The organism is Sulfitobacter sp. W027 (assembly GCF_025143985.1).
Taxonomy (GTDB): domain Bacteria; phylum Pseudomonadota; class Alphaproteobacteria; order Rhodobacterales; family Rhodobacteraceae; genus Sulfitobacter.
The window spans coordinates 1,286,751-1,400,321 of record NZ_CP083564.1 but is presented as its reverse complement, the minus strand read 5'-3'; the positions used below and the strand labels follow the sequence as shown (position 1 = coordinate 1,400,321).

Here is a 113,571-nt window from a genome sequence, read left to right as displayed (position 1 = left end):
TGCTCTGGCTACCCCTGAAAGACCTGTCTCATGCCCATCAAGATCCCCTCCCGCCTGCCCGCCTTCGACGTTCTGCGCAACGAAGGGGTCATGGTGCTGGACGAGGAACTGGCATCGCGGCAAGACATCCGCCCGCTGCGCATCGCGCTGCTGAACCTGATGCCCAAAAAAATCCAGACAGAGAACCAGTTCGCCCGGCTGATCGGTGCGACGCCCTTGCAGATTGAGCTAAGCCTCATCCGCATGTCCGATCACCAAGCCCGCAACACCGCCGCCGAACATATGGAAAGCTTCTACCGCCCCTTCGAAGAGATGAAGGCCGAGAAGTTTGACGGACTGATCATCACCGGCGCCCCGATTGAGCATCTTGAGTTCGACGAAGTGACCTATTGGGACGAGCTGCGCGAGGTGATGGAATGGACCCAGACCAACATCCACTCCACCTTTGGCGTCTGTTGGGGCGGCATGGCGATGATCAACCATTTTCATGGGGTGAAGAAACACATGCTGAGCGAGAAGGCCTTCGGCTGCTTCCGCCACCAAAACCTCGCGCCCGCATCGCCCTATCTGCGCGGGTTCTCGGACGACTGCACCGTGCCCGTCTCCCGCTGGACCGAGATGCGCCAAGACGAGGTTGACGCGCACCCCGGCCTCACCACACTTTTAGGCAGTGATGAGGTTGGCCCCTGCCTGATCGAAGACCCCGCGCACCGCGCGCTTTATGTCTTCAACCATTTCGAATACGACCGCGACACGCTGAAACAGGAATATGACCGCGACGTGGAAAGCGGCGTGCCGATCAACGTGCCCTGCAACTACTACCCTGAAGATGATCCTTTGCGCACCCCGGTGAATCGCTGGCGCAGCCATGCGCATCTGCTTTATGGCAACTGGATCAACGAGATATATCAGACCACCCCCTTTGATATGAATGAGATTGGCCATTAAACTGCTGCTTGCCCTCCTCCTCGGGCTGGCGCTGCTGGTGGCGCTTGTCCAATGGCGCGCCGCGCGGCACGAGGCGCGGGCCGAAGCCAGCCATCCGCCCGAGGGCGAGATCATGGAGGTGGATGGCCTGCCGGTCCATGCCAAGGTCATCGGCAACGGGCCGGACCTGGTGCTGATCCACGGGGCCAGCGGCAATCTGCGTGATTTCACCATGGGCTTCGCAGAGCGACTGAGCGACCGCTACCGCGTCATCATGTTTGACCGCCCCGGCATGGGCTATACCGCCCGCTTGCCCGGTGCGCGCGGCGCGTGGAACCCACTGGGGGAATCGCCGCAAGAGCAAGCCGCGCTGCTGCAAAAGGCCGCCGATCAACTGGGCGTCGAAAACCCCATCGTGATGGGCCATTCCTTTGGCGGCGCTGTGGCGCTGGCGTGGGGGCTTCAGCGCCCCAAGGACACCGCCGCACTGGTGCTCGTCTCTGCCGTGTCCGAGCCTTGGCCGGGCGGTCTAAGCTGGCTTTACAATGTCAGCGCCTCGCGCCTTGGCGGTGCGCTCTTTATCCCCGCTGTCACCGCCTTTGTCCCTGACAGCTTTGTGCAAAGCAATATCGAGGCAATTTTTGCTCCACAGCCCGCGCCCAAAGGCTATGCCGATCACATCGGCACCGGTCTGACCCTGCGCCGCAGCGCCAGTCGCGCCAATGCCCAGCAGGTCCACCAATTGCGCTCACATGTGGTTGAATTGGCAGCGCAATATGACCGTCTAACCATGCCGGTCGAGATCATCCATGGCGATGCCGATACCATCGTGCCGATGCATATCCACGCCGAAGAACTGATCAACGACATCCCCAATGGGGCACTGACGCGATTGCCCGGCATGGGCCATATGCCCCAACACACCGCGCCGCAGGAAGTCATTGATGCCATTGACCGCGCCGCTGCCCGTGCGGGTTTGCGTTAATCGCCTTAACATCCCATATTGAAACAAGAACACCCGCAAGGAGCGCCCATGGACCTGCCCTTTGACGGCGCAATCAGCGCCTTTTTTGAGAATGACGCCCCCGAGGACATTCGCCAAGCGATCCAGCGGGCCGACAAGGACGACATCCTCTCGCCCTCCTACCCGCATGACGAACGCCTGTCGCGCAAGACCTATGAGCGCGACTATGAGCGGCTCCAGATTGAAATGGTCAAACTGCAATCGTGGGTGCGTGAGACCGGGCAACGGGTGGTCATGGTTTTTGAAGGCCGCGACGCCGCCGGGAAAGGCGGCACCATCCGCCGCATGCGCGAGAACCTCAATCCACGCGCGGCACGTGTCGTGGCCCTGTCGAAACCCACGGAAACCGAGCAAGGCGAGTGGTATTTCCAGCGCTACGTCAAACACTTGCCGACCGCGGGCGAGATGGTCTTCTATGACCGCTCTTGGTACAATCGCGGCGTTGTGGAAAACGTCTTTGGCTTTTGCACCCCCGAGCAGCGCGCCCATTTCTTTGAGCAGGTTGCCCCCTTCGAGCAGATGCTCGTCGAAGACGGCATCCACCTGATCAAATTCTGGCTCAACGTGGGTCGGGGCGAGCAGTTGCGCCGGATGCTGTCGCGCGAATCCGATCCGTTGAAACAGTGGAAACTCAGCCCGATTGACGTGAAAGGCCTCTCGAAATGGGAGCAATACTCAACCGCCATCGAAGTGACCCTGTCGCGCAGCCATACCCCAGAAACCCCGTGGACGGTAATCCGCTCCGACGACAAACGCCGCGCCCGTTTGGCCGCGATGCGCCACCTGCTGCACCGTTTCGACTACCCCCAGAAAGACGCCAAGGCGATCGGCAAGGCGGACGATGAAATCTGCGGCGGGCCGGATATCTGGGATGCCTAAACGCGGCTACCATCACGGCAACCTGCGCCAAGCGCTGATTGACGCCGCCCTTGAGTTGATCGAGCAGCGCGGCCCCACGGGCTTTACCCTCTCCGAGGCCGCCAAACGCGCGGGCGTCACCCCGGCTGCGGTCTATCGCCACTTCGAAGGCCGCGAAGACCTGATCGCCGAGGCCGCACATCAAGGCTATGATATCTTTGCCGGATTGATGGAATTCGCTTACGAATCCGGCCAGCCCTCAGCCCTGAAGGCGTTCGAGGCCACGGGCCGCGCCTATCTGGCCTTTGCGCGCAAGTACCCCGGCCATTACATCGCCATGTTCGAATCCGGCATCTCGGTCAACCGCACCCCGGAGCTGGCCCATGCCGCCAACCGCGCCAATGGCGTGCTCGAACGCGCGGCATCCGACCTAAGCCAGCATATCCCCGAAGACAAACGCCCGCCGGCTTCCATGTTCTCGGCCCATATCTGGGCGATGAGCCACGGTGTGGTCGAACTTTTCGCCCGCAACTCCCCCGGCCGCGCGTCGCCCTTCCCAGCAGACGACCTGCTGGAAACCGGGATCGGGATTTACCTGCGCGGGCTGGGATTGGTCAGCCCTGACGAGTGACGGTCGACCTGCCGCACAGGTATCATCGAAGCCTTTAATCTCTGATTCTCACCACAAGGAGATGAGAGATGCCTATCTTAACCAAATTGCAGACACCGTCTGAATTAGCATTCGGACGAAGTCTGAGACCAGGATCCCAAATCATGCTACCGAACTGCATTGAACGGACAGCAGTGGTTGACCAAGTCACAGTTCGTTACGATGCATTTCACTACCTAGAAGATCCTAAAATAGTAAGAATAGATGTAATCTGGCGCATCCTGTAGTTCTTTACGGGACAGGACTTATTTCCGGGCCGTCTTTCACTGACCCACCCTCATGTCCTGCAAAACATCCGCCGCAATCTCAAACGAGCGCAACCGCGCGGCGTGATCGTGGATCTGCCCGGTCAGGATCACTTCATCAGGGTGGTGCTGTGCGATCAGCGCCTCTAGCTGGCGTTTCACGGTCTCGGGGCTGCCCACGGCAGACACGCGCAGCGCATGATCCACCCCCTGCCGCATCCCCGCGCCAATCTCGGCGTCGATGTCACGCACCGGGGCCGGCAGCTTGCCGGGACGGCCTGTGCGCAGACGGGCGAAGGCCTGCTGCATGGTGGTGCGCAGATAGGCACCCTCTTCATCCGTGTCGGCGGCGAATACGTTCACCGCCAGCATGAAGCGCGGCGCGGGGCAGGCTTCGGACGGTTTAAAATCACGACGATAGATGGCCGTGGCCTCCTCCAACGCATCGGGCGCAAAGTGAGAGGCAAAGGCATAAGGCAGCCCAAAATGCGCCGCCAGTTGCGCGCCGTATAGCGAAGAGCCGAGGATCCAGATCGGTACATGCGTCCCCTCACCCGGATGCGCACGGACGGGCGAGCGCGGATCGGCGTCGCCCAGATAGGCCATCAACTCGGCCACATCATCGGGGAAGTGATCGCCGCCACCCATGCCGCGCCGCATGGCACGCATCACCGCCTGATCGCCACCCGGCGCACGGCCTAGCCCCAAATCGATCCGGTCGCCATGGATCGCAGCCAGCGTGCCGAACTGTTCGGCAATCGCCAAAGGCGCATGATTGGGCAGCATCACACCCCCCGCACCGATGCGAATATTTTGCGTATGATCCGCCACATGCCCCAGCAAAACCGATGTCGCCGCCGAGGCGATGCCCGGCATGTTATGATGTTCAGCCATCCAGAAGCGGTGATAGCCCTTGGCTTCGGCCAATTGGGCCAATGCGACGGAATTGGCAATGGCGGTGGCGGTGTCTGACCCTTCGGGCACCGGGGCAAGGTCTAGAACTGAATACTGCATGACTGTCTCCTGTGTTGCGCTTGATATAGGCAGGCACCGCCCCGCCCGGAACCACGGGGGCTGAGAAAAACCAACGACTTGGGTGAAATTTCCGTCGTTCACAATGTTATGTCCTAACGCATGTCAGATATGCGCAAACGGGGCTTGCGGCTCTCCTAGCGCGGGCATATCCGAGGGGCCTTCACAACCAGACCTCGCCAGTCGCAGACAAGCCACGGTCCAAAACTAGGCAAAAGCCATGAATATCAAACACCTTATCGGGTTCGGCATTACCGCCGGGCTGCTTTCTTCTGCCGCTTACGCGCAAGACAATATCACTACAGGTTTCGACCCGGTGATTGAGGACCGCGCCGTGACCTCCATGGTTGGCTGGACCGCTGGCGTCTCTGCCGCCACGCGCTTCAATACTTCAGATGATTTCGATCACCTTGAGAACGAAGTCGAAGGCTTCGTCGAGCTGACCTACGGCGGCTTTCACACTGGCTTTAGCGTCACATCGCTTTACCAAGACCCCACAGATGACGTCGAACTCGAAGTCGACCTCGGCTATGGCGCAGATTTTGGTCAGGGCATGAACTGGGACCTGAGCTATTCCTACGCATGGCTGAATGATTCTAAGGATCACGGCGAAGAAATCACCGCGACGCTGGGCTTCCCCATCGGGCGTGACGCCTCGGGCGCATTTGCTGTGATCATCGACCCCGACAATGGCGAAAGCGATCAGGAAGTGGCGTTCGAAGCGCCCCTGTCCGAGCGTTGGACCGCCGTTGGCCTCATCGGCAACAGCGACCGAGACGACAACCTCTACGCCGAAGCTGGTGCCGTCTATGACTTCGGCGATGGCGTCAGCTTTGAAGCGCTGTACGAAGACACCAACGATGGTGACGGCGTGCTGGGCTTTACCGTGAGCTATGAAATCGGCGGCTAATTCCGCAAGAGATCATCACTGATCCTGACCAAGGGCCGTTGCGGGAAACTGCAGCGGCCTTTTTCACGTGCCGCTGCCAAGTCGCAATGCCCACCCCGCAAACGAAAAAGGGCCACCCCGGAGGGCAGCCCTTTCGCAAAGTTGATCGGTAAGCTTAACGCTTGGAGAACTGGAAGCTCCGGCGCGCTTTGGCCTTACCGTATTTCTTCCGCTCGACGACGCGGCTGTCACGGGTCAGGAAGCCTGCCGCTTTCAGCGCACCGCGCAGGGAGGGATCGTAAAGCTGCAGAGCTTTGGAGATGCCGTGCTTAACCGCACCCGCTTGACCGGACAGACCGCCGCCTTTGACAGTTGCGAACACGTCGAACTGGCCTTCGGTGTTGGTGATGCCGAACGGCTGCGCGAGGATCAACTGCTGCACGGGGCGCGCGAAATACTCGTTCTGCGGCTTGCCGTTCACGATGACCTTGCCGGAGCCGGGCTTGATCCAAACGCGGGCGACCGCGTCTTTACGTTTGCCGGTGGCATAGGCGCGGCCCAGTTCGTCACGAACCGGCTCACGAGGGGTCATTTCGGTTTCGGTGCCCTGCACGCCGCCGATGTTCTCGGTCACAGCAGCTTCGAGACCTTCAAGTGTTTTGATTTCGTCAGCCATGCTCATGCACTCCGCGTGTTTTTCTTGTTCATGGATTTGACATCCAGAACTTCGGGGCTCTGGGCCTCATGGGGGTGATCGCTACCTGCATAGACGCGCAGGTTGGTCATGATCTGGCGGCTCAGGCGGTTGCCGGGCAGCATGCGCTTGACCGCTTGGGTCACAACACGCTCAGGATGCGCGCCTTCAAGGATTTGCTCCTTAGTGCGCGATTTGATCCCGCCGGGGTGGCCGGTGTGCCAGTAGAAGTGCTCTTCGCGCTTCTTGCCGGTCATCTGCACCTTCTCGGCGTTGATGACGATCACGTTGTCGCCGCAATCCATATGCGGCGTGAAGGACGGCTTGTGTTTGCCGCGCAGGCGCATGGCGATGATCGAGGCGAGACGGCCCAGCACGACGCCTTCGGCGTCGATGATGATCCATTTCTTGTCGATATCTGCCGGTGTCGCAGAAAAGGTTTTCATGGATGAATTCCCGTTTGAGGTTGGTCGGAACGAGGAATCCCCGCCCGGTGTCTGATGGAGGGGTTATAATCACCTGCATCGCCGGGTCAAGCGCAGCAATCACGGATTATAATAGCGAAAACAACACTTTACAATTTAGGTATAATAATACCCCATATTTCTACACGCTGATCTGCTCTGGCGGATTGTCCAAGAGACAGCGCAGCCGCTGCATTGCCGCCTCGAAGGAGCGCAGCGAGACATGGGCGTTCACCGCGATACGTACCGCATGGGGCGCGCGGCCATCGCGCAGGGCGAATTCATCGGCAGAGCGGATCTGCACCCCCTGCGCCTCTGCCGCGCGACAGAACCCCGCCGCACGCCAGCCGGGCGGCAGTTGCAGCCATAGAAAGGGCACATCGCGCGACCATTGCAGCTCATGCCCGCCCAGATGGTTGACGGCAACCTCTACATATTCGGCCAGTCTTTCGCGGATGTCGGCACAGATGCCCTTCAGCCGCGGATCGGTCAGCAAAATGCGCGTCGCCTCGGCCAAGGGGCGCGCAAGGCCGAAATATCCGTATTCCGCCACCCGCCGCAGGTCCGCCGACCGCCCTGCCGGGGCCAGCGCAAAGCCGACGCGCAGCGCGGGCGTCAATTCCTTTGAGATCGACGAGACGTGCCAGACATGCTCAGGCCAGAGCGAGCGATAGCTCGGTGCGCGGGCAGCGCCCATGCGGTAGCAATCGTCCTCCAAAATCTCTAAGCCGTGCCGCTTGGCGACCTTCAGCAGCGCGCGCCGCCGTTCAAGGCTGGTGTGGCTGCCCGTGGGGTTATGCACTTCCGGCGTGGTGCAAAACACCTGCGCTCCGCTGTCGCGCGCGGCCTTGTCCAGCGCCTCGGGCAGCACGCCGTCTTTGTCCATCGCCACGCCGATCACTTCGGCGCGCAGCACCTCCGCCGCCCGGCGGAACCCGGCATAGGAGAGGTCTTCGACCAGCATCACCGGTTTCGGCCCCGACAGGATGGCCTGAAGTACCAATACAATGCCGCTTTGCCCGCCATGCGACAGCACGACGTCGCGCTCGCTCAGCGGGCCAAGGGACAGATGCGACAGCCAGTCGACCACCGCTTGGCGCACCGGGGCATAGGCATCGCGGGTGGGATAGTTCATCAACTCTTCGCCCGGCACATCCGCCACCTGCCGCAGGGCGCTGCGGATCAGGGCCACTTGCCCCATATCCGGCAATCGTGGACTAAAGAGACTCACTGCATCCGTATCTGAAATCTCTAACTCTTTGATCCAGCTATCTTGTTCGCGATTCCAGACATCTTCGCGGATGGCTGCCTGCGGCGGGGCGACAAAAGTACCCCGGCCGACCTCGGCCTCCAGCAAACCTTCGTCCGTAAGAATGGTATAGGCCCGCGCCACAGTGCCGGGGGTGATCCCCAATTGCCACGCCAATTCCCGCACCGGGGGCAGCTTATCGCCAACCGCCAGCGCGTCGGAGTTGATCCCCTCGCGGATGGTCAGAGCCACGAGTTTGTACTTCGGCCCCTGCCCATCGGCGAGCGTCGGCTGCCAAATTGTACCCATTACAATATTCCTGTGGTCAAATTGTATCGCACTTTGTACCCTTGTACTTGTAGGCTTTCTACACTTTGTGTCAATACAATTTTGCCAATACAAATTCAAGGAGTTCTCCCATGACACAGGCTCGCCCTATCAGCGCTGATGCGATGACATTGATGACATACCGCGCCCTGCCGGTCCCTGCAGTGATCGGGTTGCGCTTTGCGGCGGTCGTGACCACATGGGCGGCCCGCCGACGCACCCGGATCGCGCTTGCCGCGCTAGAGCCGTGGGAGCTTGATGATGCGGGACTTACACCGGAACAGGCCTCAGCCGAGGCTTCCCGCGTGTTCTGGCAGGCGTAACTTCCCTGTGGCGTTCGCCAGACCTCTTCCTTGGGCCGGGTTTTTCCCGGCCCCTTTTTTGTAGATAGCCACCAGGTCCGGAATCAAGCCGCAGGCGCCGGGCCATCGCCTGCCCGTCCCGGCGGGCTGGCGATTAGGTGAGGCTGGGCGGAAGTCTTAGAAGTCGCATAAGCGCTGCACCATAAAGTGGGACGGATCACCGGTGTGATCGCCACCCCACGGGCAGCCGATGGCCCTCAGCCCTACGCCTTCACCGGCGGAATCGCATAGGTCAGACTCGCCCGAGCCACCGGCTTATCCGACCCTTCCGAATAGATCAGCACATCCGTCACCGACAATTGCCGCCCCAGTTTGAGCAGCTTGGCATGGGCAATCAAAGGCACATCCGCCAGCGGCTTGCGCATGAAATCAATCGAGCAATTCGTCGTCACCGCCAGCGCCTTGGGCCCGATCATTGCCAGCGTCACCAGATAGGCCGCCACATCCGCCAGCGCGAACATCGACGGGCCCGAGACCGTCCCTCCGGGCCGCAGATGGCGGCGGCTGGTCAGCAGACGCATGGTGATCTCATTCTCGGCCACATGATCCACGGCGAAATCATCCGCCACCTGATCGAAAACCTCCCGCATGAACGCCTCCAGCGCCTCTGCATCCATCACCACGGCCATACTTGTTCTCCCTGCTTTCCTCGGCGTAACGTTGGCGTGACCAGCTTGGGAGGGCAAGGTGACAATTCTTGACGTTACGGCACAGGGGCCGATCACCCATCTGCGCATGAACGCGCCCGAACGGCTGAACGCCCTGTCAGACGAAATGTTGGCCGTCCTGCACCGCAAACTCGACGAACTGGCCGAAGACCGCCAAACACGGGTGATTATCCTGTCGGGCGCAGGAAAAGCCTTCTGCGCCGGCCACGATCTGCGCCAGATGACCGCCATGCGCCAGGCCGAGGACGGCGGAGCGGCGGCCTTCAAAGACCTCTTTGAGCGCTGCGCCGCCCTGATGGCCCGCATCCAAAGCCTGCCGCAACCCGTCGTCGCACAAGTCCATGGCATCGCCACCGCCGCGGGCTGCCAATTGGTAGCCACCTGCGACCTCGCCATCGCCAGCGAGGACACCCGTTTTGGCGTCAATGGCGTGAACATCGGCCTCTTCTGCTCGACCCCCATGGTCGCCCTGACCCGAAGCCTCCCGCGCAAACAGGCGTTTGAAATGCTCACCACCGGCGACTTCATCTCCGCCCGCCGTGCCGCCGAACTGGGCCTGATCAACCGCGCCGTGCCAGCCGATCAACTTACCAGCGAGGCCATGACCTTAGCCGAAAAGATCGCAGCCAAACTCGGCACCACCGTCGCCCATGGCAAAGGGGCCTTTTACCAACAGATGCAACTGCCCACCGACCAAGCCTATGCCTTCACAGGCGACGTTATGGTGCGCAACATGCTTGAGGCTGACACCCGCGAGGGGATCGACGCCTTCTTGGAAAAACGCGCCCCCGATTGGCAGCAGTGATTGTTTCCAAATCCGCGCAACTGTGTTGCTGCGCGGGGGCTGGCAAATCTGGCAAAATCGGGGCACTGTTATATCAGGGTACAGATACCCTGATGATTTTGGGTCGCCGACGGCGGAAGGTCCCTCCGGGTCAGCCTCTCACTGACCGACCATTCCCGCAGCGGCGACCCCAAAACCATTCCCCCACAGCACCCTCCGTCACCTCTTGCCCATTGCGCGCGCGGCTGCCCTGTCCTACATCGCCTCCATGACAGATACATTGCACATCATCGGCGGCGGCATGGCCGGATCAGAAGCGGCTTGGCAAGCGGCGAACGCGGGCATCTCGGTGGTCATCCACGAAATGCGCCCCAAGGTCGAAACCTTCGCCCACCAGACCGGGCTTCTGGGCGAGATGGTCTGCTCCAACTCCTTCCGCTCGGATGATGACGAGCAAAACGCCGTGGGCCTGCTGCATTGGGAAATGCGTGCCGCCAACGGCCTGATCATGGCCTGCGCCGACAAAAACCGCCTGCCCGCGGGCGGCGCCTTGGCGGTGGACCGTGACCCCTTCGCGCAGACCGTCACCGACACGCTGATGGCGCATCCCAATATCACCGTCGAATATGGCGAGATCACCGAGCTGCCGAAAGACGGCAAATGGATCATCGCCACCGGCCCGCTGACCTCTGGCGCGCTGGCCGAAGCCATCGCCGCCGAGACCGGCGCCGAGGCGCTGGCCTTTTTCGACGCCATCGCGCCGATCGTCTATTTCGAGAGCATCGACATGTCCAAGGCTTGGATGCAGTCGCGCTATGACAAGGGCGAAACCGAGGAAGAGCGCACCGCCTACCTCAACTGCCCGATGGACAAGCAGCAATACGACGATTTCATCGACGCGCTGCTTGAGGCCGACAAGACCGAGTTCCGCGAAGGCGAAACCGCGGGCTATTTTGACGGCTGCCTGCCCATCGAAGTCATGGCCGAGCGCGGTCGCGAGACCCTGCGCCACGGCCCGATGAAACCGGTTGGCCTGACCAATCCACACCAGCCGGACGTCAAAGCCCATGCCGTGGTGCAACTGCGCCGCGACAACAAGCTTGGCACGCTTTACAACATCGTCGGCTTTCAGACCAAAATGAAGTACGGCGCGCAAACAGATGTTTTCAAACAAATTCCGGGTCTGGAAAATGCGCGCTTCGCCCGCCTCGGCGGCATCCACCGCAACTCTTTCATCAACTCGCCGACGCTGCTCGACGATCAAATGCGCCTGCGCAGCCGCCCGAACATCCGCTTTGCCGGGCAGATCACCGGCGTCGAAGGCTACGTGGAAAGCGCCGCAATGGGTATGCTGGCAGGCCGTATGGCGGCGGCAGAGATAAACGGGGGCAGTTTGCCCACGCCGCCCGACAGCACCGCCATGGGCGCCTTGATAACCCACATCACCGGCGGCGCGGATGCAAAAACCTTCCAGCCAATGAACGTGAACTTCGGCCTATTTCCGCCGGTTGAGGGGCTAAAAGCTGGCCGCCGAGGTCGCAAGGACCGCTACAAAGCCTACACAGACCGCGCGAAAAGCAATTGGCAGGCTTGGCTTAATCAAGGTTAACGTTGACCGGGTTACCACTGGATCCTCCCGGTCATCCCCCATACTCTAGGGAAATGACACAGCATTATCTCGACAAGGCCTATGCATCGCGGGACACCAATGTGATCCGCAGCCTCTATGACGAATGGGCAAGCAGCTACGATGAGGACATCAAAGCGCAGGGCTACGCCACACCCGAACGCGCCGCTGTCACGCTTGCTGAATTTCTCGACAATAAGGATGCGCCGATTTTCGACATCGGATGTGGCACGGGGCTGTCTGGTGAAGCACTGAAAAAGGTAGGGTTTACCACCATCGACGGGGGCGATATCTCTGCTGCCATGCTGAACGAGGCGCGCATAAAAGGTATTTATCGCAACCTCTTAGAACTCGAAGTTGATGCACCTCTTCCCTTCGCACCCGGCACATATACGGCCATCACTGCCATTGGCGTCATCGGCCCCGGCGCGGCCCCGATCACCCTGTTCGACACCCTGATGCACGGATTAGGAAAGGGCGGTAAGCTCCTATTTTCGCTTAACGAAAAAGCTTTGGCTGATCGCGGCGCATTGGGCATGATCCACGAGTGGACGGACTGCGGCGCGGCGATCCTCCTCCATGCGGAAGAAGGCGCACATTTGCCCGGGATTAACTTGAAGTCTACTGTATACCTGATTGAAAAGAATTGACTCTCACCACTAGGTTCGCCCCATCCCCCACCGGTCCACTGCATCTTGGTCACGCCTATTCCGCGCTTTTGGCCTATGATTTGGCGCAGGCTGCGGGGGGCACATTCCTGCTGCGTATAGAAGATATCGATCTGTCCCGCGCACGGCCTCATTGGGAGGCGCAGATTTACGAAGACCTCGCTTGGCTTGGGATCGACTGGCCAGAGCCGGTGATGCGGCAATCAGACCGGATGGAGAGCTATCGCACTGCCCTTGATGACCTCTGGGCGCGCGGTTTGCTTTATGCCTGCGCCTGTAACCGCCGCGACATCGCCGCCGCCACCAGTGCCCCACAAGAGGGCGCGGAACCCGTCTATGGCCCTGACGGCATCATCTACCCCGGCACCTGTCGCGAGGCTGGCCATCCTCGCTCAGCTGGTGCTCTGCGGCTTAACATGGCCAAGGCGTTGAAAAAACTGGACATTGCGCCGTTAAGCTTCGTCGAAAGTGGCTGCGGCCCCAATCATGAGACTGGTCAGATCACCACCTCTCTCGATCAGCTTATCGCGACGGTCGGCGATGTGGTCCTCGCCCGGCGGGACATGGGCACATCCTACCACCTCTCCGTCGTGCTCGACGATGCCGCGCAGGGCGTCACGCTGGTCCCGCGCGGGGCTGACCTGTTTGAGGCGACCTACATTCATGTGGTGCTACAGGGGCTGCTTGACCTACCGAAACCGATCTATCATCACCACCGCCTAATCCGGGACGACGACGGCAAAAGGCTTGCCAAGCGCGACGACGCCCGCGCCATCGCGCTCTACCGGGAGAACGGCGCAACGCCCGAAGATATCCGCACTATGGTAGGCCTTTAGACGCCGATCTTAATCCATAGGCTTCATCAGTTCGACTTCTTCACCGTCCTGGATGGCGGTGTAAAAGCAGTTGCGCCGTCCAGTGTGACAGGCCGGTCCGCTTTGCTCCACCAACATCAACAGGCAGTCGCGATCACAATCAAGTCGCATCTCAACCAGCTTCTGTACATTTCCGCTGGTCTCCCCCTTGACCCAGAAGGCCTGCCGCGAACGGCTCCAATAGGTAACCTTGCCGGTTTCCAATGTGCGCGCGATGCTTTCCGCGCTCATCCACGCCAGCATCAGCACCTCATGGGTCTGAGCGTCCTGCGCAATCGCCGGGATCAGGCCCGCATCGTTGAATTGAAGGCTTGCAGGATCGAAAGTCATCGGGCACCTCGTGGAAATATTTGCATCTGCGTCAGCGGCGCTTATGTAGGGTTTCAGCACGAAAAGGAACAGCCATGTCGGATGAGACGGACCTCATCAAGCTCTACTCCGCGCGCATCTTGGCGCTTGCAGCAGAGATCCCCCATCTGGGCCGCATGGAGGACCCTCAGGCCAGCGTCAAACGCCGCTCGCCGCTCTGTGGTTCGACCGTGACGGTAGATGTGCGCGTGAAGGATGGGCATTTGACCGAAATGAAGCAGGATGTGAAGGCCTGCGCCTTGGGACAGGCTGCCGCCGCCGTGGTGGGCGCTGCTGCCCCCGGAGCGTCGCTTGCGCAGGTTACCACCGCGCGCGATCAACTGCGCGCCATGCTCAAGGGCGAAGGCCCCACCCCCGATGCGCCTTTTGACGGTTTCGAAGTGCTGACCCCTGCCACGGCCTATAAGAACCGCCATGCGTCGATCATGCTGAGCATCGAAGCACTGACAGAGGCGATGCAGCAGGCCGACGCGCCAGTTGAGGCTGGCGAGCACTAGCGGCGGCTGGATTTCGCACGATCTCCCCTCTAAAGTAAAAAAAACGCCGCACACCCGAAATGGGATGGCGGCGTCAGTAGGCGTTACTCATGTGGGACCCGCTGTGCCATAGTCCGACGCGGACAGGCAAATCGGTGCATCAAATTGGGACGGATGCAGCAGACATAGCGGCATGAGAGCCTCAGGCAGAACTCAGATAAAAGTGGGCAGATGCAGACCAACGACCAGCATCACGATCAAAGCGGCGGCCCCTGCTGCATCTTGCAGCAGCGTTGCCTGCGACCTGAGAGCGATAGATTTCAGCGCGGTGTAAGTCATCATCAGTACCTCCTCATCTTTGTTGCCCCTTTGTTCTCATTTTCAGCCCCACCTGTAAAGAACTTTTTGAGAACATTAGCGAACAAAATGAACGGATGTACTTTAACCTACTGATATCAAACGGATCGCCTCATCCTGCCGCATGAGCCATAGCAACACCCTGACCGCCCTGCCGCGCGGCCCGTCGAGGGTTGGATCATCGGCCAAAAGCTTGCGTGCATCCGATTGCGCCACGGCCATCAGACCCACCTGACGTTCCAGATCCGCCACACGAAAACGCGGCACGCCCGACTGTGCAGTGCCGATAAGATCGCCGGTGCCGCGCATCTTCAAGTCCGTCTCGGCAATGACAAAACCATCCTCGGACTCGCGCAGCACCTCAAGCCGTTGACGGCCCGTCTCGCTCAGAGGAGCCTGATACATCAAAAGACAGGTCGAGGCCCCTTCACCCCGCCCGACACGGCCCCGCAACTGGTGCAGCTGCGCGAGGCCAAAGATCTCGGCCCGTTCGACGACCATGATGGTCGCATTGGGGACGTCCACGCCCACTTCGATGACCGTGGTGGCGACCAATACCTTGGTCTCACCCGCCTGAAAGGCGCGCATTGCTGCGTCCTTCTCCGCCGGGGGCATCTGGCCATGCACCAGCCCGACGACACCTTCGCCAAGGGCCGCGCGCAGCCGTTTGAACCGGTCCTCCGCCGCCGTCAGATTGCTGACTTCGCTTTCCTCGACCAGCGGGCAGACCCAATAACATTGCCGCCCTTCGCTGATCGCATGACGCATGCGATCGATAACCTCCTCCATCCGTGAGGTTGAGACCAATGCTGTGCGAATGGGTTGCCGTCCGGGTGGCTTTTCGCCCAGAACCGAGACATCCATATCGCCGTATTGCGCCAGTGCCAGACTGCGCGGGATCGGCGTGGCGGTCATCACCAGCACATCCGCGAGCCGCCCCTTGCGCCCCAGTTCCAACCGCTGCCGCACGCCAAAACGGTGCTGTTCGTCGACCACCGCTAGGCGCAGATCGGCAAAACTCACATCCGCCTGAAACACCGCATGGGTGCCGACAAGGATTTGGATATCGCCCTTCTCCAGCGCCGCGAGCTTGGCCCGGCGCTCCGTCCCCTTGTCGCGGCCCGTGAGGATTTCCAGCACCACGCCTGCCTGTTCCGCGAGCGGTTGCAGCCCCATAAGGTGCTGTCGCGCAAGGATTTCCGTTGGCGCCATCAGCACCGCTTGCCCCCCTGCCTCCACCGCGCGCAGCAGCGCCATGAAGGCCACCAGCGTCTTGCCCGCCCCCACATCGCCCTGCAACAGCCGGTTCATCCGGGTCTCGCGGCCCATGTCGGCAGTGATCTCTTCGACGGCGCGTTGCTGCGCCCCTGTGGGACGATAGGGCAAGGATTTCAGCACCCGATTCTGCAAGCGCCCGTCGCCATGGCTCGCGCGGCCCTTCTTGCGCCGCTCAACCTGTCGCGCCAGCGCCAAGGTTACCTGATGGGCAAAAAGCTCGTCATAGGCCAGCCGCTCCCGCGCGGGGGCCGTCGCGGTAAGGTCTTGGGCGTTTTGCGGGTCGTGCGCGGCCTCGGCGGCGGCGGCGAAATCGGGCCAACCGGCCTGCGACACTTGCCCCGGATCGGCCCATTCGGCCACCGCTGGCAGGCGAGCCAGCGCGCCGCGGGTGGCTTTGTACATCAGCTTTTGCGTCAACCCCGATGTGAGCGGATACACCGGCTCGAAATCCGGAATGCTGCTGGCCTCTTCCTCTGGCACGGCAAAATCGGGATGGACCATCTGCGCCATCCCGTCAAAAAACTCCACCCGGCCCGAGACAATGCGGCGGCTGCCTTCGGGCAGTTGCCGCTGCCAATAATCCCCCCGCGCGTGAAAATAGACCAATTGAAAGCTGGTCTGCGCATCCTCCACCATGATGCGATACGCGCCGCCTTTGGTACGTGCCGGGCGATGCGCCCCTATGGTGACGGCCACGGTGAGCGTCGCGGGCAGATGCGCGTCCTTCACACTGTAGCGCAGACGGCGGTCGATGCCGGAATGCGGCAGGGTAAAGATCAGATCACGCGGCGCTTGAATGCCCAATTGGTTCAACAATTGCGCGGTTTTCGGCCCCACCCCTTCGAGGGTTTCCAGCCCGGCAAAAAGCGGGAAAAGCTGCTCCGGCCTGCCGCTCATTTGCCTTCGATCAAGGCAAGCCAGCCATCCTCGTCCAAAGTCTCAATCCCCAGATCGGCAGCTTTTTTGGCCTTGGAGCCCGCCCCCGGCCCGGCCACCAGAATGTCAGTCTTGGCGCTGACCGAGCCTGAGACCTTGGCCCCCAAACGCTCCGCCCGTGCCTTGGCCTCGGCGCGGCTCATCTTTTCCAAGGTGCCGGTGAAGACGACCGTTTTGCCTGCGACCGGGCTGCCTTCGGTATCGGGTCGTTCCGCCGGGACCACGCTCAAATGCGCGACCAGCCGGTCGATGGAGGCGCGCTCGGCCTCCTGCGCGAAGGCCGAAACCAGCGAGCCTGCCATGACACTGCCAACGCCATCGACACCGATCAGGTCGTCCCATGCGGGGCCATCCAGCCCACGCGCTTCGGCCATGCCGGCCTCAAAACTGTCCCAGTCGCCGTAATGCAATGCGATGAGGTTCGACGCCGCTTCGCCCACATGGCGGATGCCGAGGGCAAAGATCAGCCGCGCCATGGGTATTGTGCGCTTATCCTCAATGGCTTGGAATAGGTTGTCTGCGGATTTCGGCCCCCAGCCTTCGCGGTTCTTCAACTGCTGCACGCCGCTGCCATAGCGCTCTTTCAACGTGAAAATATCCGCAGGCTCTGCGATCCAGCCGTCGTGGTAGAATTGCTCAACCTGTTTGGCCCCGAGCCCTTCGATGTCGAACGCCCCGCGGGCGACGAAATGTTTCAGCTTTTCGACGGCCTGCGCCGGGCAGATCAGCCCGCCTGTGCAGCGCCGCACCGCATCCCCCGGCTCGCGGATCGCGTCCGACCCGCATTCCGGGCAGGTGGTGGGAAAGAGGAAGGGCGCTGCATCCTCGGGGCGTTTCGACAGATCCACATCGGCCACTTTTGGAATCACATCGCCCGCGCGGTAGATTTGCACCCAATCGCCAACGCGCACGTCTTTACCACCGCGGATCTCAGCACCCTTGCTGTCGAGCCCCTTGATGTAATCCTCATTGTGCAACGTCGCGTTGGAGACGACGACCCCCCCCACCGTGACCGGCTGCAACCGCGCCACAGGGGACAGCGCCCCGGTGCGGCCAACCTGAATGTCGATGCCTTCCAATCGGGTCCAAGCCAGTTCAGCCGCGAATTTATGCGCGATCGCCCAACGGGGCGTGGTCGAGCGAAAGCCGAGGCGTTCCTGCAGGGCGAGGTCATCGACCTTGTAGACCACACCATCGATATCATAGCCAAGCGTGGCGCGCTGCGCTTCGATCTGCTCGTAATGGGCGACCATCTCGTTCGGCCCCTCACAAAGTGCCGTGAGTGGGTTGGTCGAAAATCCCAACTCCGCCAGTCGGTCGATGGCCCCCTTCTGGGTTTCCGCCAAAGGGGCCGAAAGCGCGCCCCAAGCATAGGCAAAGAACCGCAGTGGGCGCGCGCGGGTGATCTCGGGATCAAGCTGGCGCAGCGATCCGGCAGCAGCGTTGCGGGGATTGGCAAAGGTCTTGCCCCCCGTTTCGGCTTGCCGCGCGTTCAACGCGGCAAAATCAGCATGGCTCATGTAGACTTCGCCGCGCACTTCCAGCAGGTCGGGCGCGTTCTTCAGCTCATGTGGAATGTCTTGGATGGTGCGGGCGTTGGCGGTGACATTCTCCCCCACCGCTCCATCCCCACGGGTGGCAGCCTGTACCAGCACGCCCTTCTCATAGCGCAGAGAGAGCGACAGGCCGTCGATCTTAGGCTCCGCCGTATAGGCCAGTGGCGCATCAGCCCCAAGACCGAGGTATTTGCGAATTCGCCCGGCAAATTCCGTTACCTCTTCGGCGTCAAAAGCATTGGCCAGCGACAGCATCGCCACCGCATGTCGCACCTTTCCGAAGGCTTCGGCGACCGGTGCGCCAACCTGCTCTGAAGGGCTGTCGGCGCGTTTGAGCTTGGGGAACCGCGCTTCGATCGCGGCATTGCGGCGCTTGAACGCATCATACTCCGCATCCGAAATTTCGGGTGCATCTTCTGTGTGATAGGCGGTATTCGCCGCGCTCAGCAATTCCGCCAGCCGGGCCAGCTCTGTCTCTGCCTGCGCCACGCTCAGCGCCGCCACCTCGATCTGGGATGTCACGATCTGCCCCCGATATTGTCACCTGTCGCCTAGATAGGTGGCGATCCGGGGCAGGTCTAGCGATTTCAAGCTCAGCAGTCAGCCCATCAAGCGCTGGCGGCAAGATCCATCTGCGCCGGTTCGGGGTCGCGCAGCACATAGCCCCGGCCCCAGACCGTTTCGATGTAATTCTCCCCCCCTGTGGCCAAGCTCAACTTTTTGCGGAGTTTGCAGATAAAGACGTCGATAATCTTCAACTCAGGCTCATCCATGCCGCCATAGAGGTGGTTCAGGAACATTTCCTTGGTCAGCGTGGTGCCCTTACGCAGACTGAGCAGCTCCAGCATCTGGTATTCCTTGCCGGTCAGCTGCACCGGGCTGTCGTTTACGCTGACCGTCTTGGCGTCTAGGTTCACCGCCACCTGGCCGGTTTCGATCACCGACTGCGAATGTCCCTTGGAGCGGCGGATGATCGCATGGATGCGGGCCACCAGTTCTTCGCGGTGAAAGGGTTTGGTCAGATAGTCATCGGCGCCAAAGCCAAAGCCCCTGATCTTATTCTCCGTATCATCAGCGCCGGACAGGATCAGGATCGGCGTATCGATCCGCGCCAGCCGCAATTGACGCAGCACGTCGTGGCCATTCATATCTGGCAGATCGAGGTCGAGCAGGATCAGGTCATAGTCATAGAGCTTGGCCAGATCGATTCCTTCTTCGCCCAGATCGGTGGCATAGACGTTGAGGTTCGCATGGGTCAGCATCAATTCAATGCTGCGGGAGGTCGTCGGGTCATCTTCAACTAACAATACACGCATTTCGGGTTCTCCGGCTCATCTAGGACGCTGGCACAACCCTGAGCAAAAAAGGTTAACTACCCGTTACCGATACTAAAGATGCTAAATGAACAACTTAAAGTTGTCTATACTTATGCAGCGCCGTGGCTTTCAACGCGCCTTCTCCATGCTCTGTAACTGCCTGCAGCCATTCCATAAATTCGTCATCACTGATCCCGTACCGCTCTAACGCCTCGGACTGGGTGATCAGACCGTAAACCACCCCGCGGACCACCGCCGCCTTGCGTGACGCGACCCATCTTCGGGTGTCGGCGCTAGGCAGGTCAGCACGAGACATCACACTGCCGTCAGCAAGGGTAACAGACCGTGGCCCATCGACTTTTTTCAGGTACATCACATCATCCGCCATTGTTCTGGCGCCCAATAACCCCCATGTGCCTTAACGCGGAGTGAAGCCTGCCCTTGTGACTAGGTAGGATTTTCCTATATTCGCGCACAAACTCCGGAGATACCCATGGCCCTTGATCAGACCCCGCCGCTCAATTCGCTTGGCTTTGCCAAGGCACCTGCCGACACGCGGGTCGTCGTGGCGATGTCGGGTGGTGTGGACAGTTCCGTCGTGGCGGCCATGCTCGCCGACGAAGGTTATGACGTCGTGGGCGTGACGCTTCAGCTTTATGATCACGGCGCGGCGCTGGCCAAGAAAGGTGCATGCTGCGCGGGCGTCGACATTCAGGATGCCCGCCGCGTAGCCGAAGAGATGGGCTTCCCGCATTACGTTCTGGACTATGAAAACGTCTTCAAAGACGCGGTGATCGACGAGTTTGCCGACAGCTACCTCGGCGGTGCGACACCCGTGCCCTGCATCCGCTGCAACGAGCGGGTGAAGTTCAAAGACCTGCTGGAAACCGCCAAGGATCTCGAGGCCGATTGCATGGCCACAGGTCACTATATCCAACGCAAGATGGGCGAGAACGGGCCAGAGCTACACGCCGCCGCCGATGGCAACCGCGACCAGAGCTATTTCCTTTTTTCCACCACCGAAGAGCAGCTTTCCTACCTGCGCTTCCCGCTGGGCCACCTGCCGAGCAAGGATGACACCCGTGCGCTTGCCGCGAAATACGGGCTGGTGGTGGCTGACAAACCCGACAGTCAGGACATCTGCTTTGTTCCCAATGGCGACTACGCCGCGGTGATCCGCAAGCTGCGCCCCGAGGCCGCCGATCCTGGCAATATCGTCGATACCGAAGGCAATGTGCTGGCGAAACATGAGGGCGTGATCCACTACACCATCGGCCAGCGCCGGGGCTTGGGCATCGGTGGTCTGGCCGACCCGCTCTATGTGGTGAGGTTGGATGCCGAGCGCAAAGAGGTCGTCGTCGGCCCGAAATCCATGCTCGCCACCCGCAACATTCCGGTGCGTGAGATCAACTGGCTGGGTGACGAGCCCCTGACCTCGCAGTCAGAATGGAACATCGCCGTGCGCGTGCGCTCCACCCGTCCGCCGCGCGATGCGATCCTGCGTCCAATCAGCGCGACCGAGGCCGAGGTTGAACTGCTGACTGCCGAAGAAGGTGTGTCGCCGGGTCAGGCTTGTGTGTTCTATGATCCTGAAAGCACGCGCATCTTTGGCGGCGGCTGGATCCACCGAGGCTAAGCCTCCCTACAGCCGCGCCAAAACCGCGCGCGCGGCCCGCAGGCCCGGCGCCTCACCACCCTGCCCCAAGCGTTGCATCGTCAACGCCATCGCGTCCTTTTGCGCGCCGGGTGCCCGCAACACCTGCAAAACGCCTTCGGCAATGGGTCCGGGGCGGCAATTGGCACCGATGAATTCCGGCACCACGCGGGTTTCGGAGACGAGGTTAACCAGTGTCACCGTATCCACCCGCAGCATCCGCCCGATGATCTGGCGGCTGATCCAGTTCATGTCATAGGCGATGACCATCGGCGTGTTCACCGCAGCCAGCTCCAGTGACACGGTGCCCGAGGCCGCCAGCGCTACATCCGCCGCGCGGAAGGCGGCGCGTTTGGTGGCGGTGAACTCTTCGGACGCCATATCACGCGGGTCCAGCACCAGCGGGTTGCCTGCCCAATTGCGCGTCACCTGTTTGACCAAGGCCGCCACGGGGGCCGCCGCTGGCACCACGACGCGCAAGGCCGGCTCCGCCTCGACCAGCCGCGCGACAACCTGCTGGAACACTGGTGCCAGCCGGGTGACCTCGCCCCGGCGCGAGCCGGGCAACGCCAGCAACAGCGGTGCATCCGCAAGACGATGCTCGGCGCGGAAGGCCGCAGCGGCGGCGTCATCGGCCACAGGCTCGGCCACCACCGGGTGACCGACAAAATCACAGGCCATGCCCGCCGCTTGCATATAGGGCGGCTCGAAGGGGAAAAGCGCTAGCACATGATCCACCGAACGCGCCATCTTTTCGGCCCGGCCGGGGCGCCATGCCCAGACGGTCGGGGCCACGTAATGTACTGTTCTGATGTTAGATTTCTCTTTCACCTTACGCGCCACGCGCAGGGAAAAATCGGGGCTGTCGATGGTGATGAGCACATCTGGCTTGGTCTCAACTACAGCCTGTGCCGTCTCATTGATCCGGGCCATCAGCGCGCGGTATTTTGGCAGGATCTCGGCCAGTCCCATGACGCTCAACTCGTCCATATCGAACCGGCTTTCCAACCCCTGAGCCATCATCATCGACCCGCCGATGCCGTCGAATGTCACCTCGGGACAAAGCTCTTTCAGCCCCGTCATGAGCGCACCGCCCAACCGGTCACCGGAAGGCTCGCCTGCCAGAATGAACACCTTCACGCCGCGCCCTCCTCTCGGACCCAGAGCACCAGACCAAGCTCATCAGCAAGCGCCACGCAGGCGTCACGCTCCAACAGTATCACGCCGCCTGCTTTGACGACCACGCCCGCCAGCCCCGCCGCATGGGCGGCGCGCAGCGTGTCGGGTCCGATTGTGGGCAGGTCGATCTCGCGGATTTGGCCAGCCTTCGGGCCTTTGCAGAGCACTGCGCGCGCGCCCTGCATAGCCTCCGGCAGGGTTGCAAGCAGGTGATCCGTACCCCCGATGGTCTCGACCCCATAAACCTGTTCACGCCCGATCACGCAGGCCTGTCCGATGTCCAAGCTTGCCAAACCGTCCAGCACTGCCATGCCGCGCGCCGCATCCCGGCGCATTTGTTCGTCGGGCAGTTCGCGCGACAGCACACCGCTGTCGGCCAGCAGGTCGGGCACCAATTCATCGGCACCGACTACCTGCAGGCCGTGATCCTCGAAAATCGTCTTGATCACCTCAAGCGCACCATTATCACCCGCTGCCAGTGCCTGTTTGAACTGCGGCACCAAGGGCGCTGTGCGCATGTCGAGCTTTGCCGGATCAAGCGTTGGTCGGTCGATTGCGCCGCACAGACAAACCTCGCGGATGCCCACGCCCAAAAGATGCGCCAAAAGACTGCCAAGCGTTTCCAGCCGGAAGGTCAGATCCGCCTTCAACCCATCCGGCGCGCAACCCTCATAGGCGCAGACCAAAGGCGGCACGTCCTGCGCCGCCGCCACCCGCGCGGGCAGGCCGCCGCGTCCGGCGATCAGCGCAAGGCTCATTTCGGCGTCAAGAAATGGCGGCCCGTATCGGCCATGACAAAATCAACGATCTGGCGCACATAATCGCTCTGGGTCTCGTCCCCCAAACGCCGCGCCCGGTCCGAGAATGTCCCCTCGCCCTGCGCCAGCATCTGGAACGCGGCCCTGAGCGCCGTGATGTCGCTACGTGCCACACCGGCGCGCTTCAGCCCGACAAGGTTCAACCCGTCCAGATCACCGCGTGGCGCTTGCACAAGGCCGTAGGGGATCACGTCATTGGTCACCATGGTCACCGCGCCGATGATCGCGCCCTGCCCGATGCGCACCCATTGGTGGATGCCCGACAGCCCGCCGATGATGACGTCATCCTCAAGCACACAGTGGCCCGCGACGGCGGCAGAGTTCACCACGATCACCCGATTGCCCACGATGGCATCATGAGCGATGTGACAGCCCGCCATGAACAGCCCGTCGTCGCCCACACGCGTCACGCCGCCACCGCCTTCGGTGCCGCAGTTCATCGTGACATGCTCGCGGATGCGGTTGCGTTCGCCAATCACCAGACGGCTCGCTTCGCCCTTGAACTTCAGGTCTTGCGGAATCTCACCGATCACGGCGAAGGAGAAAATCATCGTGCCTGCGCCAACCTCGGTCTGGCCCGTCACGACAACGTGGGATTTCAACTCCACATCCGCCTTCAGCACGACCTCAGGGCCGACCACGCAGAAGGGGCCGATCTTGGCCGAAGGGTCGATCTGCGCCCCCTCTTCGATCACGGCACTGGGGTGGATATTGCTCATGCCGCGTCCTGTGGCAGGTCCAGCATCGCCATGAACTCGGCCTCGGCGGCCATTTCACCATCTACGGTGGCCACACCCCCAAATTTCCAGATTTTCGCACCCGGCTTGCCGCGCAGGGTTTTCAGGTCCATCCGCAGCACATCGCCGGGGCCGACCTTGCGGCGGAACTTACATTTGTCGATCGACATGAAATAGATCAGCATGTCGCGGTCCTGCATGCCAAGAGCGGTGCCCACCATCACGCCTGCCGTCTGGGCCATCGCCTCAACGATAGTGACGCCCGGCATGATCGGCGTGCCGGGGAAGTGGCCCTGAAAATGTGGCTCGTTCATAGTGACGTTCTTATAGCCGACAGCACTTTCAGTGCCGTTGATCTCTTCCACTTTGTCGACCAGCAAAAACGGGTAGCGGTGCGGCAGGATGCGCTGGATCAATTGGATATCGGCGCGCAGCAGCTCTTCGGTCATGGACTGTCCTTTGTCTCAGAAGGTTGCTGAATGGCTACCAATTCAGACGGCTGGGGGCAAGCATCCCCGGGCGCTGGCCCGCTTAGTCCGCCTCGGACAGACCGCTTCCGATGGCCTCATCCAACAGCGAAATCGCTTGATCCGTGACCTCAATCGCCGAGGAGGAAACAAAGACACGCCGCCGCTCAAGAATGACCGCCGCGTCGGAATTACGCATCAACTGCTCCAATACCGGGGCCGCTGCGGACAAAAACCGATCCCGCTCAAGGTCGAGCACCTCGTTCAGTGTGCGGTTTTTTGCGGCCTGCTCCGCACGGGTGCGCTGCACCTTTTCGTCAAAGGCGTCGGCCAGCACCCTAAACTTTGCCGGTTCCATCTGCGCGCGTTTTTCGGTGAGGTCGCGCTCTTCCGCCTCAAGGGCTGCTTCAATCTCACGGTTCTCGGCGGCCAATTGCTCACTTTGCGCCTCGATCTCGCGCGTTACACGCTCGCCAAAAGCGCTTTCGCGAAACAGGCGTTCAGAATCGATTGTTAGCACTGGGCTGATCACACCCTGCGCGGTGCCCGCCGCGCTTGAATGTGGCTCTGCCGCAGGGGTCTGCTGCGCGAGGCCGGGGGTGACCCCGGCCAGCATCATCACAAAGGGGATGAAGGCGCGGCGCATGGGCTTAGAACGTGGTCCGTAGCGTGACCTCAAAGCTCTGTTCCTTGTCAAAGCTCTCTTTCTTCAGCGCGTCGGAGACGTTGAACTGAAGCGGGCCAAGCGGCGTGTCCCAGAAGACCGAGAAGCCGATCACATGGCGGAAGGAGCCGCCTTCACCGACGATGGTGCCGCCCGTGGTGTCAACATCGCTCAGATCCCACAGGTTGCCTACGTCATAGAAGACACCGCCAGTGATGCCATATTCCTCGGGCAGGCCGAGCGGGAACTCCGCCTCAAAACGGGCCACGGCAAAGAGGTTGCCGCCAAGCGCGTCATCTACGCCGTTGCTCTGGTCACGCGGGCCGATACCGCCCGGCTCAAAGCCGCGCATGATCGACGGGCCGAGGATGAAGCGGTCAACCGCACGGTTGGTGCCGCTGTTCCACGCCAGCGCCCCGCCTTCGAGCGTGGCACGAAGGGTCACTTCCTCGTTAAAGATACGCTTTTCGGCACCCAGCTTGGCCGTGGTTTTGATGTATTCGTTGTCACCACCGAGCCCGGCAAAGTCTTGCCCGAACTCGAACAGAATGCCCTGTGTCGGGTCCAGCCCGGTGCGGCGGGTGTCATAGGTGTAGGTGTAGCCGAGGGAGGAGGAGAACAACGCGCCTTCCGCGATCTCATTCGCGATGGTGGCGCTGCTATCCTCGTCATCACGCTCCAACATCTCAATCCCTTCGAGCGTATAGCGCGTCGACAGACGGCCATTCTCGCTGACCGGGAAGGTCAGGCTGGGCTGGAACACCAAGCGTTCGGTGTCATAGCTGGAATAGGACGAATTGGTTTCCGCGTAATCAAGCTTGAGGCCAAGGGCCACATCGCGCCCAAGGAAGCGCGGCTCGACGAAGGTCACGCCATAGCGCGTGGCATCTTCGGCGGTAGAGATCGACAGGTTCAGCCTTTGGCCACGGCCCAGGAAGTTATCCTCCTGAAAGCTGACCGCCACACCAAAACCATCGTTGTTCGAAAAGGAGCCACCGAAGTTCAGCGAGCCTGTGGGCTTTTCTTCCACATCAACGTCAATCACGACCTGCTCTGGGCTGGAGCCTTGGCGGGCATTAACCTCTGCCGTCTCAAAATACTGCAGCGCGCGGATACGCTCTGCCGCTTGGCGGATTTCGCGCGGGTTGAACGGGTCACCCTCCACGCTGTCGAACTCGCGGCGGATCACGCGGTCAAGCGTGGTGGTGTTGCCTTCAATGTCGATCCGCTCAACAAAGATACGCTCCCCACGGGACAGCTTGTAGGTGACGTTCAATGACAGATCGCGGTCGTTGCGGTCAATCACCGGCTCAACGCGCAGGAAATCGACACCATCGCGGATCGCTTGGCGCTCAATCCGGGCGATGTCATTCTCGATCAAAGTGGGAGAGTAGATCACACCGGGGCGGATCTTGAGCAGGTCGCGGTATACGGCAGCGTTCAGCCCCGGCACTTCGGATTCCACCGAAACATTGCCAAAACGGAACTGCTGCCCTTCGGTGATGTTATAGGCGACAAAAACGCCATCCCGCTCTTCGGTCAACTCGGCGTTGACCGCTTCGGTGCGCATGTCGACATAGCCACGCGACAGGTAGAAATCGCGCAGCATCTGCTTGTCGGCCTCAACCCGGCCTTCAACATAGGTGTCACGCTTAACCAATCGGCGGAACAGACCCGCCTGTTTGGTGCCCAGCACGCGGCGCAGACGGCGGTCGGAATAGACGCGGTTGCCGACAAAGCTCAGGCGCTCGATCTCCACGTTGTCGCCTTCGAAAATTTCGAACACCAGATCGACGCGGTTTTGGTCGCGGCGGATGATGCGGGGCTGCACACGGGCCGACAGGCGGCCTTCGTTGCTATAAGCCTCGGCGATGGCGGCGGCGTCTTGCTCGGCTTGGCTAGGATTGAACACCCGGCGCTCGGTCGAGCCGATCAACGCGGCCAGCATCTCATCCTTGATGCGGCGGTTGCCCTCAAAGCTGACCCGGTTCAGCGTCGGCAGTTCCACCACAGTGATGACCAACGTGCCGCCCTGCGGCTCAATGGAAACGGATTCAAACAGGCCCGAATTTTGCAGGTTCTGGTAGGCGTCGTTCAACTGCCCGCCCGACACCGCCTGCCCGCGCCCGATGCCAGCCCGCCGCAGAATGGCGCTGTCGCCGATCCGCTCGTTGCCTTCGATGACGACCGTGTTGAACTGGTATTGCTGCGCCTGCGCTTGGCTGCCCGGCACAAGCCATGCAACGGACAACATGACACAAAGCGATGCGCCCCGAAGGGTCTTGCCAACATTGCTGCGCTGCGCCCACTCGATGGGCATTCTGCCCTCGTTCCTCAGTCCCATTACACCGACCCGTTTTTTACGACATTGTTGTCAACCTGACTACGCAGGTTAATGGGGTTTGTCAAAAGCAACGGAGGGAAAAATATACCATATCATGCGGCAAGATGGGCCAGAATGACATCATACGCCAAGATCGGGCAGTGCGGCCCGATCTGGCAAAGCATTTAGGTCAGAGAGAAGCGACAAAGGCTCCGGCAGAGAGGGCGGCGGCAATGGCCGCCGCGAAAAACGCGCGGTCCCAGTTAAGGTCCAGCAGCAGGCTTAAGCCGCGGTATGATCCTTGAATCACGTGCATCTTCGGTTCCTTCTCGTTGAGAAGCGATTTTACCCAAAGATTACGGCACGATTTTGTTCAATTGTGGCGATTTGAAGGCAATTCGCCCTGCCCCCCTTGGGGCAAGGCAGTGGCAAAGCGCCCAGCATTCACGGGCAGAACAAATCATTCCCAAGTGCGAAGAGCATCAAGGTCAGCACCAGCGTAATGCCAAGGGTCATCAAGACCCGCAGCGCGCCGTCGCTCGGCGGTTTGCCGGTCACGGCCTCATAGGCGTAAAACACCAGATGCCCGCCATCCAGAGCCGGGATCGGGAAAAGGTTCAGCAGCCCGACCGCCGTGCTCAGCACCGCGATGAAATAGATGAAGGATTGCGCCCCCTGGCTCGCCATTGCGCCCGAGGTCTGGGCAATGCCCACCGGGCCGCTGAGGTTACAGGTGCTGATATTGCCGACAATCATCTCGCGCAGACCCGAGATCGAGCCTGTAATGATGCGCCATGTGTTCTCCAGACCCACGCCAAGCGCCTCGCCTACGCCGGGCGTATCGGTGGCAGGTACAAAGGCCATGCCGCCAACGATGCCGATGCGCAGGTTTTGAACAAAGCTGCCATCGGGCTGCGGCTCATCCGTCGCTTTGGGAACAAGGGTAAAGGCCAAGGTCTCGCCATCGCGCCAGACGGTCAATTCCTGCGGCGCCCCTTCGGAGGCCTCGACGACCTCTTTCAACTCGCCAAAGGCCACGATCTCTTTCCCGTTTACCGCGGTGATGACGTCACCACTGCGCAGACCAGCCTCCTGCGCCGCCGATTGCGGGGCGACATTGCTGACCAGCGGCGGCATCAGATAGGGGCCGGGCACGGTCAGTTCCGCACCATCGCGGGTGATGTCATAGCTCAGCACCGCTTCCTGCGGCAGGTTCGTCAGGAAATCGCCATAGCCCTCACCGGCGGCGAGCGATGGCACCGGGGTGCCTTCGACAGCGCGCAGTACGTCACCGGATTGCAATTCAAACGCCGCATTCGGCAGATCACGCAACTCCCCCACGGTCAGCGGGTCACGCGCGGTGCCTGCAGTCATCGCAACGGCAAAGAAGATGATGATCGACAGGGCAAAGTTGAACACAGGCCCCGCCGCCACGGTCAGCGCACGGGCATAAAGCGGTGCACCATGCATTGTGTGGCGCAACGCCTCGGGGTCTTCAGCCAGCGCCTGCATCGCGGTTTCGTCCTTACCGGATGCGGCATTGGAATCGCCCGCAAACTTCACATAGCCGCCGAAGGGCAGCAGCGCGAACTGCCAGCGTGTGCCGCGCTTATCCATACGGGAAAACAGCACCGGGCCGAACCCGAGGCTAAAGACATCCGCCTTAATCCCGGTCCAACGACCCACGATGTAATGGCCGTATTCGTGGATAGCCACGATCACCGAAAGCGCCACGACAAAAGCCAATATCGTCCAGATCAGCCCGCCGAACTCCGGCAAAAATCCCATGATGTCCAACGTGCTACCCTGCCCTTTTTAGAATTGCGGCCTTAGCAGCCTTACGTGCGAGATGGTCGGCTTCGCCCACCAGATCAAGTGTCATATCGTCGCTGCCCCAGCCCAAAGACGCGTCAGAAGCACGTGCGTCCAACACTTCCTCGACGATCTCGGCCATCTGGGTAAAGCGCAACTGCCCGCCGATAAAGCCATCCAGCGCCACTTCCTTGGCCGCGTTAAAGACCGCGCCCATCAAGCCACCTGCCGCCATAACCTCCCGCGCGAGGCGCAGTGCGGGCCAGCGGGCGTCGTCGGGCGCGGTGAAATCGAACCGCCCGATTTTGGTGAGATCCAGCCGCTCCACCGGCAAAGGTGCCCGCTGCGGATGGTGCAGCGCATAGCCGATCGCGTGACGCATGTCAGGCGGGCCGACATGGGCCATCAACCCACCGTCGCAAAAACCCACCAGCGCATGGATCATCGACTGCGGATGCACCAGCACTTCGATAGCCTCAGGCGAGACACCGAAAAACTCCCGCGTCTCAATAACTTCCATCGCCTTGTTAAACATCGACGCCGAGTCGATGGTGATGCGCTGGCCCATGTCCCAATTGGGATGGTTCGACGCTTGGTCAAGCGTTGCGTGGGGCAAATCTTCGAGCGGCCAATCCCGAAACGCCCCGCCGCTGGCGGTGATGATGACGCGCTCAACGGCGGCCATGTCTTCCCCCACCAGCGCTTGAAAAACGGCGGAATGTTCGCTGTCGACCGGCAGGATCGTCGCGCCATGGCGCTTGGCCTCGCCCATGATCAGCGCTCCGGCGCAAACGAGCGATTCCTTATTGGCCAGCGCCAGCGTCCCGCCTTGGCGCAGGGCGGCCATCCCCGGTGCCAGCCCTGCCGCGCCGATGATCGCCGACATGGTCCAATCAGCCGGGCGGGATGCCGCCTCGGTAATCGCCTCGGACCCCGCCGCTGCCTCGATCCCACTGCCGCTGAGCGCATCGCGCAGATCGTCCAACAGGTCTTCGCGGGCAGTGACCGCAATCTCGGCCTTCAGCGCTTTCGCGTCCTCGGCCAGCTGGGCGATATTGCCCGCGCCGGTCAGCGCTACGACGTCATAGGCGTGAGCTTCCCGGCGGATCAGATCAATCGTGTTCTGACCGATGGACCCGGTCGCCCCCAGTATCGAAATTTTGCGTGGCATGGCGGATCAGTTCACGCCCGGCGGGAAGCCAATCAGCGGCCCAACGATCAGCAAAAATACAGCAGCACCCAACATCCCATCGAAACGGTCCAACAGACCGCCATGGCCGGGGATCAGCGCCGAGCTGTCTTTGACGCCCATCTTCCGCTTCATACCCGATTCCGCCATATCGCCCATTTGCGAGGCCATCGACAGCGCGACCGAGATGCCAACGAGCTGGAACCCAAAGCCTGTGTTGAAGGAAAAGATCAGCCCAACAACAGCCGCGCCGACCCAGCCCGAGGCGGTGCCGGACCAAGTTTTCTTGGGGCTGACCTTTGGCCAAAACTTGGGCCCACCGATGGCACGGCCGGCGAAATAGCCCACCACATCGGTGACCACGACCACCAACACCAGCCACATCAACCAGCCAAAGCCCATGTCATCGCGCAGTTGGATCAGGCCAAAGCCCGCCAGCAGGATCATGGCGGTAAAGCTCATGTAGAGCGTGCGGTTGGCCGCCAGCAGGCCAAAGCCCAAAAGCGCAGGTGCCAACAGCAGCGGCAGGCCAAAGCCTACCGGCAGATAGACCGACGCCAACACCGCCGCGCCCGTCACCAGCCCAAGCTGCCAAGAGGCCGCCTGACCGGGGCCGCGCAGCATGCCGACAAGCTCCCAAACCATCAGACCGCAGACCAGCGCCACCAAAAGGTGAAAGGCAACGCCCCCCAACCAGATGCCCAGCAGACCGATCAGGATCATCGCACTGGCCGATAGCATCCGCGCGCGGAGGTCGGACCATTGTTCAGGTGATTTCATCGCGCTTCTCCTCAGGTCTTGACCGCACCGAACCGCCTGTCACGCCCGCCATAGGCGGCGCAGAGCCGGGCGAATTCCTCGCGGGTGAAATCCGGCCACAGCGTGTCGATGAACTCATATTCCGCATAGGCCGACTGCCACAGCAGAAAGTTCGAAATCCGCGCCTCGCCGCTGGTGCGGATCACCAGATCGGGGTCGGGCAGCACATGGGTATCGAGGTAGCGCGGCAGGGTCTCTTCGTCCACGCTGTCGGGGTCAAGTTTGCCGCTGGCGACATCTTGGGCCAAGCGGTGCGTGGCGCGGGCCACCTCATCGCGGCCCCCGTAATTGAGCGCAATCGTCAGATTGATGCGGGTGTTATGCGCGGTGTGGTCCTCAAGCTCTCCCATCAGTTTGATCAGCTTGTCATCCAGCCGGTCGCGATCCCCGATGAAACGGACCCGCGCGCCATATTCGCTGAGGCTGCGCATTTCTTTGGAGATATAGCGCCGAAACAGCGACATAAGCCCCGCCACTTCGACCTGCGTGCGTTTCCAATTCTCGGTCGAGAACGCAAAGATCGTCAGATATTCCACCCCCACATCAGGGCAGCATTCCACGATCTCGCGCACCCTCTTGGCACCGGCGTGGTGGCCAAAAAGCCGGGGCCGCCCGCGTTGGGTGGCCCAACGGCCATTGCCGTCCATGATAATCGCCACATGGCGTGGCCCGCCGGGTATCGTCTGGGGCTGGGTTTCGGCGGTGCTCATGTCTCGACCTTTTCTTTCAAGTTCTATGTCCCTGCGCGAAAGCGCGGGTCAAACTTGCATGATTTCGGCCTGTTTCGTCTCAAGCTGGTCATCAATGAGGGTGATGAAGCGGTTGGTCAGATCCTGCACTTCGCCTTCCCAGATTTTCTGGTCATCTTCGGACATCGCACCATCGTTCTTGGCTTTCTTAATCTGGTCCATCCCGTCGCGGCGGATGTTGCGGATCGAAACGCGGGCGTGTTCTGCATACTGCCCGGCAACCTTGGTCAGCTGGGTGCGGCGCTCTTCGTTGAGCTCAGGGATCGGCAGCATGATAATGGTGCCATTGAGCTGCGGGTTGATCCCCAGACCGCTTTCACGGATGGCTTTTTCAACCTTACCGACAAGACCTTTGTCCCAAACGTTGATCGTCACCATGCGCGGCTCGGGCACGTTGACGGTGCCGACTTGGTTTACCGGGGTCATCTGGCCGTAGGCCTCAACCATCACCGGCTCCAGCATGGAGGCCGAGCCGCGGCCTGTGCGCAGCGATGCGAACTCGGTCCGAAGCGACGCAATCGCGCCGTTCATCCGCCGTTCAAGATCATCGGTATCGAGCATAAATTCGTCTGACATGGCGAGCCTGCTTGTTGTTTCCTTGCGTTACGGCTTTCTAACGGTGGCGCGGCGCTTTCACAACTGCCCATTATATCGCCACCATCTGACAACCGCGCCCCCTTGCGAGAGGCGCGGCGACCTCGGGCCAATCGCCCCGCCGTAGGACGATCCCCGCGCTGTGGTGCGCGTCTTAACCGACGCGGGTGTAAGTACCCTGCCCCGCCAAAATGCCCTGAAAGCCGCCCGGCTCGTCCAGCGAGAAGACGATGATCGGCAGGTTGTTGTCCCGCGCCAGCGCGATGGCAGAGGCGTCCATCACGCCAAGCCGCTTTTGCAGCACGTCGTCATAGCTTACCATGTCATAGCGTTTCGCATCGTCGAACTTGGCCGGATCCTTGTCATAGACGCCATCGACCTTGGTGCCCTTAAAGATCGCCTCGCAAGACATCTCATTGGCGCGCAGGGTCGCGGCGGTGTCGGTGGTGAAATAGGGGTTGCCGGTGCCGGCGGCAAAGATGCAGACCCGCTTCTTCTCAAGGTGGCGCACGGCGCGGCGGCGGATATAGGGCTCGGCCACTTCGTTCATGGTGATCGCGCTGATCACCCGTGTATGGATGCCCAGACCTTCAAGCGCCGATTGCATCGCCAACGCGTTCATAACCGTGGCGAGCATGCCCATGTAATCCGCCGTGGTCCGCTCCATCCCCTGCGCCGAGCCTTGCAGCCCGCGAAAAATGTTGCCGCCACCGATGACCATACAGATCTCGACGCCAAGGCTGTGCACCGATTGCACCTCGCGGGCGATGCGTTCGACGGTTGGCGGGTGCAGACCATAGCCGAGGTCACCCATCAGCGCCTCCCCGGAAATCTTTAGCATCACGCGATTAAAGGAGACTTGGGGGGTGTCTTGGGACATCGGGCACACCTTATTATTTCACCAACCGGGGGAGATTTGAGCCTTGCGGCGGTGAAGGGTTTTCATTTCGCGCCAAAATGTCGCAAATACGCCCAAGGTTCAATGCGGGACGTAAGGAAGACGCAAAGAAATGCCGGATATTCCCAAAGCCCAGTTTGACGCGCTGCTGCAAGACCTGCCGCCCGAGCGCCCGGTGCTCATCGCCGGGCCGACCGCCAGCGGCAAATCCGCCCTGGCACTCGCCATTGCCGAGGCGCAGGGCGGTGTGATCGTCAACGCAGATGCCAGTCAGGTCTACGCGCCGTTGCGCATCATCAGCGCCCGCCCTTCGCCAGAGGAGGAGGCCCGCGCGCCGCATCTGCTCTATGGTCATCTGTCGGAGAACGCGCCCTATTCCACCGGCCATTGGCTGCGCGAAGTTGCCCCGCTGCTTAAGGGCGATCAACGGGTGATCATCACGGGCGGCACCGGGCTATACTTCTCTGCTCTGACGCAGGGCTTGGCCGAGATACCGGAAACCCCGCCCGAAGTCCGCGCCCAAGGCGACGACACGGCGCTCGAAGTCTTGTTGGCGCAGCTAGACCCGGAAACCGCCGCGGGCATTGACCAGCAAAACCGCGCACGGGTGCAGCGTGCTTGGGAGGTTTGGACCGCCACCGGGCGCGGCCTCTCGGACTGGCAGCGCGACACCGGCGCGCCGCTTTTGCCGCTCGCGAACTGTCTGCCGATTGTCTTCGACGTGGAGCGGGAATGGCTCAACGCCCGTATCGCGCAGCGCTTTGATCTGATGCTGGAGCAAGGCGCGCTTGAGGAGGCTGCCGCCCTCCGCCCGCGCTACGATCCCACCCTCCCTTCCCATCGCGCCATCGGCGTGCCGGAACTGATGCGACATCTTGACGGGGATTGGCCGCTGCACCGCGCCCGCGAAGCCGCCGTGGTTGCCACCCGCCGTTTCGCCAAACGGCAGCGCACTTGGATGCGCAGTAAAATGGCGGATTGGCAGCGGGTCACACCCGAGTAAGCACGGACGCTTCAGAAGTTCTTGCAAAATCAGGACCATCGGATAGCCTGATTTTATTGGATGGCCCCTAGGGTTTCCATGTCTTAACGAAAGGTTCGCGTGCTGCATTCACAGATACAGCTTCTCACGCTGGCCCAGCTTTCTGGAGGGCAGGACTGGCGGCTGGCCCTTGCTCATGACCGCGACCACCATCTTCTGATCTGGATCACCCGTGGCCAAGGGCGGCTATTGCTTGAGGGGCAGCGCCGTGGCCTTGGCCCGCACAACGCCCTTTGGATACCAGCGCGGTCGCTCTTCGCTGTGGAATTGGGCTATCAATGTGCGGGCCATGCGGTGCTGATCCCCGAAGACAGCAGTTTGCCCCTGCCTGACACGCCGCGCCAATTGCGCATCCGCGACGTGCAGGCCCAGGCCGAGCTTTCGGCTCTCATAGAGCAGACGCAACGCGAGATGCAGCAGGGCCGCCCCCTGCAACAAGACGCGATAGAGGCGCAGGCGGCTCTCATGTCGGTCTGGCTGCGCCGTCAAATCATGTTGGACGAACATGCCGCGGCCCGTCCCAAAGCAGGCATCAGGCTCAGCGCGCGGTTCTGCGCCTTGGTCGCGCGGCGAACGCCCAAAGGTGGCAGCATGGCCGAACACGCAGCGGAACTGGGGGTCACCCCGACCCATCTGACCCGCGCCGTCAAAGCAGCCACCGGAAAATCCGCTGCCGCATTGCTGAACGAATACAGCTCCCACGCCGCCCGGCGACTGTTGGGTGAGACCGATCAAACCGCCGCAGAAATCGCCGCCTTTCTAGGTTTCGGCTCGGCAGCCTATTTCACCCGCTTCATGCAACAGCACAGCGGTTTGCCCCCCAGCAAACTGCGCTAAAGCGGCTTACATACGTCGCTTTCAGCCTATCACAATGTCGCAAAAACCACATCAAGCTCCGCAGGCGAATGTTGACGCGCGGCTATTTTCCATGCCTCATGGGCGAACCGCTTTGCAAAGAGCCAAATGAACGGCCAGGCACATGACGCTAAAAATGCCTTGCCTTAGGGCCGTGCTGCCATAGCTCAACAAGGCGGCAAAAACTGCCGCCACCAGTACCGGCGCTGTCATGGCGCCGCACGAATTAAAAAGGCCAAAAAGGCCGCATCGTCGGGCCAAGTCACCGCCCGACCCTGCTACAGGGGACCATATGGGACTATTTATTTTGCGCCGGCTGGGTGTGATGTTGCTGACGGCGCTGTGCCTGACGTTCATCGTATTCTGGCTGACCAATCTCTATCCGAACCTCGAAAAGCTCGCCAAAACCCAAGGCAATTTCCGCATGTCGGACGAGGCCGTGGCCAGCTACCTTGAAAGCCGCGGCTATCTGCAACCCACGGTCGATAAATTCGGCGAATGGCTGGGCGTACTGCCCGGTTGGGTAACGGAAGGTGAAACACCGGATGAAACATTCGGGCGCTGTTTCGCCGCCGGCACCCCGGTAGAGGATCGCCCCACCCGCTGCGGCATTCTGCAAGGCGATTGGGGCTTTTCGACCGTCTTCAAAGAACCCGTGGGCGAAACCGTCATGACGCGCCTCGCCCTCACCGGCAAGCTGATGTTCTGGGTGTTGATGCTGATGGTCCCCTCGGCGCTAATCGTGGGCGTTTTGGCGGGGATGCGCGAAGGCTCCAAGCTCGACCGCTCACTTTCGACCTTCTCCATCGCCACCACCGCGACGCCGGAGTATGTCTCGGGCGTGATCTTCATCGCCGTATTGGCTTCCTCGCGCTTCGGCCTCTCGCCGCTTCTTGCCGAATGGGGCTGGATCGACAGTAAAACACTGTTTCTCGGCTCTGCCACTTCCGCCATGAAAGACGCAAATTTTTGGAACTTCTTTCTGCCAGTGCTGACCATCTCACTCTACGGCATGGGCTATATCGCGCGAATGACGCGGGCCTCGATGACGGAGGTGATGACCGCGCAATATATCCGCACCGCGCGGCTTAAGGGCGTGAAGTTCTCGGAGATCGTGTTGAAACACGCCCTGCGCAACGCGCTGATCGCCCCCTTCACGGTGATCATGCTTCAGATCCCATGGCTGCTGAACGGCGTGGTGATCGTCGAGACCCTGTTCAACTACAAGGGCTTCGGCTGGCTTTTGGTACAGGCGGCGGCTAATAACGACATCGAACTGCTGCTCGCCGTTTCGGTCGTGTCGGTCATTGTTGTCCTCGTGACGCAGTTGATCTCTGACATCGGCTACGTCTTCCTCAACCCGCGCATTCGCATTTCTTAAGGGAGCATGGACATGGAACAACTGACATGGACCGGGTCTCTTACGGGGCTCAACATCATCTTCCTTGGCCTTTGCGTGATGCTGGCCTTGGCCGTCGCGATGCAGATCGTCGTTTCTTTCCTCCCTGCCAGTGACGCGCAGGAGATCAACCCCGATGGCACCGTCGCCCGGCGGGGCGGGCTGACAGGCGGGTTGAACCGCGCCGTCATCCTGCTGTTTGCGCTGCTGATCCTCGTGCTGCTGATCTATATCGTCGCCGGTGCCTTCATGGGGCCGCAGGCGGGCATCTTTGGTGGCATGTCGCAACAGATGCTGCCGGTCTGGATCGCGCTGATCCTGACCTTCGCCGTCTCCATCCACTTCAAACGCCGCCTTGGCCTCTACGGCAAGCTATTCGACAGCACCGTGGGGATGATCGGCTTTGCCATCGTCATGTTCTGGGTCTTCACCGGAGTCTTCGGCGGGTTGTTCGACCTGCTGGTGACGCATGACAGCCTCAGCCAAACGTCGGGCATGAAAAACAAGCTGCCCGGCACCCCGCTACGCAGCCCGGATGAAGGCGAATACCCGTGGTTTCTGTTGGGCGGTGACAACCTTGCCCGCGATGTCTTCTCGCGGCTGATCAAGGGCTCATGGGTCGTTGTGCAGATCGCCCCCTTGGCGACGCTCTTTGCCTTTATGGTGGGGATCACGCTGGGCTTGCCAGCGGGCTACTACGGCGGTCGGCTGGATACGATCCTTAGCTTTCTGGCAAACCTGATCCTCGCTTTCCCGGTAATCCTGCTGTTCTACCTGCTGGTGACGCCCGAAATCGTGCTGACCGGCATCCCGAACTATATGGCCGTGTTCCTGTTCGTCTTCCCGCTGATCTTCCTCGCTGTGCTGTTGAACTCACGCTACTACACGCAGCCCTCCTTCCGCACGCCGCTGTTGATCGTGGTGCTGGGTATTGTCGGCTGGCTCTATCTGTCGCTGGTGTCCACCGACGGCGCGATCGTGGCGACGGACACCTACCGCATCCCCGGATTGCCGAGCATGATTGACCTCTTCGATATCGACCCCGGCGTGCTGGTGGTCTTTGTCTCGGTCGTCTTCGTGAACTCGCCCACGGTGTTCCGCATCGTGCGCGGCCTCGCGCTGGACATCAAAACGCGCGACTATGTGGCTGCCGCCCAAACCCGCGGCGAAGGCCCGTGGTACATCATGCTGTGGGAGATCCTGCCCAATGCCCGTGGCCCGCTGATCGTCGATTTCTGCCTGCGCATCGGTTATACCACGATCCTTCTAGGCACTTTGGGCTTCTTCGGTCTTGGGCTGGAAAGCGAAAGTCCGGATTGGGGCAGCACGATCAACGCAGGCCGCCGCCTGCTGTCGCTGTATCCACACGCGGCCATCGCGCCCGCGCTTGCACTTCTGAGCCTCGTGCTGGGTCTGAACCTACTGGCCGACGGCCTGCGCGAAGAATCCTTGCGCGACTAAGAAACATCCTCCGGGGGGCGCGCCCTCCCGGACCCTTTTGATCCCCCGACTGGGAGAGACAAATGCCAAAAACAGATTACGACGGCCCAATTCTTGAGATCAACAACCTGTCGATCTCCTTTTTCACCCGGCTGCGAGAGATCCCCGCCGTGATGGATTTTTCCGTGATCGTGCAACCGGGCGAAGCCGTGGGGCTGGTCGGCGAAAGCGGCTGTGGCAAATCCACCGTGGCGCTGGGTGTGATGCAGGATCTGGGCCGCAATGGTCGGATCGTCGGCGGCTCAATCAAGTTCAAGGGCCGCGATCTGAGCGAGATGAGCGCCGAAGAACTGCGCGACATCCGCGGCAGTGAGATCGCGATGATCTATCAAGAGCCGATGGCCAGCCTGAACCCCGCCATGCGGATCGGCAAACAGCTGATGGAAGTGCCGATGATCCACGCGGGCATGTCCGAGAAAGAAGCCCATGCGCGTGCGCTTCAAGTGGTCACGGATGTGAAACTCCCCGACCCCGAACGCATCCTGAAAGCCTATCCGCACCAACTCTCGGGCGGGCAGCAGCAACGTATCGTCATCGCCATGGCGTTGATGTCCGAACCCTCGCTCCTGATCCTCGATGAGCCGACCACAGCGCTCGACGTGACCGTCGAAGCGGCGGTTGTGGATCTGGTTAAGGACTTGGGCAAGAAATACGGCACCTCGATGCTGTTCATCTCTCACAACCTCGGGCTGGTGCTGGAAACCTGCGACCGTATCTGCGTGATGTACTCAGGCGAGGCGGTGGAGAAAGGCTCCATCCACGATGTCTTTGACGAGATGCAGCACCCCTATACGCAGGCATTGTTCCGCTCCATCCCGCTGCCCGGTGCCGACAAAAATGCCCGCCCCCTTGTGGCGATCCCCGGAAACTTCCCCCTGCCCCATGAGCGTCCGCCCGGCTGCAACTTCGGGCCACGCTGCGACTATTTCGTGCCCGGCCGCTGCGACGGGGCGCCGATCCCGATGGAGACGGTCCCCGGCAATGACCGGCATGAAACCCGCTGCATCCGTTTTCAAGAAATCGACTGGCAAGCGCCGCTGGAACTGGCCGACGTTAAGGAAAAGGGCGATGTGGGCGAAGTGGTCCTCAAAATGGACCACCTCAAGAAATACTATCAGGTCGCGGCCAATGCCATGTTCGGCGGCGGCAACAAGAAAGTGGTGAAAGCCAACGAAAGCCTGAGTTTTGAGGCCCATGAAAGCGAAACACTCGCCATCGTCGGGGAATCCGGCTGCGGCAAATCCACCTTCGCCAAGGTGCTCATGGGGTTGGAGACAGCGACCGAGGGGCATATCTATCTCGACGGGAAAGATATCGGCGATGTGCCCATCGAGAACCGGACGACCAAGAATGTCGCTGATGTGCAGATGGTGTTTCAGAACCCCTTCGACACGCTCAACCCCTCAATGACTGTCGGGCGGCAGATCATCCGCGCGCTGGAAATCTTCCGCATCGGCAAGAATGAGAAAGAGCGCAAGCAGCGCATGCTGGAACTGCTCGATCTGGTGAAGTTGCCGCGCGAATTCGCCACCCGTATGCCACGCCAACTGTCGGGCGGGCAAAAGCAGCGCGTCGGCATCGCCCGTGCCTTTGCAGGCGACGCGCGGATCGTGGTGGCGGATGAGCCGGTCTCGGCGCTTGATGTCTCGGTGCAGGCGGCGGTGACGGATCTGTTGATGGAGATTCAGCGCGAACAGAAAACCACGCTCCTGTTCATCAGCCACGACCTGTCGATTGTGCGCTACCTGTCGGACCGGGTCATGGTCATGTATCTAGGCCATGTGGTTGAGCTTGGGACCACCGATCAGGTCTTCTCGCCCCCCTATCACCCCTATACCGAAGCATTGCTCAGCGCGGTGCCGATTGCCGATACCAAGGTAAAGAAAAAGCATATCGTGCTGGAAGGCGACGTGCCTTCGGCCATGAACCCGCCCCCCGGTTGCCCCTTCCAGACGCGCTGCCGGTGGAAATCTCAGGTGCCGGGCGATCTTTGCGAGCGTGAGGTGCCGCCGATGGTCACCATGGCGGACGGCCATCAGATCAAATGCCACCTCTCCGACCAGCAGTTTGCCGAGATGGAGCCAGTGATCGAAGTCGGCACCGCGGCGGAATGAAAAAAGCGCAGATCCGAGGATCCGCGCTTTGTTTATCAGGCCGTTCACAGGGAACGACCTGAGATTTCTACAATCCGGGTTTACGGATCAACGGGCGAGCCGGCTGTGTTCACATTTGCCAGACCCTCAGCCACAACATCGGCAAAGGTCGACACGAGGGCCACGTAGAACTCGGTCTCGGTCGGCTGGATGTTTACATAGCCTTCGGGGGCAATCTGATCGCCGCTATAGGCCGAGACCATCACAGGGAAGCTCAGACCAGCGCTCTCACCGGTCGGGCTTGTGATGTCAACAACACCTTCCAACTGGTTGAATTCCTTGCTTTCTGGCAGCATGGTCGCGCCATTAAGGGCGATCTTACGGATGTCGATCTTGATCTGCGGATCGGCACCATCGCTGCTCAGCGGCACACGCTGGGCTACTTCGGCGCGCAGGTCTTCTTCCAGATCAGGATAGAAATTCATGGCATTGCTTTCCGCGGAGGCGGCGACAGAGGATTCAACGTCGATCTTCGAGACCATGATCTTCTCATCGGCGAAGGCGGAACCGCCCAGTGCAATAGCACTTACGCCAGCGGCGAGGGCGATGTTTTTCATATTCGTGAACATATTGTTCTCCTACGATCTTTTCCGTCTCTGCGGCGGGCCAATCCCGCTGCAAGAGGTTCTGATCAGAGAACACCACGAAAGCCCCGGTGGTTCCCGAAGGTGCCGTCTATGGCGCGTCACAAACACAGCCTTCCGGCTGCTATACCGTAAAACACGCGGGCAATCGCTCAAACTATCAATGACTTAGCTGCCAGAGATCACTTTAACGTAATTGCGCGTTTCCTGATAGGGCGGCACGCCGCCATACTTCTTTACCGCCCCCGGCCCTGCGTTATAGGCGGCCAGTGCAAGTTCCCAACTGCCAAAAGCGCGGTACTGCATCTTGAGATAGCGCGCCCCGCCCTCAAGGTTCTGTGCCGGATCGGTCGGGTCCACCCGCAGCGCCCGTGCCGTCTGCGGCATCAGCTGCGCCAATCCCATCGCGCCTTTGTGCGAAAGTGCCTTGGGGTTCCACCCGCTTTCTTGCTGAACCAGCCTGAGAAACAGATCAACCGGGATGCCATGACGCGTTGCGGCCTCACGCGCGGTGGCTAGAAATGCGCCTTTGTAAGACCCGTTATATGTCGGCACGTCCCATTTCGTGGGCGTAACAACCTTGGGCGGCTGTAGCCGTACAGAGGCGGAATACTGTTTGGAAGCGCGGTTATCGAGGATGCTTTTCTGCGAGGCAAACAACCCCGCGCGGTTCTTGGAAGCGAACATATCGGCAGCCGCTGGCGCTGCCCCCATCGCAATCATCCCAGCCGCAGTCAAACCCACCGCAGCCAGACTGGCCACAAGTCCCGTCTTTCGCATCACCCTGCCCCCTGCCGTTGCATCGCGCGCAGTATATCTAAAACAGCGCCGCGTGCCAGCCCCGGATTACCCCCCGCCTGTCAGGGTGCAAGGATGCGCGCGCAGGTGGGAAAGCCGGTGTCATCCGACAGACAACCACGGTATAAACGGCCGAATTGGGCGCGCTCGGATTCGCGCCTGACGACAATGACACAGCAATGACAAACGAGGGGGCAAGATGGCCGGCTCAGTGAACAAAGTGATCCTAATCGGCAACCTCGGGCGCGACCCCGAGGTGCGGTCGTTCCAAAACGGCGGTAAAGTGTGCAACCTGCGCATCGCCACCTCGGAGACATGGAAAGACCGCAACACCGGCGAACGCCGCGAGAAGACCGAATGGCATTCGGTCGCGATCTTCCAAGAAGGTCTGGTCCGCATCGCCGAGCAGTACCTCAAGAAGGGCTCCAAGGTTTATATCGAAGGCCAGTTGCAGACCCGCAAATGGCAGGATCAATCCGGTGCAGACCGCTATAGCACCGAAGTCGTGCTGCAGGGCTTTGGCGGCACGTTGACCATGCTTGACGGCCCCGGCGGCGGCTCCGGCGGTGGTGGCGGTGGCAGCTACGGTGGTGGCGGCAGCGACTACGGCAGTGGCGGCGGTGGCAATGACTACGGTGGCGGCTATGACAGCGGCCCGTCCTCCTCGGGCGGTGGGGCCGGCGGCGGCGGCGGCAGCCGTGACCTCGACGACGAAATCCCGTTCTAAGCCAAGCGCGATTTTCGGCGGGGCGCTGTTGCGCCCTGCCCACCCCCTGCGGCCGCTGGCGTTATCCGCGCTTAACCTTGCCGCAATAGAACCCTCCCCATCGCGATACCCGCCGAGCAGGTGAATTGTTCGGCAACAGAATCAGAGGCTCCAGCTCGGGGCCATGTCGAGACGTTAAGACATGCAGGGTGACGCCTGTCTCAGACATCCGATTTGGCGGCGCCGCCCTTTTTAAACGGCCCCGAAACTGCACAGATCAGAGGATATGAACCGCCGGGCCATGCCCGTTGCGGATCACTGTCGCGCGCTTAACGCATCGCGCAGTAAGGTCAGCACGTCGGCGTTGTCGACTTCGGCCCCGGCAAAGGCCTGCCCGATGCCCCGCGCCAGAACAAAGCGCAAGCGCCCGTCGACGACCTTCTTGTCCTGCCCCATGAGGCGCAGCAACTCACCGGCGTTCGGCAAAACACCGGGAATGTCGCGCAGGTCGGTCTTCATCCCCATCTGCACCAGATGCGCACGCAACCGGCTAGGGTCTTCTTGCGGGCACAGCCCCAAACGCGCCGAGAGTTCTAAGGCCAGCGCACAGCCGATCGCCACACCTTCGCCATGCAGCAGACGATCAGAGTAGCCCGTCGCGGCCTCCAGTGCATGACCGAAGGTATGGCCGAGGTTCAACAGCGCACGGTCCCCCTGTTCTGTCTCGTCGCGCTGGACGATATCGGCCTTCATTTGCACTGAATGGCGCACCGCTTCGACCCGCGCGGCCATATCGCCTGCGGCAAGGGCTGGCCCCTGCGCCTCTAGCCAGTCAAAGAAACCTGCGTCACCCAGCAGCCCGTATTTGACCACTTCGCCATAGCCCGCCAGAAAATCCCGCTCAGGCATGGTGCTCAATACTTCGGTATCGGCCAACACGAGGCTCGGCTGATGAAAGGCGCCGATCAGATTCTTGCCCTGTCGCGCGTTGATCCCGGTCTTGCCGCCCACAGAACTGTCGACCTGCGCCAGTAGCGACGTGGGGATCTGCACAAACCGCACCCCGCGGCGCAGGACGGCGGCGGCAAACCCCACCAGATCGCCGATCACCCCGCCGCCAAAAGCTACGACGATATCGCCCCGCTCGACCTGTTCGTCCAGCAGCCAGTCGACACAGCGCTGAAGATTAGGCCAATCCTTGGTGCCTTCGCCCGGCACCAGTTCCAGCGCCGACATCGTGATGCCTTCGGCGGCCAGCCCCTCGCGGAGGGTCTGCAAATGCAGCGCGGCGACACGGCTCTCGGTGATGACCGCCACCCGTTTGCGGCGCAGCAAGGGTGCGATCAGAGTACCAGCTTCCGCCAGCAGCCCCGGCCCAATGACCACATCATACTCCCGCCCCGGCAGGGCCACGGAAACCGTTTCACGCATCCAATTTCTCCAAAACATCGGGCCTTGTCAGCAGCTTGTCGATCACTCGATTGGCCATCGCATCAATCGACAGACGCGGATCGCAGCGCACCGACAGGTCCGCAAGCCGGTAGAGCGGCACCCGGTCGCGATAAAGCGCGCCGAGCGTGGCCTTGGGGTCTGCCGTGCGCAACAGCGGACGGCTGTCTTTATAGCGCACCCGGTTCCACAGCAGGTCCAGATCCGCATCAAGCCAAAGCGCCACACCATAGGCCGCGATATTGTCGCGGTTCACCTCAGCCAAAAACGCGCCGCCGCCGGTGGAGAGGATGCACCGCTCCTCTGCCAGCAGCCGCGCGATCACCTCGGTCTCACGCTTGCGAAAGAACGGCTCCCCATCGCGGGTAAAGATCTCCGGCACGCTGAGATTGGCCGCCGCCTCAATCTCAGCGTCGCTGTCCAGAAAGGGCGCGCCGAGTTTGGCAGAGACTGCACGCCCCACCGCCGTCTTGCCCGCCCCCATCATGCCAACCAGCGCCACCGTCTTATTCAGACGGTAACGAGGCGGCGTTTCTTCGCCATCGGTCATGCTGTGCTTAATTCCGCTCATTTTTCTTTGAATGACGTGATCTTGCCCAAAAGGCCATATATAGTTTGGCAAAATAGCAGAATTCCGGGCAGGCATGGTTCATGGGTAAAATTTTTAAGCTTTTGATATTTCTATTGATTGTCGGCTTCATCGGGCTTGTCGGCTATGCTTATGTCGGTCCTTTCTTTGGTGTGGATTTTTCACCTGAACAAATCGAAACGCGCCAGCCTGTCACGCTGACAGCGGATTGAACGGGGTGGCAATCGCCCTGTCAAAACGCGGCTGGGCCGTCTGTGCTGCGTTGATCTGCTCGGTCAGTGCCAGCGCCTTGCTGGCCGAGTCTCCCGAAGACCGCGATCTGGGCCGCGAATCGCGCAGAACCGGCGACGCCCGCGCGGCAGAGCAATCCCCCCCCGCCGCCAGCGACCAGCCCCTTTCTGTGATCGACTGGCTCGGCGCGCAATCCCCGCCCGAGAACCGCCCCAAACGCCCGCCTAATCCGGGCCGGGCAGAGGAACCCCCGGTCGCCATCAGCGCGCTCGCCCCTGAAGTGCAGGTCACGCCCTTGGGCGATGGCGCGCCACGCCGCATCGGGCTGGTGCCCGGATCGGTCACCGGGCTGCGCGGGGACATCTGGCTGGGCAGCGACACCGCCGCCCTGATTGACCGCATCCGCGACCTGCCGGACCTACATCTGCCCGCCGCCCAGGCACTGCTCTACACCGTGCTTCTGGCCGAGGCGCAGGCCCCGCAGGGCGAGGCGCGCAATGGCGATCTCTTGGCACTGGCGCGGGGCGAGAAACTGATGGAACTGGGCGCGCTCGACCCTGCGCTGTCTTTGATTGAACAGGCCGGGGTGACAACCTCGACCGCGCATTTTGATCTGTGGATGCAGCTTTCCCTGCTGACCGGCACCGAACACCGCGTTTGCGAACGCCTCGTGAAAGCGCCGCATCTGACCCGCGACTATGGCACACGGATCTTCTGCAACGCCCGGGCGGGGAATTGGGAAAACGCGGCGCTGACCTTTGGCTCGGCGCAGGCGCTTGGCCTGTTGCCGGAAGAGCAGCTTGAGCTCTTTGACCGGTTCCTCAATCCCGATTTCTACGAGGGGGCCGAGCCGCTGCGCGTGCCGCGCCAGATGGACCCGATGACCTTCCGCCTGTTTGAAACCATTGGCGAGCCGCTCCCCTCCAGCATCCTGCCCCGCGCCTATGCGGTGGCCGATCTGCGCGACATCGCAGGATGGAAAGCCCAGCTTGAAGCCGCCGAACGGCTGACACGCGCCGGTGCCTTGCCCGACAACCTTCTGCTGGGACTGTATACCGACCGACAGCCCGCCGCTTCCGGAGGCGTCTGGGACCGTGTCGCGGCACTGCAGCGTTTTGAGACGGCCCTGAGCACCGCTAGCGCAGAGGCTGTGGCCAAGACCCTCCCGCCCGCGTGGGAGGCAATGCGCGAAGCCTCGCTTGAGGTGGCCTTTGCCACGCTTTTTGCCGAGCCGCTGTCGACCATCCCGCTGGCAGGCCAAGCCGCCATTCTGGCGCGAGATGTGGCGTTGTTGTCCCCGAACTATGAGGCCGCAGCTGCGCGGGTGATCGGCAAAACCCCCGAAGACGAATTGCTGCGGGCCGTGGCACGGGGTGATGCGCCTGTCGGCCCCGCCCCCGATGCCCCCTTGGCCGCCGCCGTCTACGACGCCTTTGGCAACCCTGCCACGCGTGCAGATCTGATGGCGCTGGCGCGGGACAAGGAATTGGGCATGGCGATTTTACGCCTGCTCTCGCTCTTGCATGATGGGGCGAGTGGTGACACATCGGCGCTCCGCGACGCCCTAGCCACCCTGCGCGCGCTCGGGCTGGAAGACACCGCCCGCCGTGCCGCCTTGCAGATTGTATTGCTTCAGCAATGATGATGTCCCATACCCAAACCTTCCACTGGATCTCTAGCTTTCTAGAGGCCGCTGCCGCCGAACAGGGCGCTGCCACGAACACGCAGCTGGCCTATGGCCGTGACCTCAAGGACTTTGACGCCTTTTTGGCGCGGCAGAACCATGACTTCCTCACCGCGAGCCGGGGCGAGGTTGAGGATTACCTCGTCTATTGCGATGCCCAAGGCCTTGCCAAATCGACCCGCGCGCGGCGTCTGTCGGCGATCAAGCAGCTCTACCGCTTCGCCTTTGAAGAAGGGCTGCGCGAGGACAATCCCGCAGTGCAGATCGCCGGACCGGGGCAAGACAAGCGCCTGCCCAAGATCCTGTCCGAGGAAGAGGTCGACCGCCTTCTGGATGCCGCGCGCAACTCAGGCCGGGCGCTGGCCGATCAGCTGCGCAACACCTGCCTGATGGAGCTGCTCTATGCCACTGGCATGCGGGTCAGCGAATTGGTCAGCCTGCCGGTCAGCGCCGCGCGGGGAGATCCGCGCCTTCTGCTGATTTCAGGCAAAGGCGGGCGCGAGCGGCTGGTGCCCCTGTCGGAACCCGCACGCGATGCGCTCGCGGCATGGCTGGTGGTGCGTGACAAGGCGGATGAGGCGGCCCAAGCCAAGGGCAAACCGCCCGCGCGGCATCTCTTCCCCTCGCGCGGGGCGACGGGCCATTTGACGCGGCATCGTTTCTATCTGCTGATCAAGGAATTCGCCGTGACCGGGGGTGTGGCCCCGGACAAAGTCACGCCGCATACGCTGCGCCATGCCTTTGCCACGCATCTTCTGGCCAATGGTGCAGATCTGCGCGCGATCCAAACCATGCTGGGCCATGCCGATGTGGCCACGACCGAGATCTACACCCATGTGTTGGAAGAGCGTCTGTCCGACCTTGTGCTAGAGCGTCACCCTCTGGCCAAAGACGGCACCCGCAAACCGGGCGGCAGCACGTCTTCCGAGGGCCAGTAACCGCTCTGCAGCGCGTGCGCATAGGCGCGCGGCAGACCGGCCTTGGCCATATCGGCCACGGCACCTGCGACGTCATAGCTGAGCCGATGAAACGTCACATCGCCCCCGTCCAGCAACGCCACCCGCGACTGCTGGGCTCCGTCGTGGGGCGGCATGCCGATGACGCCCGCATTGATCCAGCGCCCGCGCGGCGTCTCTCGTATAAACGGCAGGCCGGAATGCCCGGCGATAATGTGATCGACCGGGCCAACGATCTCCTCCAGCGCCTGCCACTCCTCCTCAAACACCGCCTCGGCACTCTCAGACCAGATGAATCGCGCCACGTCGCGTACCCCGCCGTGGATCACGCCATAGCGCTGCCCGTGATGCTGGAACACCGCCACATCCGGCAGTGACCCCATCCACGTCTTCGCCTCTGCGGCCAACGCCTGCGCGGCATGGGCGTACCACGCGCCCGACAGCATGTCGCAGTTGCTGCCCGGTGCAAATCCGCAGCCGCAATCCTCAGCTCCGCTGGCCAGTTGCAACTCGCAATTCCCGGCCACCACGGCACAGCCAAGCGCCCGGATCGCCGCCACGCTTTCGCTTGGTGCCCCGCAGTAGGCGACGATATCCCCGGTGCAGATCATCTGATCCTCGCCAACGCCGCGCGCGGCGGCAAAATCCGCCAGCGCCTCTACCGCCTGAAGGTTGGAATAAGGCCCACCGAACAATAGCAGCGGCCCGTCCAGAACCCCAAGCTCTGCACAGTTGATTTTCGCCTGCATCACACCACCCTCACCCGTTGCAACCCTTGAATGACGCAGCCCCTGCGCCCATAACAATCACAACACATAATGGATGGATTTAGACCTCATGGAAACGGGCCCCGCCCTTTTTGACACCGCATTCTGGATCAGTACCGGAATTATCCTGTTTCTCCTCGTCCTGTCCGGCTTCTTTTCGGGGTCCGAAACGGCGCTGACCGCCGCCTCGCGCGGGAAGCTGCGCGCGCAGGCCGACAAAGGGGCAAGCGGGGCAATACGGGCGCTCAAAATCACCGAGGATAACGAACGGCTGATCGGCTCGGTCCTTCTGGGCAACAACTTGGTCAACATCCTTGCCGCCTCCATGGCAACGGCGCTGTTTACGCGGCTTTTCGGTGAAAGCGGCGTGGCGCTGGCGACATTGGTGATGACGCTCTTGGTGCTCGTCTTCTCGGAGGTTCTGCCCAAGACCTATGCCATCACCAATGCCGAGAGGGCCGCAGCACTCGTCTCGCGGCCCATCAGCATCGTGGTGTTGCTTTTCTCGCCGGTGGTGACGGCGGTACGCTATTTCGTGCGCGGTGTGTTGCGGCTTTTCGGGGTACAGATCGACCCTGACAGCAACATCCTTGCCGTGCGCGAAGAGATCGCCGGGGCGTTGCAATTGGGCCATTCCGAGGGTGTCGTCGAAAAAGAGGACCGCGACCGCATCTTGGGCGCGCTCGACTTGCGCGAACGCGCGGTGGAAGAGGTCATGCTGCACCGTTCGGGGATTGAGATGATCGACGCGGATTCCGATCCGACCGACATCATGGAGAAATGCCTGCAATCCAACCACACCCGCCTGCCGGTCTTTCGGGACGATCCGGAAAACATCATCGGCGTAATCCACGCCAAAGACCTCTTGCGTGCCATGTACAAGCTGATCGGCGGCCCCAAAGGCGATGCCGCGGCGCTTAACGGGTTCAACGTGGCCGATGTGGTGATGAAACCTTACTTCGTGCCCGAAACTTCGACTTTGGACGAGCAGATGCGCCAGTTCCTGCGTCGCCGCACGCATTTTGCGCTGGTGGTGGATGAATATGGCTCATTGCAGGGGCTGATCACGCTCGAAGACATTCTCGAAGAGATCGTCGGCGAGATCACGGATGAATTCGACCCTGACGCGGATCACCCGCTCAAACAGTCCGAGGATGGGCATCTGATGGTTGAAGGGGCCATGACGATCCGTGATCTTAACCGCGCCACCGACTGGTCCCTGCCCGATGATGAGGCCAATACCGTGGCCGGGCTGGTAATCCATGAGGCGCAGATGATCCCCACCGTGGGTCAGGTTTTCTCCTTCCACAACTTCCGGTTTGAAGTCATGGAGCGGGACGGCAACCGCATTACGCAGTTGAAAATCCGCCCCCTCTAAGCGCCGTTTAATCCGGCGATTCCACAGCCGCGCGCACCTCTTTGCAGGCGGCCTCCCAGATCCGCGCCCGGTCGGGGCCGAAGGGCACCTCTTCAAAAGACCGGCGCAGATGGTTCTCTGCCGCCTCACGTGCCGAGGCGGCAAGGCCGGGGTCAGGGTGATGCATTAACCCGGCCAGCACCTCTTGCAGGGCCATCTGCACCTCAACGACCGAGGCCCCATCACGGGCCAGCGCGCCAAAACCGTCTTCGATCAGGGCATCCGACGGGATCGGCGGGATGTGCAGGTTGGGCAGGTTGATCTTGCCGCCCGGCTTCGCCTCGTCAGAGTAGTAAGACAGAATGCGCCCGATGCGGGTGATGACATCAATCGCCGTGCCGCCATCGTTGATCCCCGGCGACAGCGCTTTGGAGGCGACCTCGCCCAAGACCCGCAGGCCAAAGCGCGGGTCTTGGTCAAAGGTCCGCAGATCGCCCAGTTGCACGGTGTCGAACACCTTTTGCTCAAGACTGTCCCAATCATGGTCCTTATCCTGCGGCGTGCCCCGGCGGGCGACCATCACCAAAGGCTCTCCCACAAAGATAAAGTCACCGATGCGCCGGGTGAGATAGATCTCGACCCCGTGGTCGCGGGCCTGCTGGTCCAGCGCTTCGGGGTAGATGTGTTTCAGATAACCGCTTTCCGGCGCAAAGATTGGGCGGGCGTCTTCGGGCGCGGGGCCGGTCAAAGGGTGGCCGCCCATACAGGGTGTTTTAAGGCGTTCCTTAAAAAGCGAAGTGGTCACATTCTCGATCTGGCGGGTGGTGTCGATCAGACTGCCGAAACTTTGCAGATGCAGGACCCAGCGGATCAGAAAGATCACGATGATCGCCAAGACCATCACCGTGGTCAGGAACAATACGAAAGAGCGTTCGTCGACGTAGATCCCAAGCTCGCGCATGATGATCGCCACCAGCGCATAGACATAGGCCCCGATGAACACCGCCAGCGTGTTCTGTGTGGTCCGGTCTTGAATGATCAAACGATGCGCGCGGGGGGTGAATTGCGCGGAAGACGCGCGGTAGACCGTGACCATGATGGTGATGGAGAAGATCGTGACCGCAAGCATCGCATCCGCGATGATCTGCAACAACCGGTCCGCCGCTTCGCCGGTTAGCCGGGTGGCAACCTCCTTGGGTACCAAGGGTTCGAAAAGCTGGGTCATCCCGAGAGCGACAAAGGCCAACAGCCCCATGAAGGCCACCCGCACCCAGAGTTTGCGAGAATATTCGCGGGCTTTGCGAAACAGCGTATGCGGGATCAGGTCTTTGATGTTCATGGGGCAAGGGTAGCACGAAAAAGCTCCTTGCCAACGGCAGCTTAGCAGGAATTTGCAAGCTACGGCGTGGTGGGCGTCTGGCCTGCGACGTGCCGCAAGAAAGGTCTTATCCCCGCGCGTCCAGCCCGGTAGTCTGGCGCTATGACAATAGCCTCTTTGCCTGTGATCCTGCTCGCCGCCGGTGCCTCAACCCGGATGCGCGGACGCGACAAATTGATGGAAGACGTGCAGGGCCAGCCATTGCTGCGCCGTCAGGCGCGGCTGGCGCAGAGCATCGGCCCGGTTACCGTCGCCCTGCCGCCCGCACCGCATCCGCGCTACACGGCGCTGAGCGGTCTGGACGTGACCGCCCTTCCGGTGCCGGACGCCGCTGAGGGCATGGGCGCCAGCCTGCGCCGCGCCTTTGCCGCACTGCCCGCAGACACGGGCGCGGCGATGGTAATGCTGGCCGATATGCCGGAGTTGGAGATTGGCGATCTGGCCCAGCTCGCGGCGTCAGTGGACCTTGAAAGCGATACGTTGATCTGGCGCGCGACGACGGAGGACGGCAGGCCGGGGCACCCGATCATCTTTGCCGCCGCGTTATTCGATCAGCTGAAACACCTGCGCGGCGATGACGGGGGCCGCGCGGTGGTCCGCGATGCGGCAGGCCGGGTACAACTGGTCCCCCTGCCCGGCCAACGGGCGCGGCTGGACCTCGACACGCCCGAAGACTGGGCGGCGTGGCGAGATCGGCAGCAATAGCAAACGCGCATCCACAGGTGCGGCTGAACCTTGTCGCGCCCGAGGACCGGGCTGTTCGGCGAGGAAAGCAAAGATGGCAAGCGCAAACCCGTTGACAGGCGGCACTGGCTCCCGACACTTCCGCAGGCTTGACGGCCCGGCAATAGCCGCGGGAACAGATAACACGCATCGGCCAAAGGACGGGGATAAACCTCTGATCGCAACACAATCGCCCCCGCACAAAAGAAAACGGGGCGGTCACCCGCCCCGTTTCTAAGCTGCATCGCTTCCGCCCCCCGCGGGTTTACTTCACCAGCAAGCTGGCCTCGTGCTTTTTCAGCGACCGGCGGGCGGCGGCATAGCCTTCGATGCCGTCTTTGGTCGCAAGCTCCGGGAACAACTCGAGAATCTCGTTACGTTGCTCCTCGCCGATACCGGCCAGCGACATGTCACCGGGCTGGAAGCTTTCGGTCCATGTGCCGTCAGAGAGGATCACCTCATGGCGGTCAAACATCACGTGGATGTAGGTGGTGCCCGACACATCAACCACGTCGATGCCCTCCATCCCGGTCAGGTGTTTCGCCGCCACCAGCACTTCACGCTCTTCAAAGTAGAGCGCCGTCTTCTCATTGGCGACCAGCACGCGGTGGTTGGGGCTGACCATCATGTCGCGTTCGGGCAGATCGTTGCCAAGCGCGCCCTTGCGGATCAGCACCGGCTTGAGATGCGCGGCCATTTCGAACTCGGCCCCGGTCATCTCACGCGCGCCGACCCAGCGGATCGTCTGGATGCCGTTGTCGCGGGTGATGACCCGGTCACCGACCTGAAGCGCCTCGACACGGACCTCGCCTTTTGGCGTGGCGATCTTGGTGCCAGGTGTGAAACAGGGGATCACATTCTCGATCTCGACAAAGTTCAAACGCCCGGCGTCATTGCCGTCTGCATCAAAGTAGTCGACGAAACCGTCTTCGCGGTCGTCCGATGTATAGGTGATGTCAAAGCTACCACCTTCAGGAGCCGAGCCGCGCAGATCGAGCGTGTCATAGTCCACGCCTGCGCTGCCCCCGTCGACATCATCGCCCGCGTTGACGTTGACGAAGGTATCCTGATCGGCACCACCGGTCATCAGGTCGACCCCTGCACCACCGTCGAGCAGGTCGTCGCCCTGACCGCCTTGCAGCGTGTCATCGCCCTCGCCGCCCATTAGCGTGTCATTTTCGCCGCCACCGTCGAGCACATCATTGCCCGCGCCGCCTTCGAGATAGTCGTCGTCACGGTTGCCGCGCAGCGTGTCATCGCCAGTGCCGCCATAGAGCATGTCATTGCCCTGACCGCCGGAGATGCTGTCGTCGCCCTGACCACCAAGCAGCGTGTCATTGCCAGTGTTGCCTTCGATGATGTCGTCGTCGATCTGGCCGTCGATGTAATCGTTGCCCGATCCACCGCGCAGCATGTCGGCGTCATCGGCACCATAGATCACGTCGTCGCCTGACCCGCCGTCGACCGTGTCCATCCCGTTGTTCGGGTTACGGTCAGGGGTGAAGGGGTTCGACGGGTCCATATCGTCGGGGATATCGAGCACGTCGAGACCCAGATCGGGATCGTTGCCGGCATAGATCGTGTCATTGCCAGCGCCGCCGAGGATGCTGTCATTGCCTTCGCCGCCGACGATACGGTCATCGCCGTCGCCACCGTCGACAAAGTCATCGTCGATGCCTGCGTTGATCACATCGTCGCCGGTGCCGCCATAGATGGTGTCGCGGTCGTCGCCGGTGCTGATGGTGTCATTGCCCGCGCCGCCATCGACATAGTCGCGGTCATTCTCAGGATCGGCGTCGGGGTCAAAGCTCAGGCTGTCGCTGTCGCTTTCTGGATAGCCCAGATCGGGTGCGATATCGCCGTTGCCGGTGGTGATCATATCGTCACCGTCGCCACCATAGACTTCATCAGAACCTGCGCCGCCTTCGACGATGTCATCGCCGTCGCCCGCAAGAATGGTGTCGTCGCCGTCGCCTGCGCGAACGTAGTCGTCATCGCCTTCCGCACCGGGCAGCAGCGCGTCGTCGTTGTCGATCATATCGCCATCGGGATCGCCGGTATAGGCGGTGTCGATCAGGTCTGCGCCCGCCGTGCCGTCAACATAGCCGTCGCGGGTCGAGCCGCCCTCGCTCACGGTGACCGTCACGGTGCCCTCATCGGTCAGACCGTCGGGGTCGGACACGGTGTAGGTGATTGTCGCGTCGCCGGTGAAACCGTCGTTGGCTTCAAAGGTGATGGTACCGTCGTCATTGATGGTCACGGTGCCATCGTCGCTAGAGGCATCCGCCACGCTCAGCACGTCGCCGTCAACGTCGGTGTCGTTTTCTAGAACCGGGATCACAACCGCATCGGTGCCGGTGGTGCTGGCCGTGTCGTCGTTTGCGACGGGCGCGTCGTTCACCGGGTTAACGGTGACGTTAACAGTGCCGGTATCGGTGCCGCCGTTGCCGTCATCCACGGTGTAGGTGATGGTGGTGTCACCGTTAAAATCTGCGTTCGGCGTGAAAGTGAGCGTGCCATCATCGTTGATGACAACATCCCCGACGGGGCAGCTTGCCATGGTGATGGTCAGCGTGTCGCCGTCGGCGTCTGTGTCATTGCCCAGCACGTCAACGGTGCCAGAGGTGTCTTCGTCGATCTCCAGCACGTCGTCTTCGGCCACGGGCGCATCGTTGCCGCCGCCCTGCGGCTTGCCGTCGTCGAAGGTCACGTTGTCGATTGCGCCGGAGCCCTCGAAACGGACCTCCATGCGGGACACGCCCTGCACGTTCAACTGTACCGTGCGCTCGCCGCCATCGCCCGTCGGGCTGACGAATTGGTTTTGAATGACATTGCCATCCGCATCGTAAAAGATCATCCGGGTGCCTTCACCGCTGGTCTCTTCGATGTCTTTAAATGTCAGGCTCTTCATCATGACGCCGTCGTCAAAGTCGAAGAACAGGCTGCCGCCGCCCGCGTTGTCGTCAGGATCGCTCTGATCGCCGTCTTCGGAGACAATCAACAACCCGCCCAGAGTATCAGAGGCCAGATCGTCGTCGCCGCCCGTCGGGTTGGCGCTATCAAAGATCATCGCCTGACCGGAACCGCCGCTGGCCGAAACCGTGACGCCCATATCTGCGTATTCGTCGTCAACAATGGTGCCTGCGCTGAACGCATTGAAATCAAGTGTTCTAATCATTGTGAAATCTCCTGAGCGGTGTTGCACGCGGCGCGCAACGCGGCCGTCTTGGAAGTGGATGCTGTTTCAATCTGACGAATGGAGCGCCGAACGGCAGAGCGGCTGGATTGGGCATTTCTTGCCCCGCGGAAGGCCAGTGGCAGGGCCTGTCGCATATTGATCATCTTGTCTCTCCCTCCGTTCACACGCGCCCCGCTGGTAGAAATCCAGGTCGGACGGCACGCACCTTGCTGCAACGAAGGGGAAAAGTCGGCACAAGGCCCACGCCCCAGAGGAAACCCCTCTCGGTGACGTTGTGTATACGGTCGCAATTTTGCGGCGTACTCACATTTCCCGCATCCTCGATGCGCTTAATGCGGCCGCCCCCGTGACCTACAGACTTCTTATGCCCCCCAGTTGGGCACCTATAGGAATAGCCAAGCTATACGAATGGACAAAGTGAAAAATGTTTGAAAATTGCCGGAACCAAATGAAGTTTTGCCGCAATTCAGGTGGCTTAGCGGGTTTGCGGACGGTGATTGTTTCCCCGCCCAATCGGGCGCAATACGCGGATCGCTATAGAATTAAGGAAAATTATCGCGACTTTGCAGCGGCACTCGCCGGGGTGCCCTCAAGACTGTTTCGCCCAGAGAGACAATGCCGCCCTAAAAGAGCCGCATCCTCGCCGCCTTGTTTTCGTCATTCTTTTTGATTGCTTGTTCACAACCCGGAACCAATGCCCGCAAAACCAGCGGAACTGGTGACGATAGCCCACATCCAACGCCTTATTCCCGCCGAATCAACCGCGTCCAGAGAAGAGGGTTTGACCGCATATCGATTGGTATGCGGTTGCCCCCGTCCCGCCAATTAGCGGTTTGCAATTTTGGAGCCACCCGCTGCCCCCGTACGACACGATCAATTGCGCGGAACCGCCTCCCTGCGTCGCAAACGTACATTTTGCCGCCCCCGATTAAACCTCCTGCCCAACCCGTTCAATTGCGCCAAATCCCCCCTCCAAAACGACCCTTCACACGCCGCAAACGACACCGCACCTATGCGGCGCAAAGGCCAGCCATACTGCGCTCTGCGCCGCGCAGATGTGGCAGGTTGTCGCACCCCAAATTCCCCTATTGCAAAGCCCGGCCGGGTGAACGAAATGCGCGGCATGTTGATGTATGCTGTTCATAAGAGGCGCCCGCTCAGACCGGGCACACTGCTGAACCGCCGGTAACCCCGGTCGGACAGGCCGATCCGCCTGCCCGGACCATGGGGGTTCCAACTGACTTTCCGGATCACAATCGGGATGAGACCCACACGACCGACCTGGCCCGGCCTTTTGGCACTAACCGTCGTCTCTTGCGGAACCATCCTTCCTCGACCTTTTTGATATGGAGCATGCCATGCATTTCCGCCTGCTGAAGAACACCAACCAAATCGCCGGGATGCCCGGAACTGCCTTTGCTGGCGGTGCCATGGGTCAAACGACCGCCTCCGAAGGTCTGGCCCTCGTCGCCATGCTGCGCCGTGTGCTGCGCGACACGGCCCGCCGCTGGGAGCGTAACCGCACGCTGTCGACACTCAACGCCATGGACGACCGTCTGCTGCAGGATATCGGCCTGAACCGGAAGGACATCCCCCAATATATCCGCGGCATGGAAAGTTTTTCCCGCCGATGATCCGCCAAGACCGCGCGCCCGCTTAGGGGGTGGCGGATGGCCTTATAAATATAGCGCCCCGCATGGGGTGCTGCCCGCACTCCCACCGCGCCGCACATGGCGCGGTGCCTGAACTTGCGCCTTCCGCCCAGCAAACGTGTTGCACATGGGCAAGCGACATGTTTTTTGTGTCTCCAGCAAACCCGACCGTCGAAAGCTGTCGCGCCCTAGCACGCGACCGGCTTTTTCCTGATGGAACGGGCCAAAGATCAGCGGTGCGCGCCTGCGTGATACTGCGGATACAATAGAGGAGATATCACTATGAAACGCTATTTGCTTGGCACGGTTTTCGCCGTCGCGACCCCCATGGCTGCCGCCGCTCAGGACTGCGGCGAAGTCTCGATCGCGGAAATGAACTGGGCTTCGGCGCAGATCGTCACCGCTGTGACCGAATTCCTGCTGGTTCAGGGCTATTCCTGCGACGTGACTGTTGTCCCGTCCGACACCACCCCCGCCGTAACATCGCTGTCTGAGAACAACGAGCCGGACATCGTGCCTGAGATGTGGATTAACTCCGCCGGTGACGCCTACAAAAAGCTGAAAGAGAACGGCAAGATTGTCGAGCTGACAAGCGTGCTTGATCCCGGCGGCGTCGAAGGCTGGTGGATCCCTACGTACCTTGCCGAGGCGCACCCCGAACTGACCACCATCGAAGGGATCTTGGAAAACCCCGAACTGGTTGGTGGCATGTTCAACAACTGCCCCGATGGCTGGGGCTGCCGCATCGTGAACGACAACTTGTCGCGCGCCTATGACCTCGAAGGCAACGGCATCGAAGTGTTCAACCACGGTTCCGGCGAAACACTGTCGACTTCCATGGCCTCGGCCTATGAGAGCGAAGAGCCATGGTTCGGCTACTACTGGGCCCCGACCACGCCGCTGGGCAAATTCGACATGACCAGCGTCGACATGGGCGAATATGACGAAGCCGCGCATACCGCCAACCAGAACGCCGACAACCCAGAGCCCAAGCCTTCGGCCTTCCCGACGGCACCTGTTCTGACCGTGATGACCAAAGATTTCCACGACAACAATCCTGAGATCGCGGAATTCATCGGCAACGTCACTTTTAAGACCGACGAGATGAGCAAGCTGCTGGCTTGGCAGGGTGAGAACAACGCCTCCAATGAGGAAGCGGCGGTGTATTTCCTGCAGAACAACAAGGACGTCTGGGCCGATTGGCTGAGCGACGACGCCCGCGGCAACCTGTCCAAGCTGCTTGAGCAGTAAGACAGACTGACAAGACGGCGGGCGGGGAACTCTTCAGGGTTTCCCGCCCGTTCGTTTCGATGACCGGCGGCAAGACTTACGTCTTTTCACACCGACTGCGCCTTGGCCCCTCGCCCATCGCGCAGTTTCTTTGCAAGGACATAGGTTTGATTTGCCGCCTCTGCATGGGGCAGCCGACGCCGCGCAGCCTGCGCGCCCTACCGGTCCCCTCCCCGAAAGCAAACGGTCTGATGCAGACCGGGAAAGCGACAGATGGCGACTTACGATAACCTCTTTGACACGCTCGGCCTGCGCGGTTGGTGCGGCGACGACCAAGGCGGTGGGCTTAGCTCCATGGCCGATCTCATGGGCCAAGCGGGTGGTGATACCGATACGACGCTCTGGGACATGCCCTTCCCCTCACTGGACGCGCTGCACGACAGCTGCGATGCTATCCCGCAGTCGCGCGACCTGACCCAAGGGCTGGAGCAAGGCTTCCTCGCCATCAAGGATAATCTCAAAGTCGTTGTCGACCCGCTGACCCAACCGCTGAGCTGGGCTTTGGAGAACGCGCTGTGGATCATGCAGGCGGTGCCGTGGTTCATCATGATCCCGCTGTTGATGGTGATCACATTTGCCGTGGGCCGCTCGCTGAAATTGGTCGGTCTGGTCGCGCTGGTCTTTGGCTTTCTGGCCTTTATCGACTTTTACGACCACACGATGCAGACGCTGGCGATCATCTTTGTCTGCGCATTCATATGCGTGCTTCTGGGCGTGCCCATTGGCATCGCCATGTCGCGCAGCGACCGGGTGCAGCGCACGATGATCCCGATCTTGGACATGCTGCAAACCCTGCCGCCCTTTGTCTATCTGATCCCGCTGATCTTCCTGTTCTCGGTGACCGAGCCGAAACTCTACGGCATCGCCATCATCCTTTATGCCATCGTGCCAGTGGTGCGCCTCACGGACCTTGGCATTCGTCTGGTCGATAAGGACGTCATTGAGGCCGCAGATGCCTTTGGCATGACCAACCGTCAAAAGCTCTACAAGGTGCAGATTCCACTGGCGCTGCCCAACATCATGGCCGGTGTGAACCAGACCATCATGATGAGCCTTGCCATGGTCGTCATCGCCTCGCTCGTTTCGGCCCCCGGTCTGGGTGTGCTGGTGCTGCGCGGTATCCGAAGCCTTGAGTTGGGTGTCGGTCTTCTGTCGGGTCTGGGGATCGTCCTTTTGGCGATCATCCTTGACCGGGTCACCAAAGCCGCGCTTGCGCGGATCAATGCATCGCAGAAGTGAGACCAGCCATGACAGACGAAATCAAAATCTGCGTTCGCAACCTGTATAAAATCTTTGGCGATGACCCACAGGGCGCGCTCGAGAAGGTGCGCGGCGGCATGAGCAAGGCCGATCTTCAGGCCGAGACCGGCCATGTTCTGGGCCTCAACAACATCAACGTGGACATGCCTGCGGGCAAGACCACGGTAATCATGGGACTTTCCGGCTCGGGCAAGTCCACGCTGATCCGGCACCTCAACCGGCTCATTGATCCCACCTCGGGCGAGGTGATCATGAACGGCGAGAACATCCTCGACTACAACGAGCGGCGCCTGCGGGAGATGCGCAAGCACGAGATGTCGATGGTGTTTCAGAAGTTCGCGCTCCTGCCGCATCGGACCGTGTTGGAGAACGCCGGAATTTCTTGGGAGATCGAAGGCAAGACCCGGAAGAAATACGCGGCTGAGGCGACAAAATGGCTCGACCGCGTGGGTCTTCAGGGTCAGGGAGAGCAGTTCCCCGCCCAGCTTTCGGGCGGGATGCAGCAACGTGTGGGCATCGCGCGGGCACTGACGTCGAACTCTGACGTGATGCTGATGGACGAGGCGTTTTCGGCCCTCGATCCGCTGATCCGGACCGACATGCAGGATTTGCTGATCGAATTGCAGGCCGAGTTGCACAAGACGGTGATCTTCATCACCCACGATCTGGATGAGGCGCTGAAATTGGCGGACCACCTGGTGATCCTGAAAGATGGGTTCATCGTGCAACAGGGCGAGCCGCAGCATATCCTTCTGAACCCGAACGATCCCTATATCGAAGCCTTCGTCAGCGACATTAACCGCGCGCGGGTGCTACGGGTCCGCTCGGTCATGGAGAAGACTGATGTGCCACCCAGCGACGTGGCGGGCGAGGTTGACCACGACGACACGCTGGAAACAATCATCGCGGTTTCCGAAGGTGACACGACCAACAATTACCGCGTCATGCGTGAGGGCCGTCAGGTCGGCGTGCTGCATATGCGCGATCTTGTGCGCGCACTTGTGCCGCGCCACCCCGGCAAAGCGGCAGAATAACGCCACGGCAACCTGACTATGAAATAACAGGGGCAGCGCCCGGCCAAAGCGCTGGTGCTGCCCTTTTCGCAAGCTCTGCCTGCGTTTTCACCGCAATAGCCCGCATAAAAACAGCGGCTTATGTGGCGTTTCATTCTGCAAAACGGCGCATTGCCGCCGACCAAATTGGGTGCATCCTATTGACACTTTGCGCCACGATTGGCCTATGGGAATTGAAATAAACACTGGGGTTCAAGATGCCGCAATCTGCTACGGCCAATATACTGACTGTTCTCGACACCGACTTCGCAGGTATCATCGAGGAGTGGCTGGGAACGCAGGTCAAAGAGGGCGTAAAGCGTTCTGACCTCTTTTCGGACGCCGAAAGCCGGAACCAGAACCGCGAATTGCTCAAAGCCTTCTCCAAAGGTGTACGCGATGGCGTCACCGGTGAGGATTTTGACTTTGACGACAACCAATGGGACGATCTGCGCGCCGTTCTGGCCGATGTGAGCCGGGAGCGGGTCAACCGAGGCGTGACCCCGACTGAGATGGCCACCTTCATTCTAGCGCTGAAGACCCCGCTGTTTAAGCGGCTGGAAACGCTGCTGGCAAGCGATCACGGCGTCCTGATCCGCGATGTGATCTTGGTCACCCGTTTGGTTGACGCCTTTGCCATCTACACCAACGAAATTTTCATTCTTGAGCGCGAGCAGATCATTGATCGCCAACGCCAGGAGATGCTGGAACTGTCGACCCCGGTGGTCGAGCTTTGGGACCGCGTCCTAACGCTGCCGCTGATCGGCACGCTGGATTCCGCCCGCGCCCAAGAGGTGATGGAGAACCTGCTTCAGACCATTCTGGAGCGGCAAGCCGAAGTGGTCATCATGGACATCACCGGCGTCGGCACCGTTGACACGCAGGTGGCGCAACACTTGCTGCGCGCCGCCGCTGCCGTACGCCTCATGGGGGCCGAGTGCATCATCAGCGGCATCAGCCCGATGATCGCCCAGACCATGGTTCAGCTAGGCATTGATGTCGGCACCGTTTCCACCCGGTCGAGCATCCGCACCGCCCTGTCGGACGCGCTGCTGACCGTCGGCTATGTGATCAAGAAGACTGAGGGCCAATAAGGTGGCCGGTGTCACGTCGATTAATCTGGTCGAACATGCGCTCCTCGTTTCGATACAGGATGACATCACGGACACCGAGATCTTGGAGCTTCAAGACCGGCTGTCGACCAAAATATCCGAGAACCGCGTCGATGGCGTGATCCTTGATATCTCAGCGCTTGAGATCGTGGATACCTTCGTGGGCCGTGTGATCGCCCAGTTGGCGGGGATCTCCCGCCTGCTGGCGGCGGATACCTATGTTGTCGGCATGCGCCCCACGGTGGCGGTCACGCTGGTCGAGCTTGGCATGTATCTGCCAGAAATCCGCACCGCGTTAAGCCTGACACATGCCCTTGCCCAGCTACGACGCGTTTGACGAAAAGGACCTTGGGGCGCAGGTTCTTCTCTCACAGTTCAAGTTAAACACCAGCGGCGACGCGGTCACGGTCCGACAGGCCGTTGCACGCTACATGAAAGAAAATGGCGCCTCGGCGCTGAGTGTGACACGCTTTGCCACCGCCGTCAGTGAAATCGCGCGCAATGCGATTGTTCACGCTGGCGGGGGGGAATTTTCCATCTATGTCGACCCAAAGGCCAAACAGCTAAGCGTGGTCTGTTGGGACAAGGGGCCGGGGATCGAAGATTTACAACTGGCCCTGACCGACGGCTACACCTCGGGCGGCGGACTTGGCCGAGGCTTGGGCGGTGCCAAGCGATTGGCGCAGAAATTTGAAATCCGCACCGCCGTCGGCGGGGGCACCAGCGTGTTGATGAGTGTGAATCTATGAAACAATGGGTCGAAGTCCAAGACCAGAGTGCCATTGCCGTGGTCCGCCGCGCTGCACGCAGTCTAGCCGCGCGGCACGATTGGCCCAAGTTGAAAGTCGATGAACTGGCCATTGTCGCCACCGAAGCCACGACCAACATCTTGCGCTATGCCGAAAAGGGCCGGGTTCTGATCGACGCACCGGCAGAGGGCAAGGGCGAAGAGATCGTGATGATCTTTACCGACCGTGGCCCCGGCATCAGCGATATGGATCACATGTTCCAAGACGGGATGAGCAGCGGCGATTCTGCGGGTCTCGGTCTTGGCGCAATCCGCCGTCTGTCGACCGGTTTTGATATTTTCAGCGGGCCTGAGGTGGGCACCACGATCGTCTGCAGCTTTGCCAAAGAGGCCCCCCGCCCCACCCATGGGGTCGAGGCCGTGGGCCTGCGGGTCTGTCACCCAAACGAAGACGAATGCGGCGACGATTATCTGCTGCGCCAAACGCCGAAAGCCTTGGATATCCTGCTATGTGACGGCTTGGGCCATGGCCCAGAAGCCGCAGCCGCATCGCTGGAGGTGACCGAAGCCGTCAAGGGCTCGCGCAGTTTCAACAGTGAACCCGGCGCCGTGATGTATGAGGTGACCGAGCAATTGATCGGCAAACGCGGTGCGGTGGGGGCGCTGGTGCATATTGCGCAGCCGCAAATGGTCCTGCGCTATGCGGCCTTGGGCAATATCGCGACCCTGCGGGTGCGCGACGGCGACATCAAACGCCTGCCCGTCCGGGATGGGCGGATCGGCGCACGCGCCACCCGTGGCTATGAAGAAACCTTTGACCTCGCACCGGGGGATCTGCTGATCTTGCACAGCGATGGGTTGAAAACCCTGCGCGACGGCTATCTCCCTCAGGGTCTATTGTGGAAATCTCCGCTTTTGATCGCTGGCTTCTTGCTCGACCGGGCATTTCGCGGGCGGGATGATGCCTCCATCGTGGTCATACGCATTGCACGGGGCGCGGACTGATGAAAGCTACGAACCTCACCTCGGTGAACCTTGAAAAGGGCGGCGATATCGCAGCCCTGCGCCAGATCGCCCTGACCCTGACCGAAGCGATGCGCTTTACCGCTTTCGAACGGACGCGCACCGTCACTGCCGCCGTGGAACTGGGCCGCAATGCCATTGAGCATGGGCAAAAGGGCCGCGCGCGGTTCTCGCTGACGGATGTCAATGGCAAGCCCGCCCTCGGCCTGACGGTGATCGATCAGGGGCGCGGCATCGAGAAAGAGAAGCTGGACCCCGCGCGCGACATCGTATCCGAGACCGGCATGGGGCTGGGCCTGCGCGGCGTGCAACGTATTGCGGCCCGCTTTGATGTGGACACCGGCCAAGAGGGCACGCGGGTCCATGCGGAGTTTCTGTTGCCAGAACCGCAAGGTGCGGTAGAGCAGATCAAAGCAGACGCCCTGGCGGCGCTGGAGGCCTATAACGCCAAAGATCCGACCGCCGCGCTGACCGAACAGAACCGCGAACTGACCGAAGGCATCGCTGACCGCGACCTTTTGATGCAGGAATTGCACCACCGCACCGGCAACAACCTCGCCCTGATCGTGGCGTTGATCCGGATGAGCAAGACCCAAGCCAAAGAGGATGAGACCCGCCAGGTGCTGCGCGAGCTGGAAACCCGTGTGGGTTCACTTTCCAAAGCACATGAGCTAATGCAACGCTCGACCGACAGCACCGATCTTGATCTGGCGGATATGCTGGATGAAGTCGCGAAAAACGCCGAACGCGCCTTTACCGGGGATCGTCAGAGCATCGCGATCAAGCTGATTTGCCCCAGCCTTAAGATGGACAACAAGCTAGCCGTCGATATCGGGCTGATTGTCGGCGAATTGATTACCAACGCCTATAAACACGCTTTCAAAGGGCGCGACAAAGGGGTGATCACCATTGAGGTCACCCCAGAGGACGACGAAGGTCTGACGCTCAAGGTCTATGACGACGGGGTTGGCCTGCCTGAGGACGCCAAACGGCCCGAGCGGTCGGATTCACTCGGCTGGCGAATGATCCGCACGCTGACGTTCCAGCATGAAGCGACGCTGAAGGTCGAAGGCCAAGACGGGCTTTGCGTTGAGATCCATTTCCCGGCGCAGGATTAATCTTGCCCCGCCCCCGTGGTTTTCCGCCGCTGCGCCAGTCTTTTTGATCAAAAATCACCTCTGAACTTTTCCGCCCCGTAAAATTGTCCTAGGCATATCGGGAGCCGGCGATTCCCGGACGCATCTCAGCGGCAGTCAAGACGCCCGCTTTGCCAATAACGGAGACAGAGCATGATCGAAAAACGTGATTTTTATATCGACGGTAAATGGGTCGCCCCGCTTGAGGGCCGCGAACATCAGGTCATTAACCCTTCGACCGAAGAACCCTGCACCGTGATCTCGCTCGGCGGGCCGAAGGATGTGGATGCCGCCGTTGCTGCCGCCAAGGCAGCCCTGCCCGGCTGGATGGCAACCGCCCCCGAAGAGCGTATCGCGCTGATGGAGAAACTGGCCGAGGTCTATAAGTCCCGGACCGAGGACATGGCCCAAGCGATCAGCACCGAGATGGGCGCGCCCATCGAAATGGCGCGCAGCTCGCAATGGGGCGCTGGTTATAGCCACCTGAAGAACTTCATCAAAGCGGCGAAAGACTTCAAATTCGTGAAGCCCTTGGGTGATCACGCGCCGAACGACCGGATCATTCATGAGGCGGTTGGCGTCGTGGCGATGATCACGCCGTGGAACTGGCCGATGAACCAAGTGATGCTGAAAGTGGGCGCTGCTGTCGCCGCTGGCTGCACCATGGTGCTGAAACCCTCCGAGGAAAGCCCGCTGAGCGCGGTGATCTTTGCCGAGATGATGGATGAGGCAGGCTTTCCCGCCGGTGTCTTTAACCTTGTGAACGGCGATGGTATGACCGTGGGCACCGCCCTGACCGGCCATGAGGACGTGGATATGGTGAGCTTCACCGGCTCCACCCGCGCCGGTATCGCGATTTCCAAGAACGCGGCGGATACGCTGAAAAAGGTCCACCTGGAGCTTGGCGGCAAGGGCGCGAACCTTGTCTTCGCCGATGCCGACGACAAGGCCGTGAAACGCGGCGTGCTGCATATGATGAACAACACCGGCCAAAGCTGTAACGCACCAAGCCGGATGATCGTCGAAGCCAGCGCCTATGACCAAGCGGTCGAGACGGCCGCCGAAGTCGCCAATAAGGTCGAAGTCGGCCCCGCCAGCGAAGAGGGTCGCCACATCGGCCCAGTCGTGAACGAGGCGCAATGGGGCAAGATCCAAGACCTGATCCAGAAAGGCATCGACGAAGGCGCGCGGCTGGTTGCCGGTGGTACCGGACGGCCCGAGCATCTGAACCGGGGTTTCTATGTCAAACCCACGGTTTTTGCCGATGTCACGTCCGACATGACCATCGCCCGCGAGGAAATCTTTGGCCCCGTCTTGGCGATCATGAAGTTCGAGGATGAAGATCAAGCCGTCAAGATGGCCAATGACACGGTCTACGGTCTCACCAACTACGTCCAATCCAGCGATGGCGCGCGGCGCAATCGTCTGGCGGCCAAGCTGCGGTCGGGCATGGTTGAGATGAACGGCGAAAGCCGTGGTGCCGGATCGCCCTTTGGCGGCATGAAACGCTCGGGCAACGGGCGCGAAGGCGGCGTCTGGGGGATCGAGGACTTCTGCGAAGTCAAAGCCGTTTCGGGCTGGTCCAACGACTAATCGCATTTCAGCGTGACATGATGCGGCAGGGCCAGAGAATTGGCCCTGCCGTTTTTCGTTTTAGAGAGCGAGTTTGGCCCACATCCGCGTTAAGTGTTTAACTCGCGCCCGTTAAAACCGAGGCGTCAAAGCCGCGTCAGGCCTTCTGCAATCTCACGCGTGATGGCAGGGGCGTCGATTCCCTCCCGTTCGGCAGAGACACGAAGGCCCAGCAGGTCGCTTTGATAACGCCGTGCCAGCGATTTCGGGTCGTGATCCGCCGCGATTTCACCATCTCGTTGCATCTGCGCGAAAAGCGCGGCGAATTGCTCTTCCATACCCATGAGATGTGCGCTCGCCCGTTTCGCCAGCGGATGTCCATGCGCCTGTAATTCCAGCAAAGTCTTGGACAACATACAGGCCTTGGCCGGGGCGTCCTCTCGGCAGATGGCGAGTTCGGGATAGCGTTTTAGCGCTTCCATCGCACCGTGGGTCTTAACCAATTCGGCCAATCGCCCGGCGCCATCCTCAGCGTATTTGTCTAGAGCAATTTCAAACAGCGCCTCTTTCGACCCAAAGGCTGCATAGAAACTGCCGGGCTTCATATTCAGCACCGCCTCGAGATCTTTCAGCGAGGTGCCCGCCCAGCCCTGACGCCAAAATAGATCACGCGCGCGGGCGATCAGTTCGGCTCGGTCGTGGTTCGGTTTGCGTGGCATGAGATCACCATATGTTGAACGATCGCTCAAATATATACTTGAGTGATCGCTCAAGAAAGCCTAATCTACATGCATCTACGATTTACGAAGGCAAAGAACATGACATTCCCCTCCCACGACCAAAAAACTGCACCCGAAGCCTCCAAGCCACTGCTGGAGGCGTCGCAAAAGGCTTTTGGCCGTTTGCCGGGGCTGCACAAGGTGCTGGCCGAAAGCCCGCAGGCCTATGAAGGCTATCAGGTACTTCACAAGCTCTTTACCGAAACCGAGTTCGACGCCGAAGAGCTGACCGTCGTTTGGCAGTCAATCAACGTGGAGAACGAGTGTCACTACTGTGTGCCCGCCCACACCGGCATCGCCAAGATGATGAAAGTCTCGGACGGGATTAGCGAGGCGCTGCGCAATGAGACGGCCCTGCCGACGCCCAAGCTCGAAGCGCTGCGCACCTTTACCGTGCAGATGGTGCGCAACCGGGGCTTTGTCTCCGACGCCCAGATGCAAGCCTTCTTTGACGCGGGCTATGGCCACCGCGCGGTGCTGGACGTGATCCTTGGCATGGCGCAGAAGACCATGTCAAACTACGTCAACCATGTGGCCCAAACTCCGGTGGATGAGGTTTTCCAACCGCTGGCATGGCGCCGCAGCGACAAGAAGCTCGACGTGTAAACCGACAGGCGCGCCCCACCGTGGCGCGCCTTTTTCCTATCCACGCGGGCAAACATGATCCCGGTGTTCCCCCTCCCATTACTGACAGATCACTCCCCGCGCCCAAAGGCCGCGGGCGGGAAAATGATGCTGCCCCCCTGCAAGAGACCTCAATCATGCCATTCACACAGACCCTTCGCACCCTTCTGATGGCCGGGATCGCAGGCGAAATCGCTTTTGAACTTTACGCCTGGCTTCTCTCCCCAACGCTGTTCGGCGTTGCACTGGCCCCGGCAAACCTTGTGGTTGCCCTTGCCAAGATCCTCCTTGGGATCACCCTGCCCTATTGGCTTGGCTTTGCGCTGCATGTCGCCATTGGGATCGTCGGGTTTTCGGCCTTTGTTTGGCTGGTGCATCACCTGACGCGGACGGGGTTTGTCCTGTCAGGCGCGCTGTCGGGCGCGGCGCTTTGGTTCATTGCGCAGGGGCTGCTGGCCCCAGTGGTGGGCCGCAGCTTTATGATGGGGTTTGGCGCCTACACGCAGTCATCCTTTGTCGGGCATCTGGGCATGGCCGTGGTGATTGGCTATGTCATCGCCGTGCTACAGCGCAGACAGGCAGCGTAAATCAGGGGCGGCAGGCGGGTTGCCCGGCTGCCGCTCTGCCGCTTTCTCAGGCAGCATTTTTCCATCGGTCGAGCGTTAAAGTCACCAGCGCCTCTTCAAGATTGACCGTCACCTCGCCGTCTTGGATCATCACCTGAAGTTTCATCGCGCGGCTTGCCAGATCGGCCAGCGCCTTGGTGTCTGCCTCGGCCAGATTGATCACTTCAAGGTTGTCAAAGCGGGTTGTGCTGTTCTTGATCTTGTCCCACCAAACCTCTGCCGTTCGGCCACCATAGGGGTAGACCAGAACCCGTGCCGCCTTGTTGCAGGACTGGCGCAGGACCTTTTCGCTCGGCAGGCCCAGTGTCACCCAAACGTCCAACTCCCCGCTGAGGCTTTTCTGCCAGATGTCCGGTTCATCATCCGTGGAGAGACCCTTGGTCATTTCCAGATGTTCATGGGCGTTCAGCGCAAAGGCCACGAGCCGCACCATCAACCGCTCATCGGTTTCAGAGGGGTGTTTGGCAATGGTCAGCTTATGGGTCTCGTAATAATGGCGGTCCATGTCGGAGACCGAAAGCTCGACTTTGTAGATGGTGGCATTCTGCGCCATGATATGTCTCGTTTTCCAGGGTTACGCGCTGCCTACGCGCTCGGGCCGCTGGGGGAAAGGCGATTGTCGCTTGGAGAGGCCGAGCAGAGCGCGCGATATGGAAGGTGTCCGCAAAACAAAATTGGCAAGGCGCACGAACAAGCCTGCCCGCCGGAAAATGGCCTAGACGTTTTTGACGATAACATTGTGAGGCGCGCAAACTCATCGTAGCCTAGCGGCATGATCAGACGTCGCACGTTTCTCTGGGCTCTCGGCTCTACCGCTTTGGCCCCAACAGGATCATTCTCTGAGAGTGAGAGAGGCCAGGTTCTGCGAGGTTTTAATCTTATTGAAACCCCGACCGCTCGCTTCGGAAGCAAGGCCGCCGAATTGAGTATCGCGCGGATGACGAAAACGGGTGCCACAGCCGCAGCGGTGGTTCCTTTCTTGTGGCAGCCTTCCGCCACCTCCCCCGCTATCGTGATGGGGGATGCACTGCCGCGCGACAGGATGGCAGCGGGGATTGCACAGCTTCATGCAGCCGGGCTTGCCGCTATCGTCAAACCGCATGTCTGGGTGCCCCAAAGCTGGGCAGGCGCGATTCAACCTGAGGCCAAAACGGAAGGTGATTGGCATACGGCCTATGAGAAGATCCTGCACGACATAGCGATGACGGCAGAGCGAAGCCGCGCCGAGGCGTTGGTCATCGGCACCGAATTGCGCGGCGTGTCAGGCTCCGACCGATGGGACCGCCTGATCGCCGGGCTACGCGACGTATTCAGCGGTCAAATCACCTATGTCGCCCATGGCGCGGCTGAGGCAGAAAAAGTCGGGTTCTGGGCCCAGTTGGATGCGGTTGCTGTATCGCTTTATCCCGTCCTAGGCGCTGCCGGAGCAGTCACCGACTGGGACCGCGCCATCGCTGAAGAATTGGACAGGGTTGAAGCGGTCGCGCAGAAATACGCCAAACCGGTCTGGATCGCAGAGATTGGTATTCGCTCCGCAGAAGGGGCAACCGTGCGGCCATGGGAAAGCGCCGAGGAACGCGCGGCTCAGAGTGATATGGCACTTCAGGCCGAGGTTCTGCGCCGCTGGCTGCAAGCGCTGCACGCGCGCCGCATTCAAGACGTTTGGATTTGGCGCTGGTTCACCGATCCCGACGGCGGCGGCGCGGAGGATACGGATTTTACCGTGCAGAATAAGGCCGCGGAGAGCGCTATTGCGGAGTTTTGGGGTGAGGTTTGATAACTATCCAGAAATACTTCATGCAAGTATTTGTTTAAGAATGCCTTCCAAAATCGAACGCCTGTGCTGGACAAGAACCCTACGGACTCCCTTGCCGATATGATGCTGAAAGAGGCAGTCTTTTCTTTTAAGTGAGGAGCACTCAGTATCCTCTACGCAGTCATTGAAAGCTCGCATTTGTGGAACGTGGCGAATTAAATACAAACGGTGCGGGGTTTCAGCGTGTCAACAGCATGACCTTGGGGTGGAGCTGTTGAGGCGAACCACGCGTAAGGTTTCGCTGTCTTTCGATGGCGCCGACTTCTACCCTACGCGCGCGAAATCTCGGCGCAGGCAGATGCCGCCAGGCTGCCCCCGGCGGGAGCGAAACCAGCGCAAACAAAGAGCCAACCCTTTTCTTTGCGTCCTTCAACCTAGCATATTCACCACGAACGCGAACCGACACCGTCATGGCAGTCTTGTCACGATCGCGCTTACTCGCCCGTGAACCCACCTGTGATTGCACATTCGCCCCAGTTAAACCGCGGCCTTCCTCATAAGTCTGGATCGACTAGCTGGAGGCCTCCTCCAGAAATTCAATCTCGATGAAGGCGAAGCTCCCATCGTTTCCGTTCAAAACATCATGCTCCACGCCCTGCATACGGAAATAGGGCACACCGACCCTTAATTCTGATCGGCTGATAGTACCGTCTGCCAAACGGATATCCAGCCCACCGTCCTGAATCGGCACGACAAGATAGTCATACTCATGCCGATGCCACCCGGTATTGTCACCGCGTCCGGAGAAACTCCAGCGCGTGACGCGGGTGCGGGAGTTGTCGATCAGGATGGTTGGAACTGCCGTGCCCTTTTTGACCGGATCGCACATCTTGGCCCCCTCTTCCGTTTAGAGTCGGAGCGGCCAGCGACGCCCCCGTTTCCGGGTGATGCTAGCCATTCGCAGGCGATCCGTCGAATGATTTGGCGATGCGCTGCGAACACGCAGTCGCACTGCAGCCCGCGAATGAAACTACAAAGGGCAGGGAAATCGCGGAGTGGGCTATGTTGTAAAGGACGGGGCGTGCAGAGAGCAGAACGCTGTCCCTTGGCGTGCGCCGAGCCATAGACGGTCGCCGCCGGAGCAAAGTACCTATGTTGATCGCGGGCGCGATCCAGTTCGGAACAAGCCCAAATGACATTGCAGGTTGGCTGTCTAAACGGGCAATATAAGGGTCCTGCCATGATAGTACCTTGTAACCCCATGCCGGTCCTGCGCCCGGTTGCCTTCCCTCTGCTCAGTAAGTACCAGCTATCAAAGCGCCCTGTTCTACCCCCGTGACACGGAAGTTCGTATTACGTCATGCAAGTGATCTACCTCTCACCCCAGAGCTTTCGAAAGTCAGAAGTGGAGTGTTTTGAATGAGAAACGCACTTGTCACCGGATCGTCCGGATTTATCGGATATTTCGTGTCTCTCGCGCTGCTGCGCGCGGGCTGGCGTGTGATCGGGCTCGACAGCCTGTCGGATTACTATGACGTTAATCTAAAGCTGAACCGTCAATCGCAGCTTTGCGAATATGCCCAATTCAGCGTGGTGAATGAAAAGCTGGAAACCCCGCAAGCTCTGATGACCCTGTTCAAAGAGCACCGCCCGGACGTTGTCATACATCTGGCCGCGCAGGCGGGCGTGCGCCATTCCATTGATGATCCGCGTGCCTATCTGAACGCCAATCTCATCGGCACCTTTGAATTGCTAGAAGCCGCCCGCGCCTTCCCGCCTGAGCATATGCTGCTGGCGTCGAGTTCGTCCATTTTTGGTGCCAATCGCCAGATGCCATACAAAGAGGCGGATAGGGTCGATACGCAGATGTCCTTCTATGCGGCGACCAAGAAGGCGACTGAAAATATGGCGCATTCCTATGCCCATCTTTACGCTCTGCCTACGACGATGTTTCGCTTTTTCACCGTCTACGGTCCTTGGGGCCGCCCGGATATGGCCTATTTCAAATTCACCAAGGCGATCCTAAATCGCGCGCCAATCGACGTTTACAATCATGGCAAGATGCAGCGCGATTTCACCTATGTCGACGATCTGGTCCGCGCGATCATGGGCCTGATCGATGTCCCCCCCGATCCGACCAGCCCGGTGCCGGGCGATAGTGTTTCACCTGTTGCTCCGTTTCGAACCGTTAACATCGGCAATGCCTCTCCGGTCTCCCTGATGGACTTCATTGCCGCGATTGAGACTGCCTGTGGGCAAGAGGCGATCAAGACATTCCACCCAATCCAACCCGGTGATGTGCCCGCCACATGGGCAGATACCACATTGCTGCAAACTTTGGTGGGCAAGCAACATTCCACGCCGGTCGGCGAAGGGTTGCAGCATTTCGTGGACTGGTACCGCGACTTCTACAAAGCGTGACCCGAGCGAAGGCTGTCGCGCATCAATGTATTTTGATATTAAGCAGCACGCATTCCGAATACAGCATATCGATCTCGGATGGGTCCAGAAGCCCGTGTTGGCAGTATCGGGGTGTCGCGAACGCCCTGACCTCATCGCAGACAATTCCATCCCGCGCGAAACGACGATCTAAAGAAAGAATCGCAGCTTCTGAAGGAAGGACCGAAGCCGCGATTTGCTTTGCATAGCGGGCAAAGAGCGGTTGATCCGCGAGATACATGATTTCATGGGTCACATAGTCGTCGTGCTTTTTCTGAGGGTAGATGACCATCGTGCAGAGCCCCTCAGGCGTTTCCACCGAAAGAAACCTAAGCCGCAGCCCCTGATGATCTTCGATAATACGACGGTCTTTTGCGGGCAGACGATCACCCAAAGACAAGGGGTCCTCATGGACGTCAAAGCCCGCATCTTTCGACGGATGCCAGACCAGCCGCTCGCGGTCCAACTCCCGCAGCCCCGCCTTCTCCAAGACATTGACCGCCGCCTTGGCACTGGAAAAGTTCGTCACCGTTACATCCGGGTCAAGGGTCGCCAAGGCGATCATCTTTTTGCCGACCCCCTGCCCCCGATAGTCTTTGAGCACATACCATGAGGTCATATCTGCCGTGGTTCTCGGCCCATTCGAGGTTTGACGCTCGGCATAGACCAGCCCCAAAACCCCGATCAGCTTGCTGTCATCGCGCACGGTGATGGCATAGCGCCCCTCGGGTCCGCACCATCTTCCGGCCAGCAAGGCGCGCCAGCTTTCAATGCCCCATTTCGCGCGGACAAAAACAGCGTTCATGAATTGGGCGACTTCCTCCCGTTCGGCGGGGGACGCATAGGCAATATCTAGCATATCAGACTCATTTTATCAGGCTGTCTAACGATATCCACCGTGTCGCTGCGTTATGCGTCAGCCGCGACATAAGCGCTTCCATGAAGCTCCATGTGTCTTCGTCAGTCTGCAGGTGATGGCTGACAAATCCGGTCGGCTCATGCTGATATGCCTCTTCCTGCCGACGCTTGCGCAGGTGGCGCACGCATTGTTCCAAAGTCTTCTCTACGCCTGCAAACTTTGCGCCTTCCTTCCAGCGGATAGGATCGATGTGACCGTTGAAATGCTGCAAGTCCGGAACGGGCTCAGGATGAGGACGTGCGTCAAACCCCGAAAACGCAGCGTATCCCCACCTTGGCAAGTAGGGCAATACCTTCTCGCCAATTCGGTTCCACGGCGGGACAAAGACAGGCAACAAGTTTGGCAAACGCGCCGATTGCATCCGCCGCCACCCTTCGCGAAGATCCTTTTCGATCAACGCCAGATCGCGCAACTTGCCCACTTCGGACGCGCGGGTGCCTTTGGGTTCGTGGTTTTTATGCGCATATCCATGTTGCAGCGTGTAAACCTGTGGCGAAGCCGATAGGCGATCGGCAAGTTTGACATCTATAGCGTGGGGGATGACCGCCAAATGCAACGGCGCGTCAAAGCGCTCTGACAGGGAGATCAGCCTGTCTAACGGATCGGTGCAGGCTTCCGTATCATCGTCGCGCCACCAGAATGTTGGCGTCTCACCCTGCGAGGACCATTTTCCGAGCTCTTCGCCTAATTCTGCCCAGGTCGCCAAGAGCTGCCCCCTTCAGGTGTAACTTCAGCGCCGATTGAACCATCCAAGCGCCTTAATGTACACTCACTTTTCCCCGCATTCCCTCTATGTTGCGGTCAACATTGAATAAAGTGCCCCTAACACAATCGCGGCACTGGACGCATCTTAGTAAATCGGCTTCACTCTTTTGCAGACCGCGCTCTCGCGGGTATGGAATGGGACACCGATGACACCTTTGTTGGAAGTTGACGGGCTGACGATCGGGTTTGGCAAAGCCGATCCGGTGGTGCGCGATGTTAGTTTTTCCATACGCTCGGGTGAGACGCTGGCATTGGTCGGCGAAAGCGGTTCTGGCAAAACCTTGACCTGTCGCAGCGTGCTGCGCATCCTCCCCGAAGCCGCTCAGATCCGAAGTGGCAGGATCGTCTTTGCCGGGGGCGACGGGCCAGTAGATATGCTGAGCCTGCGCGAACCAGAGATGCGCCAGATCAGGGGTGACCGCATCTCGATGATCTTCCAAGAGCCGATGCGCTCCCTTTCGCCACTGCACCGACTGGGCAACCAAGTGGCGGAGGTGCTGCGCCTGCACCGCTCCATGAGCCGGTCAGCGGCAAAGCGGACGGTGCTTCAGAAATTCGAACGCGTAGGGTTCATGGAACCTGAGCGGATTTGGCGCAGCTATCCCTTTGAATTATCTGGCGGGATGAGGCAACGCGCGATGATCGCGATGGCAATGGTGGCCAAGCCCAAACTGTTAATCGCGGACGAACCTACGACAGCGTTGGATGTGACAACGCAGGCGCAAGTGCTGGGGCTGATCAAGACCTTGCAAGCGGAAACCGGGATGGCGGTTATCCTTGTTACGCATGATCTGGGTGTCGTGGCGAACATGGCCCAGCATGTGGTTGTCATGAACGGCGGCCGCGTCATGGAAAGCGGCACCGCGCCGGAGGTTCTGGGCCATCCTGAACACGGCTACACGCGCAAGCTCTTTGCCGCCGCCACGATGATCCCCGAGGTCGCAGCACCTGCCCGCGAGGTCCCGCACAAAGACCTGATCCTTGAGATGCGGGGCGTCGACAAGACCTTCATTCTGCGCACCGGAGGCTGGCGCAAACCAAGCACCGTGGCCGCTTGCAAAGATGTCAATCTGCAAGTGGTAAGAGGCAAGACCCTTGCCGTGGTCGGCGAAAGCGGATCGGGCAAGACCACCTGTGCACATATGGCATTGGGCGCCGTGCTGCCTGATCCCGGCGGCGAGGTGCTGTTTTATTCCGAACCGGGTGCCCCAGCCCTGCCCGTTCACAGCATGTCGGCATCGCAACGCAGCGCCTTTCAACGACAAGCGCAGATGGTGTTCCAAGACCCATATTCCTCGCTTTCGCCAAGGATGCGTATTGGGGCGGCATTGACGGAACCACTGGAAATCCACGGCATCGGGTCGCGCGCCGAGCGGCGCGACAAGGCCGCCGCGATGCTGAAACTGGTCGGTCTCAACCCCGACATGATGACCCGCTATCCACATGCCTTTTCGGGCGGCCAGCGGCAACGTCTTTCGATTGCCCGTGCCTTAACGCTGGACCCCAAACTCCTGATCTGTGACGAGCCGACATCCGCCTTGGATGTTTCAGTGCAAGAGCAGATTTTGAGGTTGCTGGAAGAAATCCGTGATCGCGCCTCATTGAGTTATCTGTTCATCAGCCACGACCTAGCCGTGGTGGCGCGTATTGCTGACGAGGTTATCGTGATGCGGGCCGGCGTTATTGTCGAACAAGCCCCGCCCGAGACGCTGTTTTACGATCCTCGCCATCCCTATACCAAGGCGCTGATCGCCGCTCAGCCGGAACCGGATATCGCCAGACCTATTGATCTTGAACTGGTCGCCAAGGGGGCCGGTGCGCCATCAACTTGGCCAGAAATGTTCCGCATCGACGGCGGGGTTGCACCGGCTTTGCAAAATGTAGGCGACGGTCACATGGTCCGTTGTCATGTCTAAACTGCTCGCCCTGCTGCTGTGTCTGGCCACCCCAGCTTGGGCCATCCCAACATTGCAGGAAACCGCCTTTTGGGCTGCGAAGGTGGAGAAAGGCGATCTGCCGCCGATTGCCGAACGTCTGCCCGATGTGCCCTTGATCGTTGATCTTGAGACCAAAGGCCGCAGCTATGGTACCCAAGGCGGCACATTGCGCACCTTAGGGACGCGCTCCAAGGATGTGCGTCTGATGTCTGCCTATGGATATGCCCGGCTGGTTGGCTATACGTCGGATTACACACTCCTGCCCGATATCCTCCGCGATGTTGAAGTGTCGGAGAACCGCAAGTTCACATTGCATCTGCGCCCCGGTCACCGCTGGTCAGACGGGGAGCCCTTCACCTCGGAGGATTTCCGCTATTGGTGGGAGAATGTGGCACAGGACCCCGACATCACGCCCTCCGGCCCGCCGGACTTTATGTATGTTGATGGCGAGTTAGGCACGGTTGATTTCCCCGATGCCTATACCGTCGTTTTTGAGTGGCCCGCCGCCAACCCGAATTTCCTACCCCAATTGGCGCAGGCCAGCCCGCCGTTTATTTATCGGCCTGCGCATTACCTCAAGCAGTTTCATCAGCAGTTCACCGCCCCCGGTGCGCTTCATACCGCGATCATCAAGGCCCGCGTTAAGAGTTGGGCGGCGCTGCATAACAAACGCGACAATATGGGTAAGTTCGACAACCCGGAACAGCCGACCTTGCAACCTTGGGTCAATGTCAGCGAGACCGGCACCTCACGGCAACTGTTTGTCCGCAATCCATATTACCACCGCATCGATGCCCGAGGTGTACAACTGCCCTATATCGACAGGGTCGAGATGACGATCGCGACCGGCGGTCTTATCGCGGCAAAGGCCAATGCGGGCGAGACGGACCTTCAAGCGCGTGGCCTCGATTTTCCCGACATCTCGATCCTCAAAAAGGGCGAAGCGGATGGCGGCAACTATCGCACGCTGCTGTGGGAGAACGGGGCTGCAAGCCAGATCGCCATCTATCCCAACCTGAACTTTGCCGACCCGGTTTGGCGAGAGGTCATGCGCGATGTGCGCTTCCGCCGCGCGCTTAGCCACGGCGTTGACCGACATATGATCAATCGCGCGCTCTATTTTGGGCTGGCCAAAGAAGGCGGCATGACAGCACTTTCGCAAAGCCCCCTGTATGATCCCGACAACCTTTCTGCCTATTCAGAATATTCTCCGACCATAGCCAACGCCTTGCTGGATGAGATGGGCCTGACTGAGCGCACTCAGGCCGGAATCCGCAAACTGTCCGATGGCCGTCCTATGGAATTCGTGGTTGAAACAGCGGGCGAGCGGCAAGAGGTTGAAAACGCGCTTGCCATCCTGACCGACACGTGGCGCGAGTTGGGCATTAAGCTGGTTATGCGTCCGCTCGATCGCGACATTCTTCGGAACCGGGTTTACGCGGGCCTGAGCATGGCATCTGTGTGGTTCGGCTGGGACAACGGATTGCCCACGCCTCAAACCTCTCCGATGTATCTCGCGCCGACCAATCAGGAATTTTTCGCTTGGCCCATGTGGGGGCAATATTACCAATCCAAGGGCGAGTTGGGGGAGGAACCACAGGGCGCAGCGCCGAAAAGCCTACTGGCCTTGGCAGACCGCTGGAATCGCGCAGATGACGATCTCGCCCGCGCATCCCTGTGGCGCGAGATGCTGCGCATTCATGCTCAAGAGGTCTATGCCATCGGCCTTCTTTCAGAAGCGCCCCAACCTGTGGTCGTATCAAAGCGGTTGCGCAACGTTCCCGAACAAGGCGTTTGGGCCTATGAACCGGGTGCGCATTTCGGTGTTCACCGCATTGACGAGTTTTACTTTGGCGAACCGTCGGAGCAAGTTGTCCAATGATGTTCCTCCGCTACGCCGTCTACCGCTTTTTCACGATGTTGCTGACCCTGCTGGTCGTCTCGGTCCTCGTCTTTGTGATCATCAATTTACCGCCCGGTGATTACCTGTCCAACCAGATCGCCGAATTGCGCGCCACTGGTCAGGCTGAAGGCGTGGCAAAGGCCGAATTTCTACGCGCCGAATACGCGCTCGACCGGCCATTGTGGGAACAATATCTGATCTGGGTCGGCTTCGCCCCTGGACCGCAGGGTTTTTCCGGCCTCATTCAGGGTGATTTCGGTTGGTCGTTCGAATTTGACCGCCCCGTGGGTGAGATTGTGGGGGATGCCTTGTGGTTGACGGTATTGGTCAATCTTGCGGCTGTGCTTTTCGTCTATGCGGTGGCACTGCCCTTGGGTGTGCTTGCCGCCGCAAAATCTGAGACATGGGCCGATTATACGGCAGGTTTTGTTGGGTATCTGGGCCTTGCCACACCAAATTTCCTGTTGGCGCTGATCTTGTTCTACTACGGGCATAAATACCTCGACCTGCCGATTGGTGGGCTGATGGACCCGGCTTTTGAGGGCGCACCGATGTCATGGCCGAAGGTCAAGTCGATCCTATTACATATGATCGTCCCGACCTTTGTCATCGGCACCTCAGGGGCGGCTGCGATGATGCAGCGTCTGCGCGCCAATATGCTGGACGAATTAAGCAAACCCTATGTTGAAACCGCCAAAGCCAAGGGCATGGCGCCAACGCGGCTTTTGGTGAAATACCCGCTGCGCGTGGCGTTTAATCCTTTCGTCGCAGATATCGGAAACCTGTTGCCCGCGATGGTCTCAGGCTCGGTCTTGGTTTCTGTGGTGCTGGGTTTGCAGACGATCGGGCCCTATTTGCTGACAGCGCTGAAGTCGCAGGACCAGTTTCTGGCGGGTTTTGTGTTGATGTTCGTGGCCCTGCTGACACTGATCGGCACGATGATCTCTGACATGCTATTGGTGCTGCTCGACCCGCGAATCCGCTATGGAGGGCGCCGTACATGAGCACGCAGCCCTCCAACCGCTTTGTTGATACCGAGCCTTGGGTCGATACATCTGATTTCTCGGCACCCGAACGCAAGGAACTCGACGCGCCTGCGTGGCTGTTGATGTGGCGCAGTTTCCGCCGCCATAAGCTCGCGCTTGTCTCCGGCATCTTTCTGCTCTGCGCCTATCTGATGTTGCCCATCGCCGGTTTCATCGCGCCCTACACGCCAAACGAACGCAACCCAGATTATCTTTACGCCCCGCCGCAGAGCATCAACCTGTGGCACGAAGGTGCTTTTATCGGTCCTTTTGTCTATCCGATCACTGCTGAGGCCGATCTGGAAAACTATCGCTGGACCTATACCACCGATGAAACCCAGCCCCTGCCGCTCAAGCTCTTTTGCGAAGGGCAAAGCTACAAGCTCTTTGGGTTGATCCCATCAGATACGCATCTTTTCTGCCCTCCTGATGGCGCGAGCTTGTTCCTATGGGGGTCTGACCGCTTGGGCCGCGATGTGTTCAGCCGCATTCTATACGGCGCACAATTGTCTTTGACGGTGGGGCTGATCGGCATCTCCGTGTCCTTCGCGCTTGGCATTACATTCGGGGCAATGGCGGGCTATTTCGGTGGCAAGACGGATTGGATCCTCAACCGCATCATCGAAATTCTGCGCAGCCTGCCCGAATTGCCGCTTTGGCTCGCGCTCTCGGCTGCGGTGCCTTCAAGCTGGGGTCCGGTGGCCGTTTTCTTTATCATATCAATCATTCTGGGCATCCTCGATTGGCCGGGCCTTGCGCGATCAGTGCGGGCAAAATTCCTGTCCCTGCGCGAAGAGGAATATGTAAAGGCCGCCGAGATGATGGGGGCCAAACCGGGGCGTGTCATTCGCCGCCATTTGCTACCAAACTTCATGTCCCACTTAATTGCCAGTGCGACGCTATCGATACCTGCGATGATCCTTGGTGAAACGGCGCTTAGCTATCTTGGGCTGGGCCTGCGCGCGCCTGCGGTAAGCTGGGGAGTCATGTTGAACGACGCTCAGAACCTCGCCAGCATTGAGATCTACTGGTGGACGGCAATTCCGATGCTGCCGATCATCGTGGTGGTCTTGGCATTCAATTTTCTTGGCGATGGGCTGCGTGCCTCTTTGGACCCTTACAAAAGTTGATCCGAGGACCGGCATTCGGAACCGCTTCAGCGATCATCGCCGCCGTTGTTGTCCTGACCGTCACCTTCCAGCAAGTCCTCCTCAAGCGAGGCGTGGGCTGCCGCCGCGATCTTATGCTTTTGTGCATCCGTAAGATCGTCTGCCTGCGCATCGGCCAGCCGCACCGTCACCTCGCGATGCGCAAATTTGATGCCTTCACGCTCAAACAGGTTGCGAATTTCCTGATAGACCTTCTTGCGCACCAGCCACTGGTCCCCCGGCTTGGTCATGAATTTCACCCGGATGATCATCGCACTGTCTTGCATCTCAATCACACCTTGCGATTTCAAAGGCAGGATGAAAGCTTCTCCGATTTCTGGATCAGTCAGAAGGTCTTGCCCTAACTTCTTAATCAGCTTGCGGACCTGCTCCACATCGGTGTCATAGGTCACCCGCAATGGCAGCTTCATCATCACCCAGTCGCGGGAGTAGTTGGTGATCACCTGCAATTCGCCAAAGGGGATGGTGTGCAAAGCGCCTAAGTGATGACGAAGCTGGAAAGAGCGCACCGAGATTTTCTCAACCGTGCCTTTGACATTGCCAACGTCGAGATACTCACCCTTCCTGAAAGCATCATCAAAGAGGAAAAACGCCCCGGCAAACACATCCCGTACCAGCGCTTGACTGCCGAAACCGATGGCAATGCCAATAATCCCGGCACCGGCAAACAATGGGCCTACATTGACGCCGATCTCCATAAGGACAATCAGCAGGATAGAGACAACTACAAGGATCAGCGTGAAGTTACGAAACAACGGCAGCAGGGTCGCAAGTCTGCTGGCGCTGGAGCCTCCGCCTTCGTCGCCGGGTTCGACCTCTTCATCATCGGTTGTCTCCTCCGCGATCTTGCTGTCAATCCAGATGCGAAAGGCGTGATAAATTACATAGCCGATAAAAATGACGACCAAGATGTCCAAGACCTGACTGGCAAAGCTCTCGATCATTTCTGCGCCGTCGTTATCCCAAATATAGAAAAACGCATAGGTGCCAGCGACAAAGGACAATATGCCCGATACCCGGCGTGCCAGTTCTTCAAATGTGTTCAATGACCGTTGCGGCATCACGTCAGTTGCCAATACCGTATCGTCAATCTCTGCCGATTGATCACCCTCAGGGTCTTGGCCCGATGCATCGGTCGCGCTTTGCGCTTCCCTTTCGGCGTTGAGCAGCCGCAGTCTGCGGGTTCTGGTAAAGCTGCGTTCAATCCCGAAGTTTATCAGCCCATAGACCACGATGATCGTGAGCAGAATTCCATAGGCGCCTGCGATCAAGGGGACCGAGCTGGGCTTGCCTAGAACGAGGTCAATCGTCAGTTCGACCCAAGCAAAAATCACATAGATAAAAACGGCAGGCACCCATGCACGCGATAAAAAGCGTACGGTGGTCGACGTCTCCTCTGGCGGTTTGCCATGACGCAGCGCGTGGCTGATGGCACGGCGGTTAACCAGCACCAGCAGAATGTTCAGCAGCACTAAAATAGCGGACATAACCGAGGCAAAAAACGCATAGGCATCATAGTTCAGCCCCAGTTCTGCAATCCAGAAACCGAACAAGATGGCACAGACTTCGCAGGACGCCAGAAACCAGAGCCAAAAGTGCAACTGTTTGGCGTCCCGATCGCTGAACGGTGGAATGCGGTACTGCGAAAGAAAAGGGGACAGGATCATGCGCCACAGGATGGCGACTACGCGGCAGGTGAAATAGCCGATATTGATCAGGGAAACCGTGAATTGCATCGCTGTGTCAGTCAACGGGCCGAAGATTGAGGCGCCAAGCACATAGGCCACCGCCATTGACACAACCACGCCCCCCAGACCGACGACAAAGCGAAGCGCAAGAAAGGGGATTTTTTCGGAATAGCCTTCGGGGTTCTTGCTGATACGCTTGGCGATCAGCCTTTTCATCAAGTATTTGCCGTAAACCTCTTTTTCTACAATAGCGCCCACACCGAACATCAGCAGACTTAGCACCAGCGCCATCCCAAAGGCCCGCAAGGTTCCGTCCGGGCTAGAGGCGCGTAGAATGTAGAGGACTTCATTAAACGCCACGGGGAGTGTCACCACCCGCTCGACAAGAGCATCACGGAATTTTGAGACACGGCCTTGCAGGTCTAGCATAGATGACGGACTGCCATTCTCGGTCAATTCCGTATCCGGGGCGGGCGTGTCGCTCGAAGTCGGAGCAATACCGTCGGGATTGGCGTCAAGGTCAGTCGAGCCGCGCCGGTCAGCATCCGGATCCTCGGTTGCTTCTACAGGGTTCGTTCCGGGAAACAGCGAGCCGAGGCCTTGCGACTGGCCGGCGTCCGGGAGGATCGAAAGCAGTGCGAAACACAGAAGGCTAATGAGGAATATGGCGCGCATGTGGTCCCCAATAAATTAACCTAATTCGCTTTAAGGCTATGCCAGCAATCGTCCTATTGCAATTCTGCAGGTGTCAAACTATCTGGAACGCGCGCGGCAACCCACCTTTTGTCCGTGACACACTGCGCGCGGCCCGGACTGACACAATCCCAAGGATATACCGTTGCCCCGCGATGCTACTGACACTCGAATTGCTGTTCTGGGCCTTGGCTATGTCGGTCTGCCGCTGGCGCTGGCGCTGGCCAGAAACGGGTTCGATGTCATTGGCTTTGATACGAGCACCGCAACGGTCACTGCCTTGTGCGAAGGCCGTGATCCCAATGACGAAGTATCGGACGACGCCGTCGCGACAAGTTCCGCGACTTACACCCACGCGGCCTCTGATCTTGCGGGATGCAGCGTTTTCATCATTGCCGTCCCGACCCCGATCACCGACGCCAAGGCTCCGGACCTCAACCCCATCCTGAACGCCTGCGCTGCCATTGCCCCCCATCTGACCGATGGTGCTTTGGTGATTTTGGAAAGCACGGTCTATCCTGGTGTTACCGAGGAGGTTTGCGGGCCAGCCCTTGCCGCTGGCAGCGGGCTGGAAACCGGACGCCAGATCAAACTGGCCTATAGCCCCGAACGGGTAAACCCCGGCGATGCCGAACATTCGATGGAGAATGTCGTCAAGATTATCGCCGCCCAGGATGCTGAAACGCTTGCCCGTGTTGAAGCGATCTATGCGCCGGTGGTCAAAGCCGGGCTTCACCGCGCGTCCTCTATTGCGACTGCGGAAGCGGCCAAGGTCATCGAAAACACCCAACGCGATCTGAACATCGCGCTGGTCAATGAATTCTCGCTGATCTTTTCGCGGCTTGGCCTTGATACATTAGAGGTGCTTGAGGCGGCAGGCACCAAGTGGAATTTCCTCCCCTTCCGCCCCGGTCTGGTAGGGGGGCACTGCATCGGGGTCGATCCCTATTACCTGACCTACCGTGCCGAGCAGATGGGCTATCACCCGCAAGTTATCCTCGCAGGCCGACGTATCAACGATCAGATGGGCGCCCATGTGGCGCAGATGCTTGTGAAAGCGATGCTGAGCCGCGATATCGGCGTGCGCGGGGCGCGGGTTTTGGTCTTGGGCTATACCTTTAAGGAAAACTGCGCTGACACCCGCAACACGAAGGTGGCCGATATCGTGTCCGAGCTTGCCGCCTATTCCGTGGACGTCGATGTGCATGATCCTTGGGTGGGGGCAGACAGGTTAACATCTGAACACTGTGTCAACGGCATAGAAACACCCGAAGACGGCGTTTACGATGCTGTGGTCGTGGCAGTGGGGCAAAAGGAATTTGTCGAGATGGGCAGCGATGCTCTGCGCAATCTGGGGAAACCCGGAGCGGTATTGTTTGACATTAAGGGTATTTTCGGAAAATCCGGTAGTGACTTGCGGCTTTAGAGGCGGTGGATATGGACGAACGCGCGGAGCAAGAAGCTGCCCAACAACACCGTAAGGACATGCCGCCGCTCCGGATCATGTTCTACAGCCACGACACTTTCGGATTAGGCCACTTGCGGCGTTCACGTACTTTGGCCACGGCGCTTACCCAAACCGACCCCCAGACATCTGCCATTATCCTCACCGGTTCGCCGGTTGCAGGGCGCTTTACGTTTCCCGAGCGTGTCGATCACATCCGACTGCCAGGCGTGACGAAACTTTCCGATGGCAGCTATATCAGCCAGACCCTTGGCGCTGGTATCGAGGATACAACCTCCCTTCGCGCGGGTCTGATCCAAGCCGCGATAGAACGCTACGAACCTGACCTGCTGGTGGTTGACAAGGAGCCGACAGGGTTTCGCGGGGAGTTGCTCCCCTCTTTGCGCTGGCTGCGCGAGCGCGGGCATACCCGCACCGTACTTGGTCTGCGGGACGTGCTGGATGAGCCAACCGCCCTCGCGTCCGAATGGGAGCGCAAAGGCGCCACGCGCGCTGCCGAGGAGCTCTATGACGAGATCTGGGTATACGGCATGCGCGAGATGTACGACCCGACCAAAGGCTTGCCCCTTTCCCAAGACGCGCGTTCAAGAATGCATTGGACCGGATATCTGCGCCGCGAGTTCGCAGTTGATGTCGACGTGCCCGACAGCCCCTATATCCTGATTACGCCCGGCGGCGGCGGCGATGGCGCGGCTATGGTGTCACTTGTCCTGTCTGCCTATGAGGAAGACCCGACATTAGAGCCGAAGGCGGTACTGGTCTACGGGCCTTTCCTCTCGGGCGAGCTGCGCGACCGCTTTGAAGCGCGGGTGGCCAAACTGAATGGGCGGGTCACAGCAACCGGTTTTGACAGGCACATCGAAGCGCTCTTTGTTGGTGCAGAGGGCGTGATTAGCATGGGCGGCTACAACACCTTTTGCGAGGTGCTGTCCTTTGACAAACGCGCCGTTATCGTTCCGCGCACCACCCCCCGTCTGGAACAATGGCTTCGCGCCAGCCGGGCCGAGGAAATGGGCTTGGTGCGCATGTTAGAAGAAACCCGTGACGGTATGACCACCCGGGCGATGATCGACGCTATCCGCAATCTGCCGCAGCAGAACAAACCTTCTGAGGCGGGTGCGAATGATCTGCTGGGCGGGCTTGATACCGTAATCGCACGGGTCGATGCGCTGATGAATAACATGGGACCACAATGACCAAACCCCGCCTTGCCGTCGTCGTAAAGGGATGGCCCCGCCTTTCGGAAACCTTCATCGCGCAGGAACTCGTGGCGCTGGAGGAAGCGGGTCTTGATCTAGATATCTGGTCACTTCGCCACCCCACCGACACCAAGACCCATCCGCTGCACGCCAGATTGCAAGCGCCGGTGCGCTATCTGCCAGAATACCTCAGGGATGAGCCGCGCCGGGTCGCAGAGGCTATGGGCGCGGCGGCCTCATTGCCCGGTTTCGACGCTGCCGCCGAGGCCTACGCCCGCGATCTGGCCCGCGACGACACGCCGAACCGACGGCGGCGGTGGGGGCAGGCCTGTGTCATGGCCCGTGAAATGGCGCAGGATGCCGGCGGGCTCTATGCCCATTTTCTGCATACGCCCGCTTCCGTTGCGCGCTATGTCGCGATTATGCGGGGCCTGCCGTGGTCCTTTTCGGCCCACGCCAAGGACATCTGGACGTCACCTGACTGGGAACTGCGCGAAAAGCTTTCGCCAGATCACCACGGCGCGACCTTTGGCGCGACCTGCACCGGTTTCGGCGCAAAGCACCTCCAAGGCCTGGCCGACAGCGCAAAGCGCGTCAGCCTCGTTTATCACGGCTTGGACCTTTCCCGCTTCCCTGCCCCGCCAGATCGCGCTGCGCGTATCAATGGTACCCCGCTCAAAATCATGTCGGTCGGACGGCTGGTGGAGAAGAAGGGCTTTGACAACCTGATTGATGCGCTGGCACTGCTCCCCAAAAGCCTTGATTGGCACTGGACCCACATCGGCGGAGGCACGTTGGATGCAAAAATGCGTCGGCGCGCTGCCGACCGGGGCATCGCAGACCGTATCATTTGGCGGGGCGCTTGCGACCAGTTGGAGGTGATCGAGGCGATGCGCGGCAGTGATCTCTTCGTCCTGCCCTCGCGTATTGCGGATGACGGGGATCGAGATGGCCTACCGAATGTCCTGATGGAAGCCGCGAGCCAGAAGCTGCCCATTCTAAGCACGCCGGTGTCTGCCATTCCGGAGTTTATCGAGAACGGCAAGCACGGTTTACTTCGCAGCGACGACCCCAAGGTGCTTGCACAAACCATCGCAGAGTTCGCCGCGGACCCGTCGCTTGGCCCCCGTCTGGCCGACGCCGCGCATGAGCGTCTGATCCAAGATTTCACCATGGCGCCCGGCATCGCACAGCTCCACCACCGCCTGCATGCGATGCTTGAGGCATGACCCTCGCCTTTTACGCCCCCATGAAACCCCCAGATCATCCGGTACCATCGGGGGATCGCTCAATGGCCCGCGCATTGATACAAGCACTGGAAACGGCGGGGCATACAGTCACGCTTGCCAGTAAGTTGCGCAGTCGCGATGGCGCAGGAAATGCCGCGCAGCAACGGGATTTCATCGCAAAGGCTCATGCCGCCCTGCCCGACCTGATCTCGCGCGGGCGTGCTGAGGGCTGGCGTGCTTGGGTGACATACCACAACTACTACAAAGCCCCTGATTTGATCGGCGCTTCGGTCGCGCAGGCACTCGGCATACCCTATTTGCTTATTGAAGCGACACGCGCGGCCAAGCGTTTAACCGGGCAGTGGGCGCAATATGCCAGCGCCGCCGAAGAGGCCTGCGATCTGGCCGACGTCATCTTCTACCTTACCAGCCGAGATGAAACCGCCCTGCGCAGAGACGCGCCACCAGCACAGACCCTCCTCTACCTGCCGCCCTTTCTGAACAGCAACACCCTGCCCGCTGAAACTTTTGCCCCAGGTGGGCCGATCTTGAGCGTGGGTATGATGCGCAAGGGCGATAAACTGGCATCCTACCGCATCATTGCCGAAACACTTGCGCTGCTGCCAAAGGATACATGGCGACTTGAGATTGCGGGGGATGGCCCTGCGGAGGGCGAAGTCAGGGCGCTGATGGCCCCCTTCGGCGACAACGTTGAGTTTCTGGGCAATTTAGGTGCTCCAGACCTCAACGCGGCCTATGCCCGTGCGGCGATGATGTTCTGGCCGGGCGTGAACGAAGCCTTTGGGCTCGTCTATCTAGAGGCGCAGGCTGCCGGGCTGCCGATAGTGGCCCAGAACCGACCGGGTGTACGAGAAGTGTTGTCCCCCGGACCATATCCATCGGTAGAAGCCGGTCCCGCCGCGCTCGCCAAGGAACTATCACGGCTGTTAGGCGATCCAGAAGCGCGGCGTACCAAAGGACGGGCGGCGCGTGAGTATGTCGCTGAAAACCACCTGTTGCCCGCCGCCGTCACAACCCTGCGACGGGGTCTTGTCAGCGTAGGTGTCCACTGATGCCCCGTCTGGCCCTTTTGCGCCACGGCCACACCGCGTGGAACCGGGAGGGGCGGATACAGGGGCGCACAGATGTGCCGTTGGACGGTGCCGCGCGGGCGCAATTGCAGCAGTTGCACCTGCCCGCCCCTTGGGATCGTGCCCCGATCTGGTCCAGCCCCCTCTCACGTGCTTCGGAAACCGCCGAGATTGTGAGTGGCCGCCTTCCTGCGACGGACGCCGCACTTCTCGAGATGGATTTTGGACATTGGGAAGGCAGCCGGGGCCAAGACCTTTTTGCGGACGGCTCTTCGGGTTTTCGTCACATCGAAGATTGGGGCTGGGCGTTTTGCCCGCCGGGGGGCGAAAGCCTCATCGCAGTGAAAAACCGCCTGAACCAATGGGTCGAGCGGCTGACGACAGATGCAGTCGCGGTCTGTCACATCGGGGTAATGCGGGTGTTGATGGCGCAGGCGACGGGCTGGGACTTCGCCAGCCCCCCGCCTTTTCAGATCAAGCGCAATCGACTTTATGTCATTGAGATAAAGCAAGACGGCTGGCGGCTAGAGCCCGGTTTTATACGTTTGGTGGAGCGTTGCTCATGAAGGTAATGATCGTCGTCACCCATCTTTTAGGCTCGGGCCATCTGGCACGCGCTTTGATCCTGGCCCGAGCGTTTCAGCATGCGGGCCATCGCGCGACTGTGGTGTCGGGCGGCATGCCGGTGCCGGTGCTGGACCGTGGCGATGTCCCATTGGCGCAACTCCCGCCTTTGCGCTCGGATGGTGTGAACTTCGCCCAGTTGCTGGACGATAGTGGCGCACTGGTTGAGCAAAAGACGCTAAACGCCCGCAAAGCTCTGCTTCTGCATCGGTTCGATGAAATACGGCCCGATGTGTTGATAACTGAACTTTACCCTTTCGGACGCCGTGTCCTTCGGGACGAGTTTACCGCTGTGTTAATGGCCGCAGATAAGCTGGCCGACCGTCCGCTGATCTGCGCCTCTGTGCGCGACATTCTTGCACCGCCCTCCTCGCCGCAAAAGGCCGATAAAACCCATAGTGTGCTGGCGCGCTACTACGACGCGGTTCTGGTTCACGCCGACCCGCAAGTCATGCCGCTCGACGCGTCTTGGCCGGTTCCTGACGGGCTTCGGTCAAAGTTGCACTACACAGGGTTTATGGCCCCGGCTGATACAACACCACCCCACCAAACGGCTGGCGAAGGCGAGATTATCGTCAGCGCAGGGGGCGGTGATGTCGGGGCGCAGATTTTCGATACAGCATTGCGCGCTGCGCAGTCTGACGCGCGGGTATGGCGGGTGTTGATTGGTGGCGCACAGGCCGACCAACGTATTGCCCAATTGCGCGCAAACGCCCCCGCCAATGTCATCGTCGAAGCAACGCGGCCCGATTTTCGGGCGCTGCTACATCGCGCTGCGGCCTCCGTTTCGATGTGCGGATACAACACCGCGATCGACGTCTTGCAGGCAGGCTGTAGGTCCGTTTTCATTCCTTTCGATGCGGGGGCCGAGGTTGAGCAAACCATCAGGGCGACCGCGCTTGCCAAGTTGCCGGGCATCGAAGTTTTGCGCAGCGCCGACCTCACGCCGGATAGCCTCCTGAGCGCTCTTCGCGTCTTGGAACATTCGCCCGACCGCGCGCCAGCAACCGACGGCTTTGACGGGGCGCGGGAGACGGTTCGACATGTGGCCTCGCTACGAGAGCAGTCACCATGATAGTTGACTGGTCCCCTTTGCGCGCAGAGTTATCGCGCCACCGGACAGAGGGGCTGAGCCTGCCGATTTGGTGGCGCGACGACGATGCGACCGCGCCCACGCCCGCGCTGCACCGATTGCTGGGTATGAGCGCAGAGCTTGACCTGCCCGTCCATATTGCCGTGATCCCCAATGGAGCTACGCCCGAGCTTGCCGAAATTGCCGCTGCCACGCCTTTGATGGTGCCGGTCGTCCACGGCTGGGCGCATGAAAACCTAGCCCCCTCAGGTGCCAAGAAGGCCGAGTTTGGTCATCCCCATGCGGATGCAGGCGCCAAAACCGAGGCCGCATTGGCACGTATGCGCCAGCTTTTCGGTCCTGATATGCTGGCGATGTTCGTCCCACCTTGGAACCGGATTGATGCAACTGTAACGTCGGGCCTTGCCGCGCAAGGCTATGTCGCCCTCTCGACCTTTACGCCCCGCAAGTGCGAACGCTGCGCGGGGCTGGCGCAGATCAACACGCATGTCGACCCCATCGCATGGCGTTCGGGCGGCGGATTGGTCTCCCCTGAGGCGCTTATCGCCAAGACCGTCACGCTTTTGCAGGACCGGCGCGAAGGCCGCGCCGACTGCACCGAACCCTTGGGATTTCTCACGCACCATCTGGTTCACGACGAAGCGATCTGGGACTTTTCGCGGGGGTTCTTGGCCGAACTGCTCGACGGCGGGGCCAAACCCAGTCACTTCTAGGTGAACCACTTGACCTGCCTTGGATTTTCGTAGCTAAGGCCTTTTTCCAAGCGCTTGACCAATCGGCCATGCCTTGCGCCGAAAAAATCGCTATACATCTTTGACCTTCGAATAACGGATGGCCTTAATGGACAAGAGCCTCTTTCAGTTCATCTGGAAAAACTCAAAGCGGGATCAGTTCCTGTTGCTTGCCATCACCCTACTGACGTTCCCCTTGCTTTATATCTCTCTGGAGTTGCCCAAGCGCATTATCAACGATGCGATTGGCGGCACCGGCGCGGATATCGAAGTGCTGGGTTTTACTCTGAGCCAAGTGGATTTCCTCATGGTTCTCTGTCTGGCCTTCCTATCGTCCGTGCTGGCGAACGGGTTGCTGAAAATGCGCCTCAACACAATGAAGGGCGTGCTGGCCGAGCGGTTGCTGCGGCGGTTCCGGTTTCAGCTTTTGTCGCGGATGCTGATGTTTCCCCGCCCCTTCTTTCGCTCAACCAGCCAAGGCGAGCTGGTGTCGATGGTCACTTCCGAGGCCGAGCCGATGGGCGGGTTGATGGGCGATATGCTGTCGCAGCCTGTGTTTCAAATCGGGCAGATGCTCACGATTTTGGTGTTCCTCTTTGCCCAAAGCGTTTGGTTTGGGCTGGTGTCCATCGCGCTCATTCCCTTGCAGGCATGGATCATCCCAAAGTTGCAGCGCCAAGTCAGCTTGCTGAACAAAGAGCGCATTCAAGAGGTGCGCAAACTGGCCGGCGAGATTGGTGAGACCGCGGCAGGTGTCAGTGACATCCGCAGAAATGGCGGCGCCCGCCACAGGATGTCCCTCTTCTCCATGCGCCTTGGGTTTTTGTTCAGCATCCGTCTGGAGCTATACAAGAAAAAATATTTCATGAAGTTTCTCAACAACTTCATCAATCAGTTGACCCCATTCTTCTTTTACTCGGTCGGGGGGTATCTGGCGATCACCGGGGACATCACCGTCGGCGCGCTTGTCGCGGCACTGGCAGCTTACAAAGACCTGTCATCACCTTGGAAAGAGGTTCTCGCCTATTACAACCAAACCCAAGATATGTCCCTGAGATGGGAAGTCGTCACCGAAAAATTTGCGCAGAATTCTCTCGTCGACGAAGCGCTGTTTGAGGGTACACCTGACACGATCCCGCAACTGGATGGCGATATTGAGCTGCGCGATGTCACGGTGCTGAATGAAAACGGCTTTCCTGTTCTCGAAGACATTAACCTTGTCATGCCCAGAGGGGCACGTATCGCAATCAAGACCCGGAATGAGACCGCAGCACTCGCGCTTGCGGATGTGCTAACCCGCGAAGTCATCCCCTCGCGCGGTGAGGTGCTGATCGCCGGGCACCCGCTGAATGAATTGCACCAGACCGTCATTGCCAACAAGATCGGCTATGCAAGTTCAACGCCCTATATCTTTCAGGGGACCATCGGCGAAAACCTTTTGATGCCGTTCAAAAACAAGCCGGTTGCCGTCGACGCCCTGCTCGATGAAGTGGCACTTTGGCAGGCGGAAGCCGCGCTTACAGGTAACAGCACCGACCCCTTTGACACCGACTGGATCGAACCCGGTTTCGCCGGTTTGAAAAGTTCGGACGAAATCCGCGATTGGTGGTTTCGCTTGGTCGAGGCGATGGGCATTGATGATTTCATGGTGCGGCGGGCCTTGAGCTTTTGCATCGACCCGACTTCACAACGGGAGTTGGCAGAAGCTATCGTTCGGCTCCGCCCGGTGATCGCCGAACGGCTGGCTGAGGCCGGGCTGAACGACATCGTACATAGCTTTGACCCTGCCAAATTCAGCCCGGTATCGCCCTTGGGCACGAACCTTCTCTACGCTTTGCCGACCCGGAAGCTGCCGCAGGAGTCCTTGGCTCAGGAAGAAAAGTTCATTACGATCCTGCGTGCACATGGCCTCGTCGAAGAATTGGCTCAAATTTCCGCCGGCGTGATCGAAGGGCTGACCGCGACCTTTGGGAAAGAGGATCTGAACCACCCGCTGTTCCGGCGTCTTAACCTGTCAGAGGAGCTGTATCTTCGTCTGGGCGAGATCGCAGCAAAGCGACGCGAGGTCGGCGACGCCGGGCTGCCCCCAGCAGACTTTGCCCTGTTGCTGACCGTCCCCTTCGCATTCTCCGCCGAGCAGATTGGCCCCACCTTCCGCGATGTTTTCAGAGAGCGGATTCTCGATATCCGTCGCGAAAGCGCCGCGCAGATGGTCGCTGAACTCGATGGGCTGTTTGAGACAATCGATCCGGCAAAATACTTCCCGGTAATGACTGTTTTGGGCAATGCGATATTTGGACGGATTTCAAGTCTGGCCGGTGCGCAGGAAAAGCAAGTTGAAGACATCGTTGTCGAGGTGTTGAGCGAACACGGTCTGCGGGGTTTGATCGCGCAAAGCATATTTGATCTGCCTACGACCCAAGGCGGCGAAAACCTCCCCTCTATGTTCCGCGAGCGGCTTTCTTTCAGCCGTGCCGGGATCAAGAAACCGGATGTCCTGATCCTACAAAATGCGATGGCCAATCACGATAGTGACATGCGTTCCAGAATGCGGGAGCGGATCAGTGAACTGCTCCCTGACGCCACCAAGATTTTTATTGAGAAGAAGTTCTCCAACCCCGAGTACTACGATCTCTTCGTTGAAATCCAAGACGGTCGCATAGACGGCGAGGCGCCAGAGGACGAAACGCTAGACGAGGATGCACGCCGGGATTTGAACCGCAAGCTACGCATCGTCGCCGAAGCTGACCTCTTCCAAGGGTTGGACCGCAAGCAGCAACGCCTCTTGGCGTTCAGCGCACAATGGTATGAAGCAAAGGCCGGGCAGGTGATCTTCAAGTCCCAGCAAAAGGCCGACGCTGCCTATCTGTGTGTTTCGGGGCTGGCGGGGATGTATTTGTCAGAATCCGAAACATCCAACATCCTTTTGTCTACAATTGAACCCGGTCGTCTGATTGGCGATCTTGCCGTTATCATGAACGAAGACCGGACCATGCATCTGGTCGCTATCGAAGACAGTAAGTTTTTGCGCATCGGCGGGCGGGAGTTGTTGGCGGTGATCGAAAACGACGCGGCGGTGGCGACGAGCCTGTTGCGTGCCGTTGCCGGCCACCTTATGGGCGCTGAACAGATATTGCGAAAAACCCGGTTATACGCTGTTGAACAAGGGGTGGATCTCACAGAACTGGATGCACGGACGCTGGAGCGGCGATGATTTCGCCTTGGTCCGTTCGATGGCTTGTGAGAAATGCTAGCTGTCTTGGAAACCATTCAGAACTGTGCCCTAAGTACAGATGAACTACTCCGACAGTTGGCGTGGTCAAGCAATGCAGCATTTCAGTATTCATCCGAACCGTCACAGAACAAGTGCTGTGATCTTAATACGTTAGGACCAGTTTCAAGGGGACTGGATGACGGTGGCCGACGACAAACCCTAGTCTGAGACCTTTGGCAAGCGCAACCCGAAGGGTATTGCCGCCTTGAAAAATGCCAACAACCCGGTCTGTGACGGGGCGATGGTGCCGATGCTGACCTTTGGCATTCCCGGCGCTCCGATCATGGCGATCATGCGCGGCGTTCTGGCAATCAAAGGCATCCAGCCGGGCCCGCAATTGATGACGGATCAGGCCGGGCTGATCGGCCCGATGCTGGCCGCGCTGCTGTTCAGCGCGTTGGTGTTGATCCCGCTGCCCCTGTGGTTGATCGGGCCCTATTTCATCAAGATCGGCCGCCGGGATGCGCTTTGGTCAAACCTAATTCAACCATTCAACCGTCATGTTCCAATTTCAAGTGTCGACCCAAGCAGTTCAATTGGGGCCTGTCGTAGGTGCAATCCACTTCGGCACATCAGTCCGCAAACAAAGCCGCCTGAACACCCTCATCCCACCCCAGAAAGAACCTGTCGACGTCACGGATTACCGGACGGGCCATTACCTTTGGCTGGGCCGCGATCTGCGCCTCGGCCTCCGACTCCTTCAACCAGTTACTAAGCGCGCGGTAGTCATTTGACTTGCGGTCCACGAGGCGGTCCCCGAACTCTTCGATCAGCTCTGATAATTCTGCCTCGCTCAACGGCTCTGACCGAACATCCCGGAAGGAAACGTCAATTCCTTTCGCTTCCAATGCTTTGCGGGCCCTCTGACAGATTGCGCAAGTCTGTAATCCGTAGATTATCATGCCATTATTCCCTTTAGCGTTAATTCAACAGCCTCCTGCATTGACGCGTCGGGCGCAACCATCCGAGCGGCTATATGCGCCAGTAAATGCGTACGCGGGGCTTGATCTGTTGTGTGATGGTCCTTGCGCAGGCCTAAAGGAAAGCTTGCAACAAAGTGGTTCCACCGCCATTCAGTCGGGAATGACCAATTCATCAGATCAGTCCGCGATTTCATTAGCCACTCTCGGTTGGTCGACGTTTTTCGACAAGCAGTTGGAGCCCGGCGACGCAGAGCTTGCCCCTATGCGCATCGCAACCGTCCATCGGGATCGGGTCACTGGGATGTCCGAACTCGGCCCAGTGAAGCTGAAACTTTCCGCTCAGACAAATACGACGGACTTGGCCGTAGGGGACTGGGCCCTCGTAGCCCGCGAGGACCGCTTGCTCATCCGGCGGCTGAAAAGACGGATGCTGCTGCAGCGCAAAGCCGAAGGCCGTCGGCAAGCACAGCTTATTGCAGCGAACGTCGACACGCTCTTTATCGTTACGTCCTGTAATGACGATTTCAATCCGGCACGATTGGAGCGGTATTTGGCGCTGGCCAATGAAGCTGGGGCGGTTCCGGTGATTGTCCTGACCAAGATAGACCAGACGGCTGATCCTGCACCCTATTTTAAGCAGGCGCAGGCCCTTCAGCTTGGGCTAGATGTCGTCATGCTGAACGCCAAAGCACCGGATGCGGCACTGACATTGGCCCGTTGGTGCGGCCTGGGGCAGACTGTTGCCCTTGTCGGATCGTCCGGCGTCGGGAAATCGACCTTGCTGAACACGCTGTCGAAGAAGTCTTCCGAGAACGCACAGCCTACAGGACCCATTCGCGCGGCGGATGCGAAAGGGCGTCATACAACCACCTCGCGCTCACTCCATGCGATTGCTGGTGGCGGCTGGGTGATCGACACGCCGGGCATGCGAACGCTGCATGTCAGCGACGTCTCCGCCGGGTTGAATACTCTGTTTGCTGAGATCGTCGAGCTTGCGTCCCAATGCCGCTTCCGCGATTGCACCCATGCTCATGAACCCGGATGCGCGGTGCAGAGTGCGACCGAGGATGGAACACTAGATCCGGCCCGCCTAAGCCGATGGCGCAAACTGACGGAGGAAAACCTGAGCAATACGGCCATTCAGTCCGGGCCTCGCGGAAACAAAATCACGAAAGCTCCCGGCAAACGCCGCTGACGCGCTGGCGGAGCTAATTGCTCATCCGATTGCTTGTCGAACCCTACACATATCACAAAGCGGTAAAGCCAGCCGCACACAAGGGACCTTTTATCCCTACGAGAAAAAGATCGCGTCTCTTAGGGCAAGGACTGTCCACATACGCGGCACGAAAGCAGCACCAACAGTGATGAAGTTCGTTCAATACATTCTGATTGGGATAGATTTACCGACTGCAAGGCAGTGGCATGTTTGTACGGCTTAAAGGCAAATTCACGATCGCAAGCAATCTGCACACGGTTTAGCGACAGGCCAACATGCCAAGGGCCCTGTGTCGGCCAGATAACTAATCTACCTGATAACTTGGATAGTTTTGATGGAGGAATCCCATGTGGGCGTCAGCCCGGAACCAAACCTTCTCACAATCGGATATTCTGCGGAAACCCTTGCTAAAAACAAGGTGGTACCCAAGGCCGGACTCGAACCGGCACGCCTCGCGGCGGGGGATTTTGAATCCCCTGCGTCTACCATTCCGCCACTTGGGCACGTGGGGCGATGTAGCCTGCAAAAGCGCGTGGGGCAAGTGGATTTTCACCATGCTTCTGCACAGTGTTGCGCTTGACCTTGGTCGCGCGACATGGTGAGGCATATAAAACAGCCGGAGCCCCCGAATGATCCGCCGCATTTATGACTGGACCCTGGGCTTGGCCCAACATCGCCATGCCCTTTGGGCGCTAGCCGTAGTGGCTTTTGTCGAGAGTTCCTTCTTTCCCATCCCCCCTGATATCTTGATGATTCCGATGATCATTGCGCGGCCCAATCGCGCGTGGTTGATCGCAGGCGTGGCGCTGCTGGCGTCGGTCCTGGGCGGGCTTTTGGGCTACGCCATTGGCGCGTTGGCGTTCGAGAGCCTCGGACAGCCGATCCTTGCGAGCTTGGGTAAGGCGGATGCAATGGCGGAATTCTCGACCCGATTTAACGATATGGGCTTCTGGGCGGTGTTGGTCGCGGGGGTCACGCCCTTTCCTTACAAGGTCATCACGATCATGTCGGGCTGGACCGGAATGCCGTTGGGCACCTTTATCATGACCTCGATCCTTGCCCGCGGGCTGCGATTCTTTGTGGTGGCCGGGCTGCTGTGGCGCTTTGGCGCACCGATCCGGGACTTCATTGAACGGCGTTTGGGTTTGATGTTCACATTGGCCGTCGCCCTGCTGATTGGCGGCTTCATGGTGGTAAAGGTTCTATGACTGGTAAGACTTTGACTTTATTGGCAACACTCGGCTCTGCTGCGCTGTTGCTTGGCGCCTTTGGCTTTCAACATCTAGGCGGCTATGCGCCCTGTCAAATGTGTCTCTGGCAGCGCTGGCCCCATGCGGCGGCGGTGCTGATTGGGGCGATCGTGCTGCTTGGCGGACCGCGCGTTCTGGCGTGGCTGGGGGCCTTGGCGGCAGCGGTGACGGGACTGATCGGGGCTTATCATGCGGGCGTTGAATGGGGCTGGTGGCCGGGGCCGAGCTCCTGCACCGGAGGCGGCATGGATTTGGGCAGCCTGGACGGGGGCTCGCTTTTGTCCACCGACGGCCCCAGCGGCCTTGTCATGTGTGATGAGATCGTCTGGCAGTTTCTGGGCCTGTCGATGGCGGGGTGGAATGCGATCTTCTCCTTTATCTTGGTTGGTCTTTGGGTGGCCGCTGCGCGCAAGGCAGTCTAACCCACATAAATCGACAAACTGGACAGTCGCACCTCCAGTTTGTCAAAAACACCCCCGAAACGGTCAGTTTGACGGCTTGCCGTTAGACAGATGCGCGGATTATCTGGGTTTAAACAGCTCAGGAGTCCCCCATGTCGAACCAACAAAACTGTATCTTACTGGGCGTTCCGCTGGACAGCGGCAAGCGCCGTCGCGGCTGCTTGATGGGGCCAGACGCCTACCGCACAGCCGGGCTGGAACGCGCCCTGCGCGATCTTGGTCATAGCGTTACCGATCGCGGCAACGTCGCGCCCGCGCCTTTCCATGCACAAGAGCATGAGAAGCTGCACGCACTGGAAGAGACGATTGCATGGACAGAAAGCCTCGCAGCCGCTGCTGATGCGGCGATGGACGATGGGCTGCCGATCTTCATGGGCGGCGACCATGCGCTGGCCCTCGGCACCGTGCTGGGCGCCATGCGCCACGCTGAAAAAGCAGGCCGCCCGCTTTTCGTGCTTTGGCTTGATGCGCATACGGATTTCCACACGCCCCAGACCAGCGACAGCGGCAACCTGCACGGCACGCCCTTGGGCTATGTCACCGGGCGCGAAGGGTTTGACGGCTTTCCCAAGATCGAAACACCCCTGCCCCACGACAATATTGCCATGATCGGCCTGCGCTCTGTCGATGCCCTCGAGCGCGCGGCGCTGCAGGAAACCACCGTCACCTACGTCGACATGCGCGAGATCGACGAGAGCGGCATCGCCAAGCCGTTGCAGCGCTTCCTTGATAAAGTCGAAGCGGCGGGCGGGATGCTGCATGTCTCGCTGGATGTCGATTTCCTCGACCCCTCTGTCGCCCCCGCCGTGGGCACCACTGTGCCAGGCGGTGCCACCGTGCGCGAGGGCCATCTGGTGATGGAGATGCTGTCGGACAGCGGTCTGATGACCTCGCTCGATCTGGTCGAATTGAACCCCTTCCTTGATGAACGGGGCCGCACCGCGCAACTGATGGTGGACCTCACCGCCTCGGCCTTTGGCCGCCGCGTGTTCGACCGCCCAACACGCGCTTATTGATCATGCAGGCACAGGCACCGAGGGCGGTTGTGATGATCCGCCCACATCATTTCCGGTCCAACCCTGAGACACAGGCCGACAATGCCTTTCAACGCGCCAGCGTTGGGGATGTTGCCGAGGCTGCAAGGGCCGAGTTTGACCACGTCGTCACCGCGCTGCGCGGCGTCGGCATCACCGTGCATGATTTCGACGACACCGGCACCGAGACGCCCGACAGTGTGTTTCCGAACAACTGGTTCTCAACCCATGCCGGCGGGCACGTGGCGGTCTATCCGATGTATGCTGCAAACCGCCGCCGCGAGCGTCGGTGGGATGTGATCGACCTGCTCAAGACCCGTTACAGGGTGCAGGACGTGATCGACTATTCTGGCCTTGAGCATGACGATCTGGCGCTCGAAGGCACCGGAGCGATGGTGCTCGATCACATCGGGCGCGTGGCCTATGTGGCGCGCTCGCACCGCGCCGATCCAATTCTGTTGGAGCGGTTCTGCACCAACTTCAACTTTGAGCCGATTGTCTTTGATGCCCATGATGCCCAAGGCCGCCCGGTCTATCATACAAATGTTTTGATGTCTGTGGGCACCAAGGTAGCGCTGGTCGGGCTTGATTTGATTAGCGCCCTTGAACGGCGTGAGATGGTCCGAGAGAGGCTCGCTGAAACTGGGCGGGATGTGATCGCGCTGACCGCGCATCAGATCGACGAGTTCGCCGGTAATGCCATTGAGCTGGACGGTGACGACGGGCTGATAATGGCCATTTCTGCCCGCGCGCTGGCCGCTCTTGACCCCGATCAGGTGGCAAGGATCGAGGCCCACGCCCGCATTCTGCCCTTGACCATTCCTACAATCGAGACCGCAGGCGGGTCTGTCCGGTGTATGATCGCCGGCCTGCACCTTGCCCGCCGCAATTAGAAAGACCTAAATATGACCAACCTCAAACCCTCCGACAAAGCGCTGGTGCCCTTCGTTTCCGTCGACAAGATGATGAAGCTGATCCACCATATCGGCGTCGAAGACATGCTGCGTGGGCTGGCCGAGTATATCGAGGCCGACTTCAAACGCTGGGAGCTGTTCGACAAGACCCCCCGCGTGGCGAGCCATTCTGAGAAAGGCGTGATCGAATTGATGCCCACCTCGGATGGTGATGTCTACGGGTTCAAATACGTCAACGGCCACCCCGACAACACCAAAGACGGGTTCCAGACCGTGACCGCCTTTGGCTTGCTGGCGAACGTCGACAATGGCTATCCGGTCCTGCTGACCGAGATGACGATCCTCACGGCATTGCGCACGGCGGCGACTTCGGCTGTGGTGGCGCGTTTGCTGGCCCCCAAGGGCGCACATGTGATGGCAATGATCGGCAATGGCGCACAGTCCGAATTTCAGAGCCTTGCGATGAAGGCGATCTGCGGCGTGGACGAGGTCCGGCTTTATGACATCGACCGCGCGGCGACCGCGAAATGTGCGCGCAATCTGGCGGGCGCCGGTATCAAAGTGGTGGAATGCGACACCGCTGAGGACGCGATCCTTGGCGCGCAGATCATCACCACCTGCACGGCGGACAAGCAATATGCCACGATCTTGACCGACAATATGGTCGGCTCCGGCGTGCACATTAACGCCATCGGCGGCGACTGCCCGGGCAAGACAGAACTGGCCCCAGCGATCCTGCACCGCTCTGATATCTTTGTGGAGTTCCCCGAACAGACGCGAATTGAAGGCGAAATTCAGCAGTTGGAAGCAGATCACGAGGTCACCGAGATCTGGCAAGTTCTGACCGGTCAGGCCGAAGGCCGCCGGACTGCGGAGCAGATCACGCTCTTCGACTCTGTAGGCTTCGCCATCGAGGATTTCTCAGCCCTGCGCTATGTCCGCGACCAGATTGCCGAGACGGGGCTGTTCCAGCCGCTTGATCTGCTGGCCGATCCCGATGATCCGCGTGATCTTTTCGGAATGCTACAACGGGCAGGCTAACCCCTTGGGCCACCGGCTAAGGTCGGTGGCCTCTACCCTTTGGTGACATCATGGGCGTAGAGCCAATCAAACGCGCCCAGCATCACGCCGGGGGCGAGTTTGGAGGCGATGCGCAACCCGCTATGAGCCGCGAAACGGATCGGCCCCGGTCGTAGGTGATAGCGTGCGGCGTTGCCCTCTGACGTTTTGACGATGCGCCGGGCGCGGTCGATGCGGGCGGCTTGATAAGCGGCGAGTGCGGCGTCGCGGGGTTGGCGGGTCAGGCAATCGGCCAAGACCCAAGCGTCTTCAAGCGCCATATTCGCGCCCTGTGCCAGAAAGGGCAGCGTCGGATGGGCCGCGTCACCCACGAGCGCCACGCCTTCGGCCTGCCAACTGGCGGCGACGGGATGGTGGTGCAGCCCCCAAAGGGTCACCTCCCGCACCGCGTCCAGCATCTGTGCTGCTTCCCCACCGAAGCCTGCAAAGGCGCGGCGCAGGTTGGCGGAATCGTCAGGGTGTTGCCAACCCTCGGCGGCCCAATCGTCGCGCTCTTCTACTGCGACGAGGTTTACCAGACGGCCTTCGCGCAGGGTATAGCTGACCAAATGCCGCCCCGGCCCCATCGTCACCCGCGCCTCTGGCCCATGGTTCACGTCATTCGGGATCAGGGCGCGCCATGCCACTTGGCCAGAGAACTTGGCTTTATCCGCACCGTTCAACTGCACCCGCCCGACTGAGTGGATGCCATCGGCGGCCACGACCAGCTCCGCCCGCCGCCGCCCGCCCCGTGCCATCTGCACCTGTGGCAAAGCGCCGGGATGAATAGAGGCAACCTGCGCGTCGGTCTCAAAACTGACGTTGGCGCGCTGCGCGGTCTCACGCAGAAGATCAATCAGATCGGCCCGGTGAAGGAAGTAGTAGCGCTGGTCATTCGGCAGCCGGGTCAGATCCAGCCGGGCCACCTGCGCGCCTTTTGCGTAGTCGCAAAGGCAAACCGCCTGCCCCCGCACGGCACCGCGGGCTTTCAATCCATGTTCCAACCCAAGCGCGCGCAGCACTGCAAGGCCGTTGGGACTGACTTGCAAGCCCGCTCCGATTTCGGAAAACCGCGTGGCCTGTTCCAGCAAGGTGACCGCGACGCCCTTGCGCGCCAGTGTCGTGGCCAAGGCCAGCCCGCCGATCCCGCCGCCTACGACAATCGCATTGGAAGGTTTCATTCACGCCCCAGATCGCGCGCGCCAGATTGTGCTGGCCCCGCGCCCCAATCACAAACGCCGAAGCATGAGCCTCGGCGTGTGATGTTTCAGGTGATGTCAGTCGTCGCGGTGGACTTTCTCGCGCCGCTCGTGACGCTCTTGCGCCTCCAGCGTCATGGTGGCGATGGGACGTGCATCCAGCCGTTTGAGCGAGATAGGATCGCCGGTAACCATGCAGTAACCGAACTCTCCCTCGTCAATCCGGCGCAGCGCCGCGTCGATCTTACCAACCAGCTTGCGTGCCCGGTCACGGGTGCGCAGTTCCAGCGCGCGGTCGGTCTCTTCCGAGGCACGGTCGGTCACATCCGGAATGTTCCGCGTGCCGTCTTGCAAAGCTTCGATGGTGTCACGGCTGCCTGCCAACAGTTCCGATTTCCAATTGATCAGCTTGCGACGAAAGTACTCAAGCTGACGGTCATTCATGAATGGCTCGTCCTCGGCCGGACTGTAATCGTCCGGCAGGAAAACTTCCTGCTTCATTTGTTTTTCCCCGGCGGTTTTCAACTCAGACATTAAAAAGGCCTGTCTCCCGACATCTTCCCTGCCGCAGCGTCTATCTGAGCGGGTAACAATTGTCACTACACAATCCCTTTGATTTTTGGTTAAAGGCCAAGGATCAAGCGCCCGTCACACGAGGTTGAAAACAAGATGAAATTTCAAGGCACCAAAGACTACGTCGCCACCGACGACCTGAAAATCGCCGTGAATGCGGCGGTTACCTTGGAGCGTCCGCTTCTTGTGAAAGGCGAACCCGGCACCGGCAAAACCGAATTGGCGAGGCAGGTCAGCGATGCCTTGGGCCTGCGCATGATCGAGTGGAACATCAAATCGACCACCCGCGCGCAGCAGGGGCTTTATGAATACGATGCCGTGAACCGGTTGCGCGACAGCCAGCTCGGCGATGAACGGGTGCATGACGTCAAGAACTACATCCGCAAGGGCAAGCTCTGGCAGGCGTTCGATGCGGATGAAAAGGTCGTGCTGCTGATTGACGAGATCGACAAGGCCGATATCGAATTCCCAAACGATCTGTTGCAGGAACTCGATAAGATGGAGTTCTTCGTCTACGAGACGGGTGAGACGATCCGCGCGCGTCAGCGCCCCATCGTCATCATCACCTCCAACAACGAAAAAGAGCTGCCCGACGCCTTCCTGCGGCGCTGTTTCTTCCACTACATCCGATTTCCCGATATGGAGACGCTGAAGCAGATTGTCGAAGTGCACCATCCGGGCATCAAGCAGCAGTTGCTGACCACGGCGCTGACGCAATTCTACGAGATCCGTGAGCAGCAGGGGTTGAAGAAGAAGCCTTCGACATCCGAGGTGCTGGATTGGCTGAAGCTGCTGCTGGCCGAGGATATGGAGGCCGAGGATCTGGCCAAGGATGGCCCCAATGCCCTGCCTAAACTGCATGGTGCGCTGCTGAAGAACGAGCAGGACGTGCATCTTTTTGAGCGGCTGGCCTTCATGGCACGGCGCCAGCGGTAGGGCGGCAACACCTCAACGACTTTACGTCAAAAGCGGGTATTTTCCTCGCTTTTGATTTTTTGCCTGCCTAGGCTGAGGTCAATCACGGGCATCAAGACCCGGGTTTAAGCGACCGATGGGGCAGGCAAATGCAAGGACAGACAGCGGCAGCGCCGCACGCAGTTTCTGATAGATCACGCCTGATGGGGCAGCGCAAAGGCCCAAGCGCATGAGGCGCGGGGTGAAGGCACGGCTGATCCTGCCGCTGATGATGCTGCTGAATGCCTGCGTGCCCGCCTCGCACTCCGAGGTCGCCACCCGCGCGGTGATCGCCGATAGCACCCTGCCCCCGATGAAACAATTCGCCCAAGCCCGTCCCAGAACGCCGCAGGTGTCGAACGCCGCCTTGGCCGAAGATTTCCTTGATCTGTCCTTCCGCATGGAAAGTGGCCGCGCCCTGCCCGTTCTGACTCGCTTTGAAGGGCCGATCACTCTGCGTGTTCTGGGTCAGCCGACCGCCACGATGGGGCCGGACCTTGCCCGGCTGCTCGCCCGTCTGCGCCGCGAAGCCGGACTTGAGCTGCGTGAGGTCACGGGCGGAGAGGCAAGCATCACCGTCCAAGCGGTGACCCGCAGCCAGATCCGGCGGCTTTTGCCGCAGGCGGCCTGTTTCGTAGTGCCGAATGTTAGCACGCTTGAAGAATATCGCCGCACACGGCGCTCACCCGTCACCGATTGGACCCGTCTGACCGAACGACGCAAGCTGGCGATTTTCCTGCCCAATGACGTGAGCCCACAGGAAAGCCGCGATTGTTTGCATGAGGAACTGGCCCAAGCGCTTGGGCCGCTGAACGATCTCTACCGCCTGCCGGATTCGGTTTTTAACGACGACAATGTGCATACGGTGCTGACCGGTTTCGACATGCTGGTGCTACGCATCTACTATGATCCGGCGCTGCGCTCTGGGATGCGCCGCGAAGAAGTGGCCGCCCGGTTGCCGGGCATTCTGGCCCGGGTGAACCCCGGCGGCGGCACTGTCACCCCACGCCCTGCCCGCGCCACACCGCAGGTCTGGAGCCGCGCGATCCAAACGGCTCTTGGTCGAGAGGTCAGCCGCAACGCCCGGATGGCTGCGGCCCAAGATGCGCTGCGCATTGCCCAAGCGCAGGGTTGGCAAGACAATCGCCACGCATTCTCGCATTACGCTATGGGCCGCGTGACGCAGATGACCGAACCGGCCGCCGCGCAGGCGCATTACCAGACAGCCGACACCCTCTACGCCCGCACCCCCGGCACTACGCTGCATCGCGCCTATGTCGCCACACAGCGCGCGGGCTATGCGGTGACCATTGGCGACGGCGCAGGCGCGCTCGCCCTGATCGAGCCGCATCTGCCTATTGCCGAAGCCAGCGAAAACGCCGCCCTTCTGGCCACGCTCATGCTGCTCAAGGCCGAAGCGCTGGAGATCGAAGGCCGCGGCATTGAGGCGCGCCGCGTCAGGCTGGACAGCATCGGCTGGGCGCGATACGGCTTTGGCCCTGACTGGGCCGTGCGGGCCAAGCTGCGCGAAATCGCGTCCCTGAACCCGCGCAATGGATAGGCCCGCAACATAGACGGGCGATAGACAATGATAGCAATCGGACTGGCGATACTCGGCGCGATAATCGGCGGGCTGACCGCCCGCAAACGTGGCGGCAACCGCAAGGACATCGCGCAATATGCCGCAGGCTACGGCTTTGCCTTCCTGATCGTTGGCATGATCGCCACGGTTCTTCTGGACCGCGCGCTGAGCCTCTGATGTTTCTGCCGTTCTTCGATCAACTCCGCCGCCACGGTGTTCCAGTCTCGCTGCGCGAGTTTCTGGCCTTTCTGGAGGGGATGAAGGCGGGGCTGGCCACCTATGACGTGGAAGCGTTTTACTATCTCGCCCGTGTGTCGATGGTCAAAGACGAGCGCAACATCGACAAGTTCGACCGCGCCTTTGCAGCCGCCTTCAAAGGGTTGGAGAACATCAGCCTAGATGATGTGCTCGACGCCGTGGACCTGCCCGAAGACTGGCTGCGCAAGATGGCTGAAAAGCACCTTACGCCCGAGGAAAAGGCCGAGATCGAAGCCATGGGCGGTTTCGACAAGCTGATGGAGACGCTCAAAAAGCGGCTCGAAGAGCAAAAAGGTCGGCATCAGGGCGGCTCGAAATGGGTCGGCACGGCGGGCACTTCGCCTTTCGGCGCTTATGGCTACAACCCCGAAGGCGTGCGCATCGGCCAAAAGGAAAGCCGCCACCAGCGCGCGGTCAAGGTCTGGGACAAACGCGAGTTCCGCAATCTGGATGACAACGTCGAGATCGGCACCCGCAACATCAAGCTCGCGCTGAAACGTCTGCGCCGTTGGGCGCGTGACGGCGCGGCCGAGGAGTTCGACCTCAACGGCACCATCCGCGCCACGGCGGAGCATGGCTATCTTGATGTGAAAACCCGGCCAGAACGGCGCAATGCGGTCAAGGTGCTGCTGTTTCTCGATATCGGCGGTTCAATGGACCCGCATGTGAAGGTCGTTGAAGAGTTGTTCAGCGCGGCGCGTGGCGAGTTCAAACATCTTGAGCATTTCTATTTCCACAACTGCCTCTACGAAGGCGTCTGGCGCGACAACCGCCGCCGCTGGGACGCGCAGATCCCCACCCATGAGGTACTGCACAGCTATGGCTCTGATTACAAATGCATTTTTGTCGGTGACGCGTCGATGTCGCCCTATGAGATCGCCTATCCCGGCGGCGCGAATGAGCATTGGAACGCGGAGTCGGGTGCCACATGGCTCGCCCGCGTGCGAGATCACTGGCCAAACCATCTGTGGATCAACCCGGTGCCGGAACGACAGTGGGGCTACACCCAGTCGATCGCGATGATCCAAGAGATTTTCGGCCCCGAGGCCATGGTGCCGATGACCCTCGAAGGGCTAAGCCGGGGCATCAAAACGATGACGCGATCTTGATCGACTGGCCTTGAAACCTTTTGATCGCGCGCCAGTTGAGGGGACGAACGCAAGCTCACTGAAAGGACATTCAAATGGCTTCGATCGTGAAAACCGGCAGTGCAAAATGGGAAGGCTCGCTCAAAAAGGGCAACGGCCACGTCTCCACCGAAAGCGGTGTATTGTCTGACCAACCCTACGGCTTCAACACCCGTTTTGAAGGCAAAAAGGGCACCAACCCCGAAGAGCTAATCGGCGCGGCGCACGCGTCTTGTTTCTCTATGGCCCTGTCGATGATCCTCGGCGAGAGCGATCTGACGCCGGACAGCATCGAGACCAAGGCCGAAGTGCATCTGGAGCAGAAAGACGGTGGCTTCCATGTCCCGAAAGTGCACCTGACCGTTAAGGCGAAAATCCCGAACGCCAGCGCGGAAGATTTCGAGAAAGCTGCCAAAACCGCCAAGGAAAACTGCCCGATCTCCAAGCTGCTGAACGCTGAGATCACGATGGACGCTAAACTCGTCTAATCGGCTCAGTTAAACCGGGGGCGCGGCCTTGTGCCGCTTGCCCCCGGCCCCCGCGCCACCCATATTGAGCGCATGATCCGATTTCTCCCCATCCTGCTGGCCATTCTTTACGCGCTGGCTATGTATCGTTTCTCCGCTTGGCGCACTGCGCGGGAGTTGGATGCGAAGTCCACGCCATTAGTAGACCCCAAACTCAACGACATGAGTGCCAAGATGGCCAAGGCGCTCGACCTGCCGCGCATCAAGGTGCATCTTTATGAGATCGAGCCGGTCAACGGGCTGGCAGCACCCGATGGGCGTATCTTCATCACCCGTGGTTTCTATAATAAATTCCGCCAAGGGGCTGTGACGGCTGAAGAATTGGCAAGCGTCATCGCTCACGAATTGGGTCATGTCGCCCTTGGGCATTCCCGCCGTCGGATGATTGATTTCTCGGGACAGAACGCCCTGCGTACGGCGCTGGCAATGGTACTGGGGCGGATCATTCCCGGTATCGGTGTGCTGATCGCCAGCGGGCTGACAAGCTTGCTAGCGGCGCGGTTGTCGCGCAACGATGAATATGAGGCCGACGCCTATGCGGCAGCACTACTTACCAAGGCCGGGATCGGTATCGGCCCGCAGATTTCACTGTTTGAAAAGCTGGACGCGCTGACCCAATCATCCGGCAACAGACCGCCCGCGTGGCTCCTGAGCCACCCCAAGACCGAAGAGCGGATAGACAAGCTGCGGCAGATGCAGTTGCGGTGGGACGGCTAACCAAGCGCCTTGGCCAGCCGTGGCAGACGGGCTTTTTTCAGCAGCGCCCGCAGTTCCCAGTCTTCGCCCGACAGCCGCCGTGCTTCTTCCAGCACATCTTCCGCCACGGGGGCGACCAGTTCGGGCGTGGCCTGCCAGATGCCGTGTAGATAGCTGTCGGGATCGGCCCGGCTCAGCCCCTCTTCGGCGAGGATCTGGCGCGGAAAGTCCTTAGCATTGAGCGTCAGGATCATATCGGCGCTGCTGGCCACCGCAACGGCCAGCACATGAATGTCATCCGCATCGGGCAGCCACAGCCGCGCTTGCAAACCGGGGGCAGCGTCGCGTTCCGCCCCGGGCCAATTGCCGCGCAAAAGCGCGATCTCGGCCCGCGCCTGTGCTTCGCCCGCGGGGCCAAGCTTGATCGCCGCGCGGGCCCATTCTTCTAAAATCCGCGCCGACCAGATTGGCTCAAACGCGCCCGTCCGGGCCACGCCGAGCACCATTTCGCGCATCACCGTGGGGTAAAGCACGCAGGTGTCGATCAGCACACGCGGACAGTTTGGCATTACAGGCGGAAGAACAGCGACTTGAGATAGCCGCTTTCCGCCAACTGCGGCAGTTGCGGGTGGTCAGCTCCGGCGAAACCGGTGTGCAGCAGCATGGCGCGACGCCCGGCCCGGCCAATGCCGCGCACGGAGGCGGTGCGGAATTGGTTCAGGTCAGCGGCATGCGAGCAAGAGCAGAGGCCCAGAATGCCGTTTTCCGCCACCAGCTGTGCGGAGAGACGTGCCACGCGCTCGTAGGCACGCAAGCCTGCCTCAACCGCTTGGCGCGAGGGAGCAAAGGCGGGCGGATCGCAGATCACCACGTCAAAGGTCTCGCCCTCATCGCGCAGGGCGGTGAGTACGTCAAAGGCATCACCTTGACGGGTGGCGAAACGGTCTTGCATGTTCATCGCGGCAGCCCCGGCCTCGGCCAGTTCCAGCGCGGGGGCGGAGCCGTCGACAGCCAGTGCCGATGACGCGCCGTTTGCGAGGGCCGCGAGGGAGAAGCCGCCGACATGGGCAAAGACGTCCAGCACCCGTGCGCCATTGCGCGCGAGATTGGCGGCAAAAGCGTGGTTCGGGCGTTGGTCATAGAACAGACCGGTTTTCTGGCCGCCGGTGAGGTCGGCCATATAGGTGGCCCCGTTCATCGGTACGGGCAGCGGGCCTTCGGGGGTGGTGCCAGCCACGGTGGACGAGACATCGTCGAGCCCTTCGAGCTTGCGTGTGCGGCCAGCGGCGTTTTTCAGCACATTGGTCACACCGGTCACCGATTGCAGGGCAGCCACGAGCGGCTCAAGCAGCGCATCGGCCCAAGCGGCGTTGGGCTGGATCACACAGGTGTCGCCAAAACGGTCGATGATCACGCCGGGCAGGCCATCGGCCTCGGCATGGATCAGACGGTAGTAAGGCTGATCGTAAAGCTGGCCGCGGAGGGCAAGGGCGCGGGTGATGCGGGTCTCGAACCACGCTTGGTCGATCTCAGCTTCCGGGTCTTGGTCCAGCATCCGGGCGATGATCTTGGAGTTCGGATTGACCGCGACCAGCCCCATGGGCGTGCGGTTTTCGTCCTCAAGCCGCGCCAGCGTGCCGGGGGCAAGGCCCCGGGTGCGGCGGTCGGTGACCAATTCGTTGGCATAGACCCAAGGGAAGCCATGGCGGATGGCGCGGGCATTGGCCTTGGGCAAAAGGCGCACCACGGGAAGCGTGGCGGGCTGCGGGGCGGAGGGGGTTTGGGGCGTTGTCATGGCGACCTCGTACTGTGTTCGCGCGGCTGGGGAAAGAGATTTCGCAGGCCCCATTGGCAGTCAGTTGCGCGCTCTGCCCCGCCAGCCGCCGCGGCGGCGCGGAGTTGTCAGCGTCGTCTGCCCCTCACGCAGCACCTGCGTCATCGGGTGATCGGGGGCGGCGGCGCGGTGTCGTTCCAGCAAGCGGGTGATGGCAGCCGCACTGTCACGTCCGTCCGGCAGGCTGAGCGCCCAATCGAGAAAGACGCTGCGGCATTCGGCTGGGCCAATCCCCTCCATCCGGTAGGATTCGCGGATCAATCCTTTTGGATCATCGGGATCGGTCATGTAGCCTCCTGCTCCGGTTCTGGCAGCGCTGCACTGATGATTTCGGCAGCATTGGCGTAATCGGTCTGCACCTTGGCCTCTAGCGCTGAGAGCCCCTCACAGCCCAACACGCGGCATAGAAAGCTCGCCCCCGCCTGCCCCATCGCCTCGGCATCAATTGGTTTGGCCGAGAGCAGGCGCGTGGCGCAGATCAGCGTCCAGGCATCCGTATAGGCGGCGGACAATGCTGCTTCGGCCTTCGCGTCGATCACCCCTGCAGCGCGAGCCGCAGCAAGGCCCGCGTCAATCTCGCGCGCACCGGTGCCGCCGATGAGCGCGCCCGCCTGCGCGAAAAGCTCAATGTCCTGCAAGCGGCCTGCGCCGGTCTTGGCGTCGAGTGGTCCGGCAGGGCTGCGCGCGGCGGCGATGCGCTGACGCATCTTGGCCACTTCGCCCAGCACCTTGTCGCGCGGCGCGGCACGGCGCAGTATCTCTTCGCGCAAGGCCTCCACATCGCGGCCCAAATCCTCTGGCCCCGCAATCACCCGCGCGCGGGTCAGGGCCAGATGTTCCCAAACCCACGCCTGCTCTTTCTGATAGCTCTCAAAGCTGGCGAGGCTGGTGGCCACCGGCCCCTGATTGCCCGAAGGCCGCAGCCGCATGTCGATGTCATAAAGCTTGCCTTGGGCCATCGGCGCGGTCATCGCCGTGATCATTGCTTGGGTCAGCCGCGCGTAATAGGTGCGCGTTGCAAGCGGTCGCCGGCCTTGGGACGTGTCTACCCCATCGGCGTCATAGATCACCAGCATGTCGAGGTCAGAGGTCGGCGTCAGCCGCCCCGCCCCAAGCGAGCCCATGCCGAGGATCACCGCGCCACGTCCCGGCGGCGGGCCGTGGCGGGTGGCGAATTGATCGACAACCACGGGCCAGAGCGCCTGCAAAACGGCTTGGGCCAGTTCTGCATATTGGCGGCTGGCGGTCGCCGCGTCGATCAAGCCACGCAGCAGATGCACGCCGATGCGAAAATGCCACTCGCGCGCCCAACGGCGGGTGCCGTCAAGGCGCAATTCATAATCGGCCTCCTCAGCCAGATGCGCGTGTAGCATCTCGGTCAGCTTGGCCTGCCCCGGCCAGTCCGAGAAGAAATCCCCCCCGATCACCGCATCGAACACACCCGAATTACGCGATAAATGCGCGGCCAGCGCCGGCGATGTGGCCACAATATCGACCAGCAGATCGCCCAATTGCGGATTGGCCCGCAAAAGCGAGAACAGCTGCACCCCGGCAGGCAACCCGGCAAGAAACCCGTCAAAGGCCAGGAGCCCCTCATCCGGTTTGGCCGATTGCGCCAGACGGTCAAGCAGCAGCGGTTTCAGCCGCCCGAAAATATCCGCCCCCCGTTCTGAGCGCAGCGCCGGGTAGCTGGGCCAGCGGTCCAGCACCGACGTGTCGAATTGATGCGCTGGACGGGCGGCTTCTGGCTCTTCTCGGGTGGCGGCAAAAAAGCTTTCGATCAGATCGTGTACGGCCTGTAGGCGACTATGAAGCTCGTCTTGCAAGTCTTTGACATCCATGTCCATCATGGCGGCCAAACGTGCGAAATCCGCGTCGCTCCGGGGCAGCGTATGGGTCTGGGCATCCTGAACCATCTGCAGGCGGTGCTCTACCGTGCGGTGCGCGCGGTAGTGATCGCTAAGGGTTTCAGCGACCTTTTCAGGCACCCAGTCTTTCTCGGCCAGCACCTTGAGCCCCGCGAGCGTGCCGCGCGCGCGCAGGTCGGCGTCGCGCCCTCCCGCGATCAACTGCCGTGTCTGGGTGAAAAACTCAATCTCGCGGATGCCGCCCCGGCCCAGCTTCATGTCATGGCCCGGCAGGGTGATCGGACCGCCCAAGCCCTTGTGCTCGCGTATGGCGAGACGCATGTCATGGGCGTCTTGGATGGCAGCAAAATCAAGATGACGGCGCCAGACGAAGGGGCGCAGCGATTGCAGGAACCGCTCCCCCGCCGCGATGTCGCCCACGGCGGGGCGGGCTTTGATATAGGCCGCGCGCTCCCATGTACGGCCAAGGCTCTCGTAGTAGCGCTCAGCCGCCTCCATGGCGATACAGACGGGGGTAACGGCGGGATCGGGACGCAGGCGCAGATCGGTGCGAAAGACATAGCCCTGCGCGGTGATGTCGCTCAGCGTGCCTGACATGGTTCGTGTTGCTTTGACACAGGCGCTGCGGGCGGCGTGAAAGTCGTCCCGCTCAAAACGGCTTTCGTCGAAGACGCAAATAAGATCGATGTCGGAGGAATAATTAAGCTCCCGCGCGCCCATCTTGCCCATGGCAAAGACAACCATGCCCGCACAATCAGCCAGATCATCCATCGTCATGCCGGGCAACTTGCCGCGTTTGATCTGGGCCGCCAACCCGGCGCGGAGCGCCGCGCCGCAAGCGGCATCGGCGTAATCGGTCAGCGCGCCAGTCACCTCTTCGAGCGACCATACACCGCCCAGATCGGCCAGTGCGGTCAGAAGCGCCATGCGCCGTTTGCCCTGACGCAGCCCATCGGCCAGCCGGTCGGGCGCGAGTTCGGCTGCTGCATCGCGGTTGGCCTCAAGGGCAGCTTCGGGGTTCTCAACCGCCTGCGTGAGCCAGTCAGCCTCCTTCTCCAAAAGCGCCATCAGATAGGGCGCGGTAGAGGCCGCAGCAGAGACCATGTCGCGCAGGTCTGGCGTAAGATCAGGCAACAGCGCCGCCGCATCCTGCGCACGTTCGCGGTGATAGATACGGGGCGAGCGGGTGATCCGGGCGGCAAGCGATGGGTCTGTCATGGGGCAAGCTTTGCGGGCTGATCCGGGTGGCGTCAATGGGGGTTGCGGCATCGCGCGGCCTTGGTAGGACTTCGGCCTGTGCCCCGCCACCGGGGCCGGGCAGTAAAGGGAAGAAGATGAGCAAGAGTTTGAAACGGGTGCGCGCCACGCTGGAGGCCGCCGGGGTGACGACCGAAATTCGCGAGACGGCACTGGCGCGCACCGCAGTCGATGCGGCCACCGCACTTGGCTGCGAGGTTGACCAGATCGCCAAGTCCATCGTCCTGCGCGGCGAAAACAGCGGGGCGGCAGTTTTGTTCATCACCGCAGGCGCGCAACAAGTTGACCTGACACGTGCAGCCGCGCTGGCTGGGGAACCCTTGGGCAAGGCCGATGCCGCGCTGATCCGGGCGCAGACCGGCTTTGCCATTGGCGGTGTCGCCCCGTTGGGCCATATCACGCCGCCCCGTGCGTGGTTTGACCGAAACCTATTAAAATTCCCGCTGGTCTGGGCCGCCGCGGGCACGCCGCATCACGTATTCTGCCTTGAGCCACAGAAAATGGCGCAGCTTTCCGGCGCGCAAATTTCTGATTTTACTGCGTTTTGCCAAGTAATGTAAAAAACATTCACATAGCCCCTTGCGAAACAGGTTCGGCGTTCCGATCTATTCAATGTGAAAGACATTCACATCAACCGAAACGCCCGGGCCGGCGACAGGCCCGTCAGGACCGAAAGGCTCAACAATGACAACAGTGACCACCGACCCGACCTATGGCCGCAGCAGCAACTGGCTTGCCCGGACTGAAGCGTGGATGGACGCCCGTGGCAAAGGCGCTTGGATCGCCGCCATGGTGCTTGGCTTTATCTTCTTCTGGCCCTTCGGCCTTGCCCTTCTGGCTTATATGATCTGGAGCAAACGCATGTTCTCTTCGAAATCCTGCACCCGCAAATCCAGCCGCGTAACGATGTCACGCAGCACCGGCAACCGCGCCTTCGACGCCTATAAGGCCGACACGCTGCGCCGTCTGGAAGAGGAGCAAGGCAACTTCGAAGCCTTCCTTGAGCGTCTGCGCGAGGCCAAAGACAAGGCCGAGTTCGACCAGTTCATGGACGACCGTGCCAAACGTGACGACACGGCTACAAGCGCCTAAATCAACCCTGACCCCCGCCTCTCGGCCCCGCGCCGGGAGGCCTTTTGCAGGAAAAGACATGACCCAGACACCCGACCCCGATCTGCACCCGCAATTCTATGACGGCATCGCTGGCAAACGGCTGCTGGCTTGGATCGTCGATGTAACCCTTGTGATCGTCTTTTGCCTGCTGATCCTGCCCTTCACGGCCTTTACCGGGCTGTTCTTTTTCCCCTTTCTCACGCTGGTGGTGGGCTTTGCCTACCGGGTGGCTACGCTGACAAGTGGCTCGGCCACATGGGGGATGCGCCTGATGGCGATGGAACTGCGCGACCACCGCGACCGGCCCTTTGATTTCATGACCGCCCTTTTGCATACCATTGGCTATTCGCTGTCGATGACGGTCACGATCATTCAGGTAATCTCGGCCGTGTTGATCTGTACCACTGCGCGCCGTCAAAGCTTGACGGACATGGCACTTGGCACTGCGCCGGTGAATCGCCGCCTCAGCCGTTAAGACATCACGCAAATTTGCCCTTGGCGCAGCGGGGGGCGGTTGGTAGCATCTCCCCAGAAATGCTGGAAACCCATGCGACATACACTGCCTTTGACACCGCAATTCTATGTCACAGCGCCGCAGCCCTGCCCTTACCTAGAGGGCCGGATGGAGCGCAAGCTGTTCACTGCCCTGCAGGGGGAGAATGCTGCACGCCTGAATGACAGCTTGTCGAGCCAAGGATTTCGTCGCTCTCAGAACGTGCTTTACCGTCCCTCTTGCGCCGATTGCGCCGCCTGCCTGTCGGCACGGATCAACGTAGCAGCCTTCCGCCCCAGCAAAAGCCAGCGCCGCATCATGAACCGCAACGCAGCGCTTGAGCGTCGTGCCACTTCACCTTGGGCCACGGAAGAGCAATATGACCTCTTCCGCAGCTACCTCGACAGCCGACATTCGGATGGCGGTATGGCCGAT

109 protein-coding genes, 1 tRNA gene and 1 pseudogene (1 of these 111 cut by a window edge) are annotated in these 113,571 nt (G+C 60.4%); 66 read left to right on the top strand and 45 right to left on the bottom strand.

Annotated features, from left to right (window positions below; translation table 11 throughout):
- Positions 1–30: 30 nt before the first annotated feature.
- From metA to K3759_RS06880, 4 genes are read left to right on the top strand one after another with little or no spacing between them, the layout of a single operon-like run.
- Positions 31–948, top strand: a complete 918-nt coding sequence (gene metA, locus K3759_RS06895; protein ID WP_259985227.1) for a homoserine O-succinyltransferase — start codon at positions 31–33, stop codon at positions 946–948.
- The gene (locus tag K3759_RS06890) at positions 932–1,912 is read left to right on the top strand and encodes an alpha/beta fold hydrolase (protein ID WP_259985224.1); all 981 of its coding nucleotides are present in this window, start codon (positions 932–934) and stop codon (positions 1,910–1,912) included. Before metA ends, K3759_RS06890 begins: the two co-directional genes overlap by 17 nt.
- A gap of 48 nt (positions 1,913–1,960) precedes the next feature.
- A complete protein-coding gene (gene ppk2 / locus K3759_RS06885) occupies positions 1,961–2,830 on the top strand; it encodes a polyphosphate kinase 2 (protein ID WP_259985222.1) in 870 nt (289 codons plus the stop codon).
- A complete protein-coding gene (locus K3759_RS06880) occupies positions 2,823–3,440 on the top strand; it encodes a TetR/AcrR family transcriptional regulator (protein ID WP_259985221.1) in 618 nt (205 codons plus the stop codon). Before ppk2 ends, K3759_RS06880 begins: the two co-directional genes overlap by 8 nt.
- A gap of 302 nt (positions 3,441–3,742) precedes the next feature.
- Here K3759_RS06880 and K3759_RS06875 read toward each other — a convergent pair whose 3' ends face one another.
- Positions 3,743–4,738: an LLM class flavin-dependent oxidoreductase gene (locus K3759_RS06875; protein WP_259985220.1), complete on the bottom strand. Its 996-nt coding sequence runs from the start codon at positions 4,736–4,738 to the stop codon at positions 3,743–3,745.
- A gap of 238 nt (positions 4,739–4,976) precedes the next feature.
- Here K3759_RS06875 and K3759_RS06870 point away from each other — a divergent pair, with 238 nt between their 5' ends.
- Positions 4,977–5,666, top strand: coding sequence for a hypothetical protein (locus tag K3759_RS06870; RefSeq protein WP_259985219.1), 690 nt, complete (start codon positions 4,977–4,979; stop codon positions 5,664–5,666).
- A gap of 154 nt (positions 5,667–5,820) precedes the next feature.
- Here the strand turns inward: K3759_RS06870 and rpsI are convergent, their stop codons facing one another.
- From rpsI to K3759_RS06855, 3 genes are all read right to left on the bottom strand, one after another.
- On the bottom strand, positions 5,821–6,321 hold the full coding sequence (rpsI, locus tag K3759_RS06865) for a 30S ribosomal protein S9 (protein ID WP_093927209.1): 501 nt from the start codon (positions 6,319–6,321) through the stop codon (positions 5,821–5,823).
- A gap of 2 nt (positions 6,322–6,323) precedes the next feature.
- Positions 6,324–6,785: a 50S ribosomal protein L13 gene (gene rplM / locus K3759_RS06860; protein WP_093926384.1), complete on the bottom strand. Its 462-nt coding sequence runs from the start codon at positions 6,783–6,785 to the stop codon at positions 6,324–6,326.
- Positions 6,786–6,945: 160 nt separating this feature from the next.
- On the bottom strand, positions 6,946–8,361 hold the full coding sequence (locus tag K3759_RS06855; protein WP_259985218.1) for a PLP-dependent aminotransferase family protein: 1,416 nt from the start codon (positions 8,359–8,361) through the stop codon (positions 6,946–6,948).
- A gap of 110 nt (positions 8,362–8,471) precedes the next feature.
- Between K3759_RS06855 and K3759_RS06850 the strand changes: the two genes are divergently transcribed.
- The gene (locus K3759_RS06850; protein ID WP_259985217.1) at positions 8,472–8,702 is read left to right on the top strand and encodes a DUF1127 domain-containing protein; all 231 of its coding nucleotides are present in this window, start codon (positions 8,472–8,474) and stop codon (positions 8,700–8,702) included.
- Positions 8,703–8,944: 242 nt separating this feature from the next.
- On the opposite strand, the gene K3759_RS06845 is transcribed toward K3759_RS06850, so the two are convergent.
- Positions 8,945–9,370, bottom strand: a complete 426-nt coding sequence (locus tag K3759_RS06845; RefSeq protein WP_259985216.1) for a PaaI family thioesterase — start codon at positions 9,368–9,370, stop codon at positions 8,945–8,947.
- Positions 9,371–9,476: 106 nt separating this feature from the next.
- Here K3759_RS06845 and K3759_RS06840 point away from each other — a divergent pair, with 106 nt between their 5' ends.
- The 4 genes from K3759_RS06840 to gluQRS all read left to right on the top strand — a co-directional run bounded on the left by K3759_RS06840 (position 9,477) and on the right by gluQRS (position 13,324).
- Positions 9,477–10,214, top strand: a complete 738-nt coding sequence (locus K3759_RS06840; RefSeq protein WP_259985580.1) for an enoyl-CoA hydratase — start codon at positions 9,477–9,479, stop codon at positions 10,212–10,214.
- A gap of 247 nt (positions 10,215–10,461) precedes the next feature.
- Positions 10,462–11,802: a methylenetetrahydrofolate--tRNA-(uracil(54)-C(5))-methyltransferase (FADH(2)-oxidizing) TrmFO gene (trmFO, locus tag K3759_RS06835; RefSeq protein WP_259985215.1), complete on the top strand. Its 1,341-nt coding sequence runs from the start codon at positions 10,462–10,464 to the stop codon at positions 11,800–11,802.
- A gap of 53 nt (positions 11,803–11,855) precedes the next feature.
- The gene (locus tag K3759_RS06830) at positions 11,856–12,470 is read left to right on the top strand and encodes a class I SAM-dependent methyltransferase (RefSeq protein WP_259985214.1); all 615 of its coding nucleotides are present in this window, start codon (positions 11,856–11,858) and stop codon (positions 12,468–12,470) included.
- Positions 12,467–13,324, top strand: coding sequence for a tRNA glutamyl-Q(34) synthetase GluQRS (gene gluQRS, locus K3759_RS06825; RefSeq protein WP_259985213.1), 858 nt, complete (start codon positions 12,467–12,469; stop codon positions 13,322–13,324). Before K3759_RS06830 ends, gluQRS begins: the two co-directional genes overlap by 4 nt.
- A gap of 9 nt (positions 13,325–13,333) precedes the next feature.
- On the opposite strand, the gene hisI is transcribed toward gluQRS, so the two are convergent.
- On the bottom strand, positions 13,334–13,693 hold the full coding sequence (gene hisI, locus K3759_RS06820; protein WP_259985212.1) for a phosphoribosyl-AMP cyclohydrolase: 360 nt from the start codon (positions 13,691–13,693) through the stop codon (positions 13,334–13,336).
- Positions 13,694–13,767: 74 nt separating this feature from the next.
- On the opposite strand from hisI, the gene K3759_RS06815 reads away from it, so the two are divergent.
- Positions 13,768–14,229: an iron-sulfur cluster assembly scaffold protein gene (locus K3759_RS06815; protein WP_259985211.1), complete on the top strand. Its 462-nt coding sequence runs from the start codon at positions 13,768–13,770 to the stop codon at positions 14,227–14,229.
- 192 nt (positions 14,230–14,421) lie between these two features.
- On the opposite strand, the gene K3759_RS06810 is transcribed toward K3759_RS06815, so the two are convergent.
- From K3759_RS06810 to K3759_RS06790, 5 genes are all read right to left on the bottom strand, one after another.
- The gene (locus K3759_RS06810; protein ID WP_259985210.1) at positions 14,422–14,550 is read right to left on the bottom strand and encodes a hypothetical protein; all 129 of its coding nucleotides are present in this window, start codon (positions 14,548–14,550) and stop codon (positions 14,422–14,424) included.
- Positions 14,551–14,649: 99 nt separating this feature from the next.
- Positions 14,650–16,740 (bottom strand): ATP-dependent DNA helicase RecG, encoded by a 2,091-nt coding sequence (gene recG / locus K3759_RS06805; protein ID WP_259985209.1) that lies wholly within the window; start codon positions 16,738–16,740, stop codon positions 14,650–14,652.
- On the bottom strand, positions 16,737–18,857 hold the full coding sequence (gene ligA / locus K3759_RS06800; RefSeq protein ID WP_259985208.1) for an NAD-dependent DNA ligase LigA: 2,121 nt from the start codon (positions 18,855–18,857) through the stop codon (positions 16,737–16,739). Before ligA ends, recG begins: the two co-directional genes overlap by 4 nt.
- 86 nt (positions 18,858–18,943) lie before the next feature.
- Positions 18,944–19,651, bottom strand: a complete 708-nt coding sequence (ctrA, locus tag K3759_RS06795) for a response regulator transcription factor CtrA (protein ID WP_259985207.1) — start codon at positions 19,649–19,651, stop codon at positions 18,944–18,946.
- 94 nt (positions 19,652–19,745) lie between these two features.
- Positions 19,746–20,024, bottom strand: a complete 279-nt coding sequence (locus K3759_RS06790) for a DUF1153 domain-containing protein (protein ID WP_409202513.1) — start codon at positions 20,022–20,024, stop codon at positions 19,746–19,748.
- A 120-nt stretch (positions 20,025–20,144) separates the two neighbouring features.
- Between K3759_RS06790 and mnmA the strand changes: the two genes are divergently transcribed.
- On the top strand, positions 20,145–21,287 hold the full coding sequence (mnmA, locus tag K3759_RS06785) for a tRNA 2-thiouridine(34) synthase MnmA (RefSeq protein WP_259985205.1): 1,143 nt from the start codon (positions 20,145–20,147) through the stop codon (positions 21,285–21,287).
- Positions 21,288–21,293: 6 nt separating this feature from the next.
- Here mnmA and lpxB read toward each other — a convergent pair whose 3' ends face one another.
- The 13 genes from lpxB to pyrH form a co-directional block, all read right to left on the bottom strand.
- Positions 21,294–22,445, bottom strand: a complete 1,152-nt coding sequence (gene lpxB, locus K3759_RS06780; protein WP_259985204.1) for a lipid-A-disaccharide synthase — start codon at positions 22,443–22,445, stop codon at positions 21,294–21,296.
- Complete coding sequence (locus K3759_RS06775) at positions 22,442–23,242, bottom strand: LpxI family protein (protein ID WP_259985203.1); 801 nt, start codon at positions 23,240–23,242, stop codon at positions 22,442–22,444. Before K3759_RS06775 ends, lpxB begins: the two co-directional genes overlap by 4 nt.
- Positions 23,239–24,021, bottom strand: a complete 783-nt coding sequence (lpxA, locus tag K3759_RS06770) for an acyl-ACP--UDP-N-acetylglucosamine O-acyltransferase (RefSeq protein ID WP_259985202.1) — start codon at positions 24,019–24,021, stop codon at positions 23,239–23,241. The genes K3759_RS06775 and lpxA overlap by 4 nt, the downstream gene beginning before the upstream one ends.
- Positions 24,018–24,488: a 3-hydroxyacyl-ACP dehydratase FabZ gene (gene fabZ / locus K3759_RS06765; protein ID WP_243262961.1), complete on the bottom strand. Its 471-nt coding sequence runs from the start codon at positions 24,486–24,488 to the stop codon at positions 24,018–24,020. The genes lpxA and fabZ overlap by 4 nt, the downstream gene beginning before the upstream one ends.
- A gap of 82 nt (positions 24,489–24,570) precedes the next feature.
- A complete protein-coding gene (locus tag K3759_RS06760; RefSeq protein WP_259985201.1) occupies positions 24,571–25,152 on the bottom strand; it encodes an OmpH family outer membrane protein in 582 nt (193 codons plus the stop codon).
- A 4-nt stretch (positions 25,153–25,156) separates the two neighbouring features.
- On the bottom strand, positions 25,157–27,490 hold the full coding sequence (bamA, locus tag K3759_RS06755; protein ID WP_259985199.1) for an outer membrane protein assembly factor BamA: 2,334 nt from the start codon (positions 27,488–27,490) through the stop codon (positions 25,157–25,159).
- Positions 27,491–27,683: 193 nt separating this feature from the next.
- A complete protein-coding gene (locus tag K3759_RS06750) occupies positions 27,684–27,809 on the bottom strand; it encodes a hypothetical protein (RefSeq protein WP_259985197.1) in 126 nt (41 codons plus the stop codon).
- Positions 27,810–27,937: 128 nt separating this feature from the next.
- Entirely contained in the window at positions 27,938–29,281 is a 1,344-nt protein-coding gene (gene rseP, locus K3759_RS06745) for an RIP metalloprotease RseP (RefSeq protein ID WP_409202512.1), read from the bottom strand.
- A gap of 13 nt (positions 29,282–29,294) precedes the next feature.
- Positions 29,295–30,476: a 1-deoxy-D-xylulose-5-phosphate reductoisomerase gene (gene dxr, locus K3759_RS06740; protein ID WP_259985193.1), complete on the bottom strand. Its 1,182-nt coding sequence runs from the start codon at positions 30,474–30,476 to the stop codon at positions 29,295–29,297.
- A 6-nt stretch (positions 30,477–30,482) separates the two neighbouring features.
- On the bottom strand, positions 30,483–31,274 hold the full coding sequence (locus K3759_RS06735) for a phosphatidate cytidylyltransferase (RefSeq protein ID WP_259985191.1): 792 nt from the start codon (positions 31,272–31,274) through the stop codon (positions 30,483–30,485).
- An 11-nt stretch (positions 31,275–31,285) separates the two neighbouring features.
- Entirely contained in the window at positions 31,286–32,023 is a 738-nt protein-coding gene (gene uppS / locus K3759_RS06730; protein ID WP_067628873.1) for a polyprenyl diphosphate synthase, read from the bottom strand.
- Positions 32,024–32,071: 48 nt separating this feature from the next.
- Complete coding sequence (frr, locus tag K3759_RS06725; RefSeq protein WP_007120421.1) at positions 32,072–32,638, bottom strand: ribosome recycling factor; 567 nt, start codon at positions 32,636–32,638, stop codon at positions 32,072–32,074.
- A 172-nt stretch (positions 32,639–32,810) separates the two neighbouring features.
- On the bottom strand, positions 32,811–33,536 hold the full coding sequence (pyrH, locus tag K3759_RS06720; protein WP_067628872.1) for a UMP kinase: 726 nt from the start codon (positions 33,534–33,536) through the stop codon (positions 32,811–32,813).
- Between the two features lie 130 nt (positions 33,537–33,666).
- Between pyrH and miaA the strand changes: the two genes are divergently transcribed.
- The 5 genes from miaA to K3759_RS06695 all read left to right on the top strand — a co-directional run bounded on the left by miaA (position 33,667) and on the right by K3759_RS06695 (position 40,464).
- The gene (miaA, locus tag K3759_RS06715) at positions 33,667–34,557 is read left to right on the top strand and encodes a tRNA (adenosine(37)-N6)-dimethylallyltransferase MiaA (protein WP_259985188.1); all 891 of its coding nucleotides are present in this window, start codon (positions 33,667–33,669) and stop codon (positions 34,555–34,557) included.
- Positions 34,558–34,656: 99 nt separating this feature from the next.
- Positions 34,657–35,433: an AraC family transcriptional regulator gene (locus K3759_RS06710; RefSeq protein WP_259985186.1), complete on the top strand. Its 777-nt coding sequence runs from the start codon at positions 34,657–34,659 to the stop codon at positions 35,431–35,433.
- Positions 35,434–35,743: 310 nt separating this feature from the next.
- Complete coding sequence (locus K3759_RS06705; RefSeq protein ID WP_259985185.1) at positions 35,744–36,832, top strand: ABC transporter permease; 1,089 nt, start codon at positions 35,744–35,746, stop codon at positions 36,830–36,832.
- A 12-nt stretch (positions 36,833–36,844) separates the two neighbouring features.
- A complete protein-coding gene (locus K3759_RS06700) occupies positions 36,845–38,311 on the top strand; it encodes an ABC transporter permease (RefSeq protein ID WP_259985183.1) in 1,467 nt (488 codons plus the stop codon).
- Between the two features lie 62 nt (positions 38,312–38,373).
- Positions 38,374–40,464 carry an ABC transporter ATP-binding protein gene (locus K3759_RS06695; protein ID WP_259985182.1) on the top strand — a complete coding sequence of 697 codons (2,091 nt, stop codon included), beginning with the start codon at positions 38,374–38,376 and terminating at the stop codon, positions 40,462–40,464.
- 80 nt (positions 40,465–40,544) lie between these two features.
- Here the strand turns inward: K3759_RS06695 and K3759_RS06690 are convergent, their stop codons facing one another.
- Both K3759_RS06690 and K3759_RS06685 read right to left on the bottom strand, forming a co-directional pair.
- Positions 40,545–41,072 carry a hypothetical protein gene (locus tag K3759_RS06690; protein ID WP_259985180.1) on the bottom strand — a complete coding sequence of 176 codons (528 nt, stop codon included), beginning with the start codon at positions 41,070–41,072 and terminating at the stop codon, positions 40,545–40,547.
- Positions 41,073–41,255: 183 nt separating this feature from the next.
- Positions 41,256–41,801 (bottom strand): lytic transglycosylase domain-containing protein, encoded by a 546-nt coding sequence (locus tag K3759_RS06685; protein ID WP_259985579.1) that lies wholly within the window; start codon positions 41,799–41,801, stop codon positions 41,256–41,258.
- Between the two features lie 283 nt (positions 41,802–42,084).
- Here K3759_RS06685 and K3759_RS06680 point away from each other — a divergent pair, with 283 nt between their 5' ends.
- Complete coding sequence (locus K3759_RS06680) at positions 42,085–42,612, top strand: single-stranded DNA-binding protein (protein ID WP_259985178.1); 528 nt, start codon at positions 42,085–42,087, stop codon at positions 42,610–42,612.
- A 294-nt stretch (positions 42,613–42,906) separates the two neighbouring features.
- Here the strand turns inward: K3759_RS06680 and aroB are convergent, their stop codons facing one another.
- Together aroB and K3759_RS06670 are read right to left on the bottom strand one after the other, a co-directional pair.
- Positions 42,907–44,022 (bottom strand): 3-dehydroquinate synthase, encoded by a 1,116-nt coding sequence (aroB, locus tag K3759_RS06675; protein ID WP_259985176.1) that lies wholly within the window; start codon positions 44,020–44,022, stop codon positions 42,907–42,909.
- Positions 44,015–44,611: a shikimate kinase gene (locus K3759_RS06670; protein ID WP_040701477.1), complete on the bottom strand. Its 597-nt coding sequence runs from the start codon at positions 44,609–44,611 to the stop codon at positions 44,015–44,017. The genes aroB and K3759_RS06670 overlap by 8 nt, the downstream gene beginning before the upstream one ends.
- Before the next feature lie 80 nt (positions 44,612–44,691).
- Between K3759_RS06670 and K3759_RS06665 the strand changes: the two genes are divergently transcribed.
- The 3 genes from K3759_RS06665 to K3759_RS06655 are packed head-to-tail and all read left to right on the top strand — an operon-like array spanning position 44,692 to position 47,482.
- Positions 44,692–44,841: a hypothetical protein gene (locus tag K3759_RS06665; RefSeq protein ID WP_167360187.1), complete on the top strand. Its 150-nt coding sequence runs from the start codon at positions 44,692–44,694 to the stop codon at positions 44,839–44,841.
- Between the two features lie 5 nt (positions 44,842–44,846).
- Positions 44,847–46,502 (top strand): hypothetical protein, encoded by a 1,656-nt coding sequence (locus K3759_RS06660; protein WP_311199018.1) that lies wholly within the window; start codon positions 44,847–44,849, stop codon positions 46,500–46,502.
- Entirely contained in the window at positions 46,499–47,482 is a 984-nt protein-coding gene (locus K3759_RS06655) for a tyrosine recombinase (RefSeq protein ID WP_259985167.1), read from the top strand. The genes K3759_RS06660 and K3759_RS06655 overlap by 4 nt, the downstream gene beginning before the upstream one ends.
- On the opposite strand, the gene K3759_RS06650 is transcribed toward K3759_RS06655, so the two are convergent.
- Positions 47,419–48,249 carry a metallophosphoesterase gene (locus K3759_RS06650; RefSeq protein WP_259985165.1) on the bottom strand — a complete coding sequence of 277 codons (831 nt, stop codon included), beginning with the start codon at positions 48,247–48,249 and terminating at the stop codon, positions 47,419–47,421. The genes K3759_RS06655 and K3759_RS06650 overlap by 64 nt on opposite strands.
- An 88-nt stretch (positions 48,250–48,337) precedes the next feature.
- Between K3759_RS06650 and K3759_RS06645 the strand changes: the two genes are divergently transcribed.
- Positions 48,338–49,645, top strand: coding sequence for an HlyC/CorC family transporter (locus tag K3759_RS06645; protein WP_259985163.1), 1,308 nt, complete (start codon positions 48,338–48,340; stop codon positions 49,643–49,645).
- 7 nt (positions 49,646–49,652) lie between these two features.
- On the opposite strand, the gene K3759_RS06640 is transcribed toward K3759_RS06645, so the two are convergent.
- Positions 49,653–50,963: a DUF2254 domain-containing protein gene (locus tag K3759_RS06640; protein ID WP_259985161.1), complete on the bottom strand. Its 1,311-nt coding sequence runs from the start codon at positions 50,961–50,963 to the stop codon at positions 49,653–49,655.
- A gap of 141 nt (positions 50,964–51,104) precedes the next feature.
- On the opposite strand from K3759_RS06640, the gene K3759_RS06635 reads away from it, so the two are divergent.
- Entirely contained in the window at positions 51,105–51,707 is a 603-nt protein-coding gene (locus K3759_RS06635; RefSeq protein WP_259985159.1) for an NTP transferase domain-containing protein, read from the top strand.
- 283 nt (positions 51,708–51,990) lie between these two features.
- Here the strand turns inward: K3759_RS06635 and K3759_RS06630 are convergent, their stop codons facing one another.
- Positions 51,991–54,903, bottom strand: a complete 2,913-nt coding sequence (locus tag K3759_RS06630) for a Hint domain-containing protein (RefSeq protein WP_259985157.1) — start codon at positions 54,901–54,903, stop codon at positions 51,991–51,993.
- Between the two features lie 1,379 nt (positions 54,904–56,282).
- Between K3759_RS06630 and K3759_RS06625 the strand changes: the two genes are divergently transcribed.
- The 10 genes from K3759_RS06625 (at position 56,283) to K3759_RS06580 (ending at position 65,790) form a co-directional block, all read left to right on the top strand.
- On the top strand, positions 56,283–56,558 hold the full coding sequence (locus tag K3759_RS06625; RefSeq protein ID WP_259985154.1) for a DUF1127 domain-containing protein: 276 nt from the start codon (positions 56,283–56,285) through the stop codon (positions 56,556–56,558).
- Between the two features lie 300 nt (positions 56,559–56,858).
- Entirely contained in the window at positions 56,859–57,827 is a 969-nt protein-coding gene (locus tag K3759_RS06620) for an ABC transporter substrate-binding protein (protein ID WP_259985152.1), read from the top strand.
- Positions 57,828–58,079: 252 nt separating this feature from the next.
- The gene (locus K3759_RS06615) at positions 58,080–59,105 is read left to right on the top strand and encodes a proline/glycine betaine ABC transporter permease (protein WP_259985150.1); all 1,026 of its coding nucleotides are present in this window, start codon (positions 58,080–58,082) and stop codon (positions 59,103–59,105) included.
- Positions 59,106–59,113: 8 nt separating this feature from the next.
- Positions 59,114–60,160: a glycine betaine/L-proline ABC transporter ATP-binding protein gene (locus K3759_RS06610; protein WP_259985148.1), complete on the top strand. Its 1,047-nt coding sequence runs from the start codon at positions 59,114–59,116 to the stop codon at positions 60,158–60,160.
- A 236-nt stretch (positions 60,161–60,396) separates the two neighbouring features.
- The gene (locus K3759_RS06605; protein ID WP_259985146.1) at positions 60,397–61,272 is read left to right on the top strand and encodes an STAS domain-containing protein; all 876 of its coding nucleotides are present in this window, start codon (positions 60,397–60,399) and stop codon (positions 61,270–61,272) included.
- A 1-nt stretch (position 61,273) separates the two neighbouring features.
- Complete coding sequence (locus K3759_RS06600) at positions 61,274–61,627, top strand: STAS domain-containing protein (RefSeq protein WP_093926425.1); 354 nt, start codon at positions 61,274–61,276, stop codon at positions 61,625–61,627.
- Entirely contained in the window at positions 61,599–62,039 is a 441-nt protein-coding gene (locus tag K3759_RS06595; RefSeq protein ID WP_259985145.1) for an ATP-binding protein, read from the top strand. The genes K3759_RS06600 and K3759_RS06595 overlap by 29 nt, the downstream gene beginning before the upstream one ends.
- Positions 62,036–63,043, top strand: coding sequence for an ATP-binding protein (locus tag K3759_RS06590; RefSeq protein ID WP_259985143.1), 1,008 nt, complete (start codon positions 62,036–62,038; stop codon positions 63,041–63,043). The genes K3759_RS06595 and K3759_RS06590 overlap by 4 nt, the downstream gene beginning before the upstream one ends.
- Entirely contained in the window at positions 63,043–64,179 is a 1,137-nt protein-coding gene (locus tag K3759_RS06585; RefSeq protein ID WP_259985141.1) for a sensor histidine kinase, read from the top strand. Before K3759_RS06590 ends, K3759_RS06585 begins: the two co-directional genes overlap by 1 nt.
- Before the next feature lie 171 nt (positions 64,180–64,350).
- Positions 64,351–65,790: an aldehyde dehydrogenase family protein gene (locus K3759_RS06580; protein ID WP_259985139.1), complete on the top strand. Its 1,440-nt coding sequence runs from the start codon at positions 64,351–64,353 to the stop codon at positions 65,788–65,790.
- A 125-nt stretch (positions 65,791–65,915) separates the two neighbouring features.
- On the opposite strand, the gene K3759_RS06575 is transcribed toward K3759_RS06580, so the two are convergent.
- Positions 65,916–66,488 carry a TetR/AcrR family transcriptional regulator gene (locus tag K3759_RS06575; RefSeq protein ID WP_259985138.1) on the bottom strand — a complete coding sequence of 191 codons (573 nt, stop codon included), beginning with the start codon at positions 66,486–66,488 and terminating at the stop codon, positions 65,916–65,918.
- Between the two features lie 99 nt (positions 66,489–66,587).
- Here K3759_RS06575 and K3759_RS06570 point away from each other — a divergent pair, with 99 nt between their 5' ends.
- Together K3759_RS06570 and K3759_RS06565 are read left to right on the top strand one after the other, a co-directional pair.
- Complete coding sequence (locus tag K3759_RS06570; RefSeq protein WP_259985136.1) at positions 66,588–67,154, top strand: carboxymuconolactone decarboxylase family protein; 567 nt, start codon at positions 66,588–66,590, stop codon at positions 67,152–67,154.
- 155 nt (positions 67,155–67,309) lie between these two features.
- A complete protein-coding gene (locus K3759_RS06565) occupies positions 67,310–67,759 on the top strand; it encodes a hypothetical protein (protein WP_259985135.1) in 450 nt (149 codons plus the stop codon).
- A gap of 46 nt (positions 67,760–67,805) precedes the next feature.
- Here K3759_RS06565 and K3759_RS06560 read toward each other — a convergent pair whose 3' ends face one another.
- Positions 67,806–68,351: a YaeQ family protein gene (locus K3759_RS06560; RefSeq protein ID WP_259985133.1), complete on the bottom strand. Its 546-nt coding sequence runs from the start codon at positions 68,349–68,351 to the stop codon at positions 67,806–67,808.
- A gap of 384 nt (positions 68,352–68,735) precedes the next feature.
- On the opposite strand from K3759_RS06560, the gene K3759_RS06555 reads away from it, so the two are divergent.
- On the top strand, positions 68,736–69,575 hold the full coding sequence (locus K3759_RS06555) for a glycoside hydrolase family 113 (protein WP_259985131.1): 840 nt from the start codon (positions 68,736–68,738) through the stop codon (positions 69,573–69,575).
- 550 nt (positions 69,576–70,125) lie between these two features.
- Here K3759_RS06555 and K3759_RS06550 read toward each other — a convergent pair.
- Entirely contained in the window at positions 70,126–70,443 is a 318-nt protein-coding gene (locus K3759_RS06550) for a cupin domain-containing protein (RefSeq protein WP_259985129.1), read from the bottom strand.
- Positions 70,444–70,973: 530 nt separating this feature from the next.
- Here K3759_RS06550 and K3759_RS06545 point away from each other — a divergent pair.
- The gene (locus tag K3759_RS06545) at positions 70,974–71,975 is read left to right on the top strand and encodes an NAD-dependent epimerase/dehydratase family protein (RefSeq protein WP_259985127.1); all 1,002 of its coding nucleotides are present in this window, start codon (positions 70,974–70,976) and stop codon (positions 71,973–71,975) included.
- 22 nt (positions 71,976–71,997) lie between these two features.
- Here the strand turns inward: K3759_RS06545 and K3759_RS06540 are convergent, their stop codons facing one another.
- Together K3759_RS06540 and K3759_RS06535 are read right to left on the bottom strand one after the other, a co-directional pair.
- Positions 71,998–72,852, bottom strand: coding sequence for a GNAT family N-acetyltransferase (locus tag K3759_RS06540; protein ID WP_259985125.1), 855 nt, complete (start codon positions 72,850–72,852; stop codon positions 71,998–72,000).
- 7 nt (positions 72,853–72,859) lie between these two features.
- A complete protein-coding gene (locus K3759_RS06535) occupies positions 72,860–73,618 on the bottom strand; it encodes a polysaccharide deacetylase family protein (RefSeq protein ID WP_259985123.1) in 759 nt (252 codons plus the stop codon).
- A gap of 205 nt (positions 73,619–73,823) precedes the next feature.
- Between K3759_RS06535 and K3759_RS06530 the strand changes: the two genes are divergently transcribed.
- Genes K3759_RS06530 through K3759_RS06515 form a run of 4 tightly spaced genes read left to right on the top strand, consistent with a single transcriptional unit; the run spans position 73,824 to position 79,672 of the window.
- Positions 73,824–75,593: an ABC transporter ATP-binding protein gene (locus K3759_RS06530; RefSeq protein ID WP_259985120.1), complete on the top strand. Its 1,770-nt coding sequence runs from the start codon at positions 73,824–73,826 to the stop codon at positions 75,591–75,593.
- Positions 75,586–77,496, top strand: coding sequence for an ABC transporter substrate-binding protein (locus K3759_RS06525; protein WP_259985118.1), 1,911 nt, complete (start codon positions 75,586–75,588; stop codon positions 77,494–77,496). Before K3759_RS06530 ends, K3759_RS06525 begins: the two co-directional genes overlap by 8 nt.
- Complete coding sequence (locus tag K3759_RS06520; protein ID WP_259985116.1) at positions 77,493–78,521, top strand: ABC transporter permease; 1,029 nt, start codon at positions 77,493–77,495, stop codon at positions 78,519–78,521. Before K3759_RS06525 ends, K3759_RS06520 begins: the two co-directional genes overlap by 4 nt.
- Positions 78,518–79,672: an ABC transporter permease gene (locus K3759_RS06515; RefSeq protein ID WP_259985114.1), complete on the top strand. Its 1,155-nt coding sequence runs from the start codon at positions 78,518–78,520 to the stop codon at positions 79,670–79,672. The genes K3759_RS06520 and K3759_RS06515 overlap by 4 nt, the downstream gene beginning before the upstream one ends.
- Before the next feature lie 26 nt (positions 79,673–79,698).
- Here K3759_RS06515 and K3759_RS06510 read toward each other — a convergent pair whose 3' ends face one another.
- On the bottom strand, positions 79,699–82,074 hold the full coding sequence (locus K3759_RS06510) for a mechanosensitive ion channel family protein (RefSeq protein WP_259985112.1): 2,376 nt from the start codon (positions 82,072–82,074) through the stop codon (positions 79,699–79,701).
- Positions 82,075–82,237: 163 nt separating this feature from the next.
- Here K3759_RS06510 and K3759_RS06505 point away from each other — a divergent pair, with 163 nt between their 5' ends.
- The 9 genes and pseudogenes from K3759_RS06505 to K3759_RS06465 form a co-directional block, all read left to right on the top strand.
- Entirely contained in the window at positions 82,238–83,518 is a 1,281-nt protein-coding gene (locus tag K3759_RS06505) for a nucleotide sugar dehydrogenase (RefSeq protein ID WP_259985110.1), read from the top strand.
- A gap of 11 nt (positions 83,519–83,529) precedes the next feature.
- On the top strand, positions 83,530–84,753 hold the full coding sequence (locus tag K3759_RS06500; RefSeq protein WP_259985108.1) for a glycosyltransferase family protein: 1,224 nt from the start codon (positions 83,530–83,532) through the stop codon (positions 84,751–84,753).
- The gene (locus K3759_RS06495) at positions 84,750–85,985 is read left to right on the top strand and encodes a glycosyltransferase family 4 protein (protein ID WP_259985106.1); all 1,236 of its coding nucleotides are present in this window, start codon (positions 84,750–84,752) and stop codon (positions 85,983–85,985) included. Before K3759_RS06500 ends, K3759_RS06495 begins: the two co-directional genes overlap by 4 nt.
- A gap of 62 nt (positions 85,986–86,047) precedes the next feature.
- Positions 86,048–87,058 carry a glycosyltransferase family 4 protein gene (locus tag K3759_RS06490; protein ID WP_259985105.1) on the top strand — a complete coding sequence of 337 codons (1,011 nt, stop codon included), beginning with the start codon at positions 86,048–86,050 and terminating at the stop codon, positions 87,056–87,058.
- Positions 87,058–87,642: a histidine phosphatase family protein gene (locus K3759_RS06485; RefSeq protein ID WP_259985104.1), complete on the top strand. Its 585-nt coding sequence runs from the start codon at positions 87,058–87,060 to the stop codon at positions 87,640–87,642. Before K3759_RS06490 ends, K3759_RS06485 begins: the two co-directional genes overlap by 1 nt.
- Positions 87,639–88,775 (top strand): glycosyltransferase family protein, encoded by a 1,137-nt coding sequence (locus K3759_RS06480; protein WP_259985102.1) that lies wholly within the window; start codon positions 87,639–87,641, stop codon positions 88,773–88,775. Before K3759_RS06485 ends, K3759_RS06480 begins: the two co-directional genes overlap by 4 nt.
- On the top strand, positions 88,772–89,506 hold the full coding sequence (locus K3759_RS06475; protein ID WP_259985099.1) for a polysaccharide deacetylase family protein: 735 nt from the start codon (positions 88,772–88,774) through the stop codon (positions 89,504–89,506). The genes K3759_RS06480 and K3759_RS06475 overlap by 4 nt, the downstream gene beginning before the upstream one ends.
- A 127-nt stretch (positions 89,507–89,633) precedes the next feature.
- Entirely contained in the window at positions 89,634–92,738 is a 3,105-nt protein-coding gene (locus tag K3759_RS06470; protein ID WP_259985097.1) for an ABC transporter transmembrane domain-containing protein, read from the top strand.
- A 265-nt stretch (positions 92,739–93,003) separates the two neighbouring features.
- Positions 93,004–93,189: pseudogene (locus tag K3759_RS06465) on the top strand (tripartite tricarboxylate transporter permease); the annotation flags it as partial.
- Between the two features lie 181 nt (positions 93,190–93,370).
- Here the strand turns inward: K3759_RS06465 and K3759_RS06460 are convergent.
- On the bottom strand, positions 93,371–93,700 hold the full coding sequence (locus K3759_RS06460) for an arsenate reductase family protein (RefSeq protein WP_259985095.1): 330 nt from the start codon (positions 93,698–93,700) through the stop codon (positions 93,371–93,373).
- Positions 93,701–93,881: 181 nt separating this feature from the next.
- Between K3759_RS06460 and rsgA the strand changes: the two genes are divergently transcribed.
- A complete protein-coding gene (gene rsgA, locus K3759_RS06455) occupies positions 93,882–94,916 on the top strand; it encodes a ribosome small subunit-dependent GTPase A (protein WP_259985093.1) in 1,035 nt (344 codons plus the stop codon).
- A gap of 440 nt (positions 94,917–95,356) precedes the next feature.
- On the opposite strand, the gene K3759_RS06450 is transcribed toward rsgA, so the two are convergent.
- A tRNA-Leu gene (locus tag K3759_RS06450) sits at positions 95,357–95,440 on the bottom strand.
- A 126-nt stretch (positions 95,441–95,566) separates the two neighbouring features.
- Here K3759_RS06450 and K3759_RS06445 point away from each other — a divergent pair.
- From K3759_RS06445 to K3759_RS06425, 5 genes are all read left to right on the top strand, one after another.
- Positions 95,567–96,145, top strand: coding sequence for a YqaA family protein (locus K3759_RS06445; protein WP_259985091.1), 579 nt, complete (start codon positions 95,567–95,569; stop codon positions 96,143–96,145).
- Positions 96,142–96,609, top strand: coding sequence for a disulfide bond formation protein B (locus K3759_RS06440; RefSeq protein WP_259985089.1), 468 nt, complete (start codon positions 96,142–96,144; stop codon positions 96,607–96,609). The genes K3759_RS06445 and K3759_RS06440 overlap by 4 nt, the downstream gene beginning before the upstream one ends.
- A gap of 131 nt (positions 96,610–96,740) precedes the next feature.
- Entirely contained in the window at positions 96,741–97,664 is a 924-nt protein-coding gene (gene rocF / locus K3759_RS06435) for an arginase (protein ID WP_243262828.1), read from the top strand.
- Positions 97,664–98,575, top strand: coding sequence for a citrulline utilization hydrolase CtlX (gene ctlX / locus K3759_RS06430; protein WP_259985578.1), 912 nt, complete (start codon positions 97,664–97,666; stop codon positions 98,573–98,575). The genes rocF and ctlX overlap by 1 nt, the downstream gene beginning before the upstream one ends.
- 12 nt (positions 98,576–98,587) lie before the next feature.
- Positions 98,588–99,637 carry an ornithine cyclodeaminase gene (locus K3759_RS06425; protein ID WP_259985086.1) on the top strand — a complete coding sequence of 350 codons (1,050 nt, stop codon included), beginning with the start codon at positions 98,588–98,590 and terminating at the stop codon, positions 99,635–99,637.
- A 32-nt stretch (positions 99,638–99,669) separates the two neighbouring features.
- Here the strand turns inward: K3759_RS06425 and K3759_RS06420 are convergent, their stop codons facing one another.
- Positions 99,670–100,836, bottom strand: a complete 1,167-nt coding sequence (locus tag K3759_RS06420; protein WP_259985084.1) for an FAD-dependent monooxygenase — start codon at positions 100,834–100,836, stop codon at positions 99,670–99,672.
- Between the two features lie 96 nt (positions 100,837–100,932).
- On the bottom strand, positions 100,933–101,355 hold the full coding sequence (gene dksA, locus K3759_RS06415) for an RNA polymerase-binding protein DksA (protein ID WP_259985082.1): 423 nt from the start codon (positions 101,353–101,355) through the stop codon (positions 100,933–100,935).
- Between the two features lie 168 nt (positions 101,356–101,523).
- Here dksA and K3759_RS06410 point away from each other — a divergent pair, with 168 nt between their 5' ends.
- From K3759_RS06410 to K3759_RS06385, 6 genes are all read left to right on the top strand, one after another.
- Positions 101,524–102,363 carry a MoxR family ATPase gene (locus K3759_RS06410; protein WP_173487759.1) on the top strand — a complete coding sequence of 280 codons (840 nt, stop codon included), beginning with the start codon at positions 101,524–101,526 and terminating at the stop codon, positions 102,361–102,363.
- Between the two features lie 208 nt (positions 102,364–102,571).
- Positions 102,572–103,942, top strand: coding sequence for a DUF2927 domain-containing protein (locus tag K3759_RS06405; protein WP_259985078.1), 1,371 nt, complete (start codon positions 102,572–102,574; stop codon positions 103,940–103,942).
- A 27-nt stretch (positions 103,943–103,969) separates the two neighbouring features.
- Entirely contained in the window at positions 103,970–104,140 is a 171-nt protein-coding gene (locus K3759_RS06400) for an apolipoprotein acyltransferase (RefSeq protein ID WP_259985076.1), read from the top strand.
- A complete protein-coding gene (locus K3759_RS06395; protein WP_259985074.1) occupies positions 104,140–105,330 on the top strand; it encodes a VWA domain-containing protein in 1,191 nt (396 codons plus the stop codon). The genes K3759_RS06400 and K3759_RS06395 overlap by 1 nt, the downstream gene beginning before the upstream one ends.
- Positions 105,331–105,404: 74 nt before the next feature.
- Entirely contained in the window at positions 105,405–105,836 is a 432-nt protein-coding gene (locus K3759_RS06390; RefSeq protein ID WP_259985072.1) for an OsmC family protein, read from the top strand.
- Positions 105,837–105,908: 72 nt separating this feature from the next.
- Positions 105,909–106,592, top strand: a complete 684-nt coding sequence (locus K3759_RS06385) for a M48 family metalloprotease (protein ID WP_259985576.1) — start codon at positions 105,909–105,911, stop codon at positions 106,590–106,592.
- On the opposite strand, the gene K3759_RS06380 is transcribed toward K3759_RS06385, so the two are convergent.
- The 4 genes from K3759_RS06380 to K3759_RS06365 are packed head-to-tail and all read right to left on the bottom strand — an operon-like array spanning position 106,589 to position 111,491.
- Positions 106,589–107,140 carry an RSP_2648 family PIN domain-containing protein gene (locus K3759_RS06380; protein ID WP_259985070.1) on the bottom strand — a complete coding sequence of 184 codons (552 nt, stop codon included), beginning with the start codon at positions 107,138–107,140 and terminating at the stop codon, positions 106,589–106,591. The genes K3759_RS06385 and K3759_RS06380 overlap by 4 nt on opposite strands.
- Positions 107,140–108,366 carry an RSP_2647 family RNA methyltransferase gene (locus K3759_RS06375; RefSeq protein WP_259985068.1) on the bottom strand — a complete coding sequence of 409 codons (1,227 nt, stop codon included), beginning with the start codon at positions 108,364–108,366 and terminating at the stop codon, positions 107,140–107,142. Before K3759_RS06375 ends, K3759_RS06380 begins: the two co-directional genes overlap by 1 nt.
- Before the next feature lie 60 nt (positions 108,367–108,426).
- A complete protein-coding gene (locus K3759_RS06370; RefSeq protein WP_259985066.1) occupies positions 108,427–108,693 on the bottom strand; it encodes a hypothetical protein in 267 nt (88 codons plus the stop codon).
- Positions 108,690–111,491 carry a glutamine-synthetase adenylyltransferase gene (locus K3759_RS06365; RefSeq protein WP_259985065.1) on the bottom strand — a complete coding sequence of 934 codons (2,802 nt, stop codon included), beginning with the start codon at positions 111,489–111,491 and terminating at the stop codon, positions 108,690–108,692. The genes K3759_RS06370 and K3759_RS06365 overlap by 4 nt, the downstream gene beginning before the upstream one ends.
- Positions 111,492–111,607: 116 nt before the next feature.
- Between K3759_RS06365 and K3759_RS06360 the strand changes: the two genes are divergently transcribed.
- The 4 genes from K3759_RS06360 to K3759_RS06345 form a co-directional block, all read left to right on the top strand.
- Positions 111,608–112,090, top strand: a complete 483-nt coding sequence (locus tag K3759_RS06360; protein WP_259985063.1) for a YbaK/EbsC family protein — start codon at positions 111,608–111,610, stop codon at positions 112,088–112,090.
- 124 nt (positions 112,091–112,214) lie between these two features.
- Positions 112,215–112,622: a DUF2852 domain-containing protein gene (locus tag K3759_RS06355; protein WP_259985060.1), complete on the top strand. Its 408-nt coding sequence runs from the start codon at positions 112,215–112,217 to the stop codon at positions 112,620–112,622.
- Between the two features lie 58 nt (positions 112,623–112,680).
- The gene (locus tag K3759_RS06350) at positions 112,681–113,118 is read left to right on the top strand and encodes an RDD family protein (protein ID WP_259985058.1); all 438 of its coding nucleotides are present in this window, start codon (positions 112,681–112,683) and stop codon (positions 113,116–113,118) included.
- 72 nt (positions 113,119–113,190) lie between these two features.
- Positions 113,191–113,571, top strand: the 5' end (the start) of a protein-coding gene (locus tag K3759_RS06345; RefSeq protein WP_259985055.1) for an arginyltransferase. Its footprint extends 438 nt past the window's final position; only the first 381 of its 819 coding nucleotides appear in the window; it begins with the start codon at positions 113,191–113,193; the stop codon falls past the right edge of the window.

Excerpts from the sequence above, each read along its gene's own strand:
- K3759_RS06580 (WP_259985139.1), top strand. The coding sequence starts at position 64,351 with ATGATCGAAAAACGTGATTTTTATATCGACGGTAAATGGGTCGCCCCG.
- K3759_RS06840 (WP_259985580.1), top strand. The coding sequence starts at position 9,477 with ATGAACGCGCCCGAACGGCTGAACGCCCTGTCAGACGAAATGTTGGCC.
- dksA (WP_259985082.1), bottom strand. The coding sequence starts at position 101,355 with ATGAAGCAGGAAGTTTTCCTGCCGGACGATTACAGTCCGGCCGAGGAC.
- hisI (WP_259985212.1), bottom strand. The coding sequence starts at position 13,693 with ATGACTTTCGATCCTGCAAGCCTTCAATTCAACGATGCGGGCCTGATC.
- K3759_RS06525 (WP_259985118.1), top strand. The coding sequence starts at position 75,586 with ATGTCTAAACTGCTCGCCCTGCTGCTGTGTCTGGCCACCCCAGCTTGG.
- K3759_RS06425 (WP_259985086.1), top strand. The coding sequence starts at position 98,588 with ATGACCAACCTCAAACCCTCCGACAAAGCGCTGGTGCCCTTCGTTTCC.
- K3759_RS06875 (WP_259985220.1), bottom strand. The coding sequence starts at position 4,738 with ATGCAGTATTCAGTTCTAGACCTTGCCCCGGTGCCCGAAGGGTCAGAC.
- K3759_RS06480 (WP_259985102.1), top strand. The coding sequence starts at position 87,639 with ATGAAGGTAATGATCGTCGTCACCCATCTTTTAGGCTCGGGCCATCTG.
- K3759_RS06705 (WP_259985185.1), top strand. The coding sequence starts at position 35,744 with ATGGGACTATTTATTTTGCGCCGGCTGGGTGTGATGTTGCTGACGGCG.
- K3759_RS06775 (WP_259985203.1), bottom strand. The coding sequence starts at position 23,242 with ATGAGCCTTGCGCTGATCGCCGGACGCGGCGGCCTGCCCGCGCGGGTG.
- rocF (WP_243262828.1), top strand. The coding sequence starts at position 96,741 with ATGTCGAACCAACAAAACTGTATCTTACTGGGCGTTCCGCTGGACAGC.
- K3759_RS06690 (WP_259985180.1), bottom strand. The coding sequence starts at position 41,072 with ATGTTCACGAATATGAAAAACATCGCCCTCGCCGCTGGCGTAAGTGCT.
- K3759_RS06655 (WP_259985167.1), top strand. The coding sequence starts at position 46,499 with ATGATGATGTCCCATACCCAAACCTTCCACTGGATCTCTAGCTTTCTA.
- K3759_RS06565 (WP_259985135.1), top strand. The coding sequence starts at position 67,310 with ATGCCATTCACACAGACCCTTCGCACCCTTCTGATGGCCGGGATCGCA.
- rpsI (WP_093927209.1), bottom strand. The coding sequence starts at position 6,321 with ATGGCTGACGAAATCAAAACACTTGAAGGTCTCGAAGCTGCTGTGACC.
- K3759_RS06545 (WP_259985127.1), top strand. The coding sequence starts at position 70,974 with ATGAGAAACGCACTTGTCACCGGATCGTCCGGATTTATCGGATATTTC.
- K3759_RS06615 (WP_259985150.1), top strand. The coding sequence starts at position 58,080 with ATGGCGACTTACGATAACCTCTTTGACACGCTCGGCCTGCGCGGTTGG.
- K3759_RS06420 (WP_259985084.1), bottom strand. The coding sequence starts at position 100,836 with ATGAAACCTTCCAATGCGATTGTCGTAGGCGGCGGGATCGGCGGGCTG.
- K3759_RS06880 (WP_259985221.1), top strand. The coding sequence starts at position 2,823 with ATGCCTAAACGCGGCTACCATCACGGCAACCTGCGCCAAGCGCTGATT.
- K3759_RS06570 (WP_259985136.1), top strand. The coding sequence starts at position 66,588 with ATGACATTCCCCTCCCACGACCAAAAAACTGCACCCGAAGCCTCCAAG.
- lpxA (WP_259985202.1), bottom strand. The coding sequence starts at position 24,021 with ATGAGCAATATCCACCCCAGTGCCGTGATCGAAGAGGGGGCGCAGATC.
- K3759_RS06560 (WP_259985133.1), bottom strand. The coding sequence starts at position 68,351 with ATGGCGCAGAATGCCACCATCTACAAAGTCGAGCTTTCGGTCTCCGAC.
- K3759_RS06365 (WP_259985065.1), bottom strand. The coding sequence starts at position 111,491 with ATGACAGACCCATCGCTTGCCGCCCGGATCACCCGCTCGCCCCGTATC.
- K3759_RS06390 (WP_259985072.1), top strand. The coding sequence starts at position 105,405 with ATGGCTTCGATCGTGAAAACCGGCAGTGCAAAATGGGAAGGCTCGCTC.
- K3759_RS06500 (WP_259985108.1), top strand. The coding sequence starts at position 83,530 with ATGGACGAACGCGCGGAGCAAGAAGCTGCCCAACAACACCGTAAGGAC.
- K3759_RS06890 (WP_259985224.1), top strand. The coding sequence starts at position 932 with ATGAGATTGGCCATTAAACTGCTGCTTGCCCTCCTCCTCGGGCTGGCG.
- K3759_RS06460 (WP_259985095.1), bottom strand. The coding sequence starts at position 93,700 with ATGATAATCTACGGATTACAGACTTGCGCAATCTGTCAGAGGGCCCGC.
- K3759_RS06830 (WP_259985214.1), top strand. The coding sequence starts at position 11,856 with ATGACACAGCATTATCTCGACAAGGCCTATGCATCGCGGGACACCAAT.
- K3759_RS06350 (WP_259985058.1), top strand. The coding sequence starts at position 112,681 with ATGACCCAGACACCCGACCCCGATCTGCACCCGCAATTCTATGACGGC.
- K3759_RS06680 (WP_259985178.1), top strand. The coding sequence starts at position 42,085 with ATGGCCGGCTCAGTGAACAAAGTGATCCTAATCGGCAACCTCGGGCGC.
- recG (WP_259985209.1), bottom strand. The coding sequence starts at position 16,740 with ATGAGCGGCAGGCCGGAGCAGCTTTTCCCGCTTTTTGCCGGGCTGGAA.
- K3759_RS06735 (WP_259985191.1), bottom strand. The coding sequence starts at position 31,274 with ATGAAATCACCTGAACAATGGTCCGACCTCCGCGCGCGGATGCTATCG.
- K3759_RS06855 (WP_259985218.1), bottom strand. The coding sequence starts at position 8,361 with ATGGGTACAATTTGGCAGCCGACGCTCGCCGATGGGCAGGGGCCGAAG.
- K3759_RS06355 (WP_259985060.1), top strand. The coding sequence starts at position 112,215 with ATGACAACAGTGACCACCGACCCGACCTATGGCCGCAGCAGCAACTGG.
- K3759_RS06815 (WP_259985211.1), top strand. The coding sequence starts at position 13,768 with ATGTCGGATGAGACGGACCTCATCAAGCTCTACTCCGCGCGCATCTTG.
- miaA (WP_259985188.1), top strand. The coding sequence starts at position 33,667 with ATGCCGGATATTCCCAAAGCCCAGTTTGACGCGCTGCTGCAAGACCTG.
- K3759_RS06810 (WP_259985210.1), bottom strand. The coding sequence starts at position 14,550 with ATGATGACTTACACCGCGCTGAAATCTATCGCTCTCAGGTCGCAGGCA.
- K3759_RS06490 (WP_259985105.1), top strand. The coding sequence starts at position 86,048 with ATGGCCCGCGCATTGATACAAGCACTGGAAACGGCGGGGCATACAGTC.
- K3759_RS06510 (WP_259985112.1), bottom strand. The coding sequence starts at position 82,074 with ATGCGCGCCATATTCCTCATTAGCCTTCTGTGTTTCGCACTGCTTTCG.
- K3759_RS06380 (WP_259985070.1), bottom strand. The coding sequence starts at position 107,140 with ATGCCAAACTGTCCGCGTGTGCTGATCGACACCTGCGTGCTTTACCCC.
- K3759_RS06590 (WP_259985143.1), top strand. The coding sequence starts at position 62,036 with ATGAAACAATGGGTCGAAGTCCAAGACCAGAGTGCCATTGCCGTGGTC.
- K3759_RS06485 (WP_259985104.1), top strand. The coding sequence starts at position 87,058 with ATGCCCCGTCTGGCCCTTTTGCGCCACGGCCACACCGCGTGGAACCGG.
- K3759_RS06750 (WP_259985197.1), bottom strand. The coding sequence starts at position 27,809 with ATGCACGTGATTCAAGGATCATACCGCGGCTTAAGCCTGCTGCTGGAC.
- K3759_RS06665 (WP_167360187.1), top strand. The coding sequence starts at position 44,692 with ATGGGTAAAATTTTTAAGCTTTTGATATTTCTATTGATTGTCGGCTTC.
- K3759_RS06495 (WP_259985106.1), top strand. The coding sequence starts at position 84,750 with ATGACCAAACCCCGCCTTGCCGTCGTCGTAAAGGGATGGCCCCGCCTT.
- K3759_RS06850 (WP_259985217.1), top strand. The coding sequence starts at position 8,472 with ATGACACAGGCTCGCCCTATCAGCGCTGATGCGATGACATTGATGACA.
- K3759_RS06845 (WP_259985216.1), bottom strand. The coding sequence starts at position 9,370 with ATGGCCGTGGTGATGGATGCAGAGGCGCTGGAGGCGTTCATGCGGGAG.
- K3759_RS06630 (WP_259985157.1), bottom strand. The coding sequence starts at position 54,903 with ATGATTAGAACACTTGATTTCAATGCGTTCAGCGCAGGCACCATTGTT.
- K3759_RS06685 (WP_259985579.1), bottom strand. The coding sequence starts at position 41,801 with ATGGGGGCAGCGCCAGCGGCTGCCGATATGTTCGCTTCCAAGAACCGC.
- K3759_RS06475 (WP_259985099.1), top strand. The coding sequence starts at position 88,772 with ATGATAGTTGACTGGTCCCCTTTGCGCGCAGAGTTATCGCGCCACCGG.
- mnmA (WP_259985205.1), top strand. The coding sequence starts at position 20,145 with ATGGCCCTTGATCAGACCCCGCCGCTCAATTCGCTTGGCTTTGCCAAG.
- K3759_RS06605 (WP_259985146.1), top strand. The coding sequence starts at position 60,397 with ATGCCGCAATCTGCTACGGCCAATATACTGACTGTTCTCGACACCGAC.
- K3759_RS06620 (WP_259985152.1), top strand. The coding sequence starts at position 56,859 with ATGAAACGCTATTTGCTTGGCACGGTTTTCGCCGTCGCGACCCCCATG.
- rseP (WP_409202512.1), bottom strand. The coding sequence starts at position 29,281 with ATGGGATTTTTGCCGGAGTTCGGCGGGCTGATCTGGACGATATTGGCT.
- K3759_RS06370 (WP_259985066.1), bottom strand. The coding sequence starts at position 108,693 with ATGACCGATCCCGATGATCCAAAAGGATTGATCCGCGAATCCTACCGG.
- K3759_RS06375 (WP_259985068.1), bottom strand. The coding sequence starts at position 108,366 with ATGACAACGCCCCAAACCCCCTCCGCCCCGCAGCCCGCCACGCTTCCC.
- dxr (WP_259985193.1), bottom strand. The coding sequence starts at position 30,476 with ATGCCACGCAAAATTTCGATACTGGGGGCGACCGGGTCCATCGGTCAG.
- K3759_RS06540 (WP_259985125.1), bottom strand. The coding sequence starts at position 72,852 with ATGCTAGATATTGCCTATGCGTCCCCCGCCGAACGGGAGGAAGTCGCC.
- K3759_RS06520 (WP_259985116.1), top strand. The coding sequence starts at position 77,493 with ATGATGTTCCTCCGCTACGCCGTCTACCGCTTTTTCACGATGTTGCTG.
- K3759_RS06445 (WP_259985091.1), top strand. The coding sequence starts at position 95,567 with ATGATCCGCCGCATTTATGACTGGACCCTGGGCTTGGCCCAACATCGC.
- pyrH (WP_067628872.1), bottom strand. The coding sequence starts at position 33,536 with ATGTCCCAAGACACCCCCCAAGTCTCCTTTAATCGCGTGATGCTAAAG.
- K3759_RS06385 (WP_259985576.1), top strand. The coding sequence starts at position 105,909 with ATGATCCGATTTCTCCCCATCCTGCTGGCCATTCTTTACGCGCTGGCT.
- rplM (WP_093926384.1), bottom strand. The coding sequence starts at position 6,785 with ATGAAAACCTTTTCTGCGACACCGGCAGATATCGACAAGAAATGGATC.
- K3759_RS06405 (WP_259985078.1), top strand. The coding sequence starts at position 102,572 with ATGAGGCGCGGGGTGAAGGCACGGCTGATCCTGCCGCTGATGATGCTG.
- uppS (WP_067628873.1), bottom strand. The coding sequence starts at position 32,023 with ATGAGCACCGCCGAAACCCAGCCCCAGACGATACCCGGCGGGCCACGC.
- frr (WP_007120421.1), bottom strand. The coding sequence starts at position 32,638 with ATGTCAGACGAATTTATGCTCGATACCGATGATCTTGAACGGCGGATG.
- K3759_RS06515 (WP_259985114.1), top strand. The coding sequence starts at position 78,518 with ATGAGCACGCAGCCCTCCAACCGCTTTGTTGATACCGAGCCTTGGGTC.
- K3759_RS06610 (WP_259985148.1), top strand. The coding sequence starts at position 59,114 with ATGACAGACGAAATCAAAATCTGCGTTCGCAACCTGTATAAAATCTTT.
- K3759_RS06595 (WP_259985145.1), top strand. The coding sequence starts at position 61,599 with ATGCCCTTGCCCAGCTACGACGCGTTTGACGAAAAGGACCTTGGGGCG.
- K3759_RS06470 (WP_259985097.1), top strand. The coding sequence starts at position 89,634 with ATGGACAAGAGCCTCTTTCAGTTCATCTGGAAAAACTCAAAGCGGGAT.
- K3759_RS06440 (WP_259985089.1), top strand. The coding sequence starts at position 96,142 with ATGACTGGTAAGACTTTGACTTTATTGGCAACACTCGGCTCTGCTGCG.
- fabZ (WP_243262961.1), bottom strand. The coding sequence starts at position 24,488 with ATGACCGAAGAGCTGCTGCGCGCCGATATCCAATTGATCCAGCGCATC.
- K3759_RS06700 (WP_259985183.1), top strand. The coding sequence starts at position 36,845 with ATGGAACAACTGACATGGACCGGGTCTCTTACGGGGCTCAACATCATC.
- K3759_RS06530 (WP_259985120.1), top strand. The coding sequence starts at position 73,824 with ATGACACCTTTGTTGGAAGTTGACGGGCTGACGATCGGGTTTGGCAAA.
- bamA (WP_259985199.1), bottom strand. The coding sequence starts at position 27,490 with ATGCCCATCGAGTGGGCGCAGCGCAGCAATGTTGGCAAGACCCTTCGG.
- K3759_RS06625 (WP_259985154.1), top strand. The coding sequence starts at position 56,283 with ATGCATTTCCGCCTGCTGAAGAACACCAACCAAATCGCCGGGATGCCC.
- K3759_RS06555 (WP_259985131.1), top strand. The coding sequence starts at position 68,736 with ATGACGAAAACGGGTGCCACAGCCGCAGCGGTGGTTCCTTTCTTGTGG.
- K3759_RS06760 (WP_259985201.1), bottom strand. The coding sequence starts at position 25,152 with ATGCGCCGCGCCTTCATCCCCTTTGTGATGATGCTGGCCGGGGTCACC.
- K3759_RS06635 (WP_259985159.1), top strand. The coding sequence starts at position 51,105 with ATGACAATAGCCTCTTTGCCTGTGATCCTGCTCGCCGCCGGTGCCTCA.
- K3759_RS06360 (WP_259985063.1), top strand. The coding sequence starts at position 111,608 with ATGAGCAAGAGTTTGAAACGGGTGCGCGCCACGCTGGAGGCCGCCGGG.
- K3759_RS06670 (WP_040701477.1), bottom strand. The coding sequence starts at position 44,611 with ATGAGCGGAATTAAGCACAGCATGACCGATGGCGAAGAAACGCCGCCT.
- rsgA (WP_259985093.1), top strand. The coding sequence starts at position 93,882 with ATGACCAATTCATCAGATCAGTCCGCGATTTCATTAGCCACTCTCGGT.
- K3759_RS06410 (WP_173487759.1), top strand. The coding sequence starts at position 101,524 with ATGAAATTTCAAGGCACCAAAGACTACGTCGCCACCGACGACCTGAAA.
- K3759_RS06640 (WP_259985161.1), bottom strand. The coding sequence starts at position 50,963 with ATGAACATCAAAGACCTGATCCCGCATACGCTGTTTCGCAAAGCCCGC.
- K3759_RS06400 (WP_259985076.1), top strand. The coding sequence starts at position 103,970 with ATGATAGCAATCGGACTGGCGATACTCGGCGCGATAATCGGCGGGCTG.
- K3759_RS06575 (WP_259985138.1), bottom strand. The coding sequence starts at position 66,488 with ATGCCACGCAAACCGAACCACGACCGAGCCGAACTGATCGCCCGCGCG.
- metA (WP_259985227.1), top strand. The coding sequence starts at position 31 with ATGCCCATCAAGATCCCCTCCCGCCTGCCCGCCTTCGACGTTCTGCGC.
- K3759_RS06695 (WP_259985182.1), top strand. The coding sequence starts at position 38,374 with ATGCCAAAAACAGATTACGACGGCCCAATTCTTGAGATCAACAACCTG.
- K3759_RS06790 (WP_409202513.1), bottom strand. The coding sequence starts at position 20,024 with ATGTACCTGAAAAAAGTCGATGGGCCACGGTCTGTTACCCTTGCTGAC.
- trmFO (WP_259985215.1), top strand. The coding sequence starts at position 10,462 with ATGACAGATACATTGCACATCATCGGCGGCGGCATGGCCGGATCAGAA.
- K3759_RS06395 (WP_259985074.1), top strand. The coding sequence starts at position 104,140 with ATGTTTCTGCCGTTCTTCGATCAACTCCGCCGCCACGGTGTTCCAGTC.
- K3759_RS06645 (WP_259985163.1), top strand. The coding sequence starts at position 48,338 with ATGGAAACGGGCCCCGCCCTTTTTGACACCGCATTCTGGATCAGTACC.
- ppk2 (WP_259985222.1), top strand. The coding sequence starts at position 1,961 with ATGGACCTGCCCTTTGACGGCGCAATCAGCGCCTTTTTTGAGAATGAC.
- K3759_RS06870 (WP_259985219.1), top strand. The coding sequence starts at position 4,977 with ATGAATATCAAACACCTTATCGGGTTCGGCATTACCGCCGGGCTGCTT.
- K3759_RS06550 (WP_259985129.1), bottom strand. The coding sequence starts at position 70,443 with ATGTGCGATCCGGTCAAAAAGGGCACGGCAGTTCCAACCATCCTGATC.
- K3759_RS06650 (WP_259985165.1), bottom strand. The coding sequence starts at position 48,249 with ATGCAGGCGAAAATCAACTGTGCAGAGCTTGGGGTTCTGGACGGGCCG.
- ctrA (WP_259985207.1), bottom strand. The coding sequence starts at position 19,651 with ATGCGTGTATTGTTAGTTGAAGATGACCCGACGACCTCCCGCAGCATT.
- K3759_RS06585 (WP_259985141.1), top strand. The coding sequence starts at position 63,043 with ATGAAAGCTACGAACCTCACCTCGGTGAACCTTGAAAAGGGCGGCGAT.
- aroB (WP_259985176.1), bottom strand. The coding sequence starts at position 44,022 with ATGCGTGAAACGGTTTCCGTGGCCCTGCCGGGGCGGGAGTATGATGTG.